We start from the raw sequence: 114063 nt of genomic DNA on the forward strand, positions 1-114063 counted from the left end.
GAAAGGGCTCTGTTGCAAACATGGGGCACGGCCGCGCGGCGTCACCCAGTTGGGGGATTAGGCAGCATTGGCGAAATGCTTATTGAGCATAATCATGGTTTCGGTCAGGGCCGAGGGTCCAATTCCGAATGCTCTTTCAACCAGGCGCACCTCCCCCATGATACCTGGCTGCAGGCACCATGCCTGGGCCTGTCCTTTGCGTAGGGCGCGCATGACCTCGAAGCCCTTGATCGTGGCGTAGGCCGTTGGCATCGACTTGAAGCCACGTACCGGCTTGATCAGCATCTTCAGCTTGCCGTGGTCGGCCTCGAGCACGTTGTTCAGATATTTCACCTGCCGGTGCTCGGTTTCCGCCGCCAGTTTGCCTTCGCGTTTCAGCTCAGCGATTGCTGCGCCGTAGCTGGGTGCCTTGTCGGTATTGAGTTTGGCCGGCTTTTCCCAGTCCTTCAGGCCACGAAGAGCTTTGCCCAGAAAGCGCTTCGCCGCTTTGGCGCTGCGTGTCGATGACAGATAGAAATCAATCGTGTCGCCCCGTTTGTCGACCGCCCGGTACAGGTAGGTCCATTTGCCCCGCACCTTTACGTAGGTCTCATCCAGACGCCAGCTCGGATCAAAGCCGCGCCGCCAGAACCAGCGGAGACGCTTCTCCATCTCCGGCGCGTAGCGCTGCACCCAGCGATAGATCGTCGTATGATCGACATCGATCCCACGCTCGGACAGCATTTCCTCGAGATCACGGTAGCTGATGCCGTATCGACAATACCAGCGCACCGCCCATAGGATGACCTCGCCGGTAAAATGCCGTCCTTTGAAATCGTTCATCGCAACTGACCTTGACAGTACATGAGCCCAATCTTGGAAACCGTGTCAGAGTTTGCAACAGAGCCCTCTCAAGTATGTGGAGTTCAGGCGACTTCATTGTTCAACCAATTTCGATGATGCTGCGTTGTCGCAAAAATTCCAAAACCCGCGACAGCTTTCTTGTCGCATAATAGGGATTTCCGCGACGGTTTGCACGAGGTAGATTCCGGGCATGTCGCCCACGAGGAAGCCCCTGCCCTTGCTTATCGGATATGCCCGCGTCTCGACCGACGGCCAGACTCTCGACCAGCAGCGCGCGGCGCTGAAAGCGGCCGGCTGCAAGCGCGTGTTCGAGGAAAAGGCATCCGGCGCGCAGCGCGGCCGCCGCGAGCTGGCGAAGATGCTGGACCATTTGCAGCCCGGGAACGTGGTGACGGTGACGCGGCTTGATCGCCTCGCCCGATCGACGCGCGATCTTCTCGACATTGCTGAGCGGATCGGCCACGCCGAGGCCGGCTTGCGTTCGCTGGCCGAGCCGTGGGCCGACACGACGACGCCGGCCGGGCGCATGGTGCTGACTTTCTTCGCCGGCGTTGCCGAGTTCGAGCGCAGCTTGATCCATGAGCGCACGAGCGCCGGCCGCGCGGCGGCGAAGGCGAAGGGCGTTCGGTTCGGCCGCCCCCCTGCCCTGTCGGCCGAGCAGATCGCACACGCCCGCCAGCTCATCAGCGAGGACAAGAAGCCGGCCGAGGTTGCCCGGCTCTTGGGTGTGCATCGCTCTACCCTCTACCGGGCCATAGAACGCATTGACGTGGATACGCATTGACGCAACTACGTTTAGTCGCCCGGCCCTAGAAGTAGTGCCTTTCTCGCCCCCTTACGCAAAGGGTTGCAGAATCGGGCGATTTCGTCTCTTCATGTAGACATGGCGAGTCGCACCCGAGAACAAGTTAAGCTGGAAAGTGTCCGAAACCTGCGCGCCCGTTGGCGCGCGGAGGGCCGGATTCTTGTGCAGGCCGATCTGCCCGGCGAGCTGGTCGCGGCGATTGACCGCCTGAAGGACGACGCGGGCTTGCGAGGGCGCGCGCCGATCATCGAGGAAGCGTTGAGGTTCTATATCGAAGCGAAGCAAGGGACATAACGGCAAAACGCCCGACCGTTGGCGCGGTCGAGCGTTTTATAGGCCGTCAGACACACCGTAGAGCCGGGGCCATCAAAGTCTCCCCTTATCTACGCTAGAGCACTCCAATTCGCAAGATTGATTCTTGCGGAAACGGGGAAAGCTGTGCCTGCCGTCCGCGCTGTCATGTCCTTCAAAAGGAAGGACGAGGGCATATGTTGAGGACGCACTACGCGGCCGCGATCGGCTGCGCGCGCGGGAACGCGCTTGATGAAATCATGCGGGAGGTTTGGACTCGATACGGCGCGGGCCAGCTCACCGACGACGAGGCCGGCGAGCTTACGACGCTCGCCCATGAGCGCCGGGCCGCCCTGCGGGGATCGGGACAGACCGCGCTAGGGTTGATCTTTCCGCCCCCTGCCCCACGCTGCCCGACACCAGTTCGCCGGCATAGCCATATCCGGGGACGATCGGAGGGCCGCATATGGCGGCCGACGACGCGCAAGGACGTGCAGGCGATCTTGAAGGCGGCCGAAATCTACAACGAGGCCGGCTTGCACGAGAAGGGCGAGCGCAGCGGGCCGCTAGGATCGGTGGCGCTGGACGTGCTGCGGCTGTTCGTCAATCTCATCGACTTCCGCACCGGCCGGCTTGAGCCGTCAATCACCACGATCATGGATCGGCTAGGCCGGTCGCGCGATACGATCGTGCGGGCGCTGAAGAATCTGCGGGCGCATGGCTTCATTGACTGGCTGCGGCGCTATGAGCCGACCGGGAACGAAGGGCGCGGCCCACAGGTGCAGCAGGCCAGCAACGCCTATCGCCTGTCCCTGCCGGAGAAGGCCCGGCAGTTCCTTGGACGGTTCGGCAAGGCTCCACCCCCGCCCGCCGATCATGGACAGGATCAGCGGGCTTGGAGCGAGGCAATCGACGCCTACAAGACCACCCTGCCCCTCGATGAGCGAACGCAGATCGACGCCGGCGATAGCCCGCTAGGACAGGCCCTTGTGCGCATGGCGAAAAACTTCATGAAACGTGAGTCCGATAACCAGACTGAATCCCCATCTGATCTTTATCTAAGAGGCAAAACATAAGCGGTCGCCGCTGTTCGGGCTGCTTACGCAGCCCTGCGGCGGTTCCGGCCCGCGTATAGGCGGGCCGGGAAACGGCACCCCCACTACCTAATCCGCACCGCTCGCGCCTGCGACCAGCGTCCTATGGCTTTCGAGAGGGAGTGAAGGGCAAGGTCGGCGCTTAATTATTTACGTTAATACGTATTGACGTGTAAACGTATTACCTTGATAGAAGGCGATGGCGGCGGCCGGGAAAACGTGCTAGAGTGTACACAATTCAACACACGGAGGCGATTCCATGACCGCCAGCACCACCATGACGATTCGGGTTAGGCCCGATGTGAAAGAAAAGCTCGACCGGATCGCGAACGACACGCAGCGAAGCAAATCCTTCCTCGCCGGCGAGGCCGTCGCCGCCTATGTCGATCGCGAGCTTGAAATCATCGACGGTATCAAGCGCGGCATGGCTGATGCAGCGGCCGGCCGAGTGATCCCCCATGCGCAGGCCGTCGCGGAAATGCGTGAGGTTATCGAGGAAGCGAAGCGCCGGAAAGCCGCGCGCGGATGAGGCCGGTTGTCTGGTCGATTGAGGCGCAGCGGGATAACCTCGAAATCCTGCGCTATATCGCAGAGGACAACCCATTCGCCGCCGAACGGGTCGTGGATGCGATCGAGGACGCCGGGAACAAGCTCGGCGAATTTGCGACCGGCCGGCCGGGGCGGGTGAGCGGAACCTATGAAAAGTCCCTCGCCCGTCATCCCTACATCATCGCCTATGAGCTGCGGGACGTGGGGGGCCGGGAAAGCGTCGTGATCGTGCGCGTCATCCACACGTCGCGCGACTGGCCGGCCGAGGAATGGCCGCACTAGCTTAAAGACGTAGTAACGTCCTTAGCTATATGCTTCAATACGTATTCACGCAAAGAAGGATTGACGCATGAACGTCATTGCGTTTTTGAGCCAGAAGGGCGGGAGCGGAAAAACCACGCTTTCGGTTCATACCGCCGTGGCGGCCGAGGCGACCGGCGAACGGGTTTGCGTCATCGACGCGGACCCACAGGAGAGCGCGACCGCATGGGCGAGCGCGCGGGAAGCCGGAACGCCGATCGTCGCCACGGCGCAGGCCGGGGAGCTGGACGCCGCGCTTAGGGCGGCCGAGGGCGAGGGCATGACCTTGGCCGTAGTGGACGCCCCGCCCCATGCCGCCCCGGCGGCCGGCCAGATCGCCCGAAGGTCGGAGCTGGTCTTGATTCCGGTCAGACCGTCCGCGTTTGACCTCGCTGCGGTCCCGGCCGCCGTCGAGATCGTGGCGGCCGCGAAAGTGCGCGGCGCGTTCGTCCTGTCTGCCTGCCCGTTCCGTGCGCCCGAGATCGGGGAGACGCGCGCGGCGCTGGAAGCCTACGGACTGCCGATCGTTCCCGGCGAGATTACCGACCGGCGCGCGTTCGCCCGCGCCGTCACGACTGGCAGCGCCGTGACGGAGTTCGAGGCCGAAGGGAAAGCAGCGGAGGAAATCCGGGCTTTGTGGGCGTGGATTAAAGGCACGTTAGAACGTAAATAGCTAAATACGTAAGCGCGTATTGAAGGAGCGAAACCTATGGCAAAGAAAGCAACCGGCCTCGCGGCCTTCACCCGCCCGAAGGCCGGCGCGGAGGCCACCAGCCTTGCAGCGATCGAGGACGATCGCCCGGCCGTGGAAATCCCGACGCCGAGGCGAAAGAGGGGAGGGGGCGAGACTGTCGCGCTTACGGTCAAGGTCCGGCGATCGGACTGGCAGCGCCTTCGCCAGCTCGCGGATGCAGAGGGAACGACAATTCAGGCGATGGCCGAGGCCGGGCTTTCGGCGGTTCTGGCACAGCACGGATTGCCGCCGATCGAGCCTTATGCACGTTGATACGTAAATAGCTAAATACGCTAATGCTTGCGCGCGTGGCCCGCCCCCCGGCCGTCCCTACGGCCCTAGATGATGAGAGCGGGCCGGCCGGGGGGCTATCGTCGCGGCCGTGGCGTTTCCCTGAATAGAGCTTGCACCAGGTCGGCGGGTGGATCGCGGCGCAAGCCGCGCCGGCCCGGAGGCGAACGCGCTCCCCAATAGCGCCGTAGAGAGCCGGAGGGCCGTTCGTAACAAAGTCCCGGCGCTATGCGCCGGGTCCGCTTCTTGTCACGTCAGGCAGCGTCATACAGCCCCCGGAACTCTGCATCGGCATAATAGGCGAGCTTGCCGGCGACGATCGGCCGTTGCCCGGCGAGGAACAGCAATTCGACATGCTGCGGCAGGTTGCGGACCTCATCGGGGGTCAGCAGCGGGCGGGCCGTGTGTTGCTCGCCGTAGGAGATGCCGGATTTATCGGAATCGAGCGCCCGGCTCATGGTCTGGAACACAACGGTTTCCTGCCCGAGCAGATCGGAGACAAGCCGGGCGCTGTCGTGATCGTTGACGCCGAACACCTGTAGGACGCCGGCATTTGACAGGAAGGTGCCGGCGCGTTGCCCGTAGGTGGCGCGGAGCTGGTGAACGTCTTGCAGGATCGGCCAGAGCTGGACGCCGTAGCCGGCCATGAGGCCCATTGCGCGCTCGACGGGGGCCAGATGGCCGAGGGCGGCGAACTCATCGAGCAGATAGAGGACCGGCACGGCCGGCTTGGCGGGATCGCGGGCCATGTCGGTGAGGCTTTGCGCGACGAGCAGGCGCAGCCAGCGGGAATAGGTGGCGAGCCGATCGGGCGGCAGGACGAGGAACACCGAGACGTTGCGGCGCTTGAGATCGGCAAAGCCGAAATCGGATCGGTCGAGGACGGCGACCATGCGCGGGCTGTCGAGGAAATGGGTATGGCGCTGCGCGGCCGAGAGGACGCCGGCCGCCTCGCGGTCGGATTTGCCGAGGTGGCGGTTTGCAGCGCGGGCGATCAGGCCGGAGGCGGCCGTTGATGCCTGCATGTCCTTCAGGAGCGCCGCGAAGGCTTCAGGGGCGAGGGTGAGATATTCGCGCAGGGTGGCGAGGTTCCGCCTGTCGCGCGGCGCGCTGGCGGCAATATGGAGGATCAGGCCGGCAATGAGCGCCTTGGCTTCCTCGTTCCAATGCGCTTCGCCGGCCATGCCCGGTTCATCGAACACGAGGGCGTCGGCCAAGGTGCTTGCATCTTCCGCGACATCGAGGCCGGCCGGGTCGAGCTGGTCGAGGGGATTGAAGGCGGCCGAGGGCTGGCCGGTGACGCCGAAGGGGTCGAGGACATGGACCGGGCCGAATTGCTGGCGGGCGCGGCCGGCGATCTTGGCATTTTCGCCCTTGGGGTCGATGCAGATCACGGAGCGGTCGGCGGTGAGCAGGTTGGGGATGATGGTTCCCACCCCTTTGCCGGTGCGCGTCGGTGCCATCGTCAGCAGATGGGCCGGGCCGTCATAGCGCAGGAGCTTTCCGGTCTTGCCGTCGCGGCCGATCAGCAGGCCGGAATCGGCGCGGGCGAGGGCGGCGGTTTCCTTGTCGGTGGCGAAGCGGGCCGAGCCGTGGGTTTCGCCGTCCATATCCCCGAAATGGATAATCAGCGGATTGGTGAGGAAGCGGAAGGCGAGCGCCAGCAGCACCAGCAGCGTGACGAGATCGAGCAGGAGAACCGGAACCGAGCCGACGCGAAAGCCGATTTGTTCGAGAGCGAAGCGGCCGCCGAAGCCGACGACGAACAGGACGATAACAAGGAGGAACAGAAGCCCGAGAAGCGGTTTCCAGATGCGGAAAGGTGCGGCGAGCAGAGCGACGAACGCCCATAGCGGATCACGCGCGGCCTGCCGCACCATGTTCTTGAACGCACCCCATGCAAGTCTCGCCTGACTCATGCGGCCGTCCCCCCGGCGCTGCCTGTCGTCTCCCCGGCCGGCGCGTTGTCGATCAGGTCGGCAAACAGTTCCTTGTCACCGGGGCGCGTCAGGAAGTCGGGCAGCTCACGCTTGAGCCATTCGCCCAAGCGCCGGGAAAATTCTTCATCCTTGCCGTGTTCGAGGCGATGCAGGACGAGCGCGCCGAGCAGCACCTTGCGGCGCGTGTCGTTGGCGCGTTCCTGCTTCGACAGACGGGCCTTGAGCGTGGCACGCTGCGCATCCAGTTCGGCCAAGCGTTGTTCGATCGTTTTGCGCGCCATTCCTCAAATCTCCTTTTCCGGTTGTTCGCCTAGACTATCATTCCCGACCGTCTTTTCCAGCGTTTGCCTGTTGCGCTTGAGTTTTCAGCGGTTTTGCAGCACAATTCCGGCCTCAGTTCATTGCATCGACCTTGCCGCGAGCGCCACACCGATCAGCGAAAGAGCGTAGCGATTGAGTTGAGAAGGGCGCACTTACGAGTTACTGCGTAACTCAGCGCGCCGCCAGCTTGGAGGCTGGCGGGAAAGGCGGAAACGGGATCGAGGCAACGGGTTGGCAATCTACCATTTCAGCATGAAGCCAGTTTCGCGGGCGGGTGGCCGTAGCGCCGTCGCCTCAATGGCTTATCGTGCCGGGGAGAAGCTGACCAACGAGCGCGACGGGATCACGCACGACTACACGGCCAAGCAGGGTGTTGAACATGCCGAGATCGTCTTGCCGGAAGGCGTGAACGCCGATTGGGCGCGGGATCGGTCGGACTTGTGGAACGCCGCCGAATTTGCCGAGAAGCGGAAGGACGCTCGCGTTGCGCGGGAGTTCGAGATTGCCTTGCCGCATGAGCTTTCGGCCGAGCAGCGGCTAGAGGCGGCGCGGGAGATGGCGCAGGAGCTGGCCGACCGCTACGGCGCGGCCGTGGACTTCGCCATTCATGCGCCGCACGAGGCGAGCGACGTTCGCAATCACCATGCCCATTTGCTTATGACCACGCGGCAGGTGACGGAGGGCGGGTTAGGCGACAAGACCTATCTTGAGCGCGAAAACAAATGGCTGTTGGCGCACGACCTGCCGACGACCGATATGCAGCTCCGCGACCTTCGCCAGAGGTGGGAGGGGATCGCCAACGAGCGCCTTGCGATGGCCGGGCTAGATATTCGCATTGACCATCGTTCGCACATGGAGCGCGGGCTAGAGATCGCGCCGACCGAGCATATGGGCGTCCATGCCACGCAGATGGAGCGGCGCGGCCTCGACGTGTCGCGGTCGCGGCTGGACGAGGAAGCGGCCCGGCGCAATGCCGAGCTGATCCGAGAGAAGCCCGAGCAGGTTCTAACCCTCATCACCGGCGAAAAGAGCGTGTTCGACCGGCACGACGTTGCGCGGGCGCTGCATCGCTACATCAACGACGACCCGCAGGAGTTCCAGAGCGCCTTTGCGAAGGTGATGGCCTCGCCGGCGCTGGTCGAGTTGCAGCCCGAGCGCGCGGACCCGGCAACGGGCGAGATCGAGCTTGCGCGGTATTCGACGCGGGAAATGGTCGAGATCGAATCCGGCATGATCGAGAGCGCGCAGCGGATGCACGGCGCGCATGGTCATGGCGTCGATCGCCGGCATGTCGAGCGGGCGATAGATCGGCAGGACGCCGCCATTCAGCGCAGCGCCGGCGATGCTTCCGCCCGGCTGTCGGACGAGCAGCGCCGGGCGATCGAGCATATCACCGGGCCGGAGAGGATCGCGGCCGTTGTCGGTTATGCCGGCGCTGGCAAGTCCACCATGCTCGCGGCCGCGCGCGAGGCGTGGGAGGCCGAGGGCTATCAGGTCCACGGCGCGGCGCTGTCGGGCAAGGCGGCCGAGGGCTTGGAGGAATCTTCCGGCATCCAGAGCCGCACCCTCGCGTCATGGTCCCGCGGTTGGGAGAACGACCGCGGCACACTCGGCCGCGGCGACGTGTTCGTGATCGACGAGGCGGGCATGGTCGGGAGCCGCCAGCTCGCCCGCTTCGTTGGCGAGGCCGAGGCGCGCGGGGCGAAGATCGTCCTTGTAGGCGACCATGAGCAGTTGCAGGCGATCGGGGCGGGCGCACCGTTTAGGGCGATCACGGAGGAAATCGGCCATGCCGAGCTGTCCGAGATTCGCCGGCAGCGCGTGGACTGGCAGCGGGAGGCGTCGGTTGACTTCGCCACGCACCGGACGGCCGAGGGGCTGGCGGCCTATCGGGATCGCGGCAATATCAGCTTTGCCGAAACCGGCGAGGACGCGCGGGGTCAGATCGTGCGCGACTACCTTGCCGATCGCGACGAGCGCCCGGACGGCACCCGCGTAGCGATGGCGCATCGCCGGGCCGATGTTCGCGCCATCAACGACGCGATCCGGGCCGAGCTACAGGACCGGGGCGAGCTGGCGCAGGGCGAGGACGCCGGCGCGCTGACCTTCCAGACCAATGACGGCAAGCGGGAGTTCGCGCCCGGCGACCGCATCGTGTTCTTGGAGAACAACCGCGACCTTGGCGTGAAAAACGGGATGCTAGGCACGGTCGATCATGTCGAGCCGGGCCGCATCATTGCCACGCTCGACGGCCGGGGCGGCGATAGTGTTTCCGTGCCGATGGGCGATTATCAGGCGATCGACCACGGCTATGCGACGACGATTCACAAAAATCAGGGGGCGACGGTGGACCGCGCCTATGTGATGGCGTCGGGGACGATGGACCGGCATCTAACCTATGTCGCCATGACCCGGCATCGTGACGGGGTGCAGCTCTACGCGGCACAGGACGAGTTCACCAATGCCGGCCGGCTGGTCGAGCATGGGGCCGCGCCCTATGAGCATGACCCGCAGAAGTCCGACAGCTATTTCGTGACGCTGGAAAACGACAAGGGCGAGCAGCGCACCCTATGGGGCGTCGATCTTGAGCGCGCCATGAAGGAGGCCGCGCCCGAGATCGGGGAGAAGATCGGCCTACAGCATGAGGGTTCCACCCCCGTCACCTTGCCGGATGGGACGCAGACGCACCGCAACACATGGAAGGTTCAGGACGCCGGCGAGCTGGCCTATAGCCAGCTAGAGCGCCGCCTGTCGCGGTCGGGCGTGAAGGAAACGACGCTCGACTATACCCGCGACTTTGCCGAGCGGCGCGGGATCGCGGAGCAAATGGGCGTCCGCAGCGAGATCGAGATTCCGGCCGAGCGCACCGGGCTACGTGCGGAACGGGAGTCGACGGCCGGGGATCATGCCCTTGATCGGAGATCCTCGCAAAAAGTTCGCGCGGATCTCGCGCAGGATCTTCGTGCAGATCCGCGCGAGGATCTCGCCGGCGATCGACAGCAGCGCCAACGGCCGTTCGAGGGCCTGAAACTCGGCCGCCGCGCCGCGCCCGAGAGCCGCGAGCCAGACCGCGCCGGCGCGGACGGCCCGCAGATCGACCAGAAACGGCCGCAGCAGGCCGAGAAGCAGCGGCGCGGTATGTTCGCCGGCCTCAAGCTCAATGCGCGTCCTGCCCCCTCACAGGAGCGCACAGAGCGGCCGGAAAGGGAAGGGAGCTTGCGGCAGGCGCCTGCGCCCGACCGGCTGGCCGAGCGGGCGCGGGGGCAGTCGCCGCTTGAGGCCGCCGTTGACCGCTATTCGCGGGCCTATCAGTCGATCGACCAGCACCGGCGCGAGGGCTTGCCGGTCCTCGACATGCAGCGGCAGGAAATAGGCGATGCCGGCCGGCAGCTCGACCAGGTGCAGGGCGGCATGAAAGATTTGCTGCGCTCGACGTTGCAAAACGACCCGGCGACGGTGCGCGCCATGACCGAGCTTTCCGGCCGGGAGCGTGTCGCGCAGGTTATCGACGGGATGAAGCGCGAAAACGCGGCGCTGCAAGACCCGAATATCAGGGCCGAGCGGTTCGTTGAACGCTGGCAGGAGCTACAGGGCCAGCGCCGGGAGCTTCGCGGCTGGCAGCACGACGATGCCCGCGCCAAGGTCGAAAGCCAGATGAACGGCATGACCAAGAGCCTTGAGCGTGACCCGCAGGTAGATTCCATCCTGCGCAATCGCCGTCAGGAACTCGGAATCGGGCAGCAGCAGCGCCGGGGGCAGAGCATCGCCCACGAGCTGCAAGAGGAAATGTCACGCAGCCGGCAACTTAGCCGGGGCATCGGTTTGGGAAGGTAGGCACGGAGAATATGGCGGAGCTGGACGACGACAGGGAAGGAATCGAGCCGGAAGCACTGGACGAGGACGCCGGCGACCCGGCCGCCGCGTTCGACGCGCTCCGGCGCACGATCGAGACGCAGGGCGCGCAGATCGGCGCGGAAATGACCGTGATGCGGCGCGGGCTGGAAGCGGCTTTCGACCAGCTCGAAAAGATCGAGCCGGCGCAGGACTACAAGCCCCAGCTCGCCCAGCTCGTGCAGGCGCTCGACAATGTTGCGGAGCGGCTGCACGGCGTAGAGCAATCGCCTATTCTCCGGCAGGGTGCGACACACTATGCGGCGCTCCTCGAGCGCAGCGGCGAGGCCCTGATACGCACCGCCGCGCAGCAGCTCGAGCGGCAGGCGTCCGACCTCGAGCGCGCCGGCCGGAACCTCGCCGCTCATACGAAAAGCGCCTACGACCGGAAAAGTCAGGATTTCCGCATATGGATGGCCGGCCTTGTCGGGCTGTTCGTCGGCATATTCCTGATTTTGCTGTTGCCGCGTTTCCTGCCCTTCTCGGCCGACACCCATGTTGCGGCGACCGTCATAGGTCAGGACCGATGGAACGCCGGCGTCACCATGATGCGGGTGGCCGATCCCCGAAGCTGGCGCGGCGTGGCCGATTCCTCGCAGCTCGTGCGCGACAATGCCGAGGCGATCGGGCAATGCGCCGAGGCCGCGCGCACGGCCGGTTCAGATCAGCAATGCACCATCACCGTGAAAGCGCCGGCAGCACCGGCGCAGTAGGGTTGTGGGGGGACACCAGTTATTTCGGGAGGTTTTCTTCCGCCTCAACAGGTCCGGCGGCCATCGCGACGAGGCGCGCCGCGATACGCTTGCGCAGTTGCTCGGGGAGCGGGCGCGACGACAGCGCCTCGTGAATCCACAGCCCATCGGCGGCAAGGCGCGAAATGAACCTGTCCAACTCGGCAGCGTCGTTTCCAATCGGCGCAGGAGGTGCCCAGCGGTCGATGACCTGTTGCCACAGATCGCCAAGCTGCCGATTGTCGGAGCTTTCCAGCATGAGCAGTAGTTCGACCCGCCGGGCAGCTCTTGCGCAGGTGTTGATGTAGGCGGCGTGTCGTTCGGCGTCTGTCGCCCTGTCCGAGGTGTTGCCGGCGCTCGCTTCCAGCTCCTGTTCCCATGAGCGAGTCAGATGCTCATGGGTGGCGAGGATCAGGGCTTCGCGCGACGGGAAATGATACAGAAGGCCGGCGCGTGTCATGCCGGTTTCGAGCGCTACGGCGTCGAGGGTGACGGCGGTGAGGCCGTCACGCTCGATGATGCTCACAATGGCTTCAAGCACTTCGAGGCGCTTGCTGGCTCTCGCCATGTCGGCTTCCTTAGTGTTGTGTGGGATAGGCTGACGATTGCGAGCCGGGACCGTAGCGCCGCAACAGGATGCCGGTGATCAGGGCACCCACGGCCAGAACACCCGCCGCCACGTACATGACGACCGTATAGGCGTGGTCGAATGCGATTCCTGCCGCTTGACGCACGACAACACCATCGGCCCCCGCCTCGTTGGCAAAGACCAGCGCCGACGCCATGCTGTCGCGGGCCGCTTCCGAGGTTCCGGCGGGGAACACGACGTTGACCGTATAGAGGTAGGCCAAAAGACTTCCGAGAATTGTGACAGCGAACAGACTGCCAAACTCGTAGGACACTTCCTCGACCGACGACGCCATGCCGGCGCGATGCACAGGCACATTGCCCACAATAGCCGTTGATGCCACCGACATTGTTGCACCTACGCCGGCACCGGTCAGCGCCAGACCGGCGATCAGCCAGCCAAGGCCATGAGTGATGCCCCATGTCGCAAGCAGGACCGCCAGCGATCCCGCCGCAAGCCCGCCAGCTATAAGGATACGTAGGCCAATACGATGCAGGAATGCACCACCGAGCAGCGCAGTCGGCAATGATCCGAGCGCCGCCGCCGAAACCAGCATCCCGGCTTCCAGCGGCGTGAAGCCCGCAACGAGCTGGAAGCGTTGCGTCGTAGCAAGCTCAACACCGCCGATGGCGAACAGGGAGAACGCGGCCGCTAGAACGCCCGATGTGAACGCGGCATTGCGGAAGATCGAGAAGTCGAGCAGCGGGAACGGCAGGCGCAGTTGCCGGCGGACGAACAGCGCTCCGGCGAGGATGGCAACCAGCAGCGAAATAGCGGGGACGGCCCACGACTGCCCGGCATGGGCAGATTCCTTGATCGCGATCACAAAAGCCGACAGCGCCACCAATGCCTGAAACGACGACACCACGTCCCAAGGCTTGGTCGCATCGCCGGCCACCTTCGGCGCAACGATCAGCGCCGAAATGAAGGCAGCGACCACTACCGGCACATTGATGAGGAACACCGACCCCCACCAGAAATGGCCGAGCAGAAAACCGCCGATGATCGGTCCGAGCGCAGCGCCGACGACCGACAACGACCCCCAGATCGCAATGGCGATGTTGCGTTCCCGGTCATCCTCGAAGGTGACGCGGATGAGGGCGAGTGTCGCGGGCATCATCGCCGCCGCGCCGACCGCCAGAAAGGCCCGCGCCCCGATCAGGATTTCCGCTGTAGGCGAATAGGCCGCCACAATCGACGCGACACCGAACAGCACGAGGCCGATGAGGAACATGCGCCGGTGACCGATCCTGTCACCCAGCGTCCCGGTGCCGAGCAGCAGGCCGGCCATGACGAGGGGGTATGCGTTGATGATCCACAACCCTTGCGTTGCCGTCGCGCCAAGCTCGCGCGTCAGGGTAGGCAGGGCCGTGTAGAGGACCGAATTGTCCAGAACGATAAGCAGGAGACCGGCGGCGACGGTCACCAGAAGAACCCAGCGGTTCGAGTGGGCGGCAGGCATGATAGCACCATTCAGTGAGAGTAGCCAAACTTTACAGACAAGTTAGTAAAGTATCAAGCGCCTGCCCGTGAGGAACTTCAGACAATGGCCGACAGCGGGGCTTCGCATTCCGGGGCGCGATCAATTTGTCGCGAAATTCCTGATTTTTGCGACAAAATCGCCGGCGCTGATTTTGCAGGGAAAAATCTGTCGCAAAAATCAGGTGCGAAAGTCAAACTTGTGCGACTGACTTTCGCGACACGTCGCGGCCCGGATTCCGCGCCGCTGCGGACGTGGTGCAGGTTTCAGGATTTGCGCGACATAAGGGGCGCGAAGGAATTTAATTCTGGATCACCAGATCAAAAGACCTTGGCGGGCAGACGCGCTCGAAATAGTAGCTTTCAACATCGTCCCAAACAGCGTGCCACGCGGCTAAAAAGCCCTCCGCGCCCTGTTCGCGCGCAGCAGTCCGTTCATGCCGCACTTTGGTCGGCACATCCACGATCACGGCGAGGTCGATCAAATCCCGAAGGAACGGAGATGCGGAATAAGCTCCTTCGAGCAGAATCGTGGGCGCTGGCGCGACTTCGGTAAATTCGTTCTTGAGGCTGTAAGTGCCATCCGGGCCTAGTCCCTGCATGAAGTCGAAAGCTCGCCACTGTGCAGGTTCCCCCTTGCGTAGAGGCTCTATTGCCTCGCGAACGCGGTCCCACTCAAAAACGCGATTCAACCGCTCCGCCACGGTTTTGTGAGGCCACTCGGATTCGGGAACCTGCGTTTGATAGAAATCATCGAGCGTAACCAAGGCTATGTCGGTCAGCTTCGCCAACCTTGCCGCAATCGTTGACTTACCGGAGCCGCTTCCCCCGTCAAGCGCCACGACAACAGGACGTGCGAGTTCGGCGCGGAGGGCTTCTATTCTCTCAAGGGCTCTGTTGCAAACATGGGGCACGGCCGCGCGGCGTCACCCAGTTGGGGGATTAGGCAGCATTGGCGAAATGCTTATTGAGCATAATCATGGTTTCGGTCAGGGCCGAGGGTCCAATTCCGAATGCTCTTTCAACCAGGCGCACCTCCCCCATGATACCTGGCTGCAGGCACCATGCCTGGGCCTGTCCTTTGCGTAGGGCGCGCATGACCTCGAAGCCCTTGATCGTGGCGTAGGCCGTTGGCATCGACTTGAAGCCACGTACCGGCTTGATCAGCATCTTCAGCTTGCCGTGGTCGGCCTCGAGCACGTTGTTCAGATATTTCACCTGCCGGTGCTCGGTTTCCGCCGCCAGTTTGCCTTCGCGTTTCAGCTCAGCGATTGCTGCGCCGTAGCTGGGTGCCTTGTCGGTATTGAGTTTGGCCGGCTTTTCCCAGTCCTTCAGGCCACGAAGAGCTTTGCCCAGAAAGCGCTTCGCCGCTTTGGCGCTGCGTGTCGATGACAGATAGAAATCAATCGTGTCGCCCCGTTTGTCGACCGCCCGGTACAGGTAGGTCCATTTGCCCCGCACCTTTACGTAGGTCTCATCCAGACGCCAGCTCGGATCAAAGCCGCGCCGCCAGAACCAGCGGAGACGCTTCTCCATCTCCGGCGCGTAGCGCTGCACCCAGCGATAGATCGTCGTATGATCGACATCGATCCCACGCTCGGACAGCATTTCCTCGAGATCACGGTAGCTGATGCCGTATCGACAATACCAGCGCACCGCCCATAGGATGACCTCGCCGGTAAAATGCCGTCCTTTGAAATCGTTCATCGCAACTGACCTTGACAGTACATGAGCCCAATCTTGGAAACCGTGTCAGAGTTTGCAACAGAGCCGCCGAAAGCGATGACGATCGTCTGTTGCGCAGCTTCGTCACCGGCGAGCCGGTCCGCGCTGGCGAGGTGATCGGTCAGCGTGCGGACGGCAGCCCGATCACCGCGCCGCATGACGGGGCGGTGATCTTTGCCAGCGGCAAGGTGAAGGCAGGAACCGAGATGTGCTTCCTCTGCCTTCACGGCGCCGCCGGGTAGTGGCACGGTCAGGGCTGGCGGAGTTCGCGAAACAGGGCCTGCAGCTTTTCATAGGCGGCGAAACGTCTGTCGTGCAGGGCGCGGCAGGCCGGGTCCGGCGTGATCGTCTCTTCCGCCACCGACATCGCGGCCATGGCCGTCGGCAGGTCGGGCCGGGCGCCATCTGCAATCGCGGCAGTCATCGCCGCGCCCAGCAGGACCGGCTCTTCCGTCGCGCAAACCGCGATGGCGGTGCCACTGGCATCGGCCAGCAACCGCCGCACCAGCGCACTGCGCCCCGCGCCGCCGCTGATCACCACGGTTTGCAGATCGGCGCCGCCCGCCTTCAGCGCGGCAACGATCTGGCGAAGCCCATAGCCGATGGCGCAGATCCCGGCGAGGTAAAGCGCGATCAGGCTGTTCTCGTCTTCCTCCAGCCCGAGGCCCGCGATAATGGCGCGGGCGCCCGGATCGGCGAAAGGCGCGCGGTTGCCAAGAAATTCCGGAACCACATGCAGATCATCCAGCAGACCGGCAAGTGGCCGGTCCACCAGTGCGCGCGCGGCCTGTGCCTCGATCCAGCCGACAAGGCCGTGCCCGGCGGCTTCGGCCTGCCGCGTTGCCTCCGGGGCCAGCGGATGCAGTCGCACCAGATGATCTATCGCCGCCCCTGCCGCAGATTGCCCACCTTCGCTCAGCCAGAGACCGGGCACCAGTGCCGAGAAGTAAGGCCCCCAGACGCCCGACACGAACGCCGGCTCAGCCGAAACGTTCAGCGTGCAGGCCGAGGTGCCAAAGACATAGGCCATGCGCTGAGCCAGATCGCCCGGCAGGCCCTGCGCCCCCAGCGTGCCCACCGCCCCGGCATGGGCGTCGATCAGCCCCATGCCCACGGCCACCCCGGCCGGAAGCCCAAGCTCCGCCGCGGCTGCGGCCTGCAGCGCGCCGGGAATGGCGGTGCCGGGCGGGCGGATCTCCGGCCCGATGCGGGCAAAACCCGCCTCCGCCAGATCCGCGAGGCCGATGGCCCGGAAATAGGAGGCATCCCATGCCTGCTCATGCGCCATATAGGTCCATTTGCAGGCCACCGTGCAGGTGGATCGCCACAGGCTGCCGGTGGCTTTCCACGTCAGGAAATCCGTCAGATCCATGAAATGCGCCGCCCCGGCATAGGTGTCGGGCAGATGCTCTTTCAGCCACAGAAGCTTCGGCGTCTCCATCTCGGGTGAGATTCGCCCGCCCACATGGTCAAGCACCCGATGGCGGGTGGCGTTGATCCGCCCGGCCTGCGCCTCGGCGCGGTGGTCCATCCAGACGATCACATTGCGGTCCGCCTCGCCTGCGTCATTCACTGGCAGGGGACGGCCTTCAGGGCCAAGGACGACCAGCGAGCAGGTCGCGTCAAAGCCGATGCCACGCACAGCCTGCGGCGACCGGCCCGACAGCGCCAGCGCACTGCGCGTGGCCTGACACACCGCTGCCCAGATATCCGCCGAGGATTGTTCCACATGATGCGGCCTGGGGCGCCAGATCTTCAGCGGGTGGCTGGCGGTCGCAAGCAGCTGTCCGCTTGCGTCAAAGACACCGGCCCGCGCACTGCCGGTTCCGACATCGACGCCGATGTAACAGGCCGGGGTCATCACACCCTCCTTACAGGTCAAGATTGCGGGGCACGATCACCAGATCGCGGATCGTGACATTCGGGTCGCGGGTCAGCATGAATATCACCGCCTCCGCCACTTCGGCGGGCTGCATCAGGCTGCCTTCGGCCAGGGCCTGCTCCAGCTTCTCGCGCGGCCAGTCGTCAATCAGGGGCGTCACCACCGGGCCGGGCAACACCGCGCCCACACGGATGCCCTGCCCCATCACCTGCCGCCGCACGGTGTGAACGAAGGCCTGCACCGCGAATTTGGAGGCGGTGTAGATCGGCTCCCAGATCACCGGCACCACCCCCGCCACCGAGGAGGTCATGATGATGTCGCCGGAACCGCGCTGCACCATATGGCCCAGAACCGCATGAACCGAGCGGAAGGCCGCGTTGATGTTCAGGTTCAGCACCCGGTCCCAGACGGCGGGGTCGCCCCCGGCCACCGCGCCGCCGACATAGGCCCCGGCATTGGCGTGGAAGATGTCCAGCCCCGATGCCCGATCCAGAATGGCGGGCATCATCCCGGCCACGCTTTCGGCGTCCAGCAGATCGACGACCAGCGGAAGGGCCGCAGGCCCGAGTTCGGCTACCGCCCGGTCCAGCGCAGCGGCATCACGGTCGATGAGGAAGGTTCGCACCCCGGCCCCCACCAGATGCCGCGCACATTCCAGCCCGATCCCCGAGGCGGCCCCGGTGATTGCCGCTGTCTTTCCGTTCAGTGTCTGTGCCATGTCGCTTTATCTCAATGGGGGGTGCCGGGCTGATCCGGCAGGTCGCTTGCCGGAAACAGGCGGACATCGGCGGGGGCGAAGGAAAAGGTGATGTCCTGCCCCGGTTGCAGCTCCAGGTCGCCGGGCACGACGGCCAGAACGGACTGGCCGCTATGCAGGCGCAGATTGACCACGGTTTCCGTGCCCATCCGCTCCAGCAGGACAACATGGCCGTGCAGGGGGCTGCGGTCTGCGGCCTGATCCGGTTTCAACGCCTGCGGACGAATGCTCAGAATGGCCGGGCCGGGCATGGTGATGCGCCCGGCGGCCACCGCCACCGGCCCGACCCCGGCGGCAGAGACCTGCGCCATGCCACCACTGAGACTGTCAACCGTCACCGGCAGGAAGTTCATCCGGGGGCTGCCGATGAAGCCCGCGACAAAGGCGTTGCAAGGGTCGCGGAACAGGTCGATCGGGCGGCCGACCTGCTGCACGATCCCGCCGTTCAGCACGACGATCCTGTCCGCCAGCGTCATCGCCTCGACCTGATCATGGGTCACATAGATCATCGTCGCGCCCAGATCGCGGTGCAGCCTGGCAATCTCCATCCGCATGTCCATGCGCAGCGCCGCGTCGAGGTTCGACAGCGGCTCGTCGAACAGGAAGACCGAAGGTTCGCGCACGATGGCACGGCCGATGGCGACCCGCTGGCGCTGGCCCCCGGAAAGCTGGCTGGGCTTGCGGTCCAGAAGATGTGTGATTTGCAGGATCTCGGCGGCGCGGGCAACGCGGGCGGTGGCTTCGGCGCGCGGCGTCTTGCGCAGCGACAGTCCGAAGCCCATGTTTTCGGCCACCGTCAGATGCGGATAAAGCGCATAGGACTGGAAGACCATGGCAATGCCCCGGTCGCGTGGTGACAGGTCATTGGCGCGCTTGCCACCGATGTCGAGCGTCCCGTCCGAGATCTCCTCAAGCCCCGCAATCATCCGCAGCAGCGTGGACTTGCCGCACCCGGAAGGTCCCACGAAAACGACAAACTCGCCGTCGCGGATTTCCAGATCCACGCCCTTGATGACGGAATGTCCGCCGTAATCCTTCTTCACACCTGTAAGCCGCAGATCGGCCATGGTGTCCTCCGTTGTTAGGCAGGTGACGGGCCCCGCAGGCCGGGGCCCTTTGTCGGCGGGTCAGCCGGGAATGGCGACCGCCTCGGTCTCGGGGGTCAGCCGCTCGCCCATCAGGCCGCGCAGATAGGCACCGTGGGTCAGCAAGTCGCGGCGCAGGGCATGAATATCAACCTCATGTGGCCGGATATCCTGCCGGATCGCCAGCGCGGCGGCGCGACCCGCAGCCTCGCCCATCGCCATGCAGGTCGCCATCACACGGATCGCACCCATCGCCTCATGCGTGGTGGAAATCGCGCGCCCGGCCACGATCAGGTTTTCCACCCGCTGCGGCAGAAGCGAGCGATAGGGGATGTCATAGCAATCCCCGCACCAGATCAGGGTACAGCCTTCGTCGCCGGGGCGGTGAATGTCGATGGGGTAAGAGGCAACGGCAATCGCATCCTCGAAATGGCGGCACCCCAGGACATCCTGTTCGTTCATCACATAGCGCCCGACGATGCGCCGGGTTTCGCGAATGCCGAGGAAAGGCGCGGTCTTGGTAAAATGCGCCTTCTCGAACCCCGGAACATAGTTGACCAGATATTCCACGATATCGTCGATCTGCCGCCGGGCCACGATCTCGCCATTGGACAACGAGCGGGCATCGGTGCCATCGGTGCCCGCGACGCGGGTCATGTTGATCCAGGCCTCGCCTTTCTTCAGCCCTGTGATGATGATCGTGCGCTCGTTCGGAATATCAAGATCGCGCTCCTGCCTGGCCTTCGCCATCAACTCGCGCAGACCCACCACGATGAACTGGTGGTTCTGGCCGAAGTAATCAGCCGGAATGAAATCGGTCAGATAGGTGCGCGCCTCTTTCGGGGCATTGGCGATGGCCATGCGCAGCTTGTCGGTATCCACGTCCGACAGACAGAACATCAGCGTGGGCGGCTGCATCCCGCCATGTTCATTGCCCTTTTCGGTCACGACCCCGGCGCGGTGGGCCACATCTGCATCGCCGGTACAGTCGATCACGACGCGGGCCATCACGGCGCTGCGCCCCGATTTGCTTTCGGTGATGACGCCCCGGATCGTGTGGTCGTCCTCATCCATCACCACGCCCGCGACGAAGGTGTAGAACACCACATCCACCCCGGCTTCCGTCAGCATCTCAAGGCCCACGGTCTTGACGGCCTCGGGTTCCACCAGTGTGATACCCATATGCAGCGGGCAGGCCCGGTGTTCCGAGGCCGCCTCGCGCGCCTTCAGCCGGTCGATGAATTTCTGTGGCAGCCCTTCGATGATCTGGTTGCCCTTCTGCCCAAGGAAGCCCAGCACCGGCAGGCCGATGGTCATGTTGCCGCCGACGAAGCTGCGGCTTTCCAGCAGACCGACCCGCAGACCGCTTTCCGCCGCTGCCAGCGCCGAAGTCAGCCCCGCCGGGCCGCCGCCGACGACAAGCACATCATAGTCCGCGCTGACGGGGATTTCGCGGGCGGGTTCGTGGATGGTGGCAGTCTGTGCCATGTTTCGCAGATCCTGATCGTGGAATTCGGAAAAGGGGAAGGACGGCGGGGCCATGACAGCCCCGCCCGAAGCCTGAGGGTCAGGGCAGCAGCGGTGCCACCCGTTCGGAGATCGCGGCCACCGCCTCGGCCGGGGTCTTGCGGCCCATGACGGCAAGCTGGACTTCCTCAAGGAGCAGCGCCTGCGCGCGGGCGGCTTCGGGGAAGGGCGGGAAGGCACCGCGCGCATTGGCCAGCGCCTCAGCCTCAATGGCGGCCAGCGGGTTCTTCTCGATCAGCCTGGGGTCCGAGAAGGTCGAGACCCGCGCCGCGCCATTGCCGTTCAGCGCCATGCCCAGCGTGGTTTCTGGTGAGGAAACCTGCCTGATGTAGCTCCAGGCCAGATCCTTGTCCCTGGCATTGGCCGGGATCACCATGGCCCAGGCCTCCACCACCGCCGCCATCGGAGTCTTGCCGACCAGTCCCCCCGTCACCGGGAAGCCCACCGCCTTGATGCGGCCGGGGAATTTGGATTGCTCAGGATTGTTGAGCTGCGCCGCACGGGCAAAGGGCAGCACGGTGAAGGCTGCACGCCCCTGCTGCATCCAGGTGACCTGATCGTCATTCTTGGTGGTGGCATAACTGCGTGGCAATGAGCCGTCGGCGAACATTCCCGCAAGCACCGTCAGTGCCTGTTCCATCGCGGCGGGATCGGGCAGCAGCCTGAAATCCTGCGTGAGGAAATCGCCACCGAAAGCACGGGCAAACATCACCGGGAAGACCGCCAGATCCGAGGCCAGCACCATGCCGGTCGCGATCTTGTCGGCCGAAATCTTCTGCGCCTGCGCGACCAGCTCCTCCAGCGTGGCGGGCGGTGCGGTGAAGCCCGCCTGTTCCAGCAGATCTTCGTTGTAGAACAGCGCCTGCGTCGCCGTGCGCACCGGAATGCCGATCAGCTTGCCGTCGATGGTCATGCCTTTGATCAGACCGGGGGCCAGATCCGCGAAATCGGCAATCGGGTCTTTTTCCTGCCAGCCATCCAGCGGCTCGAACAAACGTGCGATATCCGAGGTGGGGCGGTTGTCGACCATGTAGCCCAAGCTGAATTCGGTTTCCGGCAGGCTCGCCTCGCGGAACAGCCGGTCCATCAGCGGGTTGGAATCGAAGGTGGTGAAGGCCAGATCGGCGTCATTGGCCGTTTTCCAGCCCGCCATCAGATCGCCCTCACCCTCGCCCAGAACCGCCTGATGGACCCGGTGACTGAGGATATTCAGCACCTTGCCCGCCGCAAGGGCCGGGGCGGCCGCCAGCAGCGCCAGCGTGCCGGTCGCGCTGGCCAGAAATCCACGGCGGTTCATCTGCATCGGTCTTGTCATGGTGTCTCCTCCCAGAAACATGGATCAGCCTTTGGTGGCACCGGCGGTCAGCCCGGCCACGAGGTAGCGGTTCATCAGGATCACGAAGGCCAGAACCGGCGCGAGCTGGACGGTCGAGGCGGCGAACAGCACGCCCCAGTCCACCCCGTCGATCGAGCCGATCATCTCGGAAATCACGAGCGGCGCGGTCTTGGCATTGGTCCCGGTGAAGATGAAAGCGAACAGGAATTCGTTCCAGGCGAAGACGATCACGAAGACCGCCACCGCAAGGATACCGGGCGCCGCCAGCGGCACGATCACCCGCCACAGGATTGTAAGCCGCGATGCACCGTCGATGGCCGCCGCCTCGTCCAGATCGCGGGGGATCTGGTCGATGAAGGTGCGCATCAGCACCGTGCCCAGCGAAACGAAGAAGGTCGCGTAAAGCACGATCAGCACCAGATGGGTGTCGGCCAGCCCCAGACGGTTCACGATGGGAAACAGCGGCAGCGTCACCACGATGGGCGGGATCAGACGTACCGCGATCAGCGCGACGACCGACAGGTCCAGCCAGCGCGCGGCATGGCGCGAAAAGGCATAGCCCGCGCAGGTCGAGGCCACGACGGCCAGCACCGTCGCCCCGATGGTGATGAGGAGCGAATTCCAGAGCCCGCGGAAGAATACCCCCCATTGTGCCCAGAGCGTCGCGTAATGCTGCAAGGTCGGCTCGAAAACCCATTGCGGCGGCACGGCGAAGATGTCCTGTCCCGGCTTCACCGACGAGGCGACGATGAAGACGATCGGGAACAACGACCAGACAAGGATCGCGGCCACGGCCAGCGTCTTGCCAATCGGAACGAGAAGGGATTCAGCGCGCATTCTTCACCTGCCGACGCAAGAGCCAGATATAACCGGATGCCAGCACCAGAGAGGCGATCACCATCAGCAGCGCCGTGGCCGAGGCGGTGCCGAAAGCGTTGTAGCTGAACGCCTCCTGATACAGATAAACCGCCACCACTTCGGTCGAGCGGGCCGGGCCACCCCCGGTCAGCAGCCAGACTTCGGAAAACATGCGGAACGCAAAGATATAGCGGAACAGCAGTGCCACGATGATCGCCGGCCCCATCAGCGGCAGCGTCACCCGCCAGAAACATTGCAGCCGCGTGGCGCCGTCGATCCGCGCCGCCTCGTACAGGTCGGCAGGCATGGCCAGCCGGGCCGCATAGAGGATGACGAAGGTGAAGGGCAGATGCATCCAGATGGTCAGCAGGATGATCATGATCATCGCATGGCTGGGCTCGTAGGACCATTCGAGCACGGGCAGACCCAGCGCCTGCAAGGCAAGCGTGACCGGGCCGATGTCCAGATCGAACAGAAAGCGCCACATCGCGACCGCGACCACCTCGGACACCGCATAGGGCGCCAGAACGGCAACCAGCAGGAAGCGGCGGAACTTCACCCCGCTGTTGCACAGCAGCGCCATCCCCAGCGCGACAAGCATTTCCAGATGCACCGCGACCACCACGATGATCACCGTGTTCCACATTGCACTGCGGAACGCCGGGTCCGACAGGACGCGCAGATAATTCTGCCACCCGACGAATTCCGGTGCCTGACCGAAGCTCGACAGATGAAAGCTCAGCCAGACGACATAGAGCGCTGGCAGGATCACGACGCACAGCAGCAACAGCTGCACGGGCGCAAGCAGGGGTATTACCCCCAGAAACGTGGTCTTCCTCACGGCATATCTCCCCGACCGGCGCGAGGCCGGTCTCTCCTTCGCTCGGCCGGTCCGGTCAGGCCGGAACCGCCCCCACGGAATCGCGGCGTTGCAGCGGCGCCTCCAGCACGATCCGGGCCGGTGCTTCCTCGGAACCGTCCATTCTTTCCATCAGCCTGGTCCAGGCCGCAGCCGCGATGTCGCGGATCGGCTGGCGTACGGCAGAGAGCGGCACCTTGCGGGCCGTCATCCAGGCGTAGTCGTCAAATCCCACCAGCGAGACCGCCCCCGGAATGTCGATTCCGCGCTGTGCAAAGGCGGTCAGAACCGCGAGTGTGGTCACGTTGGTCATTGCGATCACCGCTGTCGGATGGCTGTTCCGGGCCAGCCATGCCTCCAGCCGGGCCGCCCCGGTTTCCACTTCGGGACCAAGCTCGATGATCCGGGGCGGCTGGCCTGCGTGGTGATGGCAGGCTCCGCTGATGCCACGGATACGCTCGGCAATCGGACGCAAGGCCGCGACGGAGGCCGCGATCAGGATATCCCGGTGCCCCAGATCCAGCACATGCTCGGCCGCCTCGCGCCCGGCGGTATGGTTATCCACTGTCACGGTGTCGACCGGCAGGTCGTCCTCACCGATACGGTCGACCAGAACCATTGGCAGGCCCGGAAATTCGCGGCGCAGATTTTCGGGGATCTGGTTGGTGCAGGGCACCGCGATCAGGCCCGAAGGCTTCCACCCCAGCAGCGCGTCGAGCTGCGCCCTTTCGTGGCGGGCATCATCGCGCGAGGTGGCGACCAGCACCTGAAAGCCGTCAGCCTCGGCCAGTTCCTCAAGATGCGACACCAGCGAGGCGAAGAATGTATCCGCGAGGCTGGGCACCAGCACGCCCACCACCCGTACCCTGCCCGACCGCAACTGCGAGGCGGCGATGTTCTTCTGATAGCCAAGCGCGCGGGCGGCTTCCTCAACCCGCTGGATAATATCGGGGCTGACAGATTTCCGCCCGCTGAACGCATTGGAAACCGTTGCGATCGACACGCCCGCCTGTGCCGCCACATCCTTGATGGTGATTCTTGACACGGCGCCTCGCTTGGCAAAACGTTTAACTTCATTCGTTAAACGTTTAACCTTCACTGCAACCTTCTGTCAACCGGGATCTTTCGCCGGGACGTTTTGCGGGACACCCGATGCTCATACTTATGCGACCGGACCTTGCCGATCCGGCCGCATGGGGATGTCAAATGCCCGGAGCAGCCGCCCCGAACCCGTGATCTGCCGCACATTGTGCAGAGCGAACCGTTTCGCGCGGCCACGGCAGGCAGCATGCCGGTCCGTGGCTGAAGGTCACAGCCAGAGCCCGCCCTCCTTATGCGCCATCCGCCTCGGCGCAGTGGCGAGCGGCTCCGGGCGCAGCATGGCGGCCAGGGCCTTCCCCTGCGGCCAGGGCCCATAGCCCGAGGCGACATTCACATGACCGGCGTCGCCCAGATCAACCAGTTGCGCCCCCCACACACCGGCCAGCGCGCTGGCGCGTTCAAACGACATCCACGGATCATTGCGACTGCCCACGACAATTGCAGGCAGATCCAGCGATTGCTCTGGAATGGCGCCAAAATGGCCGATGTGATCATTTCCCGCCGTCTCCGCCGGGGCAACCAGCAAGGCCGCCGACACGCGCAGATGCGGCCATTTCGTCAGCAGCCGTGCGATCAGCACCGCACCAAGCGAATGACCGACAAGCACCGTATCGGGATGTTGCAGGATTGCGCCCGCAAGCTCAAACTCCCAGACCTCGGGCGAGGGATGATGCGGGAAGGACAGATCTACCATCTGCGCATGGGGATCGGTCTGCGCCCACCAATGCTGCCAGTGCGGCGCGGGTGATCCATCAAGGCCGGGCACGATCAGCGTCTTGGTCATGGTCATGGCGGGCTCCTTTCCTCGGGTTGCACCAGATAAATCTATCAATCTTATCGTGATTTTTGTTTCCAAAGACTCCCCCCTTGCAGGAAAAATCTTTCTCAGCGGCTGCGGGTATCCACCGGATAGGCGGTGGTGAACTTCATCCGTTCCATCGCGAAATGCGAGGTGACATTCCTGATCGGCACCGCATCGGTCAGCCGTTTGTACAGCGTGTCGAACGCCGTCATGTCCGGTACCGCGATGCGCAGCAGGTAATCCATCTCGCCCGCCATACGATAGACTTCCATGATCTCGGGCAGGCTCGCCACTGCCCGGGTGAAGGCCGCACGCCAGTCTGCGCCATGATCCGGCGCCTCGATCCCGACGAAGATGGTCAGGCCAAAGCCCAGCTTGGCCGGATCGGCCATGGCCACCCTTGCAGTCAGCACGCCACTTTCCTGAAGCCGCTGGATACGCTTCCAGCACGGCGTCTGCGACAGGCCGACCTTCTCGCCGATCTGGGCCAGAGGCAGTGTGGCGTCGCGCATGAGTTCGGCCACGATCTTGCGGTCGATCAGATCAAGTGCCTCCATCTTTGGTCCTCCTGACGGGATGAGCTGCGATGAACTTCCGGGCCAACACCTCCAGCATGGCAGGGTTTGAAGAAATGTCTACATACTTGATCGTGTTTTTGCGGCACTCAGTTTACTCACAAGATATTGATTCTTTTATCTTAAAGAACGGGCCTTCAGCCAGAAGAGCGCCCGCAGCAGGAAAATTCCATATACACGACAAAAATGAACGTGAATTTTCTCTGGAAATACTCGATCAAGTATGTCGTTATTAATGAGCAACGGCGGCAGCCCGCCGCCCCAAGCAAAGGAGATCGCAAGATGACCGTATTTGCCGCCCATGCGCAGCCCGTGTCGATGCACAAGATGCAAGGCGATCTGCGCACCTGTGCCGTGCGTCTGGTCGACCGGCGCACCGGCGCCCTGCACCGGATCAACGGGAGGCCGCTGACCCTGTTCTCGCGCCGTCCGGCCGAAGCCGCAGCAGAGTTGCTGGAGGGGCGCGACCCTGCGGTCTGGGAAGCACTTATCGAACCGCTTGACCCGCTGGCACGCCGATGACCATGGCCTTTCCTGCCATCCCGCTGGGGCTTCTGCCCATTTCCCCTCGTTTTGCCGCGCATCGCCCGGCCCCCGAAACGAAAGAGACCGACATGCTGATCACGATCAAACTCGCCGGAACCGTCACTGCCCAGGGCCTGAAAGTGGCCGAACTGAATGACGGCCGTGTCACCATCGAAACCGGGCGCGAGCGCCTGACCGGCTGGCCGGTGCCGCGCGTGATGCGGGGCAACTGACCACCGCGCAGGAGTGCGGCCTGCGCAACTGCCGCCGGGGCCTTCTTGGCCCCGGCGGCTCCCGGCATTCAGCCGGGCCGCGCAAGATCAGGGGGGCGTCCGCCGGTTGACGGTCAGACGAAGATCATCGCCTCGGACAGCGCCTGGATCGTGGTGTCGCGGAGGATCAGGGTATCGCCCTCGCCGAACCGGATCACCACGTCGCCGTCAACCCGAGTGGCAAGGGCCCGCACCTCGCTGAACGAGGATACACCCAGGTCGCGCAGCTGGATCATGTCGGCAGACTTGCGGAAATCGGTGATGACATCGCGCCCCGAGCCTGCGGTGAAAACGAAGACATCCGCCCCGCTGCCACCTGTCAGCACATCGCGTCCCGAGCCACCATCCAGCGTGTCGGCCCCGGTGCCACCTTTCAGAAGGTCATTGCCCTGCCCCCCGGTCAGCCGGTCATTGCCGCCGCCGCCATTCAGCGTATCGTTGCCGCGCGCGCCATTCAGCGTGTTGCGGCCGCTGTTGCCGGTCATCAGGTTCGCGGAGCTGTTGCCGACGGCCGTCAGATCGGCCTTTCCGGTCATCGTGAGATTTTCCACATTGGCGGCAAGCGTCAGATCAACCGAGGTCCGCACATGATCCACGCCGCCCCGCCGCGCCTCGCTGATAAGATCGCCCGTCGCATTCACGATATAGGTATCGTTTCCGCTGCCTCCGGCCATTCTGTCCGCTCCACCGCCGCCGTCCATCGTATCCGCCCCTGCCCCGCCGCGCAGCAGATCCTGGCCCGAACCGCCGAACAGCCTGTCGTTGCCGCTGCCGCCATCAAGCGTGTCGACCCCGGTTCCGCCTTTCAGCTCGTCGCCGCCCGAACCGCCGAACAGCTTGTCGTTTCCGGCCCGGCCATCAAGCGTGTCATTGCCACCGCCCCCCCGGATCGTGTCATTCCGATGCGATCCGGTCAGCGTGTCCTTTGCGGATGTTCCCACCAGCGGTTCCAGCGGAACGCGCGCTGTAGCGGCAGAGGTGATGGTTTCGCGCGTGCCATCGCCATCCTCGTAGCGCACGCGGACAGACAGTCTTGCCCCGATATCCGCCACCGACGGAATATAGGCGGCCTCCGTTGCACTGCGGATCGCTTTGCCGTCGCGCAACCATTGAAACGCAAATGCGCCAAGCCCGTCAGCATCGGCAAGCGCCGAGACATCGGCACGCACGGCAGTGCCGACATGCACTGACTTGTCGATCAGGATACGCCCGGTCGGCGCATCGTTGACCGGCAGGATGGCCAGCCTGAATTCATCGCTGACCTTCCATCGGCCATCGCTTGCCGTCACACGGATATCAAGAGCGCCGTTGAAGTTCGCGGGCGGTGTCCCGGTAAAGCTGCCTGTCGCGGTATCAAAGCTCAACCAGGCAGGCAGGGCCCGCCCGTTTGCCAGCCTTGCCGAAAGGACGGTCATCTTGCCCTCGGGGTCAGTGAAACTGTCGGACGGTAGGGTGAAGCTGAACCTGCCGCTGTCCTCCGCAAACCTGCGGTTCGCCAGCGGCCGGGTCACAACGGGCGCATCGTCCAGCGAGGCTGACAAGGGCGAGATATTTCCCGGCGCGAAAGCCGCGGCATCCGTGTCGCGGAAGGTGACCAGCCTGACTGCCTCAGCCGCCCCGTCCCCGTCGCTGTCCAGCCAAAGAACCGCATCGCCCCCCGCCTGGCGGAGGGAAAGCATCCCCTCGGCAAAGGGATCACGGCCCGCGCCGAACAGCCGGTCCAGCACCAGCACATCACCGCCTGTTCCTGCCTGAAAATCGGTAATTTCCAGTTTGTTGTCGACGGCTTCCGACCAGTTCTGAAGCACCACCCGGTCCTTCCCGGCGCCGGTCGTCACGCGGATCTCGTTCTGCGCATCGACGTTCAGCGTATCCGCCCCGTCCCCCAGATCGACCTCGCCGGAAACATCCGCCCAGACGAGCAGCGTATCATCGCCATCGCCCCCCGACAGGGTGACGACACCGGCGGAAGTTGCTGAAACGTCGAAATAGTCGCTCCCTGCCCCGCCATCGGCGACCAGCTCGCCGCCATAAAGCGTGCCGTAGATCGTATCGTTCCCCGCCCCGCCGTAGATCGAGGCGCCGTCATGGCCGGACAGGTTGTCATTCCCATCACCGCCGAACAGCGTGTCATTTCCGCTGCCCTGCCCGTCCAGCGTATCGTCTCCGGCGCCGCCATCCAGCAGGTCATCCCCATCACCGCCAAGCAGGTAATCCTGCCCCTCACCGCCATAGGCCGAGTCGTTTCCGCCCTCGCCCTGCAATTCATCATCGCCCAGGCCGCCATACAGAAGATCGGCGCCGCCGCCGCCATAAAGGCTGTCGGACGCCGCCGCGCCGCTCAGTGTGTCATGCCCTTCACCGCCCGAGATTTGATCTTCGCGCAGGCCGCCGGTGATGCTGTCATTGCCACCGGCAGCATCGAAGATGCTTTCCAGATCGTAAATCCGGGTATTGCCCTGATAACTGACCTCGATCCTGCCGGTATCGGAAAGCACCACGACATCGGCGTCCTCCCCACCGCTGGCAAGCGGGTGATCACCATAGAGGATCGCAAGCGATTGCAGCCCGGACAGCGCATTGAAGTTCACCACTTCATCATAAAGATCGTAGTCAACCGCGAAGGAGTCCGTCCACCAGGTCCAGCTTTGATAGACGAGCGAGGTCTCGTCCGACCCGCTGGAAACGTTGCCGTAATCGTTCCGATACCACTCTGCCGTGCCAAAGAGGGTGTCGTAGGCATTGGTTCCCGGGCCGTATCCCACGAACCATTCCGTGATGGCGCCGTTGGCGTACCACATGTCCCAGGTGTTTGAATAAGAATGTGAATAGGTCGCATAGGTCTCGCTGAGCGAGGTATTCAGCGTGCCAAGCATGTGCCGCAGTTGTTCGACCAGAATGAACTCGAACGCCTGCCCTTCCACACTGCCCGTGAACACCAGATCCTGCGCCGCCTCGTTCAGCGAGGCCCCGGTCGGGTCACCGGAATCGCTGAAGCTGTAAGGATCGTAGGTCTCTGCGTAACTGTAAAAAGCTGATCGCGAATCCAGTGTGTATTCAATGCGCATGGAGACGGGGATGTAAAAGCTCATTCAAATTCCTCCGGAATCGCCGGACGCACGCAATCACATGCGACGTCACAGGGGGACGGCACGCCCTGATCCACCGGGGCATGCGCCCTCGGTCAGCATGGCAACCAACAGATTTAATTGAGAATTTAACTCAAATCCCTGCCACCCGCTTCCCCCCTGGGGGGGATAGCCGGGCGATTGTCGGTCTGGCGCTGCCACGGGAAGGCCGGTTTTACCGGGCACCGCGCAACAGCAGCGCCGCCGCGATCAGGCAGCAGGCCAGCGCGGGCAGCGAAGCCGCCCAGCCGATCAGGCTGTCACCACCCCCGGCACGGGGCGGGACAAGCGACAGCGCGATGCCGTTAATCATCGCCGCCCCACCTGCCGCCAGCTTGTTGATGAAGGTGAAGGCCGCCGAGGTCAGCCCCTCCCCCGGCGCTTCTGCCATCTGCTGCGCCCGGTCGACCGTCTGCGGGATCAGCACCCAGGCCGCAAGCGCCAGACCGGACAGGCCCGCACCGCAGATCACTGCAAGCGCGAAGATCGGGGCAGACAGCCCGGCGGGCAGAAAGGGCATCACCACCAGAGCGCAAGCCGTTATCCCCAGCGCGGCAAGCGTCTGGCTTCTGGCGCTGACACGCTGCGCGATGCGGGACCAGACCGGAAAGGCCAGCAAAGCGGTGGCGAAGACTGCGCCCAGCACCGGAAACTGCCGCTCAGCCGGCAGGCCGATATGCAGGCTCAGATAGAAGGGCAGTACGGATTGCAGCAGGAATGGCGCGAGCACCAGCAGGAAGAACCGGCCGAATGGCAGCCTCTGCCGCAGCCGTCGCAGCCGCGCGAGACCCTGCCGCAATGTCAGGGGGGCTTCCGCACCCTGCGGATGCAGCATCCTGTCATCAACCCGCAGCAGAAACGGCAGATAGAACGCCAGTCCGATGACTGCGACGACCGCAGCCGCAAGCCCCCAGGTCAGCGGGGCTTCGGTATGGCGGGCCGCCTGACCGACCAGCGCGGGAAATGCCGCCGAGGCCATCCCGACCGCAAACCATGCGACGACCATGTCGATGGCGACCTGACGGATCCGTTCGGGTCGTGTGCGGGCATAGCCCGGCAACAGCGCAATGCGCGGCACGGCAACCAGTGTGTAGAACAGGGCAAACAGTGAGAACCCTGCCGTCGCCGCCAGAAAAACCACGGTATGCGAGGTGCCCATCGCCGGGGCCAGCCACATCACCACAAAGGCACATGCCGCAAGCGGCAGCGAGACGCCGATCAGCCGCACCCGCCCGCCCCTGCGCGCCATCCGGTCGGACAGGAAGCCCACCGGAACATCCAGCACCGCATCCAGCACGCGCCCGATCAGGAACACCGCCCCCGCAAGTGCAGGCGAAAGCCCGAGCACGGTGACGAGGTAATACAGAAACCAGCCATTCACCGAGGCAAACATCAGGTTTTGCGAAAGCTCAGGCATGGCAAAGACAAGTCGGCGCAACATCAGGAACTCTCGTTACATCGGGAACCGGCTAGGTCCGGGGCACGAGACCCGCCAGCAGGCGAAACATCCGCCGCAGGCTTGGCCCCATCAGCAATTGCCCGGTTTCAGGCATGACATGCAACTCTGCGTCGGGCAATCCGGCAGCCAGCGCGCGGATCATGGGCAGCGGGTGGATGCTGTCCTGCGCGCCATGCAGGATATGAAGCGGCATTTTCAGATGCCGGGCCTGATCCCACTCAAGATCAAGCTGGAAGGCGAAATCGTTGCGGATTGAATGCAGCGAAAGCTCGATCGCCTCCTTGATACGGTGCCCGCCTGCAACTTCGTCCAGCTCGTAGCGGATGATCGCCCCATCCGCCGGATTTTCGGCAAACTGGTCCGTAAGGAAGCGGCGGAACCGGCGCTCTGACAGCAGGTGGCTCGTCGCGATCCGCAGGGCACCCTCTGCCAGCCAGGGCGTCCGGTCCAGAATGTCGAGAATGCTTTTGGCCAGCCGCCGGTTCGCGGTCTGCGGCCGCCCGCGCAACACACAGACCGCCGCAGTGCAGATCATGTTCACCCGCTCGGGGTGCCGCCGGGCATAGGCCAGGGCAATCTTCGAGGCCGCCGCAATGCTGACCAGTGTCGCCGTCGGCCCGCAAAAACAACTACGCACAAGGTCGATCCCGCGCAGCGCGTGGCGGATCGTTTCCTCTTCCGATGCGGGCCTGTCGTGCGGGGCAAGCTGACCGATCCGCAGCGGCCAGTACAGCCGCAGGTTCAGCCTGTGCAGTTCCTCGATATCCTCACCGGCGATACTTGGCAGGATCAGGGGATGCAGCATGATGACGGGCCGCCCCGCCACCGGCCCCATCGCCAGAACGCGGCACGGTTCACCATCGCGGCCCAAAAGGACCAGCGATTGCACGCCCTCGGGGTAGAAACGGTCGATATGGGCGTGGAAGGCCTGACTGTCGGCGCGCTGACGCTGGCTCGCCGCGGCCTCGACCCGGCGCAGGATGAAAGCACCGACAATGCGGCCAACCTCTTCGGTCGTGGCAAGACCGAACCTGTCGCGCAACGCACGGGCTTGTGTCTTGCGGGTCTCGGCGGATCGCAGGTCATCCTGATGGCCCGTCTTGATCGGGATACCTGCAAGAACCGCTGCAAGCAGTTGCAAAAGGGCTGGTGTCAGGCGCACGTCGGGAAAATCTGCGGCAAGGCAGCGCGCGAGCGACGACATGTCCAGAAAGACCACCATGCCCATGCCGCGTTCGGCCTCCGGCCGGATCACAAGCAGCTGGCCGTTGATCAGCCCGCAGGGATCACGCCGTCCCTCCCGCAACTGATCGACCATCGCCTGCCCGGCGGCAACCGGCGCGGCTATTTCGGCGGGCAGGTTTGGCGGCGCAAGAATGCGCCAGTGCGAGAAATAAAGCGCGGGCACGATCTGGCCTGCAAGCTCGATGCCTGGCAACAGGTTGAAGCTGTGCGCCGGATCACCCCAATAGCGGGTCTCGCCGCGCGGATCGCGCACGACATTGTGCAGGTTATCAAGAAGTTCGCGGATCGACATTGCAGCAGCCCAGCTTCCCACGGGATGCTAGCAGGGTTTCCCGCAGCGGGAGAATGCCAAAATTCCCGGCAACCCGCAGTCAGCCCGCCGAACGGCCGCAGAAGCAGGGTTTGCGACAGGCGCGTGATGCGTCAGGGAACCACCAGCGCCGCTGACCGACAGGGCGCCTCCAGCAGGCCTGCAAGCTCGTCATCCAGATGCAGAAGCGTCAGCGACACGCCCGCCATGTCGAGGGAGGTGTAGTAAGGCCCGACCAGACTGCTGTGGACCTCGATCCCCCGCGATTTCAGTCGCTGCCGCACCCGGCGCAGAATGATGTAAAGCTCCATCGCCGGTGTGCCACCCAGCGAATTGACCAGAACCGCCACCCGGTCCCCTTCATGCGGGGCCATTTCGGCGAGGATGCGATCCAGAAGCAGGTCGGCACAATCATCCGCAGGGGCCAGTGGCTGACGCACCACCCCCGGCTCGCCATGTACGCCGACGCCGATTTCGATGTCGTTCGGGCCAAGCTCGAAACTGGGTCGCCGGGTTTCCGGCAGGCTGCCCGGTTCCAGCGCCAGCCCCATGGTGTAGGTGCGCGCATTGGCCCGCCGCACAAGCGCGTCGCAGGCTTCCAGCGGCAGCATCCGGTCGGCTGCCGCCCCGGCGATCTTGAAGATGAACACATTGCCCGCCACACCGCGCCGCGCCGCGCGGCTCTCTACCGGGGAGGAGGCGATATCGTCGGTCGTGACCACGGCACGCACCGCAATTCCCTCGGCCATGGCCAGCTCTGCCGCCATGTCGAAGTTCATCACATCGCCGGAAAAGTTGCCGTAGATATACAGAACACCTGCCCCGCCATCCACAGCCTGTGTCGCAGCGAGGATCGGGCCGGGCGGCGGCGAAGCGAAGAGGTTGCCAATCGCTGCGGCATCGGCCAGCCCCCGGCCGACATAGCCCCAGAACCCCGGCTCATGCCCGGCGCCGCCACCTATCACGATGCCCACCTTGCCCGCACGCGGGCCTTCCAGCGCACGGATCGCGCGGGGGCTGCCCGGCAGCGCGGCGATCAGATGCTCATGCGCCAGAAGCGCGCCTTTCAGCGCCTCGTCCACCGCGTCCTGCGGCGCGTTGATCAGCTTTTTCACATGGCTGCGCGCGGTCAGCGGCGCCTGAACCGGCGGCGGGCTGCGGCGCGGCGTGTCCTTGTAGCCTTCTGCGGTCAGAATCCCGCGCCCGGTCACCACATCGGTGACCAGCACATTGACATAGCCCCCGCGCAATGCCGCCAGAATGGCTGGCAGCTTGTCCACTCCGCCTGCGACCGCGATGCGTTGCGGGATGCGGCGCAGGGCGTCGAGGTCGATGCCGATTGTGCGTTCATGCATCGGCCCGATCACCGACTCGCCGCGCGCGTTGATGAAGCGGCCGATGATGCTGCCCACGGCATCCTGATAATGCGCATGTTGCACGCCGCCATCCAGAAAGCCGCTGCTGTGGATCGTGCTTTCCGGCCGCAGCGAGGAAATCCCCATCACGATCCGGTCAGCCTCGGCCAGAATGGCCAGTTGCTCGGCCAGAACCGGCTCCTGCATCAGCATGGCGCGGATCTCGGGCGAAGACACTGTCGCGGGAGCCGAAATCGGGATGCTGCGCGCATTCAGCGCCTCGGCGAGACGCGAGGCGCAGGCCTCGGGTGTCCACGGGATCTTCGCCGTGGTGCCGCCGGTGGCCTGCACCACCCGCACATCCTGCAACCCCGGACGGTCCAGCGCCTCGGCCAGCGCCAGAACGGTGCGGCCCCAGGTCACGGCCAGCGTGTCTCCGGATTTGACGAAGCGCTGCAAGGTCTGTGCGCCGGCTGCCCCCAGCCGGGCGATCAGCGAACGGTCACCGCCCTCGGTCGGGATCACCAGACAATCCTGCAAGCCGAAATGATCGCGCAGCGCCTGCGCGATGGACAGGCTGCGGAACTTGTCGGGCGCGATCTCGATATTCACGATGCCGCGCGTGCGGGCATCGGCCAGATAGGCATTCACCGAGGCGCGGGACAGACCCATCTTCTCGGCGATCTCGCCCTGGGTCAGCCCTTCCTCGTAATAAAGCCATGCCGCCCAGAGCAGGGGATCGTCGCCATAGCGCAGCGGCATGGCAGAAGCGGTATCCCCGTCACCTGATTTGCTGCCCGGACGCGGCGCCATCAGGGCCGTGCCTCGGACAGATACCGCGCCAGCGCGTCACGCAGGGCGGCGATGACGATGACAGCCGAAGCGGCACCGGGGTCGATGTGCCCAAGGCTGCGCTCGCCCAGCCGCGCCGCGCGACCGACAGAGGCGACCATGGCACGCGTCGCGTCGCGCCCTTCCTCGGCTACGCGCAGCGCACGATCCAGCCGCGCAAGGGGATCGCCCGGCAGTTCCGCCGCCCGCGCGGCAGGCGCCCAGACATCCATCATGGTCTTGTCACCCGGCTGGGCCTTGCCCCGATCCCGGATGCCCGCCGCGAAGGCCGAAACCAGAGCAGGCACATCCTCTGCCGCGATTTCGGCCCGTCCGGCGAATTGCTGCCCCGCCCGCAACAGGGCGCTGGCATAAAGCGGGCCGGTCGTGGCCCCAACGGCATTCAGGAAGGCCCGGCCCGCAACGGCGAACAGATCCCCCGCTGCGCAACCCGCCGCCGCCGCTTCAGCGCTGGCCCGCACCACGGCGGCAAAGCCATCGGCCATGGAATTGCCGTGGTCCGCATCCCCGATAGCACCGTCCAGCACACCAAGTTCCGACCGCGCCTCGGCAAGACGCCGGGCGATCACACGAAAAAGGGCAACAATCTGATTGGCGTCCAGCGGGCTCATGTGGTCACTTGGCCCCAATCCCCGCCCCGACGCAAGAGCCGAAGCGGGAGCGGCCTCCTGGCTCAGGCCAGCCTGCGCTGTACCGATTGCGCGAGGGTCGTGAGGATCATGCAGCAGGAGGTCGCCCCCGCATCCAGCACCCCGCGTGACCTTTCGCCAAGCCGGCTGGCCCGCCCGATCTTCGCCACCAGATCAATCGTACTGTCGCGCCCGGTTTCCGCCGCCGCAGCCATAGCCCGAAGCGCTGCGGCAAAACCCTGCCCCTGCGCTGCGTCAAAGGCCGCGACGGCGGGAACCAGCGTATCCATCAGCGTCTTGTCGCCCACCTCGGCCGATCCGACGCCGCGCACGCCCTCCAGCCCGGCATTGAGCATGGTGGAGAAGGTCGCCGCGTCAATCACCTCCCGGCCTGTCAGCGCCCCGGCCATATCCTCGAACATCAGCCCGTAAAGCGGACCCATTGAACCGCCGATTTCTGACATCAGCACATCGGACAGCACCAGCATGGCGGCATCCAGCGTCATGTCCTTGCCATGGATACGTTCCGCCGCGCGGCCAAATCCCTTGGCCATGTTGATCCCATGGTCGCCATCGCCGATCTTGCCGTCGATTTCCGACAGGAAGGCCTTGTTGGCCACGATCACCGCGGCCAGTTCCTCGACGATGGTGGCCTGATCTGCATTCTGGATTGTGGTCATGTCAACCTCACAGTGCCGGAGATGCGGTTTCAAGATCAAGCAACGCCTTCAGTTCGGCATCCAGCGCCATCACGGTCAGCGTGGCGCCAACCATTTCGAGCGAAGTGAAATAGTTGCCGACCAGCGCCCGGTGGATCCCCATGCCCATGGCCGTCAGCCCCGCCTCGATCCGGTCGTAAAGCACATAAAGCTCGTTCACCGGCGTGGCACCAAGGCCGGAAACCAGCACGGCAAGTTCGGTCCCTGCAGGCAGGGCGTGATCTTCCATCACGATCTTCAGCATGTCATCGGCCACTTCGTTGGCCGTCTTGAGCGCTTCGACCCGCGTGCCCGGCTCCCCATGATGGCCGATGCCCACTTCCATCGTGCCCGGCTCGATCTGAAAGTTCGGGTGCCCGACGCCCGGCAGCGTGCAGGGACCAAGGCCCACGCCGACAGACCGGCAGGCATCAATCGCCTTCTGCGCCGCCGCCTGCACTTCGGCGAGGCTCGCACCCTGCGCGGCTTTCGCCCCGCCGATCTTCCACATGAAAATCTCGCCCGCGACGCCACGCCGCTTGGCGCGTTCCCCGGGCGGGGCCGAACAGACGTCATCATTGGCGACGACGGTAGCGACCTCAATACCCTCCCTGGCCACCATCCGGGCGGCCATTTTCACATTCATGTTGTCGCCCGCATAATTGCCATACAGCACCGCGACCCCGGCCCCGCCATCTGCGGCCCTGATCGCATCGGCAAAGCTTTTCGCCGTGGGCGAGGAAAACAGCTCTCCCACCGCCACCGCATCGACCATATTGCGCCCGGCATAGCCGATGAAGGCCGGTTCATGGCCGGAGCCTCCGCCGGTCACAATGCCGACGCGGCCCTGTTGCGGCGCGGCATTCGACACGACCACACGCGGATTTCCGGCATCCAGATGCACCAGATCCCGGTGCACCTTCACGAAACCCGCGACGGTTTCATCGACCAGATCGTCGGGATTGTTAATGAATCTCTGCATGTTCGTCTCACTTCACGGTATAGCCGCCATCGACCAGAAGGTCGGCGCCATTGATCATTGCGGCCTCGGCGGAGGCCAGAAAGACAGCTGCCGCCGCAATTTCATGCGGTTCAGCAAAACGGCCTGCGGGGATCTGCGCTTTCATCGCCTCACCCTTCGGCCCGTCCCAGGCCTTGCGACCCAGATCGGTCAGCACCACTGTTGGCGAGATGGAGTTAACCGTGATGCCGTGGCGGCCCCATTCCAGCGCCAGCGTTCTGGTGACGCCGATAATCCCGAATTTCGAGGCGCAATAGGCGACATGGCCGTCAATCGCCACCGAGCCCGCCTGGCTTGCCAGATTGACGATGCGGCCGCCGCGCCCGGCGGCGATCATCGCCCGGCCCACTGCCTGCGCCATCAGAAAGCTGCCGGTCAGGTTCACTGCGATGGTGCGATCCCATGCGACGGGTCCCAAATCCTCGGCCGGGGCAAGATCGACGATCCCGGCGCTGTTCACCAGAATGTCGATGGCGCCCATCTCGGTCTGCACCCTGGCCACGGCAGCGGCGACGCTATCCGCATCGGTCACATTACAGGCAAAGGCCGCAGCCCCCGGCAGGTCCGCCGCGCGGGCGGCAGCTGCCTCGCCGTTCATGTCCAGAAGCGCGACGCGCGCGCCCTTGGCGGCAAAGGCTTCGGCAATCGCCGCGCCGATGCCCGAGGCCGCGCCGGTCACGACGGCCAGCTTGCCGGCAAGTGAAAAGTCGAAAGTCGGAGCGACCATGGTTCTGTTCCTTGAGATTGCAGCCCTGTCGAAAGGCACCCGGGGCCGGGACGGGAGCGAGAAGCCCGGCCCTCGGGTCTGTGGCCCGTGTCGGTTACTGGCGGGTAGCCAGCAGCGCGTCCACGTTGTCCGCCGTCACCGGCGTCCACGGCACATTGTATTCTTTGGCCTTGCCATCAGCCCAGGGCATGTCGGGATATTGCGACCAGATTTCCGACATCGGCTTGTAATCCGGCAGCACGGCGGCAATGGCCAGATCCAGGGCACCCTGCGCCTGCGCATGGCCATCCTGAAGGATCGAAGCCATATCGCCAGCCTTCACGGCATGCAGCGCGTCGGTCACGCCGTCGATGCCCGCGATGGCGAAATCGGTCGGCTTGAGACCCGCGGCTTTCACGGCCTCGATCGCGCCAAGTGCCATCTCATCATTCTGGCCGATGATCCCGGCGATCTCACCCGGATGCGCAGTCAGCCAGTTTTCCATAAGGGTCTGCGCCTCGGCACGGCTCCAGTTCGCGGTCTGCTGCTCGATCACCTTCACATCAGGGCATTCGGCCAGGGCCTTCTGGTTGCCTTCAAGCCGCTGGATCTGCGCCGACTGACCAATCGGCCCCTCGATGATCACGACATTGCCCTTGCAACCGATCTTGTCGAGCACATGCTTGGCTTCCATATAGCCCGACTGCACGTCGTCCGACCCGACATAGGCCGTCAGCTTGTCGCTGTTCACGCGGGTATTCGACCCGAAAACCGGGATGCCTGCCGCAGCGGCGGCATCAACGGCGGCGGCACCGGCCTCGATGTCGATGGGCACAAAGACAATGGCCTTGTAGCCCTGGGTGATCATCGTCTCGAACTGTTCCTGCTGGACCAGCGCATCATAGCGGCCGTCGAATACGGTCAGTTCCACCAGACCTTCCTTCACCGCCGGGTGGTTCTCGGCCGCCTGGGCCCAGATCTGCATGAACTCGGCATTGAGCCCGTAGACAGCAGCCCCGATCTTCGGCTTGTCCTGCGCCCCGGCCAGACCGGCCACCAGCGACAGCGCCGTCGCAAGCATCAGCGTCTTCTTGGTCATTTGCGTTCTTCCTCCCATTTGGATCACGCGGTCATGGCGGCGGGCCGTTCGCCCGCGCCTCAAGTCGAGGACGGTCAGTCCTGCTTGTTCTTGGATTGGTCGAGCATCACGGCAGCCACGATCAGGAAGCCCTTGATGACCTGCTGGTAGTAGGATTCGACCCCCATCAGATCGAGCCCGTTGTTCATCACGCCGATCAGCAGCGCCCCGATCAGCGTGCCGGACACCCGCCCCACCCCGCCCGCAAGGCTTGTGCCGCCGATCACCACCGCCGCGATGGCGTCCAGTTCATAGGCGATACCCGCCTGCGGCAGCGCCGATCCCGTGCGCGCGGCAAGGATCATCCCGGCCAGCCCGGCGAGCGCACCAGAGATCACATAGACCATGAAGCGGATGCGGTTCACCGGCAGGCCCGAAACCTTGGCTGCATGCGGATTGCCGCCCACGGCGTAGATGTGGCGACCGAACCGAGTCTGGGTCAGCACGAAATGCGCGGCGGCAAAGGTGCCCAGCAGGACGAAGATCGGGACCGGGATGCCCAGAACGCTGCCGGTGCCAATCCAGCGGAAGGAATCGCTCAGCGCCGGGATGGGGCGGCCGCTGGAATAAAGCAGGGTCAGCCCGCGCGCCGCCGACAGCATGCCCAGTGTCGCCACGAAGGCCGGCACGCGGAACCGCGCCACGATTACCCCGGAAACGCCGCCGCAGCCCATGCCGACCAGCAGCCCGATGGCGATGGCCACCAGCGCAGGCCAGGGCGCGCCCGGAATGAACCCGGCCGAGGATGTGGTCGCGAAAGAGGCGGAAAACACCCCGGTCAGCGCCACAACCGAACCGACCGACAGATCAATCCCGCGCGTCAGGATGACAAAGGTCATGCCAATCGCCAGAACCCCGTTGATCGAGGTCTGCCGCAGAACATTCAGGACGTTACGCGTGGTCAGAAAGTTCTCGTTGATCAGCGTCAGCGTCAGACAGGCCAGAAGCAGCGCGAAGACGATGCCGTATTTCTGCACGATCTGTCCGGCCGACAGACCACCGCCCGCCGGGGTCTTTGCCTTGAGTTCCATATCCCTGTCCTCCCTCTGCGCCTGCCGTCACGCGGCCAGATGCAGCAATCCTTCCGCCGAGAGCGCATCCCGGCCCAGTTCTCCGGCCATGCGACCGTCCTTCAGCACGATGACCCGATCCGCCATGCCCAGCATTTCGTCGGTTTCTGAGGACACCATCAGCACGGTGCCGCCCGCGCGGGCGAAATCGGACATCACGCGATAGATCTCGCGCTTGGCGCCGACGTCGACGCCGCGTGTCGGCTCGTCCAGCAAAAGGATGCGCGGCGCGGTGAGAAACCACTTGCCCAACACCACCTTCTGCTGATTGCCACCGGACAGATGCCCGACACCCAGCGCATCGCTGGCGGTCTTGATCTTCAGCTCGTCGATCATCCGCGCCGCCGCATCGCCCTCCTGCGCCGCGCGCATCACACCCGCGCGGGACAGCGCCGCCAGCGTGGCAAGGCAAAGGTTGTCGCGCACGCTGCCCGACAGCACGAGGCCCGAGCCCTTGCGATCCTCGGTCACATAGGCGATGCCCGCGGCAATGGCCTCGGCAGGCGAGCGCAGCAGCACCTGCCGCCCCCCCACCGCGATCTGCCCGCCGGTTTCCGCGCAAAGGCCGAACAGGCGGTCGAAAATCTCGGTCCGGCCCGATCCCATCAGGCCATAAAGCCCGAGGATTTCGCCCCGGTGCGCGGTGAAAGAGATATCGCGCACGCCGCGCGCCGCCGACAAACCGCTGACGCTCAGCACGGCTTCCGTGCCCGGCGTGTTTTCCTTGATGAATTCCTCGGTCAGCGGGCGGCCGACGATCAGCTGGATCAACTGGTCCTTGCTGATCTCTGCCATGGCGCCGGTCTGGACGAAGCTGCCATCGCGGAACACGGTGTAGCTGTCGGCGATGGAAAAGATTTCCGACAGGCGGTGGCTGACATAGATCACCCCCTTGCCTCGCGCCTTCATCGTGGCAATCGCGGCGAACAGATGTCCGGCCTCCGCCTCGCCAAGCGCCGAAGTCGGCTCGTCCAGAATGATGACCTCGGCATCATAGCTCAGCGCCTTGGCAATCTCGACCAGCTGGGTCTGCGCGACGGTCAGATCCATCATCAGATCAGTCGCCCGGATGGAGAAGCCGAAACCATCCAGCAAATCCTGCGTCTGACGATTGAGGGTGGCAAAGTCGATACGGCCAAAACGGCCCACCGGCTCGCGCCCCATATAGATGTTCTCGGCCACCGACATGGCGGGCACCGGCGAAAGCTCCTGCTCCACGATGGCGATGCCGTTGGCCAGCGCCTCGGCCGGGCTGGAAAAGCTGACCTCGTCCCCGCGGCGCCGGATCACACCGCTGTCGCGCGGCTGGATGCCCATGACGATCTTCAGAAAGGTCGATTTGCCCGCACCATTGCCGCCGCACAGCGCATGGACCGAGCCGGGTTCCAGCCGGAACCGCCCATCCCGCAACGCCGGAACACCTGAAAAGCTTTTCACGAGGTCCGAGACCTCCAGCAGTGCCGCCATCTTCCCCTCCCCGGTATCGACCATAAGTCACCAAATGGTCGACATTTGTAAGATATCTCCGAACTGACTAATGTCAATTAAATGATGACTTTTGAAACTTTTTGCCGCGGTATGGAGACATCGTATTGATAATGTTAAAATTTTTAGAAATCCGACGCGCCGGACATTTTCAGGACGACCCAAAGCAAACCCGAGCCGACGAATCATCCGGCCCAAAGCCACCCTCGGAGGGCCACGCGAAATTGGGGGCGACTGTTCGCCAGACTGAACACTGTGTCTGCAAGCAAGGGCTGTCTCGCCACCCCGGTGGCGGCTAGTCTGCCCCTGCATCCTGACACCAAGGACAAAGCCATGACCTCAAACCCCACTTGGACCCTCAAACGCTTCCCGACCGGCATGCCTGCCCCGGAGGATTTCAGCCTTGAGGACCGGCCTGCCCCCGTTGCCGGACCCGGCGAGCTTCTGGTGCGCACGCTCTGGCTGTCGGTGGACCCCTACATGCGCGCGAGGCTGAGCCCGGCGAAGAACTATGCTGCCGGGCAGCAGATCGGCGAGGTGATGCAGGGCGGCGGGGTGGGCGAGGTCGTCACTTCGAACTCTCCGCTGTTTCGCCCGGGCGATATCATTCAGGCCGATGATTTCGGCTGGCAGCCCTACACCACCGTGGCGGCGGATACCGCCATGCGGCTGGACCCTGATGCCGCGCCTGTGCAAACCTCGCTGGGATGCCTCGGGATGCCGGGCCTAAGCGCCTATTTCGCCTTGCTGAATGTCGGCCGCCCCAAAGCAGGCGAGACGGTGCTGATTTCGGCCGCCTCGGGCGCGCTGGGTCAGATTGCCGGCCAGATTGCCCGGATCAAGGGGTTCAATCCGGTCGCCATCGCCGGGTCCGATGCCAAGGTCGAATGGTGCAGGAGCATCGGCTATCAGGCCGGGATCAACCACCGGACAGCGGGCGACCTGACCGCCGCCATCGCGCGCGCCTGCCCCGATGGCGTCGATGTCTTCCTCGACAATACCGCAGGCCCGCTGCATGACGCAGCCCTGCTGAACCTCAACACCTTTGGCCGGATCGTCGTCGTTGGCACTGTGGCGCTTGCCGACAGGTTCGACCAGCCCGACATCGGGCCGCGCTTCCTGCGCCGCATTCTGGTCACCCGCGCCCGGATCGAGGGCTTCCTGCTGAATGACTTCGAGGCACATTATGCCGAGGCGCGCCGCGATCTGACCGCCTGGTATCAGCAGGGCCTGCTGGAGGCGCGCGAGGATGTGGCCGAAGGCATCGAAGCCGCGCCGCAAGCCTTCATTCGCATGCTGAAGGGCGAGAATTTCGGCAAGCAGCTGGTGAAGCTCTGATCCAGAGGCCATTGCGGGCTGCCGGTCATGCCGGATACTGTTCCACGAGCCGGACATTACGGGTGACAAGGTGGACAGTCTGGATGACATGATCCTTCTGGCCGAGGTGGCCGAAACCGGCAGCTTCACACAAGGCGGTCAACGGCTTGGCATCCCGAAATCGACTGTCAGCCAACGCATTGCCCAGCTTGAGGCCCGGCTGGGCCTGCGCCTTCTGAACCGATCCACCCGGCAGGTGACGCTGACGGCGGCGGGCGAGGTCTATCTGGCCTATTGCCGGAGGGTCAGGGAAGAGGCGCAGAACGCCGCCGTGGCCATGGGCCATCTCAAGACGCAACCGGAAGGCCAGTTGCGCATCACCTGCCCCGAGATCACCGCCAGCCATTTCATGCCGCGCTTCCTGCACGGCTTTACAGGCCGCCATCCGGGCATCACGGTCGAGTTGCTCGCCACCAACCGTCCGCTGGACCTGCTGCGCGAACGGATCGACTTTGCCTTCCGTGTCGGCGTCCCACAGGGGCAGGACATGATCCTGCGGCGGATCTCCGCCATTCAGCGGTTGCTGGTCGCCGCCCCGGCCTATCTGGCAACCTGCACCTCACCAAGCCATCCCGCCGAGCTTGTGCAGCACCGCTGTCTTGTCCATGACACCCAGCCCGACTGGATCTTCCACGGGGCGGAACAGGTCAGCCTGCGACCACCGGCCTCGTTTTCCTCGGATTCCATGGGGTTCCTGCTGCAATCCACCCTGCTTGGCAGCGGCATCGCGTTGTTGCCCGCCTATGTCTGCCAGCCCGCACTGGCCAGCGGCGCCCTCGTCCGCCTGCTGCCGGGCTGGACCCCTGCGCCCTACGAGATGACGATGATCTTCCCGAGCCGGGAGAACCCGTCCCGCGCTCAACTGGCCTTTCGGGATCATGTGGACGGGTATGATTTTTCTGCTTTTGCAGCACCTCTGCCGGGAACAGGATGACGCCCCGACACGCCGTCAGGGATCAGACTGTCAGACCTGTATTTCGGCACAGACCTCCGTCATCTCGCGGATGAAACTGGTGACGAGCGGGCGATGCGCCGGACGGCGGCGGTAGACGATGCCGATACTGCGCGTCCACAACGGCACATCCAGTTTCAGCGGCACCAGCTGCGCCGATGCGCCGCGCGCGAAGGCGCTGGTGTTCGACAAATAGCTGAGCCAGGGCGAACCAGCCAGCATCGACACCTGAAAGGTGGAGGAGGTCGTCTCGCAGATCGCCTGCGGCAGCGGCAGTAGCGCATTGGCGAAAAGCGCATCCAGCGCCGTGCGGTCCGGGTCAGGGCGGGCAGGAATGATCCACAACCAGTCCCGCAGGTCGGCAAGCCGGAGGCTGTCACGAGCGGCGAGGGGATGCGCCCGGTCGGCCACGATCACCAGAGGCACCTTGATCAGATCGCGATATTCCAGTTCCTCATCGGGAAAGTCGCGTGGGCGCGACATCAGCGCGATGTCGATGGTTCCGTTCAGCACCTGATGTTGCAGGGCGGGGCTCAACTCTTCGTTCAGGGTCAGGTTCACGCCGGGGTGGCTTGCAAGAAAGCGCCGTGCCGCATTCGGCAGGATCGTGCGCAAGGTTGTGGCAATCCCACCGACCCGCAGCCGCCCGCGCTGCGCCCCCCGCATCGCATCCAGCTCGTCCCGCGCCTCGTCGGTCAGGGCCAGAACCGCCTCGGCATATTCGATCAGGCGCTCGCCGAACGCGGTCGGGCGCACGCCCCATGGCCCACGGTCCAGAAGGCGCACCCCGGTCGCCTGTTCCAGCGCGCGGATGCTTTTGCTCAGAGCGGGCTGAGTGACGTTCAGCTTGTCGGCGGCAACACCGAAGCTGGCGTAACGGGCGACAAAGACAAGATTTCTCAACTGCCGGAAATCCATGGCCTCCTGCGATCCTCTGACCGGAATAACAATGATTTATGGCGCTATCCCGTTATTACATCAAGTTTTGGCCATGTCATTATAACTTATATTCATCGCTACGGGCGGGTAAGTTCATTGCATCCCGGCAGGAACCGACCCAGATTTCCCCTGCCCGCCACGGCTCCGAACCGGCACCGGCGGGCGAATGCAGCAGGTACACCGGGAAACGGGGCCATGCGCAGGCCGGGCAGGCCCACTGCGCGCAGCAATGCAAGACAACAGCGATGCCGCGTGGCCCCGAGCCTGCGGCGAAGAGGATTTGACATGCGCCTGACCAGACACCGCCTTCTGACCGCCACCGCTTTCGCCGGGCTGACGCTTGGCGGACCCGCCCTTGCCGACGATCTGACCATTGGCCTCAAATCCGAGCCCTCGTCGCTGGACCCGCAGTTCCATGTGCTGTCGCCGAATATGCAGGTTGCCCTGTCGATCTTCGAGGCCCTGACCACGCAAGATCCGACCGGCGCGGTCAAACCCCTGCTGGCGGAAAGCTGGGCACTGGCCAGCCCGACCGAATGGGATTTCAAGCTGCGGCCCGGCGTCACCTTCTCGGACGGCAGCCCGCTGACGGCAGCGGATGTGGTTTTCACCTTCGACCGCGTCGCCAAGGTGCCGAACAGCCCGACCGCCTTCACCCTGTTCACCCGCAAGATCGCCTCTGTCACCGCGCTGGATGATGCAACCGTGCGGATCACGACGACAGTGCCCTATCCGCTGCTGCTGGTCGACATCGTGAACATTCCGATCCTGTCGAAGACTGCCGCCTCCGGCCCCGCCCCCGAAGGCCGCACCACGACCGAGATGAACCGCGGCGAGGGCCTGATCGGCACCGGCCCCTTCACCTTCGTGTCCTGGCAGAAGGGGGCTGACCTCGTTCTGGCCCGCAACGAACATTATTGGGGCACTGCCCCGGCCTGGGACCGCGTGGTCATGCGCCCGATGACCAACCCCGCCGCGCGGGCGGCGGCGCTGCTGGCCGGGGATATCGACATGATGGAAGACCTGCCCACCGCCAGCATCGCGGATTTCAGGGCGAATAAGGCGGTCAATGTGGTTTCGGCCCCGCCTGCGCGCTCCATCTATATCGCGCTGGATCAGGAGCGGGATGACAGCCCCGGCATCGGGGGCGCCGGGGGCAAGAACCCGCTGAAGGACAAGCGCGTGCGTGAGGCCCTGTCACTGGCCATCGACCGCGCGGCCATTGTCGAGCGCATCATGGGCGGTGCGGCGGTGGCAGCGGGCAGCCTTGGCACCGGCACCATGTTCGGCACCAGCCCGGCGCATGTCGACGCGCCCAGGCCGGACACTGAACGCGCCAGGGCGCTGCTGGCCGAAGCAGGCTGGGGCAACGGCTTTACCATTACCCTCGGTTCGCCCAGCGGACGTTATGTGAATGATGCCCGCGTCAGCCAGACCGTCGCCGCGATGTGGAGCCGGATCGGCGTTACCACCGCCGTCGATGCTGTCGCACCCCCGGTGTACTTCAAGAACCGTGATGCGCTGGATTACAGCGCCTATCTGGGCAGCTGGGGCAATAACACGGCCGAAATCGGCACGACGCTGACGGCGCAGCTGATGACTTATGACAAGGCAAAGGGCCAGGGCACGGCGAATGGCGGGCGTTATTCCAACCCCGAGCTTGATCGCCTGCTGGACGAGGCCAGCGGCACGATGGACGACGCGGCCCGTAAGGCTCTGCTGGAACAGGCGGATGCGCTGGCGATGGAAGATTACGCCATCCTTCCACTGCATTTCGAAGTGCCGTCCTGGGCGCTGCGCAGCGGGCTGACCTATGCGGCGCGCGCCGACCAGTTCACCCTGCCGCAATTCGTGACGACGGAAAACTGACGCTCCCCGACTGGCCGCATCACAGGGTTTTCGGGCTCTGTGATGCCGCCCCTTTCTTTCTGAGGACCGCCGCCCCGTGCTTGTCTTTGTCATCAACCGGCTGCTCCAGTCCGTCATCGTCCTTCTGGTGATGTCGGTTCTGGTATTCGTCGGCATCTTCCTCATCGGCGATCCGACCGCGATGCTGGTCAGCCCCGAGGCAACCGATCTGGAACGCCAGATGGTGCGCGAGGCGCTTGGCCTCGACCGGTCCATGCTGGTGCAATACCTGTCTTTCATGGGCAATGCCTTGCAGGGCGATTTCGGGCGCAGCTTCCTGACCGGGCAGCCCGCGCTTCAGCTGATCCTCGAACGGATGCCCGCCACATTCGAGCTGGTGATCGTCGCCATGGGCTTTGCCGTGCTCATGGGCGTGCCGCTGGGCATGCTTGCCGGGATGCGGCCCGAGGCGCCGTCCTCGCGCGCCATCATGGCCCTGTCGATCTTCGGCTTCAGCCTGCCGACCTTCTGGATCGGGCTCATGCTCATCATGGTTTTCGCCGTGCAGCTGGGCCTGCTGCCCGCCTCGGGGCGGGGGCCGACGGTCGAGGTGGGGCCGCTGAAGCTCAGCCTGCTGACGCTGCAAGGCTGGTATCATGTGGCACTGCCTGCCCTGACGCTCGGCCTTGCCAAGGCCGCGCTGCTGATCCGCGTCACCCGCGCCGCGACGCGCGAGGTGTTGCCGATGGACTACATCAAATTCGCCCGCGCCAAGGGCCTGCCCGCGCGGCGCATCTTTGGCGTTCATCTGCTGAAGAACATCATGATCCCGATCCTGACGGTCAGCGGGCTGGAATTCGGGCAGGCCATCGCTTTTGCGGTCGTAACGGAATCCGTCTTTTCCTGGCCCGGCATGGGCAAGCTGCTGATCGATTCCATCATCACGCTGGATCGGCCGGTGGTCGTGGCCTACGTCCTGATCATGGTGTTCTTCCTGGTCATCCTGAACCTGGTGGTGGACCTGCTTTACATGGCCATCGACCCCAGCTCCCGCGAGAAGGTGCGCGACTGATGGCAGCTCCCATGATCCCTGCGGCAAAGACCGCCAGCCCGCGCCGCCTGTTGATGCAGCGCTTTGCCGAAAGCCCGCTGGCCGTACTGGGCCTCGGGACGCTGCTGCTGCTTCTGGGGTTTGCTGCATTGGCCCCATGGGTTGCGCCGCAAAACCCTTATGACATCGGCGCGCTCGAGATCTTCGATTCCCAGCTTCCCCCCGGATCAGTCTCTGAATTCACCGGCACGACCTACTGGCTGGGCACCGATGGACAGGCGCGGGATGTACTGTCCGCGATGCTGTACGGCATGCGCACCAGCCTGATCGTCGCCGTGACATCGGTGCTGGGGGCACTGCTGATCGGCACGACAATCGGCATGGTCGCGGCCTATATCGGTGGCTGGGTCGATGCGGTGCTGATGCGCATTGTCGATCTCCAGCTGTCCTTCCCCGCCATTCTTGTCGCGCTCGTGCTGCTGTCGGTACTGGGCCAAGGCGTCGACAAGGTGATCCTTGCGCTGGTCATCGTGCAATGGGCCTATTTCGCCCGCACGGCCCGCAGCACGGCGATGGTGGAACGGAACCGGGAATATGTACTGGCCGCGCGCTGTCTCAACCTGGGGTCGCGCCGGATCATCTTTCGCCACATGCTGCCCAACTGCCTGCCGCCGCTGATCGTGATCGCCACCATCGACCTCGCCCATGCCATCGCCGCCGAGGCAACGCTGTCCTTTCTGGGGATCGGCGTCCCGGTGACCGAACCCTCGCTGGGCATGCTGATCGCCAACGGCTTTGAATTCATGATGTCCGGGCAATACTGGATCTCGTTCTTTCCGGGCATGGCGCTGGCCCTGCTGATCCTTGCGATCAATCTGGTGGGCGATCATCTGCGCGACATCCTGAACCCGAGGAATGCCCAATGACCGCAGCCGAACGGCCCCTTCTGTCGGTCGAGCGCCTTCAGACCCACTTCCACACCCGCGCTGGCGTGGTGAAGGCAGTGGACGGGGTCGACCTCACGCTCAGGCGTGGCGAAATCCTGGGCCTTGTCGGGGAATCCGGTTCGGGCAAGTCGATCACAGGCTTCTCGATCCTTGGTCTGATCGACCCGCCAGGCCGCATCTCAGGCGGGCGCATCGGCTTTGACGGCCGCGATCTGGTGACGCTGCCCGAGGCCGAGCGCCGCCGCCTGCGCGGCAAGGACATCGCGATGATCTTTCAGGACCCGTCGATGACGTTGAACCCGGTTCTGCGCATCGACACCCAGATGATCGAGGCGGTTCAGGCCCATGAAAAGATCAGTCGGCAGGCGGCGTTGCGCCGCGCCCGCGACGTGCTGGTCGCCGTCGGCATCCCCTCGCCCGACGAACGGCTGCAAGCCTATCCGTTCGAACTGTCCGGCGGGATGCGCCAGCGGATCGCGATTGCCATTGCGATGATCAACCGCCCGCGCCTGATCATCGCGGATGAGCCGACAACCGCGCTGGATGTGTCGATCCAGGGACAGATCATCCATGAGGTGAAGGCCCTGTGCCGCCAGACCGGCACCGCGCTGATCTGGATTACCCATGATCTGGCGGTGGTGGCGGGTCTCGCCGACCGCATCGCCGTGATGTATGCGGGCCGCGTGGTCGAAACGGGCACAACCGCCGAGGTCATCCGCAATCCGCAACATCCCTATACGCAGGGGCTGATCGCCTCGGTCCCCTCGCGCGAGACGCGGGGACACCGGCTGTATCAAATTCCGGGCATGACGCCTTCGCTGCTGAACCTGCCGCCGGGCTGCGCCTTCAGTGCCCGCTGCGCTCATGCCACCGAAACCTGCCGCACTGCCCCCGAACTGACCGAGACCGGCGCGGGGCGCGCCTTCCGTTGCTGGCATCCTGTCGGAGACCGCCGATGACCCAGCCGATCCTTGAACTGCGCGGCCTGACCAAGACTTTCGTCAAGCCCGTCTCCGTCGCGGGGCATATCGCAAACCTGTTTGGCGCCAGACAGAAGAAGGTCGAGGTTCGCGCGGCGGCCGGGGTCGATCTGGCCGTCCTGCCCGGCGAGGTGGTCGGCATCGTCGGTGAGTCCGGCTGCGGCAAATCCACCGTGGCGCGGATGCTGGCTGGCATCAGCAGCCGGACGGAAGGTGATATCCTGTGGAAGGGCGTCTCTGACCGCGCGATGACCGCAGATCAGAAACGCGACTTCGCCTTGCAGGTGCAGATGATCTTCCAGGATCCTTTCGCCTCGCTGAACCCCCGGATGCAGGTGCTGGACATCATCGGCGAGGCGCCGGTCTGTCACGGCATCATCCCTGCTTCGGAAAAGCGGGCCTATGTAACCGCGCTGATGGAAAAGGTGGGCCTGTCCGGCGCCTATGCCGACCGCTTTCCGCACCAGTTTTCCGGTGGTCAGCGCCAGCGCATCGGGATCGCCCGCGCGCTGGCCGTGAAACCGAAGCTGATCATCTGTGACGAGGCGGTGGCCGCGCTTGATGTGTCCATTCAGGCGCAGGTGCTGAACCTGTTCATGGACCTGCGGGATGAGTTCGGCCTGACCTACCTGTTCATCTCGCACAATCTGGGGGTCGTCGAACATATCTCGGACCGGGTGGTGATCATGTATCTGGGCCGGGTCGTGGAAATCGCTCCGACCGAGGCGCTGTTTTCTGACCCGAACCATCCCTACACCCGGTTGCTGATGGAACAACTGCCGGTGCTGGAGCCAGGCGCGCGGGACTATCAGCCGATCCGGGGTGAATTGCCCTCGCCGCTGGCGCCCCCGCCCGGCTGCCCCTTCCATCCGCGCTGCCCCGCCGCCACCGCGCGCTGCCGGGCCGAGGCCCCCGCCCTGCGCCCCATCGCAGCGGACCGGCTGTCAGCCTGCCACCTCAACGACCGCACTGCGGTCTGACCCTTCCCCGACCGGAGTATTTGACATGGACCGCTCGCCGCTTCCGGGCCGCAACGATTTGCTGAACACTGATCAGATCCTTGCCTGCGCAGACCGCAAGGCCGCCACTTTCATCGCCCTCAGCGACCGGGTCTGGGCCATGCCCGAACTGCGGTTCGAGGAATTCCGCTCGGTCGAGGAACATATCACCGCGCTGGAGGCGGAAGGCTTCACCATCACCCGCGATATCGCAGGCATGCCCACCGCCTTCATGGCCGAGTCGGGCAGCGGCGATGTAACCATCGGCTTTCTTGGGGAATTTGACGCGCTGGCGGGCCTGTCACAGGTTGCGGGCGCGCTGGAACCCGATCCGGTGCTGGCCGGGGGGAATGGCCATGGCTGCCATCACAACCTTCTGGGCGCGGCTTCGCTGTTGGCGGCGGTTGCGCTGCGCGATGCGCTGGCAGAAGCAGGGGTCGCGGCCCGGGTGCGCTATTACGGCTGCCCGGCCGAAGAGGGCGGATCGGGCAAGACCTATATGGCGCAAGCCGGGGCTTTCGACGGGCTGGACGCCGCCTTCTGCTGGCACCCGGCCGATTACAACCATGTCATGTCGGCAGCGACGCTTGCCAATATCCAGGCCTATTTCCGGTTCACGGGCCGCGCTGCCCATGCCGCCGTCAGCCCGCAGGTCGGGCGGTCGGCACTGGATGCGCTGGAACTGATGAATGTCGGCATCAACTTCATGCGCGAACACATGCCCTCCGAGGCACGGGTGCATTACGCCATTACCCAGTCGGGCGGCGTTTCACCCAATGTGGTACAGCCCCATGCCGAGGGCCTGTATCTGATCCGGGCGCCCCGGATGCAGGATGTGCAGGATCTCTTCCTCCGGGTGCAGAAGATCGCCGAGGGCGCCGCGCTGATGACGGAAACCCGTGTTGAGATGATTTTTGACCGCGCCACCTCGGGGATCATGCCCAATCGCGCGCTGGAAGAGGTGATGCAGCAGGAATTTGAACACATCGGCCCCCCGCCCTTCGATGCCGCCGACTTCGACTATGCCGACCGGCTGGCCGCCGCGGCGCTGACCGATGCCGACCGCCGCGCCAGTGCCGAGGCTTTCAATGCGCCTCCGGGTTTTCCGCGCAACCTGCATGATGAAATCCTGCCGCTGCCGCCGGAGCCACGGCAGTTCTACGGATCGACCGATGTGGGCGATGTCAGTTGTATCGTCCCCACCGCCCAATGCCTCACTGCGACCGCCGTTGTGGGCACGCCGTTCCATACATGGCAGACGGTGACGCAGGGCACGATGCCTCATGCCCACAAAGCGATGGTGACGGCAGCGAAGGTGATGGCCGCCACGGCCGCCCGCGTGGTCCGCGACCCCGAGTTGCGCACCCGCGCCTGGGCCGAACTGGAGCGCCGGGGCGGCGGCACGCGATATGCCTCCCCCCTGCCGCAGGGCACGACGCCCCCCCGCGATTCCTCGTCAAACCGAACGGCGCCCTGACGCCGCGCGCACATCGCCTCGCTTTCAGAACTCGCACCGCTTCGCCGGCGCCCGAGTGATCCGCCCCGGCAAATGCCGCGTATAGGATGGACGATCAGACTGCCGGTGCCCTGGAAATTCCCCCTCGCCCGGCGGACAAGACCGCCAGAATGCATGCGGACCGATGGTGACCTGCGGCGCGACCCGCTCGCACTGCTCCGGGCAGACCGCGACTGACAGAGGACAGATGTATCATGCTGCAAGCCGCGCTGCTTTATCTTGTCACCGCCGGGGTGTTTCTTGGCCTTGATGCCCTGGGCATCCGGTTCCTGATCCGCCCGGTCTTTGAACGCCATATCGGCGATCTTCTGGCCCAGCCGCTGCGGCTGGGTCCGGCAGCGCTGTTCTATCTCGCCTATGTCGCGGGCCTTGTCTGGATGGTCAGCTGGCCCGCGCTGAAGGCGGGTGATCCGTTGCAGGCGCTGATCGGCGGCATGGTGCTGGGGCTGCTGTGCTATGGCACTTATGAGATGACGAATTATGCCACGCTGGCCGCATGGTCGCTGGAACAGGTGATCATCGACGGCATCTGGGGCACGGTCCTGACCGGCTTTGCCGCCTGGGCCGGTGTCGCGGCGCTAAGCGGGCGGCTGGCCTGACAGATCAGCCCAGCCGCCGCGTCAGGCGCAGCGACAGGCCATAGGGAAGCAGACGCAGCAGTTTCACGGCGAGGGTGAAGCGGCGCGGAAAGTGGATCTCGAACCCGCGCCGGGCCAAACCGCGCAGAACAGCCCCGGCGGCTTCCTCGGGCGTGATGATCGCGGGCATGGCGAAACGGTTCTTGGCTGTCAGGCGGGTCTGGACAAAACCCGGACAGACCAGCCGCACCCGGATGCGGGGGCCCAGTTCTGCCGCCAGCGTTTCGGCCAGATTGTTGACGGCGGCCTTTGTCGCTGAATAGGGCTGCCCACCGGGAAGCCCCATATATCCGGCCACTGAGCCGAACAGCACCAATTGCCCGCCCTCTTTAATCAGCGGCGGGCAGAGCCGCGCAACGTCAAGTGTCCCCAGAAGGTTTACCCGCACCATGGCCTCGGTGCGGGCGGGGTCCAGATCGGCGACGCGGGCAGGATCGTAAAGCGCCGCGGTGCAGATCACCGCATCAAACGGCGCCAGATCGGCAAGCCGCGCCACCGTGGCGGCAAGCGCCCCCGCCTCGCCAAGGTCCAGAGGCTCGATACGGGCCTCGCCGCATTCGGCGGCAAGGGCGGAGAGCGCCGTTGCATCCCGTGCCGAAAGAACCAGCCGCGCACCCTGCCCGGCCAGCGCGCGGGCCAGAGCCGCCCCTATTCCGGCGCTGGCCCCGATGATCCAGATGCGCTGACCCGCGAAATCCATCGCTCAGATCCGGAAGATCGGTTGCAGCAGACGTGGCAACAGCGCGTGGAAACGCAACGGCGCATCGGTGGCGGCAAGACAGATGCAGGGCGCCCCCGGACCGGCAACAGGCTGATGGTCGATCGAGTCATGCGCTGTCTCGACATCGCCACGCAGGAAAGCCCCTTCGCTGTCGGAAAAACTGCCCTGCAAGACCAGCGTCAGTTCCAGGCCGCGATGGCCATGCTCCGGCACGGCGCGTCCCGGCGGGATGTAAAGCAGCCGCAATGCCCCTTCCCTGTCGGCGGAAAGGATCTGCTGGCGGATACCGCCACCCAGCATCCGCCATTGCGGCGGCTGCCCCCCCAGCGCGGCCACGACCGGCGCGGGAAAGACACCGGATCCCCGGACAGGCGGCGGCGCGGGCGTATCAAGCGCATCCATCATGCGCTGACGCGCCCCTGCATCAAGCGCTTGCCCCTCCAGACCGTCCAGCAGGGCACCGCCGATCATGTCAGCGGTTTCCACCGCAGCGCGGCATTCATCGCAGAGCGACAGATGCGCCGCGACGACGACGGCATAGGGGTGTGACAGGGCGCCCGCGCGCCAGGCATCAAGGATATCGTCCGGGATATGGTGTGTGATCTGGGTCATGGGGCAATCTTCCTCAGTTCATGCCTGAGGCGTTCAAGGCCAAGCCGGATGCGGGATTTGATGGTGCCAAGCGGCAGACCCGTCATCTCGCTGATACGGCTGTGGGGAATATCGTCGAAATAAGCCGCCCGCAGTGCCTCTGCCTGTTCGGGGGCAAGCCGGCACAGGGCGGCGACCAGATGGCTGGCTTCCTGTTGCAGTGCAAGAATCTGCGCCGGATCGGGCGCATCGCTTTCGATCTCGGGCAGATCTTCCGGCTGGGCCAGAGGCCGCCGCCGCGCAAGGTCGATCCGGCGATTACGGGCGATGCCGTAGATCCAGCCTGCGGCATCGGCGCGATGCGGGTCGAACTGTGCTGCCTTGTGCCAGACTGCCAACATTACATCCTGCACCGCATCCTCGGCTGATCCGTCCCGCAGCCCGCCCTTCACCATCATCGCCTTCAGGCGCGGGGCGAAATGGTCGAACAATCGGCCAAAGGCGGCCCTGTCACGCTGATCGCGCACGGCGATCAGATCGCAGGTCTGGCTGGAAAGCGCCTGTATTACTGGCTCGTCCATTCCCTGCGCCCCCTGCGCGCAAAGCTGCTCCGCCAGATGCTCGGGCGGATTGTATCTGGCGCGGGGCCGTGGTCCGGCGGGCACGATTGCGGTTTCCATGTGCAATATACGCCGAAGCCCGTCAAATGGATCATCGCGCAGGGAAATTTTCTGCCGAAGTGATCCGTTCCGGGCGCGGCGGCGTAGGACAGGGACAAACCAAGTGGAGCCCTGATGCCCTTCGACCTTTCCAAAGGCGCCCCGAGGCGCATCGCCATCGTCGGCGGCGGCATTGCCGGTCTGGCCTCTGCCTGGGCCCTGTCCTCCTGCCACCATGTCACACTGTTTGAAAGTGAAAACCGGCTGGGGGGCCATGCCCGCACAGTCGTGGCCGGACGCCGGGGCGACCAGCCGGTCGATACCGGCTTCATTGTGTTCAACCATGTGAACTATCCGCATCTGACCGCGCTTTTCCGTGACCTCGATATTCCTGTCGAGAAAAGCGACATGAGCTATGGCGTGTCGCTGAACGGCGGGCGGGTGGAATATGCACTGCGGTCGGGCAACACGCTGTTCGCGCAACGGCGCAACCTGATTGACCCGCGCTTCTACCGGATGATCCGCGACATCCTGCGCTTCAACAGCAGGGCCGAGGATCTGGTCGCCGCCGCGCCGGATCTGTCGATTGCGGAACTGATCGCGCAAATGGGGCTGGGACCGCGGTTCCGCGATCACTACCTTTTCCCCTTCTGCGGCGCCATCTGGTCTACACCCGACCGCGAGATCGGGGGCTTTCCCGCACAGGCGCTGCTACGGTTCATGCGCAATCACGGGCTGCTGTCGCGCACCGGACATCATCAGTGGTGGACCGTGGCGGGTGGCTCGACCGTTTATGTCGCTCGTCTTGCGACGGCGCTGCAAAAATCCGGGGTCAAACTGCGGCGCGGGGCCGAGGTCAGGGCTGTCACGCGCCACGCCGGAACCGTGACACTGCGCGCCAAGGGGGCGGAGCCGGAGGAATTCGATCATGTCATTCTGGCCGCACATGCGGATCAGGCGCTGTCCCTGCTGACCGATGCCTCTGCCGAAGAACGCGCGGCGCTGTCGGCCATCCGGTTTCAGCCGAACAGGGCCGTGCTGCATGCCGATCCATCCATCATGCCGAAACGCCGCCTGTGCTGGAGCTCGTGGGTCAGCCATGGTGACTCGACGGGGGTGGGCGTGACCTACTGGATGAACCGGCTTCAGAATATCCCCGAGGATGATCCGCTGTTCGTGACGCTGAACCCGGGGCAGGAGATTGATCCCCGGCTGATCCAGGACGAGACGGTCTTTCGCCATCCGGTATTCGATCAGGCGGCGCTGGAGGCGCAGACACAAATCGCGGCGATGCAAGGCCAGCGCAACACATGGTTTGCCGGAGCATGGCTGCGCAACGGCTTCCATGAAGACGGCTTTGCAAGTGCCATGCGGATCGCCCGGCGCCTCCGGCCGGAACAGGTGACGCCATGACACTGGCCGCACGGCTGGACGCGGGCGAGGTGCTGGGCCTGCGGGCAGTGATTACCCATGCCCGCCGCGCGCCGCCGCATCATGCGTTCCGCACCTCTGCCGACCATGTACTGCTGGCCCCCGAAACCTGTCGCCCGCCCCGCCTGATGGGGCACAACCGCTTTAACCTGATTGCCTTTCACGATGCAGACCACGGCGGCAGACGCGGCGAAGGCTCCGGCGCGGGCTGGGCCTGGCAGCAATTTGCCACCGCCGGGATAGACCGCGCGCCGGGCCGCGTGCTTGCCCTGCTGACGCAGCCCCGGTTTCTGGGATACTGGTTCGCTCCGGTCAGCTTCTGGCTGCTGATCGAGGGGGATGCGCTGATTGCCGCCATCGCCGAGGTCAACAATACCTTCGGGCAGCGGCATTCCTATCTGCTGATCCCGCCCGGCCAGGCGCCGATCACCGCCGCAACGCGGCTGTCCGCCCGCAAGATGTTTCATGTCTCGCCGTTTCAGGATCTGTCGGGGGACTATGAATTTGCTTTCGACCTGCACCCCGACCGCCTTGCCATCCGAATTGCGCGCAAGGACGGTGCGGACGGGATTGATACCGCCATGGGCGGCCTGCTGCGCCCGTTGACCTCGGGCGGCATCCTGCGCGCGGCGCTGCAACGCCCCGGCGGCGCACTGCGGGTGATTGTGCAGATCTACTGGCATGCCCTTCGCCTCAGGATCAAGGGCGCCACCTACCGCCGTCTTCCCACCCCGCCCGAACAGGAGATCACCTGATGACCACCATGACGCAGCGGGCACTCTCCGGCCGCTTCCTTGCGGCGCTGGAGCGGATCGAGCACGGGATTCTGACGCTCACCACGCCCGATGGCACGCGCCACAGGTTTGGCCATGCTGGCCCCGAGGCTGAATTGCATATCCGTGACTGGCGCCTCCTGCACCGGCTGGCCCTGCGCGGCGATGTGGGGTTTGGCGAGGGCTGGATCGCCGGTGACTGGCGCAGCGACACGCTGGAAAGCGTGCTGACGCTCGCGCTGCGCAATCTTGACGCGCTGTCCGGACTGGGAACGCCGGGGCCGGTGCAGGCCATCCGCATGCGGCTGTCCGATCTGTTCCTGCGCCGCAACAGCCGCCGGGGTGCCGCGCGCAATATCCGCGCCCATTACGATGTCGGGAACGAGTTCTATCAGCTCTGGCTTGATCCCGGCATGACCTATTCCTCGGCCCTTTTCGGGCCCGGCGACGATCTGGAACAGGCGCAGGCCCGCAAGAACGGGCGCATCCTCTCCCGGCTGGGGAAAGGCGAGCGGCTGCTGGAAATCGGCTGCGGCTGGGGCGGCTTTGCCGAGGCCGCCGCCGAACGTGGCCACGCTGTTACCGCGATCACGCTGTCGCATCAGCAGAAGGGTTATGCAGATGCGCGCCTTGATGGTCGTGCGGAAGTGCGGCTTCAGGATTACCGCGATGTCGGGGGCAGGTTCGACAATATCGTTTCGATCGAGATGATTGAGGCGGTGGGCGAGGCCTACTGGCCTGCCTATTTCACCGCGCTGAAGAACAGGCTGGCACCGGGCGGGCGGATCGTTCTGCAAGCCATTACCGTGCCCGATACCGAATTCTCGGTCTATCGGCGGCGGACGGATTTCATCCGCCAGCACGTCTTCCCCGGTGGCATGCTCCCCTGCGATACGGTGATCGGGCATCAGGCGGCAAAGGCCGGGCTGCGGGTGAAATCCAGCCATGCCTTCGGTCAGGATTATGCCCGCACCTGCCGGATCTGGTCTGAACGGATGATGCAGGAAAGCGCCCGCATCCGGCGGCTTGGCTATGACGATGCCTTCCTCCGCTGCTGGCAATTCTATCTGGAGGGCTGCGCCGCCACCTTCGCCAGCGGACGCTGCGATGTCGTGCAGGTGGACCTGACCCACGCCGCAGAAGCGGCGTGAATCAGGAGGGGGACGCGGCCAGCCGTTACAGGCCAGACCCCCGCTCTGCACCGGAGGCAGACAGGGCAGCGCGACCATTGCGCAGATTGCGGGCCAGAAGCGCCGTAACGAACAGCCCGGTCAGGATCAGCACGATGGTTGGCGCCGGGGCGGCGTCCAGCCAGAAAGACGCATAAACGCCGCCCGCTCCGGCCAGCACCGCAACCGCCACCGACGCCATCATCATGGTCACGAACCGGCGTGTCAGCAGGAAGGCAATGGCGCCCGGCGCGATCAGATAGGCCACAGAGAGGATGATCCCGACCGAGGACAGCATTGCAACGATGGTGGCGGACAGGATGGCCAGCAGCCCGTAATGCAGCGCCCCCACCCGCAACCCGATCATCCGCGCCTGCACGGGGTCAAAGCTCTGGGCCAGGAAGTCGCGCCACTTCACCCCGAGGATCAGCGCCACCCCGCCCGAGATCAGCCCGCTGGTCCACAGATCCTGTGCGCCAACGCCCAGCATGTTGCCAAACAGGATGTGGTCCAGATGCAGTGAGGTCTCGATCTGGGTGTAGATGACGATACCCAGACCGAACATGCCGGAAAAGACCACGCCCATCACGGTATCCTGCTTGATGCGGGAATTGTCCTTGATGAAGCCGGTGCCAAGCGCGCAGACCAGACCGGCGAGAAACGCGCCGATCAGCAGCGGAATACCGGCCACATAGGCCAGGACAACGCCCGGCAGAACCGCGTGGCTGGTGGCATCGCCCATCAGCGACCAGCCCTTCAGCACCAGAAAACAGCTCAGCAACGCGGCCGCCGGAGCAATCAGCAAGATGATCAGCAGCGCATTCTGCATGAAGGGGAATTGGAACGGCAACAACAGGTCGGCCATCACAGCGGCTCCTTCAGGGCAGCTTTCGCGCGGGCGCGGGCCGCCAGCATGCCATGCTTGGGGGCGAAGAAGAACGCGGCCAGAAACAGCAGCGTCTGGAAGCAGACGATCACCGCCCCGGTCGCACCGTCGAGAAAATAGCTGAGATAGGCACCGAAGGCCGAAGTGACCGATCCGATGGCCACCGACAGCGCCAGCAGCCGGGGAAAGCGGTCGGTCAGCAGATAGGCGGTCGCGCCCGGGGTAACGACAAGTGCGATCACCAGAAACGCCCCCACCGTCTGCATCGCCGCCACGGTCGAGGCCGAAAGCAGGGTGAAGAAGACCAGCCGCAGCGCCGTGACATTCAGCCCGATGGAACGCGCATGTGCCTCGTCGAAGAAGACCGCCAGCAGATCCCGCCATTTCGCCAGCAGAATGACCAGCGACACCCCCCCGATCAGCGCCAGTTGCAGCGTATCCTCGGGTGTGATGGCAAGGATATTGCCCATGATGATGGTCTGGATCGAGACAGCCATCGGGTTCAGCGACACCATGAACAGCCCCAGCCCGAAGAAGGCTGTGAAGATCAGGCCGATCACCACATCCTCCTTCAGACCCGACCGGCTGCGCAGGAACAGCATCGCCAGTGCGGCAAGCCCGCCCGACAGGAAGGCGCCAAGGGCGAAGGGCAGGCCCAGCATATAGGCCCCGGCCACCCCCGGCACGACAGAATGGGACAGCGCATCCCCGATCAGCGACCAGCCTTTCAGCATCAGATAGGCCGAAAGAAAGGCACAGACCGCGCCGACCAGCGCCGACACCCAGATCGCATTGGTCATGTAGCCATACTGAAAGGGCTCGAACCAGTTCATTGCCGGCCCTTCAGGGTGCGGGCCCGGTCATCATAAACCACCAGCGGCCGTTCGTCGTCGGAATAGACTTCCAGACGGCGCGGGTCGGCATCGTCATGCAGCCGTGGCCCCTCCAGCAGAAAGTGCCGCAGCACGCCGCCGAAGGTTTCGCGCAGCCGGTCCGGGGTAAAGACCTCCTCGGTCGGGCCATGCGCCAGAACCGTGCCCTTCACCAGCACAACCCGGTCGCAGAACTCGGGTACCGAGCCGAGGTTATGCGTGGCCACCAGCATCACCCGCCCTTCGGCCCGCATCTCGCGCAGCAGCGTGATGATCTGTTCCTCGGTCGTCACATCCACGCCGGTAAAGGGTTCGTCCAGCAGGATCACCTGCGCATTCTGGGCCAGTGCGCGGGCCAGAAAGACGCGCTTCTTCTGCCCGCCCGACAGCTCGCCGATCTGGCGATGCCGGAATTCGACCATGTTGACCCGTTGCAGCGCCGCTGTCGTGGCGGCATGATCCGCCGCGCGCGGACGGCGCAGAAAGCCCATATGGCCATAGCGCCCCATCATCACCACGTCCTCGACCAACACCGGGAAGGTCCAGTCGATTTCCTCGGATTGCGGGACATAGGCGACGGCCTGTTTCTTCATCATGGCCTGAACCGGCTGGCCCAGAATCTCGATCTTTCCGGCGGAAACGGGGATGAACCCCATCAACGCCTTGAACATCGTGGATTTGCCCGCACCGTTCACCCCCACCAGCGCCGCGATACTGCCGCGTGGGACGGCGAAACTGGCATCCCGCAACGCGGTATGACCGTTGCGATAGGTAACCGTCAGGCCGCTGGCGCGGATGCCGTCGCTCATGGCTGAAGGCCCGTCACGATGGTTTCCGAGGTGACGCGCAGCAGGTCAAGATAGGTCGGCACCGGCCCGTCCGGTTCGGAGAGGCTGTCGACATACAGCGCTCCGCCATAGGCGGCGCCGGTCTCGCGTGCGACCTGCCGCGCGGGCTTGTCCGATACGGTGCTTTCGGAAAAGACCACCGGGATGCTTTCGGCCCGCACGGTGTCGATCACCGACCGCACCTGTTGCGGCGTGCCCTGCGCATCGGCATTGATCGGCCAGAGGTAAACCTCCTGCAATCCGAAATCCCGCGCGAGGTAGGAAAATGCGCCCTCCGATGTCACCAGCCAGCGGCGCCCTTCCGGCAGGGCCCGCGCTGCCTCGCGCAGCGGGCCGATGACCGCAGCCACCTGCCGTTTGTAGGCATCGGCATTTGCGGCATAGACGGCAGCATTGTCCGGGTCTGCGGCACTGAGCGCATCCCGAATGTTGTCGATGTAGATTTCGGCGGAGTCGAGCGCCATCCAGGCATGCGGATTGGGCTTGCCTGCATAATCGCCGCCCGCAATGGCGATGGGCGCGATCCCGTTCGAAACGGTCGCGGCGGGGACATCGCGCAGATTCACAAAGAATTTCTCGAACCAGCGTTCAAGGTTCAGCCCGTTCCACAGGATCAGATCCGCCCCCTGCGCCTTCACCAGATCACGCGGCGTCGGCTCGTATCCGTGAATCTCGGCACCGGGGCGGGTGATCGAAACCACCTCGGCCGCATCACCGGCCACATTCTGCGCCATATCGGCAATGATGGTGAAGGTGGTGACGACCTTCAGCCGCTCCTGCGCGGCGGCGGCGGCCCCCGTCAGGCCGGTCAGGGCAAGGCCTGTGGCCATGCCCAAAATTGCTCGTCTGCAGATCATCGGATTCTCCCTGTCGCCCCACATGCATTTAGGAATGATTTGCAACTGTCAAGCCAGATGCGAGTCATTTGCATCTGAGACTTGCATCCGCACGGGAAAATGCGCGAAGAGAAAGTATGACCGACCACGACCACAGAACCGAAAAGCTGACAGACGCGCTGCGTCAGGCAGGCGTGCGCATCACCCGCCAGCGGGCGGCGCTGCTGTCGGTGCTTGCCGATGCCGAAGACCACCCCGAAGCCACCGAGCTTCACCGCCGCGCCGAAGAAGTGGTGCCGGGCATTTCCCTCTCGACCGTCTATCGCACCCTGACCGAGCTGGAGATGCAGGGTGTGATCCTGCGCCATCAGTTCGAAGGCACGCCCGCACGCTTTGAACATACCGAAACGCATCACCACGACCATATGATCGACGTGGAAACCGGCGAGGTGGTGGAATTTGCGAACGAACGGATCGAGCGGCTTCAGGCCGAGATCGCCGATGCGATGGGCTACGAAATCGTCCATCACCGGCTGGAGCTTTATGTCCGCAAAAAGCGAAGCCCAGCCCCGCAGGGGTAAGGGCGCGGAAATCCGCGATTACGGCGCGGCCCTTTGCAGCTTCCCCCGATGATCCGGCCATTTCCCTTGCCGCCGCAAGCTGGCAGACTGATCCAATGACCCGCCGCCTGCCTCTTCTGGAAAGCCCGGTGAAGCTTGCTGCCCTTGGCGTCGGGCTTGGCCTTGCCCTGCTGACGGGCCTTGGCCTCTGGCAACACCGGACGCTGACCACGGAACTTGCGCAGCAAACCGCTGTGCTGCACCGTCTGGCCTCGCAGCGGGCCGATCAGCATGACGCGCATCTGACCGCACTTTCTGCCATTGCAGTGGCCAGCGACGAACCGGATCAACGGCTGTTTCTGGAGGTGGCGGCAACGATCACCCGCTTTTATCCGCGCATCAGCGCCGTCACGCTGGTGCCGCTGATCGCGGAAGGCCGCACGGTCGGTGCCGCGATAAACCCGACCCTTGCCGCGAATATCCGGGCGGCTGCACTGGCGTCCGGGGGCGGGATCGCGCTGCTGCCTGATCCGGGGCGGGAGGGCCACTACATCATGGTCAAGCGCAGCCCCAATTCCGCTGCCGCGCGCTATGGGCTCAGCCTGTCCATCGACGCCGCCGGTCTGCTGGACGAGGCCGGGGACTACTGGCGCCAGCCCAGCGTGGGCGTGACCCTGTCGCTGCCCGATGGCACCCCGCTGCTTCACCATGGTGCGTTCGGCGCGGCGCACGAAACCCGGACCCTTGGCAGCGTCTCGCAGCCTCTGGTGCTGGAAACCACCCGCAGCGTCACCCCTTCCGATCTGTTTCCGCCGTTACGCACCGGCCTGATCCTGCTGGTCGCCATGCTTCTGGCCGGGGCGGCGCTGGCTCTTCTGCGTCAACGGCAACGCGCACGGCAGGCCCTGGAACAGGCGCGGCTCAGCGCACTCGACTCGCGGCTGGCCCATGCGGCACGGGTGAATGCATTGGGCGAGCTGGCCAGCGGACTGACGCACGAGCTGACGCAGCCGCTGACCGCCATTCTGGCGCAGGCACAGGCCGGGCGGCGCTTGCTCGCGCGCGATGACCGGGACCGGCTTGCCTCCGTGCTGGAAGATACCGTGACGCAGGCCCGCCGCGCCTCGGCCATACTGGAACGCTTTCGCAACTGGTCGCGGCCGCAAGCTGCGCCGGTGCAGGCTTTCGACCTGCGTGAGGCGCTGAACAATGTCGCAGCCCTGCTGGCGCCGCAGGCGGCGGCGCAGGGGGTAAGACTGACCTTCGATCTGCCCGCCGAGGCGGTTCGCGTCCGTGCCGATCCGGTCGAGATGGAGCAGGTTTGCTTCAACCTGCTGAGGAATGCGCTGGAAGCATTGCAAGACCGGCCCGACGGGCAGATCCGTGTCACCTTGCGGGCGGGGGCCGGCCGTGCGGAACTTACGGTGCGCGACACCGGCCCCGGCGTCGCGCCCGATCTGCGGCCCCGGCTGTTCACGCCCTTCACCACCACCCGCCCGGAAGGCACCGGGCTGGGCCTCGCGCTCAGCCAGCGGCTGATCGAACGCGCCGGGGGCGAAATCGGGCTGGAAGACAGCGCCGAAGGTGCCAGCTTTCGCATCACCCTGCCGCTGGAGGGCGCCGCATGACCCGCCCTGTCTATCTGGTCGATGATGATGCGGCGGTGCGTCAGGCGCTGACGCTGCTGTTGTCGACGGTCGATATTCCCGTGACTGGATTTGCCGATCCGCAAGCCTTTCTGGCCCGCCTGCCGCAGCTGACGCCCGGCTGCCTGATCCTGGATATCCGCATGCCGGTGATTTCCGGCCTGAAGTTGCAGGAACGTCTGGCGGAACTTGCAGTCGACTGGCCCACCATCGTGATGTCCGGTCATGGTGATATCGAGGCCTGCCGCCGCGCCTTTCGCAACGGGGCTATCGACTTCCTGTCAAAGCCGGTGGACGAGCAGGATCTGATCGACGCGATCCAGAAGGCGCAGGGCATTCTGGACCGCCAACTGGACCGTCGGGCCGAACTCGCGGAAACGCTCGCTCTGCTGGCAGCCCTGACCCCGCGCGAGGCGGAGGTGCTGGAGCGCATCGCAGCAGGTTTCACCACGCGCCAGATCGCCGGGGGGCTGGGCCTGTCCCCCCGCACGGTGGAAAGCCATCGCGCCTCCATCGCAGCCAAGCTCGGGACAATCTCGCAGGCAGAGATGACCCGGCTCTGGCTGGAAGGCCGCGCCACTCCGTAGTTCTACGGAGACTGCGTGCAAGGCCTACGAATACCGGCCCCGGCGTCGCAGGTTTAGGTTTCTGTCATCACTCATGACAGGAGATACCGATGATCCGCATTCCCGTTCTGGCTGCCGTCCTGCTGGCGCCCTTTGCCGCCACCGCGCAGGATCTGCCGACCGCACCCTATCTGCCGCTGGACATGGCGGTGAAAGCCGCCGATGCCGCCGTGCAGGCCTGCGCCGCAGAAGGGCACAAGGTCAGCGTGGCCATCGTGGCCCGCGACGGTGCCACCAAGGTAATGCTGAAGGCCGATGGCTCTGGCCCGCATACAGGCAGCAGCGCCACCGGCAAGGCCTTCACTGCGGCGGCAATGGGCCGCGATACCGCCGGTCTGGCCGAGTTCATCGCCGGAAAACCTGCCAATGATGGTCTGCGCGATATGGATGCGCGGATGGTCATTCAGGCGGGCGGCCTGCCGATCCGCATGGGCGAGGCCCTGGTGGGCGGCATCGGTGTCGGCGGCGCGCCCTCGGGCGACATCGACGCGGCTTGCGCGGTGACGGGCCTGAGCGCCATCGGCGCCATGCAGTAAGCACAATGGCTGCCCTGCCGGACACCCCGGCAGGGCGGGGTCACAATGGCACAAGCGACAGGGCAGCGGTTTCGGCAAACCGATCACAGAGCGCGGTGATGTCGGCGCGGTCCTGTATCAGGCAGGCGGCGGTTGACAGCGCATCGGCCAGCGCCGCCGAAGGCGCGGCGATGGTCACCGCGCGCCAGACCGGCCGCGCGGGGTTGCCCGTCACCGGGTCAAGGATATGGCCCCGCATCCCTGCCGCATCGAAAGTCGTGCCCAGCGTGCCCGAGGTCGCCAGTGCCCGGTCGCGCAACGGCACGGTTCTGCCGTCCTGCAACTGCACCGGCCAGTCACCGCCGCGCGGATCGCCGCCGAGCGCACGCATCTCGCCCGTGTCGATCAGGATGTCGCCCAGCCCCTCTGCCCGCAGCAGATCCGTCACCCGGTCAGCGATATAGCCCTGTGCGATACCGTTCAGTGTCAGCGCCATGCCGGGGTCGATCCGGACCTGCCCCGCCTCGATCCGCAGCCGGTGCCAGCCGGTCCGGGCGCGGGCAGCGGCCAGTTCGCCGACATCAGGAACCCGACCCCGGCTCGCCGTTTCGGCCTGCAAGGACCAGAGCGGTTGCACTGTCGGATCGAAGCGGCCCCCGCTTGCCGCATGAACCCGTCCCGCCAGCGTCAGGCACTCCAGCAGGTCGAATGGCGGTGCCTCCAGCACACCCGCCACATTCAGCCGCATCAGCGCCGATGACGGGCGGTACAAGCTGAACACATCCTCCAGCCGGGCAATCTCGGCCATGGCGCGGGCGGCAATCGCCGGGGCTTCGGGATGCGCCAGCCGCAGCGTCACCTGCGCGCCGAGTGCCTGCCCGGTGGCAATATGCAAGGGCGGCGCGGCGCGGGCGGCTGCGGGCAGCGCCATCACGGCGGAAATGGCAAGAAAGCGGCGACGGGTCAGCATCGGATCAACCTCCGGTCTGGCGGGACAGGTCTTGCAGGCGGCGCTGCCAGTCGGCGTCTTCTGCGGTATCGGGGGCGGCAAGGGTCACAAGCGCATCGGGGATCGCCTGCAAGGACATGACCTGCCCGCCGTGGCGGGCGGCAAAGGCGCGGGCGGCGACGATATCGGAAAAGGGCACGAATTCCGGTGCCCCCATGCCGCCTTCAATTTCGGCCCCGACAACGTAATGCGCCGTCCGCGCGTCGATCCAGTTGGTCGCGCCGGGGGTTTCCCATGTGGCGCCGGGCGCGGCCATATCATTGACCCAGACCGCCAGCACGCGGTGGCTTTGTTCCGGCGCGCGCAGATAGGCGACCAGATCGCGAACCTGGCTGAAGAACAGCGGTGCGCCGGGCAGCCCCTCCAGATGGGCCTGCGCCTTGGGGCCCGGATGCTCCAGCAGGTTCATCTGGCAGTAGTAGCCCACCGCATCGGGGGTCAGCGCCACCGGATCGATGACTTGCGCGGCCTGTTCCTGACAGGCGGCCAGCAGCAGCATGAGGAACAGGCGTTTCATGGCGTCACCCTGCGAAACCCGAGCACGGCAAGCGCCAGCACCAGCAGTGGCCACAGCAGCACAGAGGCCAGTGACTGCCACGGCGGGATGGTTGCGGACGCACCCGCCACGCCCGCCGCCGCAGCCGTCGCCTCGGATGCCGCGAGGTTGTAGAGCCGGAACGCATCGGCCGGGTTCGCCAGCAAGGCCAGCGGAAAGGCGTTGAGCGTGAACCACCCGCCATTGTCGGCCACCACCGCGGCCAGCAGGCCAAGGTCATAAAGAACCACCAGCCCGAGCCACAGCCCGATTGCCAGCCCGGCCGCCCCCGAGGGCCGCCGTGACAGGGCCGACAGCGCATAGCCCACGCTGATGAAGGTCGCGCCCAGCAGAACCGAGGTCCAGAACAGTCGGATCAGCGCAGGCAGCCCGGCAACCGCCCCCGGATCGGACGAGAGCGCCGCAACAGCGGCCAGCCCGTAGCCCGTGCCGCAAGCCAGGGCCAGCACCGCCAGATGCGCCAGCATCTTGCCCACCAGCACCTCGGTCCGCGCGACCGGATAGGTCAGCAGCAGGGGCAATGTGCCGCGCTCCGCCTCGCCCGCGATGGCATCAAAGCTCATCAGCAGCGCCAGAAGCGGCACAAGATAGACACCCAGCGAGGTGAGGGAGGCCACGATGACTGACAGCCGGTCCACCCCCAGCCCTCCGGTAGGCGCCGATCCGGCGGCGGCCAGCACCAGCGAGAACAGGCCCATCAGCGCAACGGCAATGGAAACCCAGCGATTGCGCAGCGAGATGCGGAACTCGCAGGCGGCGGTGGCAAGAATGCGTCGGATCATTGCCCGGCCCTCTGGCTGAAATGGCTGTAGATGTCTTCAAGGCTGGGGGGCAGCACCTCCAGATCGGCAACCGCATCGCCCATCGCGGTGATCCGCGCCAACAGCGCCAGCTTCTCGTCCTGCGCACAGGTCAGATGCAGCGCACCGCCCACTGCCACCGCGCCCGGCAGATCCAGTTCTGCCCCCGCGCGCGGCGTCACATGCAGGGCGACGGGCAGCGCCGCCTGCCGCCGCAGATCGGCCAGCGGGCCTTCGGCCACGAGCCGCCCTTTCGAGAGGATCAGGATACGATCCGTCCGCGCCTCCACCTCGGTCAGCGCATGCGAGGAGAGCAGGATCGAAGCCCCGCGCGCCGCCAGCCCGTCCAGCAGCGCATAGAAATCGCGCCGCGACACCGGATCAAGGCCCGAAGTCGGTTCGTCCAGCACCAGAAGGCGCGGGCTGCCGATCAACGCCTGCGCAAGGCCGACACGCTGCCGCATCCCCTTGGAATAGGTGCCGATCCGCCGTCGCGCGGCTGCGCCCAGCCCCACCTGCTCCAGCAGTGGCAGCGCCGCCGTTGCAGGCTCACCGCGCAGCGCGAGGTAGTGGCGCATCTGTTCCAGCCCGGTCAGCGCCGGGTGGAAGGCCGCGTTTTCCGGCAGATAGGCCACCTGCGCCCGTGCCGCAGCCGACCCCGGCGCGGCGCTGCAGACCGTAACCTGCCCCGCCGTTTGCGGGATCAGCCCGAGGATGATCTTCATCATCGTCGACTTGCCCGCACCATTATGGCCCAGCAGCGCGACACGCTCGCCCGGCGCGACGGAAAGCGTCACGTCCGACAGGGCCGTCACCCCCGCGAATTGCTTAGTGAGACCCGAGATCGTCAGGGTTGAAGTCATCGAATTTGCCTTTCGCCCAACGGCCGGCCACTTCGGCCTCCATCGCGGCGATGTCTGCGGATACGGGAAGGGTGAGCGGCGCCATCAGCGGCGCACTGTCCACCACGCCACCGGGCAGCGTGGCGGGGAAGTTGGATTGCGACCAGCGGATCAGCTGCACCGAAGGCGCGCCGGTCAGCAGCCGGGCCGCAGGCTGCGACCACAGAATATGGTCCATCAGATCGTTCGGACGGAACACTGAATCAGCGATGCCATCACCATTCAGGTCGAAGGCCGGATGATCCGACCAGTAATTGCCGCGCCCCTTGAAGCTCCATTCCAGAAGCCGGGTGCCGACATATTTCACCTGCTCGGCATTGCCGATGAAGGCATTCCCGGTCAGCACATTACGTTCCGATCCGGCGGTGAAGTGGATGCCGATGCCGCAGCCCTCGAACCTGTTGCCCCAGATCAGGTTCTTGTGGGCATTGTAGATGAACAGGCATTTCTTCGTGCCGCCCCGCACCAGATTGCCCGAGACATCGGCGCTGTTGGCGAAGTTCAGCATCACGCCATGCTCGCGGTCGCCGAGGCTGCGGTTGCCCTGCACCTTCACCCGGTCGGAGAACATGATGGCAAAGCCAAGATGGTTGCCGATGCTGATGTTGTCCGACACCTCGCTGTCATGGGTATACATGTAGTGGACGGCGAAGCGCAGGTCCCGGAACAGGTTGCCGCGATACAGCCCCTTGCGCGAGGTGTTGGAAAAGATGCCGTCGCGTCCCCAGCGCACGGAATTGCCGGTGACGACCGTGCCGGGACTGTTCCAGATGTAGATACCGTTGCCCCGGTCATTCATGCGGGGGTTCCGGCGGCCCTCGATCACATTGCCGGTGACCTGCGCATCGCGCCCGCCATGCACGTCGATCCCGTGCATGTTGTCCTGCAGCAGCAGACCCGAAATTCGGGCACGGTCGGCGCCCTTGAGGATCTTCACCCCTGAGTCCAGATCGGCATTGGCATTGCCCGATCCGGTGACGCTGAACCCTTCCAGCGTCACATCAGGCGCGGCGATGGTGATGACGGTGCCCTGTCCCAGCCCGTCAACCCGTGCCCCGCGCGGGCCGCGCAGGGTCAGCGGGCGGTCGATGCGGATGGGACCAGGGTAGTCCCCCTCCTGCAACAGGAGCACATCGCCGGGGGCTGCCCCGGCGATGGCGGCGGCCAGCCCCGTCCCCGGCGCCACGGCGCGCTGGTCCGCCAAAGCGGGCAGTGCCAGAAGGCACAGGGCAAGGGCCAGCCGGAGGGTCATTTCGGCTCCACGAACATGCGGCCGCGCATTTCCATGTGCAGCGCGTGGCAGAACCACTGGCAGTAATACCAGTAAACCCCCGGATTCGCCGCGACGAAGGTCACCGACGAAGTCTGCTGTGGCCCGATCTCCATGGCGACGCCGTGATTGCCCATGGTAAAACCGTGGGTCAGATCGTCGATGTCATCGAGGTTGGTAATGGTCACCGTGACCTCGTCGCCCTGCTTGACGGTGAACTCTTCCAGCGCGAACTGCGGCGCCTGGCTGGACATGTAGACCCGCACCTTGTTGCCGTCGCGGATCACCTGATCCTGCCAGCCGTCAAGATCCACGCCATCGGCCTCGGCCTGCCTGCGGGTTTCTGCCCACATCGGATCATTGCGATCCCAGACCGATTTGATGTTGGTCATCTTGCTGGCATGAACCGCAATCGCATCATGGGGTTCGGCGAAGGTGGGGCCGTCATGCACCACCACCATCCTGTCGCCCGAAATGTCGATCAGCTGGTCATTCTCGGGCTTCAGCGGACCGACATTCAGGAAGCGGTCTTTCGAGAACTTGCAGAGACAGACCATCCATTTTCCGTCGGCCTCCAGCGTTTCGCCCATCGAGGTCTTCAGGTGGCCGGGCTGATACTGCACATCCACCTTGTCGAGGATCGGATCGACCTTTTCGCCCTTGTAGGCGGCAATCGCCTTGTCGATGTTCCACTTCACCACCTGGCTGTCGAGGAACAGCGAGGTAAAGACGTTACCCTGCCCGTCAAAGGCGTTGTGGAGCGGGCCAAGACCCAGTTCGGGCTCGGCCACCACACAGGAGCGCGGTTCGGCCCCGGCAAACACCGCATCCAGCAGTGTCACGTCGATCACCGTAACGGTGGGCGACAGCTTGCCACCGATGCAGAGGTGGCGCTTGTCGGGCGCCATGTTGCAGCCATGCGGGTTGTTGGCGACCGGGATATACCGGGTGAACTGGCTGTTCGCCTCTTTCCGGCCATCCAGAACCTTGACGCCGTTCACCTCCTGATACTGCCCGGCCGCGATGGCCTTCTCGATCTCGGCGAGGTTGAAGACGACCACATGGTCCATCTCGCTGGCCGTCATATCGGCCAGATTCATGCCCATTTCACTGTTGTAGCTCGTCGAGAAGGCCCATTTGCCCTCGTAGTCGGCATCGCAGTTGTCAAGGTTGCCCGACACCATCACCTGCCATGCGACATCCCACTTGTCGGCATCCACAGCGGTGAAAATGTTCACATAGGTGCTGACATCCTTCATGGTGGAACCGTCGTTCACCAGCGGCGCTTCATCCTCGCCGTTGCAGAAGACATAGTTGGAACGCGGCCATTTCTGCGGACGCATGCCGTGAATGCCCTTGGCATTCGGGATTTCCAGAATGGCGTCGCATTTCATCACATCACCACGCACCCGCGCCACACGGGTATTGGCCTTGTCGTTCATATAGAGGTAGCGGCCGTCATACTTGCCCTCGGTATAGGACATGTGGACATGGTGCAGGTCGCCATTGTCATGGATCTTCTTGCCATTGGCCTCCAGCAGCTTCTTTGTGCTGTCGCTCATCGTGCGCTGGTGGATGCGGATGGATTCATTCGTCTGCCCCCAGCCGGTTGCGGAGCAGCGGTTGAACACCGGCACGCGCATCAGTTCGCGCATCGAGGGGATGCCCAGAATGCGCATCTCGCCGGTCTGGCCCGAAGACCAGAAGCCATAGTATTCATCAAGCTGCCCCGGCGCGACCTCGATGCCCGCGGCGCGGGCGGCGCTTGTCGCGGCCATGGTGGCAAGGCCCGAGGCACCGGCGCCAAGCGCCAGCCGTCCACCAAGGGTGCTGGCAAGGGCGGCCCCGCCTGCGGTGGCGCCCAGCAGGGAACGGCGGCTCAGGCCGGATTTCGGTTCGGTGGTCATCGGATCACTCCTTCAGAGGCGACGGGTTTTGCGTTGGGATGCCCGGCGGGTGGCGTGCCGATCGCCTCGCGCCGCTTCATCTTCTTGATGACCACCGGGCAGATGGTTTTTGACTGGTACAGAACCTGGCAGTGCAGGCAGTTCACGCATTCATTGGGGTTGATTTCCCCGGTCGGATGAATGGCTTGCACCGGGCACTGGTTCGCGCAGCTCTGACAGGGGCTGCCGCATTCCTTGTAGCGTTTCAGCCAGTCGAACATGCGGATGCGCGCGGGGATCGCCAGCGCCGCCCCCAGCGGGCAGAGATAGCGGCAATAGAACCGCTCCACGAACAGCCCGGCCATCAGCAACGCCGCCGCATAGGCGACGAAGGGCCAGGCGCGGATGAATTTCAGGATGATCGCGGTCTTGAACGGCTCTACCTCTGCCAGATGCTCAGCCTGTTCGATGGACATGAGGCTGACCCCGAACAGGCCGAGGAAGATCATGTATTTCACCGGCCAGAGCCGTTCATGCAGGCCCCAGGGCAGTGTCCATTGCGGCACATGGAGCGCCCGCGCGATGCGGTTGGTGATTTCCTGAAGCGCGCCGAAGGGGCAAAGCCAGCCGCAATAGGCCCCGCGCCCCCAGAACAGCAGCGCCGCCGCTACGGCGAACCACAGGATGAAGGTCAGCGGGTCCAAAAGGAACGCCTGCCAGGAAAACCCGTTCACCAGCGCGCCGAACAGCGCCATCAGGTTCACGACCGACAGTTGCGCATTGGCGATCCAGCCCAGCCAGACCAGCGTGACGGTCAGAAAGCCCATGCGGAACCAGAAGAAAAGCCGCGCATTACGGGTGGCGAAGGTCTGGAAGAAGAACACCCCGGTCAGCACCAGCAGCATCCCGCCAAGCGCGATGATGTCGGCCTTCGAGCCGCGCCAGATCTTCTTCCACAGATCGGCCTGGGCGCTGCCTTCCTCCTGCGTAGCCATCGCTTCGGCAGGGGCCGGCACGGGCGTTACCTTGCGCAGATAGGCGGCGGGCAACTGGTAGCCCAGATCAAAGGTGGTAAATGCCTTTTCGATCGGCCCGATCTCGCGCTGCACGAGCAACTGGATGCGGAAGGGTTTCGCCGGATCAAAGCCGCTGTCGGCGGGAATGCGGAACAGGTCTTTCTCGGTGAAATCCGGCGCATCGGCAGGGGCGAGGCTGACAAGCCTGCGGTGCATCCGGTCGCGGAAGCGCACCGAGACATCGTCCTGAATCAGCACGATGCGGTCAAAGATGCCGCCGCGCACATAGCCAGACCCCTTGAAGCTGTAGAGGCCGCGCCCCGCCAGCATCAGCGCATGATCGCCCGGTTGCAGCCAGCCTTGCAGATTGGCGTATTCCGCCTCGCCCAGCAGCGCGCGGCCGATCCCCGGCACGGACACCAGCGCCGACTGCATCTCGATATAGCGGGTGTTAGGCGCATCCTTCAGCGCGCGTTCGCCCGCCCGCTTGTCCTCCAGCGCGGCGAAAGCCTCGTTCACCTGCGCCACGTCCAGCGACAGGCGGCGCAACGTGCCGTCGCCTTCCATCGTGGCCCAGTCGGCAGGGGCGGCGGCATCGGGATCGATCTGCAACACCGGCCCCTGCGCAGGGGCCTCGGGGTGAAGACCGCCAAGCCCCAGCGCCCGTGCCACCTTCAGCCCCGAGCGCACGATGGAATCGTCGATCACCATGACCGTGACCGTGGCGCCGGAAATGATGTCGACATCATGTCCGGTGCCGCCGGCATTGACCTCGGCCACCAGATCCAGCCCGACATAGCCCGCGACCATCGCCTTGATTTTCGCATCGGGAATGCCGATCAGCACGATGGGTTCAGAATGCTTGACCAGCGCGACACCCAGAATGCGCGCCTGCGGGTCCAGCGCGACAAGCGTGTGGATCGGCTTGCCGGAATAGCCGGTGGTGCCGACAAAATCGCTGGTCGCGAAAGCCCAGCCGATGGTTTCGCCGCCCCTGAGGACGGGAACAACCGGCAGGTCGTCACGCATCGGACCATAGCCATCGGCCTGTGGCACCAGTTCAGCGGCGGGCAGTTTGGCCAGGAGGCCGGGCAAAAGCGGCTCGGCCAGTGCGAACCGTGGCAGCATCAGCGTAAGGCAAACAAGAATCAGGCGGACAAGCAGAATCATCGGGCAACCTCTTTCAGGTGCCCGGGTTCTGCCCCGGCGCTGCGCAAGAGGACTTGACCAAACTCAAGACCCGTGGCGAAACGTCGGGGCTGCGGCAGGCCGCCGCGCCGGCGATGACGTATGTGCGATGCCAGCGGTGGACCGCGCGGCATCGGGCGCAGGTGCTGGCGCCGCATGACGGTCGCACCGGACAACACCCTGCCCAGCCGGACAAAGCCGACCGGCGCGGGGCGAACGACGACAGCAGGTTCGGGCAGAAACGTCAGGACTGGCAGGCACTTCACACAATCGCAGCAACGCTTGCCGTCAACGGGGTTGCCTTGCGCATCCAGCAGGATTGTAGAGGCCCCGCCTTCTCCGCAGATCACCATTTCGGTGACGCCGCCAAGGGCCGCATCACCGCGCAGCGCGCCTGACAGCACGAAGGCCAGCGTCAGCGAAAGGCAGAGAAGGGCTTGGAAAAGGCGGCGCATGCGGCAGGTCTAGGTCCGCAGGGCCGCCACAGCCTTGACCATAGTCAAGACAGCCGAGTCAGAGCGTTGCCGCTGGCCGGGCGCCCGGCGCGGCGGACAGAAAGCCATTGCAGAAACTCTGTCCCGGCATCAGGCGGGCAAGGTCGCCAAGCGACAGAGGGCGACCGCCTGCGAGCGCCGACGCCCACAGATGCACCACTCCGGCGAAATCCCCGGCATGCGGCGACAGCCGCAGCGCCGCCACCCCGGCGGCTTGCAGCGCCTCCAGATGGCTGGCCGCCGTGGTGATCGCCCGCCCTAGCGTCTGCACACCATTCACGGTCAGGAAGGGCTGGCCGTCCAGCGTGTCGATATCGCGACCGTCCGGGTCATCGCCGCAGACAAACTGGCAACTGTCCTTGGCGCGGTCATGCAGCCGCGCGTGATAGCACCGGCCCGAGATCGCCAGCGGCACACGACCATGCCCCCAGACCTCGACCGCGACGCCAGCCGAACGGCCAGCCGCAGCCAGACGCGCGACCGAGGGCAAGGGCAGCTCCGGCGGCAGGCAGATGCGGGTGGCACCCCGTCGTGCCAGCCAGTCCAGCGTGCCCTCGTTGTAGACATTGACCACCGGGCCAACCCAGAAGGCCGCACCTTGCGGCAGGTGGCGCAGCACGCTCAGGTCATTCACCTCGACCGGCAGCCCGGCTTCTGCCAGTTCGGCGGTCTGGCGCCTTTCACGCGGCAGCGTAATCAGCGCGAGACTGGCCAGTGCCACCTCCTTGCCCGCCACCTGCAAGCAATCGACGGCAGCCGGGATTTCGTGCTGCCAGAAAGGCAGGCGCTTTGAACAGACCCATTCCCCGACCGAAACCCGCGTGGCAGGCGTCCTGGCGAGAGTTGCATATAAGGCGCGCACAGTTTCAGCAGGCCAGAAGAAGGGGATGGCGCCGATCATCAGGTCCAAGGGCTTACCTCCATGTCTTCGCATAGGCACCTGTCGTGGCGGCCTGTCCTTCGGTCAGGCTGGCCAACAGGCTGTCCGGCATCGGCGCCCCGCTGGCCGCCGCATCCACTGCCGCGCGGAAGGTGCGGACAACCTGCGCCACATAGGCGCGGCTGCGCTGCCGCCCCTCGATCTTCAGCGCCCGAACACCGGCTCGCGCCAGCGCGGGGATCAGACGGGTGGCATCCAGACTTGCGGGATCTTCAAAGATGTGGCCGGTCTGCCCCCCTCCCCTGCCGTCAGGCGCGCTGAAACAGCCCTTGCACAGCGTCGGATAGGGCACCGGCGCCTCTTTGGCGGTCCGGTGGATCAGATAGCCGCCCAGCCGCGCCTCGTTCCGGCCAGCGACATCGGCATAGGCCACATGGCTGGCCGGAGAGCAGACCCCGTTCATGTTCGGCGACAGCCCCGTCGCCCAGGACGACAGCGAACAGCGCCCCTCGGCCATGACGCAAAGCCCGCCGAAGACGAATACCTCGGTCTCCACAGTCACTTCGCGGGTGATGGCGGCAATTTCGGCCACGGTCAGCACGCGGGGCAACACGACACGCCTCACACCAAAAGCCTCGGCATAAAGGTTGATCGCGTCGGGATTGGCGGCAGCCGCCTGCACCGAAAGATGCAGCCGCAGACCGGGATGATGCTCGACGGCATGTGCCAGAAGGCCGGGATCGGCAAGGATCACCGCATCCGCGCCCGCCGCCGTCGCGTCGGCCACCGCACGGTGCCAGAGCGTCTGTTCCCCCGCGCGGGGAAAGGTGTTGATCGCCACCAGAACCTTCGCATGACGCGCATGGGCGAAGGCCACGCCTGCGGCCAGTTCGGCGCGGCTGAAATTCAGGCCGGGAAAGTTGCGGGCATTCGTCTCGTCGGCAAAGCCGCAGTAGACGGCATGGGCCCCCGCCTCTACAGCCGCCCGCAGAGCAGCGGGAGTACCCGCCGGACAGACCAGCTCCATCATCGCATTCCTCCGGTATGACGGGTCAGCATCAGGCCTGACCGCCGTGCCAGCAGGGCCGCGCCCCGCCGCAGTATCGGTGCCAGCGGGCCGCCCTCGGCCGCCAGTTCGTCGGTCAGATCCAGTTCGGCATCATCCAGCGCATTACGGATGGCCAGCACCGCCGCAGTATCGCCCGAGATTTCCAGCGCGCCCGAGAAGAACAGCGCATCGCCGTCCGCCCCGCCATGCAGCATGTCCAGAAAAGCTGCCAGCCGCCCCCGGATCACCGCATCGCAGGCCACATCGCGTCGCACGGCGGTCAGGCGCAGGGCGGCAGGCTCCATCAGCAGCGGAAAGGGTGCGTCGGTGACGTCGATCAGAATGCGGGCGCCTGCCTTGTCACCCAGACGGCGCAGGATCGCCGGATGGCGGCGCGCCATGCCGCGCATCAGGCGGGTCAGGATCAGGTTCAGCGGGCCGGGCAGCACAAACGCCGGGAACGGAAAGTCAGGTTGCATGACCGGGGCATAACGCCTCTGCGCCGGGCAGGACTTGACTATGATCAAGATTGGCAGCCGCCTCCGGGTCTATCACGCGACAAAAGAGAACCGGACCCCCGTGATGCGTGACCTGCCTGTCTTTCCCGATCTGCGCGCCTTCCTCGACCATCTGGCGCGGACGGGCGGTCTGGCGAAAGTCGCCGCGCCGGTGGACACAAGACACGAGATGACAGCCATGATGCTGGCGGCCCTTCGGGCCGGAGGGCCCGCCCTGCGCTTTGACGCGGCCATGGTGCACGGCCGGGCTGCTGCGCTGCCGGTCATCGGCAATCTGTTCGGCACCCGGGCGCGCGTCGCGGCCGGGCTGGGGATCACGCCTGACCGGGTGCCGGACCTGGGCGCATTTCTGGCCGCCCTGCGCGCGCCGGCCCCGGTTGCCGGTCTGCGGGACGCATTGTCACGCTGGCCGATGATGCGCGCGGCGCTGTCTGCGCGTGCGAAAGTTCTGACCCGCCCTCCGGTGCAGGCAGCGCGGCTGGCCGATCTTTCTGCGCTGCCCGTACAGGTGCCATGGCCAGAAGATGCAGGGCCGCTGATCACCTGGCCGGTGGTCATCACCCGCCCGCCCGGCGCCGCGCCCGGAGATCTGAATGCCTTGAACCTCGGGGTTTACCGCGCGCAGGTGATCGGGCCGGATCGGCTGATCCTGCGCTGGCTCGCCCATCGTGGCGGCGCGGCGCATTACCGTGCCTGGGCTGCCCGGTCCGCGCCGATGCCGGTAGCCATCGCCCTCGGCTGCGATCCGGCGTTGTTGCTGTCAGCCGCGCTGCCGCTGCCCGAAACGGTGTCGGAGCTCACCTTTTCCGGCGTGTTGCGCGGAGCGCGAGCCGAGGTAGCGGCTGCCGTCAGCGTGCCGTTGATGGTACCCGCACGCGCCGAAATCGTGATCGAGGGCTGGGTTCACCCCGACGAAACTGCGCCCGAAGGCCCGTTCGGCGACCATAGCGGCTATTACAATGCAGCCGAGCCTTTCCCCGTCATGCGGGTCAGCGCCATCACCTGCCGGGATGATCCGCTGTATCTGTCCACCATCACCGGGCGCCCGCCCGACGAACCCTCCGTCATTGGCGAGGTGTTCAATGATCTGACGCTGCCGGTGATCCGCGCACAAATCCCCGAGGTGCTGGACCTCTGGTTGCCGCCCGCCGCCTGTTCCTACCGGATCGCCGTGGTCAGGATCGCCAAAAGCTATCCCGGTCAGGCGCGCCGCGTGATGATGGCGCTTTGGGGCATGTTGCCGCAGTTCAGCTATACCAAGATGATCGTCGTGGTGGACGAGGACATCGACGCCCGCAACTGGGACGATGTGCTCTGGGCGATCTCGACCCGGATGGATCCCGGTCGCGATATTATGCAGGTGACCGGCACGCCGATGGACTATCTGGATTTCGCCAGCCCGACAGAGGCCCTTGCAGGCAAGATAGGGCTGGATGCAACCACCAAGACCGGGACGGAGACCACGCGCGACTGGGGCCGCATAATGGCGCTGGACCCGGCCCATGAAGCCCGCGCCGCCACGCTTCTGGCAGAAGTTCTTCGATGAGCGCGCGGGTGGTTCTGGGGGTTTCGGGAGCTTCAGGCGCCATGCTGGCGCGGGATTGCGCGCGGCTGTTGCACCGGCTTGGGGCCGGGGTTGATCTGGTCATCTCACCCATGGCGCGCCGCACACTGGCCGAGGAACTTGGGCCCGACGCCGAGGCGGAGCTTTGCGCCCTTGCCAACCGCTGCCATGAGATCCGCGACCTTGGCGCCAGCATCGCCTCGGGGTCGTATCCCGTGGCGGGGATGATCGTCGCCCCCTGTTCGATGCGCAGCCTTGCCGCGATCGCGCAGGGGCTGGACGACACGCTGCTGACCCGCGCGGCGGGTGTGCAACTGAAAGAGCGCCGCCCGCTGGTCCTGCTGGCGCGCGAGGCTCCGCTGACGCTGGCGCATCTGCGCAACATGACCGCCGCCACCGAAATGGGGGCGGTGATCCTGCCGCCGGTGCCGGCCTTCTACCTCCGGCCGGCCTCGCTGGCAGAGGCCAGTGCGCAGATCGCTGCCCGCGCGGTAGATCTGCTGCGCCTCGCAGGGCCCACCGCCACGCCATGGCGCCCGGCCTGAGCCGGGGTTTCAAACTGCCCTGTGATGATGACCTTTGAGGCGCTGGTGCTGAAACGGCGGGCGGATCGGGGGGCCGGCCGGCAGCGCCGGGGGCTGCGGGATTGCCATGTCGCGGGGTGCGCCGCATCCTGTGGCTCACCCTGTCCTGCTGACTGACCGGCCTGATGAAACCCCTGTCCATCGTCCTGATCGAAAAAATCCCAGAACGCGCCGTGCTGATCACCGAGGCCTTGCGTGCAGAATGTGAAGTGACGGTGATCGACAGTGAGCAGGGGCTGGCCCGGCGTATTGCCGAACTCGCCCCTGATCTGGTGCTGATCGACGTGGCCAACCCCTCGCGCGATACGCTGGAAGAACTCAGCCTCGCCTCCTCGCCCATGGAACGCCCGGTGGCAATGTTCGTCGACCGCTCTGACCGCGATCTGACGCGCGCGGCCATCGAGGCGGGGCTTTCGGCCTATGTGGTGAACGGCCTCAGGGCCGAGCGTCTGCGCCCGGTGCTGGATGCCGCCATCGCACGCTTTCACCTGTTCCAGCGGATTCGCGCCGAACTGGCCGCCACGCGCGCGGCGCTGGAAGAACGCAAGATCGTCGACCGCGCCAAGGGCATTCTGATGAAGGCGCGCGGCATCGGCGAGGACGAGGCCTATGCCCTGCTGCGCCGCACTGCGATGGACCAGAAGAAGAAGATCGCCGAAATCGCGCAAGCCATCCTCACGGCAGCGGACCTGCTGAAATGAGCCATCTGTCCGTCACCGCCGGGTTTCTGCCACTGATCGACGCCGCACCGCTGATCGTGGCGCGTGAACTGGCCTTCGCCGAGGAGGAGGGGCTGAACCTGACCTTGCGCCGCGCGCCCTCGTGGTCGGCGCTGCGGGATCTGCTGACCTTTGGTCAGGTCGATGCGGCCTCGATGCTGTCACCCATTCCGGTGGCTCAGGCGCTTGGGCTGGGCGGCGGGGCTGCGGCGCTGGATGCGTTGATGGTCACATCGCTGGGGGGCGAGATGATCGCCTTTCCTGATCATATCGTCCGGCAACTGGGCGGGGCGGATCGCACCGATCCGGTGGCTCTTCGCTCTGCGCTGCCGATGCCGCTGCGGATCGGGGTGCCCTTTCCCTTCTCGATCCATGCCGAGCTTCTGTATCGCTGGCTGGGAGAGAAGATCACGGTGCAGACCGTACCGCCGCCGCTGTTGCCCGACGCCATGGCGGCAGGCGAGCTGGATCTGTTCATCGTGGGCGAACCCTGGGCAACCGGGGCGGCAGACCGGGGCATCGCAAGCCTTCTGCTTCCTGGCACCGCGATCTGGCGGGCGCCGCCCGACAAGGTGCTGGCGATGCGGCGCGACCGGGCCGAGGCCGACCCTGACCTGACCGGCCGTCTGATGCGGGCCGTCTGGCGGGCCTGCCGCTGGCTGCGGCTGCGCAAGAACCGGATCACGGCCGCCGAGATTATGGCCCGCAGCCCCTATCTCGACCTGCCGCCCGACCTGATCGAGCGCGCGATGGACAGCGGTGTGGAGTTCTTCGAAGGCTGCGCGACCTTTCCCTGGCGCAGTCAGGCTGAATGGATCGGCGCACGGCTGGCCCGCAGACACGGGCTGGATGTCATGCAGGCCCGCCATGCCGCGCAGGCAGTGTTTCGCAGCGATCTTTACCGTCTCCATCTGAGACCGGCAGGGGCAGACCTGCCCGCCGCCTCCTCCCGGCTGGAAGGCGCGGTCAGCGAGCCCGGCCTGCATCCGGCAGCCGCGGGACGGGTGCTTCTGTTGCCAGACAGGTTCTTCGACGGTGCGGTTTTTGATCCAGACACCGCCTGATCCGCACATATTATAGGCATTTTCCGCGCCTTCACCGGCTGACCCGGCGGATCGCTTGACCAGACCGGCAGCGGGGCGCAGCGTGAAGGAGACTTCGGGAACAATGGCGTTCCCGCAAGACACCCCCCGAACATCATCCGAGCAAAGCCGCTCGACCGCAGGGTCCGTTCCCTGCTGTCGTGCGGCTTTTTCATTTCCAGAAAGGGACACCCCATGATCCCGACTGCGGTGAAGACATGAGCCTGCTGCCCCCCGACCCACCCCACGGGCACCCGCTGGGCAGGATTGCCCTTGTCGGCGCCGGGCCCGGCGCGGCCGATCTGCTGACCACGCGGGCGCTGAACCGGCTACGCGAGGCCGATGTCGTGTTCCATGACCGGCTGGTCAGCCCCGAGGTGCTGGCCCTGACCCCGGCGCGCAAGGTCGATGTCGGCAAGGCGGTCGGTGCGAACCACTGGCCCCAGCCCCGCATCAATTGCGTTGTAATCGCGGCCGCCCTGTCGGGACTGCGGGTCGTGCGGCTGAAATCCGGCGATCCTTCGGTCTTCGGCCACGCCTGCGAAGAGATAGAGGCCGCCCGACTTGCGGGCGTGCCGGTCGAGATCGTGCCCGGCATCACGGCGGCCAGCGCCGCCGCCGCCGCGCTGACCCGCCCGCTGACCGAGCGGGGCCAGACCGAGCGGCTGGTGCTCGCCACTGCCACCTGCCGCACCGGCGAAACCGCCGATCTGGCAGGCAGCTTCCGGCCCGGCACCACGCTGGCGCTTTACATGGCGATGCACCGCCTGACCGCCGTCGAGGCGGCACTGCTGGCCACCGGCGCCCCCGAAACCTGCACGGTCGAAATCGTTCAGCAGGCCGGAACTGCGGCAGAGCGCATCCTGACAACTGTGCTGCGCGGCATGGCCGCCGCAGCCGCCGACATGACCAATCCGGCCATCCTGCTGATCCGATGGCCCGGCCCGCTCGCCCGAAAGGGCGCCCGCCCCAGCGGCAGCCATGTTGCCGCCGCCTCGCCCCTCCTCATTCTCTGACGAAACCGGAGCCCGAGCCCATGGCCCAGATTTCCCTTTCCTCCCCGACCAGGGCGCTGACCCTGTCCACCTTCGCCTTCACCATTTGCTTTGCCGTCTGGACGATCTTTGCGATCATCGGCCTGCAAATCCGTGAATTGCTTCAACTCACCGACACCCAGTTCGGCCTGCTGGTCGGCATGCCGGTGTTGACCGGATCGCTGGTGCGCGTCGTGCTTGGCATCTGGACAGACCGTATCGGCGGCAGATCAGTCTTTACACTGACCATGCTGGCCGCCGCGCTGGCGACCCTGCTGCTCAGCTTTGCGACCACCTATGCACAATTCCTTGTCGCGGCGCTTGGCGTCGGTCTGGCAGGCGGCACCTTTGCGGTGGGCGTCGCCTATGTCTCGCGGTTCTACCCCGCCGGACGGCAGGGCACGGCGCTTGGCATTTTCGGCGTCGGGAATGTCGGCGCCGCGCTGACCAAGTTCGGCGCGCCGTTCCTGATGATCGCCTTGGGTTGGCAAGGCGCGGCGCAGGTCTATGCCGCCGTGCTGGCCGTGACCGCGCTCCTGTTCTGGCTCATGTCCGAGGATGATCCGCAACAGGCCACCGCCACTCCCCGCAGCCTGAAGGCAGAATTTGCCGTCATGGCCGACATCCGCGTGCTGCGCTTCTCGCTTTACTACTTCTTCGTCTTTGGTGGCTTCGTCGCGCTGGCACTGTGGCTGCCGCGCTACCTGATCGGGGTTTACCAGTTCGATGTGGCGACGGCAGGCATGATCGGCGCGGCCTATTCGCTGCCCGGTTCGGTGTTCCGCGCCTGGGGCGGCGCGCTGTCCGACAAATACGGCGCGCGGGCAATCCTGTACTGGACCTTCGGCGTCTCGGCTGTGGCGACCCTGCTGCTGGCGCTGCCGCTGGGTATCGGACCCGCGGGCTTCATCGCCATTGTCTTCGTTCTGGGCCTGTTCATGGCGCTTGGCAAGGCGGCGGTCTACAAGCACATCCCCGTCTATTATCCGCAGAATGTGGGGGCCGTCGGCGGCATGGTCGGCATGATCGGCGGGCTTGGCGGCTTCGTCCTGCCGCTGCTGTTCGGCTGGCTGCGCGATGTGACCGGCGACTGGTCAAGCTGCTTTGCCGCCCTGTTCGTGATCGTGCTGGCCAGCCTCGTCTGGATGCAGTCCGCGATCCGCCGCCTTCCCGATGGTCAACCTGCCTGAACCCGCGAGGACACCCCATGACCCAGCGACTTGTCATCATCGGTGCCGGAATGGCCTCTGGCCGGCTGATCGAGCATCTGCGCGACACCGCCCCGGACGCCTGGCACATCACCCTGTTCAACGCCGAACCGCGCGGCAACTACAACCGCCTCATGCTGTCCCCGGTGCTGTCGGGCGAAAAGACTTACGCCGAGATCGTTACCCATGACGACGCCTTCTATGCCGCGCATGGCATCGATTGCCGCTTCGGGGAAAGCGTGACCCGGATCGACCGCGCGGCGAAGGTGGTTCACGGCGCAGGCGGCCCGGTGCCTTATGACCGGCTGGTCATTGCCACCGGCTCGGCGCCCTTCATCCTTCCGGTGCCGGGCAAGGATCTGCCGGGCGTCGTGACCTACCGCGATCTGGAGGATACCAATGCCATGATCGCGGCCAGCCGTCCCGGCGCGCGGGCCGTGGTGATCGGCGGCGGGCTTCTGGGTCTGGAGGCCGCTGCGGGCATGGCCGCGCGCGGTGCCGATGTGACGGTGATTCACCTGATGGGCCACCTGATGGAGCGTCAGCTTGACCCCGCCGCCAGTTACCTTTTGCAAAAAGATCTGGAACGGCGCGGCATCCGTGTCCATTGCCGGGGGGCGACCAAGGCAATCCTCGGCACCGACCAGGTTGAAGCCGTGCTGCTGGAGGATGGCACCGTCTACGGCGCCGATCTGGTGTGCATGGCGGTCGGCATCCGCCCCGAGGTGCGCCTTGCCAATGACGCGCAGCTTGAGGTCGGGCGCGGCATCGTGGTCGATGCACAGCTGACCACATCGGACCCTGCGATCTTCGCGCTTGGCGAATGCGTCGAGTTTGACAGCCAGCTCTTCGGTCTCGTCGCCCCGCTTTACGATCAGGCAAAGGTGCTGGCCGGGGTGCTGAACGGCCGTGTGGCAGCCTTTGCCCCGGTGCAGACCGCCACCAAGCTGAAGGTCACCGGCTGCGACCTGTTCAGCGCAGGCGATTTCGCCGAGGCGCCGGGGCGCGAGGAAATCGTGTTCCGCGACCCGGCGCGCGGCATCTACAAACGGCTGGTGATCGCGGATGACCGGCTGATCGGTGCGGTGATGTATGGCGACACGGCAGATGGCAACTGGTTCTTCCAGCAGATCAGGGAGGGCGCCGATATCTCGGCCCGGCGCGAGACACTGATCTTCGGCCCCGCGTTTGAAGGGGGTGTCCAGTCGGACCCTCTTGCAGCCGTTGCAGCCTTGCCGCCTGAGGCAGAGATCTGTGGCTGCAACGGCGTCTGCAAGGGACAGATCGTCCGGGCGATCGGCGAGGGGGCAACCGATCTGGGGCTGGTGCGCGCCCGCACCAAGGCCAGCGCCTCCTGCGGGACATGCACAGGGCTGGTGGAACAGGTTCTGGCCGCGACGCTGGGCGATGCCTTCTCCCGGCCCGCTGCGCAGCCGATGTGCAGATGCACCAGCCTCACACATGACGAGGTGCGCCGCCTGATCAAGGCCAATGCCTTGAAATCCATGCCCGCGGTGATGCAGGAACTGGGCTGGAACAGCTCATGCGGCTGCGCCACCTGTCGCCCGGCGCTGAACTTCTACCTTCTGGCCGACTGGCCGCTGGACTACCGCGACGACGGCCAGAGCCGTTTCGTCAACGAACGCCTGCATGCCAATATCCAGAAGGATGGCAGCTTCAGCGTCGTGCCGCGCATGTGGGGCGGTGTCACCAATGCCGCCGAGCTGCGCGCCATTGCCGATGCTGCTGACAAATATGACGTGCCCATGGTCAAGGTCACAGGCGGACAGCGGATCGACCTGCTGGGTGTGCGGAAAGAGGATCTGCCCGCGATCTGGGCCGATCTGAATGCCGCCGGTCTGGTTTCCGGTCATGCCTATTCCAAGGGCCTGCGCACGGTGAAAACCTGTGTGGGGTCGGAATTCTGCCGCTTCGGCACGCAGGATTCGACGGGGCTGGGCATCAGGCTGGAACAACGGCTCTGGGGTTCATGGACGCCTCACAAGGTCAAGCTTGCGGTGTCGGGCTGCCCGCGCAACTGCGCCGAAGCGACCTGCAAGGATGTGGGGATCATCTGCGTTGACAGCGGCTATCAGATCGGTGTCGGCGGCGCGGCGGGCATGGATCTGAAGGAAACCGAGCGTCTTGCCGCCGTCGCCACCGAGGACGAGGCCATTGCCCTCTCCGTCGCCTTCATCCAGCTTTACCGCGAGAATGCCCGCTATCTGGACCGGCCCTACAAATGGCTGAAGAAGGTCGGTCTGGATTGGGTAAAGGATCGGGTGCTGGACCCGGAAATCCGCGCCGGGCTGATCGAACGCTTCGACCTGTCACAATCCGTCTGCCAGAAAGACCCCTGGGCCGAACGCGCCACGCCCGAGGCGGCGCGGCGGTTCCACCCCCTTGCCACGCTGATGCAGGAGGCCGCAGAATGACGCGCTGGATCGACATTGCCGCGCTGGAAGATATTCCGCTGCGGGGCGCCCGCACCCTGCGCACGCCCGAAGGCTGTGTCGCGGTGTTCCGCACACATGACAACCGAGTTTTCGCGCTGGATGATCGCTGCCCCCACAAGGGCGGGCCGCTGTCCGATGGCATCGTGCACGGCCATGCCGTCACCTGCCCGCTGCATGCCTGGGTCTTCGATCTGGAAACCGGCCGGACACAGGGCGCGGATGAGGGGGTGGTAGCCACCTATCCCGCGCAGGTTATGGCGGGCCGCGTACTGATCGACGTGGATCGGCTGGCCGGAAAGCGCGTCGCATGATCCGCTCGACCTGTCCCTATTGCGGTGTCGGTTGTGGTGTCCTGCTGGCCCCTGCGGGTGAAAGCGGGCTGATCGTGCGGGGCGACCCGGACCATCCGGCCAATCGCGGACGGCTGTGTTCCAAGGGCACCGCACTTGGCGAGACGGTCGGGCGCTCCGGACGCCTGAGCACGCCCGAGATCCACGGAAGACCCGCAGACTGGGATCAGGCGCTGAGCCTGATCGCCACCCGCTTTCGCCAGACCATTGCCGCACACGGGCCGGAGTCGGTGGCGCTTTATCTGTCCGGACAGATGCTGACCGAGGATTACTATGTCGCCAACAAGCTGATGAAGGGGTTCATCGGCAGCGCCAATGTCGATACCAACTCGCGGCTCTGCATGGCCTCGACCGTGGCGGGGCATGCCCGGGCCTTCGGTGCCGATACCGTGCCCGGCATCTATGACGATCTGGAGGAGGCGGATCTGATCGTCCTTGTCGGGTCGAACCTCGCCTGGTGCCATCCAGTCCTGTGGCAGCGGATCGAGGCGGCACGGGCCACGCGGGGCACGAAGATCGTAGTCATCGACCCACGCCGCAGCGTCACCGCAGGGGCGGCCGACCTGCATCTGCCCATTGCCCCCGGCGCGGATGTGGCGCTGTTCAACCGGCTGCTGGCCGCACTGGCAGACCGGGAGCTTCTGACCAGCGATGCCACCGGGCTGGAGGCGGCGGTGCAATCCGCACGCGCCGACAGCGGCGAAACCGGCCTTGGCCCTGCGGATCTTGCACGGTTTCTTGATCTGTGGTGTCGCACGGAAAAGGTCGTGACGGTGTTTTCGCAGGGCGTGAACCAGTCCAGTTCGGGCACCGACAAGGTGAATGCGATCCTGAACTGCCATCTGGCGACGGGGCGCATCGGCCGCCCCGGCATGGGACCGTTCAGCGTGACTGGCCAGCCCAATGCCATGGGCGGGCGCGAGGTGGGCGGGCTGGCCAACCAGCTGGCCTGTCACCTGTCGCTGGAAAACCCGGCCCATCGCGCGGCGGTCGCACAATTCTGGCGAGCCCCGCGCATGGCCGAACGACCAGGGCTGAAGGCGGTGGACCTGTTCCGCGCCGTGGGTGACGGGCGGGTCAAGGCGCTGTGGATCATCCACACCAACCCCGCCGTCACCCTGCCCGAGGCCGATGCAGTGCGTGCAGCCATCGCAGCCTGCGAATTCGTTGCTGTCAGCGACGTGACCGGCGCCACAGATACCGCGCGGCTGGCCCATGTTCTGCTGCCCGCCGCCGCATGGGCCGAGAAATCGGGCACCGTCACCAATTCCGACCGCACGATCAGCCGCCAGCGTGCGGTACTGGTGCCACCCGGCGCCGCCCGCCCCGACTGGTGGATGCTCGCCGGGGTGGCGCGGCGTATGGGCTTTGACGGGTTCGACTGGCCCGGCCCAGCCGCGATCTTCCGCGAACATGCCGCTTTGTCTGGAATTGCGGGGGCGCTGGGGCGCGATTTCGATATTTCGGGCAAGGCCGCGATCAGTGATGCCGACTATGACAGAATGGAACCCTTTCGCTGGCCCAGCACTGCGTTGCGGCAAGGGGGCCGGTTCTTTGGCGACAGCCGGTATTTCACCCCCGACGGCAGGCCGAGCATGATTGCGGTGACAAGCACCCCACCGCAGGCGATGCTTACCCCGGAGCATCCGTTCCGGCTGAACACCGGACGCATTCGCGACCAGTGGCATACCATGACGCGCACCGGACAGGCGCCCCGGCTCAACCAGCATCTTGGCGAACCCTTTGTCGAGGTTCACCCCTCTGACGCGCTGCGCTCGGGCCTGTCGCCCTGGTCACTGGCCGAGGTCCGCTCTGTCTCCGGCAATGCGGTGCTGCGCGTGGTGGTCACCGATCGCGTGCGCCCCCGGCAGATTTTCGCCCCGATGCACTGGACCGGCGAGACGGCGCCCACAGGCCGGATAGACGCCGTGGTCAGCGCCGTGACGGACCCTCTGTCAGGTCAGCCCGAATCGAAAGCTGCGGCAGTATCTCTGCGACCCTGGCCTGCTCGCTGGTTTGCTTTTGCCTGCGCCGCCGGAAGCATCGCGCCTGACGGGGGCTACTGGGCGCGGCGGGTCACCGAAACCGGCCTTGCCGCCGAACTCGCCTTACTGGAAGCCCCGGATAATCCCTTAGCCTTTGCGCGCGCACTGTTTGACCTGCCGGATGCAGAAGTCATGCAAACGGAAGATGCGGCGCGCGGTCAGGTTTCCATCGCGCTGATCCTGTCGGGGCGCGTGGTGGCACTGTTGTTCGCGGCCCCCTCCCCTGTGATGATCGCGCGGGATGCCGCTATCGCACGGATCGGCATGCCGCGCGGCGCCGCGACCCTCGCCCCCTGTGCAGGCGGCTCGGACCGGGCCGATAACGGGCCACTGGTTTGCGCCTGCACAGGTGTCGGCCGCAACCGTCTGCAATCGGCCTTCCGCGACGGAGCCTGCGATCTGGCGGCCATCGGGCAGGCGACAGGGGCAGGCACCAATTGCGGCGCCTGTCGGCCCGAGATTGCGGCAATGCTGGCACAACTGGCCCGACCTCAGGCTGCGGAATAAGGCATTCAGCGCAGCAGATTCCCCAGACCGCGCCGCACCGCCTCTTCAGGCATTTCGTAAAGGGCGGCGAGACGGGCGGGGGCAAGCTGATCTGCCACAGGGCCCAGCCGCGCGGTACCGCTCCGGTCGATGGTCAGCACCTCGGACGCCAGCCTTGCCGCCTGCGCCGGGTCATGTGTGCTGAACATGAGACCCAGCCTGCGGCGGGCCAGCCGCTCCATCAGATCGGCCAGCCGTTCCCGATTGGCAAAATCCAGCGCGGAGGAGGGTTCATCCATCAACAGGGCCGGTGCATTCTGCGCCAGCGCCCGCGCGATCAGGACCAACTGGCGCTCGCCGCCGGAAAGCCGCGTCACCAGCCGCTCGGCATGGGACAGCAGGCCGATCTCCTCCAGCGCAGCAGTGGCAGCCGCGTGATCGGCCTTGCCGGGGGCGGCAAAGCCGGAGAGGTGCATCGTCCGCCCCATCAGGACAAAATCGCGCACAGTCCACGGAAAAGCCGCCTGCATGGCCTGTGGGACCAGGGCCAGCCGGGCCGCAATGGCCCGGCGCGGCAAGGGCAGGGAGGCACCTTGCAGCCTGATCGTTCCCGCCGCTGCCGGGGTCAGGCCAAGAAGGGTTCGGAACAGCGTGCTCTTGCCGGTTCCGTTCGGACCGAGAAGGGCCAGAACCTGACCGGGGTGCAGGGTGAAGGAAATGTCGCGCACCAGCACGCGCCGCCCGGCAGCGATGGCCAGCCCGCTGGCATGGATCAGTTCCATCTCCGGCCTCCGCGCGCCAGCAGGGTCAGAAAGACCGGCGCCCCCAGAATGGCGGTCAGCACGCCAAGCGGCACTTCGGTCACGGCAAGGCTGCGCGCAGCGGTGTCGATCAGCACCATGAAGGCCGCGCCCAGCAGCGCTGCCAGCGGCAAGACCCGGTCAAAACGCGCACCTGCCAGCAGGCGTGCCATATGGGGCACCATCAGACCGACCCAGCCGATCGTGCCCGCCGTGGCAACCGCTGCCGCCGTCATCAACGTGGCACAGACAATCACGACAAGGCGCAGCCGCGTGGTTTCCACGCCAAGGGCGCGGGCTTCCTCTTCGCCAAGCGCCAGCAGGCCGATGCGCCAGCGCATCAGGATCAGCGGCCCCGCCCCCAGCAGAAGGGCGGGCAGAAGGAAGGCCACATCGGCAGTCCGGGTTCCCGCAAGGCCGCCCAGCAGCCAGAACGTCATGGCGGGAAGCTGGTCATCGGGATCGGCCGGCGTTTTCACCATGGCGGTTCCGGCCCCGGCCAGCGCCCCGATGGCGATGCCGGTCAGGATCAGCGACAGCGCCTCACCCCGGTTGCCGAAGGCCACGGCCAGGGCCATCACCAGCCCGACGGTGGCCATGCCGCCCGTGAAGCTCAGCCCCTGGATGGCAAGGATCGGCAGGCCCAGAAGAATCCCCAGAACCGCGCCAAACCCCGCCCCGGCGGAAACACCCAGAATATCGGGCGAGACCAGCGGATTGCGGAAAGTCACCTGATAGGCCGCCCCAGCCGCCGACAGCGCGGCACCAACCAGCCCCGCAGCCAGCACACGCGGCAAACGGATCTGGAACAGAACCGAGGCTTCGGGTCCGTCTGGCAGCCGCCCCGAAAGCGCCGCCAGCATCAGCCCGCCGATCTGCCGCAGGGAGAGACCGTAAGGGCCGACCATCAGGGACAGCGCAAGGCACAGCAGTAAAACCGCTGCTGCAACCCCGGTCTGCGGCAGCCGCCCCACCGGGACCGCACCCCGTCGCGACCTAGTTTTCAAGAAGTCCGGCCACTGCCGCATCATCCAGAGTCACATGATAAAACAGCTTGTAGAAACGGGCGACCTCGGCCCCCAGATCACCTTCCGCGACCTCTGGGTAGAAGCTGTGCATCAACCAGTGCAGGCCGATCAGCCGGTTCACCGAGGGCGGACTGTCGATGAAGCCGAAGGGTTCGGCGGGGGCCAGCAGAACCCGCGCGTCCCGCACGGCCGGAACATCGCTCCAGCCCGGCAGGGTGGCCACATCCCTCGCAAAGTCGCGGTCAATGGTCACGACAGTGGCGGGCGCCCAGGCCAGAATCTGCTCGACCGAGGTTGTCACCAATCCGCGGTCGGGGCCGCCCACCACATTGAGCCCACCTGCCCAGTCGATGATTTCCGCGTTGATCGCGCCTCTGGCGGCGCTTTCAAGTCCCTCCGGCCCGCGCGCCAGATAGACAGTCGGCCGGTCCTCGGGCGGCACGGCCTCAAGCACCCGCGTCACCATGGCAAAGGTCGCCTCGGCATAGCTTGCCAGCGCCTCGCCCCGTTCGGGCACGCCAAGGATTTCGGCCATCTGGCGGATCGCCGCCGGCCTATTGGCAAATGACCCGTCAATCAGCACATAGGGCACACCCGTCTGTTCCTGCACCTTGGTGGCCAGCGTCAGATAGGTTTCGTTGACGGTTCCGAAATCGACGATAAGATCCGGTTTCGCCGCCAGCAGCACCTCAAGGTTCAGCGTTCCGCCCTTGCCGGATAACCGCCCGAGTTCGGGCAGCGCGTGGGTCGCGGTCTGAAGATAGGGCAGATCCCGGTCGCGCGGCGCGCGCACCCAGCCGATCATCGCCTCCGGCTTCAGGGCGTAAAGCAGCACCGACGCAGGGGGGCCTGCCGCGAAAACGCGCATCGGCTGATCCGGCACGGTGACCTTGCGACCCGTCGCGTCAAGGATTTCACGCGCCGAAGCCGTGAAAGCGCCGGCGAAGACCAGCAGGACCGCTGCAACCAGAACGGCCAGCATCCTGACCCGGACGGGGCGGCGGGTGTCCCCCGGCTCTGACAGGCTCTTGGCTATGCGCAGGGACATGACAGGTCTCCTTTCAGGGCAGCGCCTTCCGGCTTGATGTCGAGCAGGGGCGTGCCATTGACGCAATCAAGTCCCCGCACCGAAAGCAGAGGCCCTTCAATCGCAATGACCCGGACATGGCTCGAGGCGATCGGATTGGGGCGAAGCGGGGATCTTATGGCGAAGGTGCCAAGGGTTTCTCCATCCGACCTCGGGCTTTGCTGCAACAGGTCCCGCCGCGCCAGATGCAGCCAGTACAGCAACTGAAGCCGGTCTTTCGCGAGAATACCCTTCAGCGCGGGCTGCCAGCGGGGGTGCAGGTTGATCCAACAGACGGGGCCATCGACCTCGTCGCCCCATTTCGGGCAGGCATGCGGGTCGGCCCAGGGGGTGTGGATCGTGCCGATGAACTGAACTGTCGCGTCCTGAGCCATCTGCGATTCGGTCACAATCTCGCCGGGGCGCAGGCCGTTCCAGACAAGCGGAGCCTGCGGCATCATTCAACGGTTCCGACCATGACATCGCTGGCCTTGATGACGGCAATGGCCTGGCCGCCCACCATCAGACCCAGATCCTGCACCGCGCTGTTGGTGATCGAGGCGGTCAGCACGCTGCCGCCAATGTCGATCCTGACATGGCTGGTGACAGCGCCTGTGGTGATATCCACCACCGTCCCGGAAAGCATGTTCCTCGCGCTCAGCTTCATGTTGCCACCTGTGGATTCGATATGTTCATTGAAACATATCCCGCATCGATCAGCCTCGTCCAGAAGCAATGCGCGCGCACTCGCGCGATTGCCGGCAGGGTTGAGAGGGCCGCTGGCGGATGCCCGCTGTCTCCGACCAATGTTCCATCTCCGATGGCGGCGGTCTGTGCTACAGTCCCCACGGGAGGCGATGCGCCATGAAAGACCTGCGGCATGTCGAGGAGATCGGGCGGGTGCTGGACGGCAGCCAGACCGGGCGGGACAGCTTTGTCTCTGCCTCCTGGCGGCGCTGCGTCGAGCTTTACGGCATGGACCCGACCCGCTCTGACCCCGCCCATATCGTGACCGAGGCAGAACTGCGTGATCACCGCAAGCAGGCCGAATGGCTGATCGCCACGGCAAGATCAGGGTTGCAGTCGTTGTTCCGGCAGGTTGCGGGACAGAACTATGTGCTGCTGCTGACCGATGCCAAGGGCGTCTGCGTCGACTTTTTCGGCGACGATCTTTTCACCGAGGATCTGCGCCGCTCGGGCCTTTATCTCGGGTCGAACTGGTCGGAGAACCTGGCCGGAACCTGCGGGGTCGGTGCCTGCATCGTCCTGCAGGAGCCGGTGACGGTGCATCAGGATGACCATTTCGGCAATGCGCATACCGCCCTGTCCTGCACGGCGGCGCCGATCTTCGACAGCCTTGGTCAGCTTGCGGCGGTGCTGGATATCTCGCTGCTGCGATCTCCTGCGCCCAAGACCAGCCAGAACCTTGCGATGAGCCTTGTGACCACGGCGGCGCGGCGGGTCGAAATGGCGAACCTGATGGCCGAAAGCCCGCGCGACTGGGTGCTGCGGCTTTCGTCCAGCCCGGAATTTCTGGACGTCGATCCCGAGGCGGCGGTGCGGCTGGATGGCTCCGGGCGTGTACTGGGCTACACGCGCGCCGCGCGCCGGCTGTTTCCCGAGGGTGGAACGATCCTCGGGCACCGGATCGACGAAGTTCTGAACATGAGCGTCGACGACCTGCCCGATCTGATGCGCGACCGCCCGACCGAAGAGCGCGTGATCGAAACGCGCGACGGCGGAGCATTGTTCGGGCATGCCATCGCCCCCAAAGCGCCGCGCCAGCCGCATCAGCGGATGCGCACCGGCGGGGCGCTGGCCGGGCTGACCGGCGGGGACGCCGGTATGTCGCGTCTGCTGGATCAGGCCGAGCGGCTGGCCCCCGGCACCGTGCCGCTGCTGATCACGGGTGAAACCGGCACCGGCAAGACCAAGCTTGCACGGGCGATCCACATGACGGGCAAGGCGCAGGGGTTCATCAGCCTCGAATGCGCCGGGCTGACGCCGGAGGCTCTGGCCGATGCCTGTCTGGAAGCCGTTGGCCCCACCACGCTTCTCCTGCGCCGGATCGAGGATCTCGCCCCGGAAACCGCCGTCGCGCTGAGCGGGCTGCTGGATCGCAGGCCCAACCTGCGCCCGCTGTCCACGACCTGTCTTGATCCGGCCCGGATCGGCCTGCCGTGCCCGCTGTTTCACCGGCTGGCGGGCTTTGTGCTGGAAGTGCCGCCTTTGCGGATGCGGCGGGATATCGACTGGCTGATGTCGCGCCACCTGCGCCGCCACGCGGCCGACACGATCCGTCTGTCGCCTTCCGCCCGTGCCGATCTGATGGGACGGCGCTGGCCCGGCAATATCCGCGAACTCGAACAGGTGCTCGATGTCGCGGCGGCGCTTTGCATCGGGCCGGTCATCGACCTGCACGATCTGCCCGGCCCGGTCGAGGCTGCGCCTTCACCCGAACCGCCCGCCGCAGGCTCAGCCGATCCGTGGGCGGCGCTGGAGCAGGTTCTGGTCGCCTGCGACTGGAACATGGCGCGCGCCGCCCGACGGTTCGGGGTCAACCGTTCGACCATCCTGCGCCGGATACGCGCCGCCGGGTTGCAGCCGCCCGCGTGATCTGTTGCGTGGGCGTTGCACGCGCAACATGCCGCGCCGCAGCGACCACTTTTCCCCGGCATCAGCCCTCGCAAAAGTGGATCGCGCCCGATTCATCGCCCGATACTTCCTCGCGAGACACGCGCAGAGGAGGAGACGCGATGCTTGATATGACAGTGGTCAGCCAAACACAGGAGATGCTGGACAGCCTCAACGCCGCACTGGAGGGCGGCGATGCCGAGCGCGCGGCGGCGCTGTTTGCGACCGATAGCTACTGGCGCGACCTGGTTGCGGTAAGCTGGAACCTCAAGACGGTCGAGGGGCCTGCGGGGGTGGCGGACCTGCTGCACAGCCAGCTTGCCCGCACCCGGCCCGGCAACTTCCAGATCCAGACCGGAGAGACCCCCGCCGAGGAGGGCGGTGTGATCACGGCATGGATCACCTTCGAGACGAAGGCCGGGCGCGGCTGGGGCCTGATGCGGTTGCGCGATGGCCGGATCTGGACCCTGCTGACCGCACTTCAGGAGTTGAAGGGCTTCGAGGAACCCCGCGGCACCCGTCGTCCGATGGGGGCCGAACACGGCGCGCAGAAGAACCGCAGTTCCTGGAAGGAACGCCGCGAGGCGGAGGAGGCAAGCCTGGGCTACACCACCCAGCCCTATGTCGTGATCATCGGCGGCGGTCAGGGCGGCATCGCGCTTGGTGCGCGGCTGCGCCAGCTTGGCGTGCCCGCCATCGTGCTGGACAAGCATGACCGGCCCGGCGACCAGTGGCGCAGCCGCTACAAGTCGCTCTGCCTGCATGACCCGATCTGGTACGACCACCTGCCCTACATCAAGTTTCCCGACAACTGGCCGGTCTTCACCCCCAAGGACAAGGTCGGCGACTGGCTGGAGATGTATACCAAGGTCATGGAGATCAATTACTGGACGCGCTCTGAAGTGACGCGCGCCAGCCATGATCCGGCCACCGGAAAGTGGCGGGTCGAGGTCAACCGCGACGGCGAGGCGGTTACGCTGGAACCCACACATCTGGTGCTGGCGACCGGCATGTCTGGCAAACCGAACATGCCGCGTTTCCCCGGCATGGAGACGTTCAGGGGCACGATCCAGCATTCGTCCCAGCATGAGGGGCCGGATGCCTGGGCAGGCAGGAAGGCCGTGGTCATCGGCTCCAACAATTCGGCCCATGACATCTGCGCCGCGCTATGGGAGGGCGATGCCGATGTGACGATGGTGCAGCGTTCGTCCACGCATATCGTGCGCTCGGACAGCCTGATGGAGATCGGTCTTGGCGCGCTTTATTCCGAACAGGCGGTGGCCAATGGCATGACGACCGAAAAGGCGGACATGATCTTCGCCTCGCTGCCTTACAAAATCATGCACGAATTCCAGATCCCGCTTTACGACCAGATGCGTGAACGCGACGCGGCCTTCTACGCCGGGCTGGAAAAGGCGGGTTTCGATCTGGACTGGGGCGATGATGGTTCGGGCCTGTTCATGAAATACCTGCGCCGCGGCTCGGGCTATTACATCGACGTGGGCGCGAGCCAGCTGATCATCGACGGCGAGGTGAAGCTGGCGAAGGGCGGCATTGATCATTTCGAGGAAGACGCCGTTGTGCTGACCGATGGCACACGGCTGCCGGCCGATCTGGTGGTGCTGGCGACGGGCTATGGCTCGATGAACGGCTGGGCGGCCGATCTGATCAGCCAGCAGGTCGCCGACAAGGTCGGCAAGGTCTGGGGACTTGGCTCCGACACCACGAAAGACCCCGGCCCGTGGGAGGGCGAGCAGCGCAACATGTGGAAGCCGACGCAGCAGGAGCAGCTTTGGTTTCACGGCGGCAACCTGCACCAGTCGCGACACTATTCGCTGTATCTGGCGCTTCAGCTCAAGGCCCGGATGGAGGGGATCGAGACCCCGGTCTACGGGCTGCAAGAGGTGCATCACCTGTCCTGACGCGACTGCACCATCCTCCCCGGCCTCACGAGGGCCGGGAACCTTTCCCTGCACCGAAGGAGACTTCCATGAAAGCCGCACGTTGGCATGGCGTGAAGGACATTCGCGTCGAAGATATCGACATCCCTGCCCCCGGCCCCGGAGAGGTCGCGATCAAGGTTGCCTGGACCGGGATCTGCGGCAGCGACCTGCATGAATATCTGGCCGGGCCGATCTTCATTCCGGTAAGCGAGGCCCATCCGCTGAGCCGCGACAAGGCGCCGATCACCATGGGCCACGAATATTGCGGCACCGTCACCGAGCTGGGCGAGGGCGTGACGGGCCTGCGCCCCGGCGACCGGGTGGCCATCGAGCCGATCTTTGCCTGCGGAACCTGTCCGGGCTGCCGCGAGGGGAAATACAACCTCTGTGACAGCCTTGGTTTCGTCGGGCTTTCCGGCGGTCACGGCGGTTTTGCCGCAACCTCGGTTGTGCCTGCGCGCATGGTCCACAAGATGCCGGACGAGCTGTCGATGGAACAGGGCGCGCTGGTCGAACCCGCCGCCGTGGCGCTGCATGCGGTGCGGATGTCGGCGATCCGGGCCGGGGATACCGCTGCCGTCTTTGGCGCGGGCCCCATCGGGCTTCTGGTGGTCGAGGCGCTGCGCGTCGCGGGCGCGGCGCAAATCCACGTCGTCGAACCCTCGCCCGAGCGGCGGCGCAAGGCGCTGGAACTGGGTGCGACCACCGCGATTGACCCGATGACGGCCGATCCGGTCGAGATGATCCGCGCAGTGACCGGCGGTGTTCATGTGGCCTTCGAGGTGACCGGAGTTCCGCGCGTATTGCCGCAGTGCATCGACAGCACCCGGCATGAGGGCCAGACGCTGATCGTCTCGATCTGGGAGGGTGACGCGGCTTTCCACCCCAACACCGTCGTGCTGAAAGAGCGTCAGCTTCAGGGCACCATCGCCTATCGCCACATCTATCCGGCAGTGATGGAGCTTATGGTGCAGGGCTATTTCAGCGCCGAGAAGCTGGTCACCAAGCGCATCGCGCTGGACGATATTGTCACGCAGGGGTTCGAGGCGCTGGTGGCCGAAAAATCGCAGGTGAAGATTCTGGTAAAGGCACCCGAGTAATCGTGGCCTGAGGAAGGGCCCCCGGTTCGGCGGACCGGGGGCTTACCATCCCCCTGCCCCGCTGTCCGGCCTTTGTCAGCGCAGCACGGGGTAAACCGCCAGACAGGCCGACAGGCACAGCAGCCCGGCGGAAAGATTGTGATAGGCCGAGACGCTGATATATCCGGACAGGCGGCGCCCAAGACTGTCGGCCAGCAGCAGCACGGGCAGCGCAGACAGCGCCAACCAGCCAAGACCCGCATCCGCCGCACCGCTTTGCACCAGCACCGGCAGTGCGCAGATGGAAAGCGCCCCGAAGAACAGCAGCAGGGTGGCCCGCGTCCGATCAGGCGCATCGGGGCGCGACAGGGCATGCAGGACAACGGGCGGGCCGGGCATCGCGGCAAGCCCACCCATGAAACCCGCCAGAAACCCGGCCACGCCGACCGGCATCCGGCGTAGAAGTCCGGCGAGGGGCGGCGGGGCCACCCTCATCCCCACGCCCGTCAGCACCAGCCCCGCCAATGCCACGCGCGCGCCCTCGGCAGGCACCGACAGCAGCGCGAGCTGGCCGAGCGGTATGGCAGGCAGCGCCCAGACCAGCAGCCGCAGCAGATAGCCCCGGTCCAGCCGCCGCCATGAGACAAACACATCCCGTGGCACCATCGCCACCTGAAGAACGATGGTCAGCGCCACGGCCTTGGGCACTGCCATATGCAGGCTGAGCAGCGGCACCGCCAACAGCGCGAAACCAAAGCCGGTGACCGCCCGCGCCAGCCCGGCGACCAGAATGGCCGCGAGCACGGCGGGCAGCATTATGCTCATCAGGCGGCGTCCCTGCATTGGGCCGAAGTGACGGCGATCACCGCCAGCACATCTTCGGCGCTGCATCCGCGCGACAGGTCGTTTGCCGGACGGTTCAGCCCCTGCAGCACAGGCCCGATGGCGGTCAGCCCGCCCAGCCGCTGCGCGATCTTGTATCCGATATTCCCCGATGCCAGATCGGGAAAGACAAAGACATTGGGGCGCCCCGACAGACGGCTGCCCGGTGCCTTGCGGCTGCGGATCGCATCGTCGATGGCCGCATCGAACTGGATCTCGCCGTCGATTTCCAGATCCGGCTCGGCTGCCCGCACCCGCTCCAGCGCCTCGCGGATACGGGCGAGACTGTCATGTTCCGCCGATCCGGCGGTGGAAAAGGACAGCAGCGCCACGCGGGGCGTCTCGTTCAGCAGGGCGCGGGAAGAGGCGGCGGAGGCGCGGGCAATGTCGGCCAGCTCTGCCGCTGTCGGGGTGATGACCAGCCCGCAATCGGCAAAGACCATGCCGCCCTTGATCGGCGCGTCCTTGGCGCAGGACAGCATCAGGAAGAAGCTGGACACCGTATTGATGCCCGGCGCGCGCCCGATGAACTGCAAGGCAGCCCGCACGGTATCGGCAGTGGTGGCGACCGCCCCGCCCACGGTGCCATCGGCCTGACCAAGCCGCACCCGCAGTGCGGCCTGCACCAGCGGATCGCGCACCAGATCACGGGCCTGATCCGGCGTCACCCCCCGCGCCGCGCGCAGGCGGTGGCATTCGGCCGCCAGCGCCTCCAGATCCGGCGCGCGGGCCGGGTCGATCACCGCCACCGCGCCGGGCGCTGCCCCCAGCGCATCCAGCGCCAGACCCACACGCGCCGGATCGCCCAGCAGGGTGATGCGGGCCAGCCCTCGTGCCACGGCCTGAACGGCAGCGGCCTGGATGCGGGGGTCTTCACCCTCTGGCAACAGGATGTGGCGCGGCGTGGCGTGGCAGGCTTCAAGAATGCGGTCCAGCGGTTTCATGGCTCAATCCAGCAGATGCAGGCCGGTCAGCACGAAGCTGCCGATAAACAGGGTTTCGACGACCAGCAGGCCGATGGCGACAGGACCGACCTCCAGCATTTTTGCCAGCGAGGTCTTGATGCCGACCGCCGCAATCGAGATCAGCAGCGCCCAGCGGGACAGGAGTGCCGCGGCCTCGGCCAACTCTGCCGGGATCAGACCCATAGAATTGAGGGCGGCCAGGGCCACGAAGCCCAGAACGAAGCCCGGCAGCAACGGCGGACGCGCGCCTTCGGTCGCCGCCAGCCCCTTCGCCCGGATCGCGAGCGAGGCGATCAGCACAACCGGCGCCAGCATCGACACCCGGATCAGTTTGACCAGCGTCGCGGTTTCACCCGCTTCCTGCCCGACCGAGAAGCCCGCGCCCACGACCTGCGCGACGTCATGGATGGTGCCGCCCAGAAACACCCCGCTTTCAATCGCAGTGAAGCCGAGCGCGTTGGAAATCATGGGGTAAACCACCATGGCCACGGTTGACAGCACGGTCACCGCCAGCACGGTGAACACAAGATCGCGTTCCGATTTCTCGTGCCGGGGCAGGATCGCCGAAATCGCCATGGCGGCCGAGGCGCCGCAGATCGCCACCGACCCGCCGGTGAGCAGCCCAAAGCGCCAGTCGCGTCCGGTCAGCCGGGCCAAGGCCAGCCCGCACAGGATGGTTGCCCCCACCCCCGCCACGGTCAGCGCGATCAGGCCGGGGCCAAGGGCGCCCAACATCTCGACCGAGATCCGCACCCCCAGCAGCGCAACCCCCAGACGCAGGACGGTGCGCGCGGTGAAGGCGATGCCCGGAGCGGTACGGCTGCCATCTTCGGACAGGAAATTGAGCGCGAGGCCCAGCAGCAACGCCATCAGCATGGCGGGCGCGCCGTAATGTTCCGACAGGAATTGTGCCGTCACGCCCACCAGCGTGGCGGTGATGAGGCCGGGAAACAGCAGCCGGATCTGCGACGGCGCGCGGGTAACGGTGTCAAGCATGACGAACCTCAAGAGAAAGGGTCGGCGCGGCCCGCATTATCGGGGCCGCGCCGGATGTCTCAGACCGCGCCGCGTTGCGGGCGCATGTCCTCACGGCTGATCCCCGCCACCGGCACGGGCTTTTTCATCGCATCCCGGCGGAAGGGCTCGCCCAGTTCCTGATTGAGCAGAACCTCGATGAAGGTAGTCTTGCGGTCCTTCATCTGACGCTCCACCGCGCGGCGCAGTTCTTCGGTCAGATCGGCGGTGGAGCGGACCTGCACGCCATGCGCCCCGCAAGCCCTCGCAATCGCGGCATAGCTTGTGTCGCGGTCCAGTTCGGTGCCGACGAAGTTGTTGTCATACCACAGCGTCGTGTTGCGCTTTTCGGCGCCCCACTGATAGTTGCGGAAGATCACCATGGTGATGGCGGGCCAGTCGTCGCGGCCACAGGCCGTCATCTCGTTCATCGAGATACCGAAGGCACCGTCACCGGCAAAACCGATCACCGGGGTATCGGGGCAGCCGATCTTGGCGCCGAGGATCGCGGGGAAGCCATAGCCGCAGGGGCCGAACAGGCCGGGTGCCAGATATTTGCGGCCCTTTTCAAAAGCGGGATAGGCGTTGCCGATGGCGCAGTTGTTGCCGATGTCGGACGAAATGATGGCCTCGTCCGGCATCGCGGCCTGAATGGCGCGCCAGGCCTGACGCGGCGACATCAGATCGGCGTCGCGGCTGCGGGCCTCCTCGTTCCAGACGGTGCCCGGATCATCCTGTTCGTGATCGAGGCTGGAAAGCTCCTGCGCCCAGCGGGATTTGGTCTGCGAAACCAGCGCGCGGCGATCGGCCCGGCCTTCGTCGCCCGCGGTGCCCGAAAGCTGTGCGAGGATGCCGCGCGCCACCTTGCCGGCATCGCCCTGAATGCCGACCGTCACCTTCTTGGTCAGCCCGATCCGGTCGGCGTTGATATCGACCTGAATGATCTTGGCCTCCTTCGGCCAGTAGTCGATGCCATAGCCCGGCAGGGTCGAGAACGGGTTGAGCCGCGTGCCCAGTGCCAGCACCACATCGGCCTTGGCGATGACCTCCATCGCGGCTTTCGAGCCGTTGTAGCCCAAGGGACCCATGGCCAGCGGATGCGTGCCGGGGAAGCTGTCATTGTGCTGGTAGTTGGAGCAGACCGGCGCATCCAGCCGTTCGGCCAGCGCCACCACATCGGGGATCGCCCCGCCCAGCACCACACCCGCGCCCGACAGGATCACCGGGAACCGGGCCTCGGACACCAGGCGCGCGGCCTCGGCCACCGCTTCTTCGCCGCCCGCAGGGCGTTCGAAATGCACCATCTGCGGCAGATCGACGTCAATCACCTGCGTCCACATGTCCCGCGGGATGTTGATCTGCGCCGGGGCCGAATTGCGCCATGCCCGCAGGATCACGCGGTTCAGCACCTCAGGGATGCGCGAGGCGTCGCGCACTTCTTCCTGATAGCAGACGCTGTCGGCGAACAGGCGCATCTGCTCCATCTCCTGAAAACCGCCCTGACCGATGGTCTTGTTGGCGGCCTGCGGCGTCACCAGCAGCATGGGGGTATGGTTCCAGTAGGCGGTTTTCACTGCCGTCACGAAGCCGGTGACGCCCGGCCCGTTCTGGGCAATCGCCATGGCCATCTTGCCGGTGGCGCGGATGAAGCCGTCGCACATCAGGCCGCCATTGGTTTCATGCGCCACATCCCAGAAGGTGATGCCCGCCTTGGGGAACAGATCAGAAACCGGCATCATGGCGGAACCGATGATGCCGAAGGCATGTTCGATCCCGTGCATCTGAAGCACTTTCACGAAGGCTTCTTCGGTGGTCATTTTCATTGCGTCTCTCCTTCTGCGCAGCCGTCAGCCGCGTTCGTCCTGAAAGTGGTAAAGCTTGTAGAGTCCCCACTGGCCGAGCCGCCGGAACGGCGTCTTCCAGCCCTCGTGAGGCAGTTCCTGATGGAAGATCGGCAGACGCGGCACATCCGAGGCGCGCCCGGCGACCATCTGGGCCATGCGCCGCCCGGCCTGGGCGGAATACATGACGCCATTGCCGCCATAACCCATGGCGTAAAAGGCATTGGGCAGGCCGGGCATGGCGGTGATGCGGGGCATCATATCATGGCTGACATCGACCCAGCCCCACCAGCTGTAATCCAGATCAATGCCGCGCAACGCCGGGAACTTGCGGGCCAGCGCTGCGCGCAGGCCTGCCAGGTGCGCCGGATTGTCCGCATCCTGCCCGGTGATCGCCGCGCGGGACCCGATCTGCACCCGCCCGTCGGGCAACAGGCGATAGTAATGGCGCAGGGTGCGCGTGTCAGTCAGCGGCGACCCGACCCTGATGCCACAGGCCTCACGCTCGGCCGCCGTCAGCTTGCGGGTGACGATGGAGTTCGACATGATCGGCATGATCCGGTCACGCAGGCGCGGATGCAGGCCGCGCGGCGCATAGCCTGCCGTTGCCACCGCCACCGCCCGCGCCCGCACCGTGCCGCCGGGGGTATGCAGATGGTGAACACCATTGATCGTCTGCCAGCTTTCCACCGGGCTGTCGGTATGGACCTTCGCCCCCAGCTCGCGCGCCACGCGCAGATAGCCGAAGGCCAGTTTCGCGGCATGGATCGCGGTGCCGTCCGGCTCCCACATGGCGCCATGGGCTTCCTGATCGCGCACCGCCGTTTCGTGCAGTTCCTCACGGTTAAGTATCCGGGCACCGTAACCGAAGGTTTCGCGCAGAAGGGCCGCTTCCTTCGCCAGCTTCGGCATCATCCAGCCCTTGTGAGCGATATAGTAATGCCCGCCGTCCTGCGGTTCGCAGTCGATGGCATGATCGCGGATCAGGCCACGGAACAGATCGAAGGCTTCAGTGACCTCGGCGTGCAGGCCCTTCGCGGTTTCCACGCCCCAGCGCTCGATCCACTGCGAACGTTTGAGCCGCCCGGACGAGATCTGTGCCTGTCCGCCGTTGCGGGTGGAGCAGCCATAAGCCACCCCGTTGGCCTCCAGCACATGCGCCTTGATGCCAAACTCTTTGGCCAGATGCAGCGCGCAGGACAGCCCGGTATAGCCAGAGCCAATCACAACGACATCGACATCCATGTCGCCTGTCACCGGGCCGTCATCCTGCGGAGCAGGCCCGGCGGTGCCGATCCAGTAGGTCGGGGCATAGTCGCAGCCACTTCCGATGGATTTATCCGTCACCGGATCATACTTCTGGTTGTATGGTGCGCGTGCGCGTCTTGGTGTCGTGCCTTGCATCGACGCATTCCTGCTATGGTGGGGATGGGATCAGCGCGTCTGGATGACGGGGCGCTGTTTGCGGAAAGCCTGCTTCATCACCAGCTTGCCGTCGCGCAGGGTGAACAGGTCCACCCCCTGCGCCTCGGTCCGGCGGCCTTCGGCATCGGTGCCGCGAAACGTCCATTCCGACACGGCGCGGTCGCCGCAGACGAAATGCCGGTGATCAGCCCATTCTGCATCGGGCATCGCCGTCCAGACCGCGACAAACGCCTGGGCAATAGCGTCGCGGCCTTCGATCCGCGTGCCGAACACTTCGGACCCGCCGACGGTGGTGAACACGCAATCTTCGGCGAAATGGGTCATCACGGCATCGATGTCATGGCGGTTGAAGGCATCGAACGTAGCCTTCAGGTCATCGGCGGTCAGGGTCATGGTTGGTCCTTTCAAGAGTGGCCGGGCCAGAACGGGCAGGCCGGAAAACGGAGGTCAGTAGCCCATCACCCTGGGCAGCCAGAGCGCGATTTCAGGGAAGGCCGCGATCACGGCGATCATCGCGGTGCTGGCGGCGGCGAATGGCAGGGCGCGCACCGAGATTTCCTCGATGGAAACCTTGGAAATCCCGGCGGCGATAAAGAGGTTCTCGCCCAGCGGCGGGGTCTGGAACCCGACCGAAAGAGTGCAGATCATCACGATACCGAAGTGGACCGGGTCGATCCCCACCGAATAGGCCACCGGCAGCATCACCGGCACGAGGATCATGATGGCGGCCAGCGTTTCCATGAACATGCCGACGAACAGCAGGAAGACGATGATCAGCGCCCAGATCACGGCGATATTCTGCGTGAGGCCCAGCATCGCATCGGCGATATGCGCGGGGATCTGGTTTTCCACCAGAATGCGGCCGAAGATCGTGGCGGTGAACAGCACCAGCAGCACACGCCCCGTCAGCCAGGTCGTCGCCTCAAGCGATTTCATCACCTCGGTCAGGCGGATCTCCCGATAAATGAAGATGCCGACGAACAGCGTATAGGCAATGGCGACGATGGCAGCCTCGGTCGGGGTGAAGAGCCCGGCATAGATGCCGCCGAGGATCACGAAGGGGGCCATCAGCGCCCAGAATCCCTTGCGGCAGGCGTCAAAGATATGGGCGGGCGACAGCGGGTCGGCCCCGCCACAATAGCCTGCCGCGCGGCAGCGCAGCCAGTTCATCACCAGAAGGCCCGCCGCCATCAGGAAGCCCGGCAGGAACCCCGCGATGAACAGCTTGGAAATCGACACGGTCTGGAAGGCGCCGAATTTCTCCACCGCCTCGGCGGGGGGCTGCATGCCCATGGCCGAGATCCCGAAAATCACCATCGGAATGGACGGCGGGATGACGATGCCCAGCCCGCCCGAGGCGGCGGTGACGGCGGCGCCATAGCCCTTGGCATAGACCGCCCGCACCATGGCAGGGATCATCAGCATCCCCACCGCCGCTGTCGTGGCGGGGCCGGAGCCGGAAATCGCGCCGAAGAACAGGCAGGCCACCACCGTGGCGGCCGAGATGCCGCCGGTGAACGGGCCGGCCAGGCTTTCCGCGACAGTGATCAGACGGCGCGAGATGCCTGCCGCCTCCATCAGTGCCCCGGCAAGAATGAAGGCCGGCAGCGCCATCAGCGGGAAGGCCCCGACCGAGGAAAAGGCGATCTGTACCATCTTGATCGGGTTGTCGCCGAGGAACCACATCGTCGTCAGCGCCGAGACACCCAGCCCGACCGAAATCGGTGCCCCGAGGATCATCAGGAAGAAGAAGGTGCCAAAAAGGACCAGCGTGATCTGACCGTCCATCACACCGCCTCCGCCCTGGTTGCGGCGGCAAGAGCGGCCATATCCACTTCGTCGGGGTCGCGCGGGTCCTGGCCCCGCACAAGCTTCAGATAGTTGACCTGAAGAATGCGCAGCGTCATCAGCGTGAAGGCAACGGGCAGCACCAGCATGACCCATTTCATCGGCCAGCCCAGCGTTTGCGCCTTCACGAAAGGCTTCATCAGGCTCAGATATTCGATGGCGTAGCGGATGAAGACCAGATTGAAACCGATCCAGGCCAGATCCCCCACCGCCTCGACCCAGCGCGCCACGGACCGCGGCAGCCGGTTGATGTGGAAGGACACGCGGTTGTGCGCATACATGCGCGCCGCATAGCTGGCCCCGAAATAGGCGAACCAGACGAACAGGATGACGGAAAGCTCTTCGATCCAGGTGATCGAATTGCCGAAAACCGACCGCGCGACGATCTGCACGAAAAGCAGGCAGACGAAGCAGGCGAGCAGAAGCTGGCAAAGATAACTTTCCAGCTTGTCGAGATGGCGCCAGAAGGAAGACATGGCTGACCCTTGTTGCAAGACGACAGGGGGTGGGACCGCGCTACAGGAGGCGGCCCCCGGTGGCGATCACTCGACGGTCGGGCGACCGAGCGAGGCGAGGACGCCGTTCAGCACCTCCTTGCCGCCGATGCTGTCATAGAATTTTGGCCAGACGGTCGTGGTGGCACGTTCGATGAACTCTGCCTCGCCATCCGCCGGGTCGCTGATCTCCATGCCCTTGGCCACCAGGTCCGTCTTGATCTGCGCCTCCTGATCACGCAGGAACTGCCCCGAGGCCAGCGTTGCCTCCTGCCCCGCCGCCAGCACATTGGCCTGCTCTTCGGGGCTGAGCGACTGAAACAGCTGTTCCGAGACGATCAGCGGCTCGATCGAAAAGATGTAGCGGATGTTGGTGACATATTTCTGCACCTCGTCGAACTTCATCGCGTGCACGGTCATGTAGGGGTTGTCCTGCCCGTCCACGACCTTCTGTTGCAGCGCGGCAAAGGTTTCCGACCAGGCCATCGGCGTCGGATTGATGCCCCAGGACTTGTAGGTCTCGATCATGATCTCGTTCTTAGGCACCCGCACGACGAGACCCTGAAGATCGGCCACCGTGGTCACAGGCTTCCTGGAATTGGTGAGGACACGGAACCCCGAATAGGCCCAGCCGATGATGCGCACGCCCGCTTCCTCGACCGTGCGGTCAACCATCTGCTGACCGATTTCGCCTTGGGTAATCTTCTCGGCATCCTCCAGCGACAGGATGACATAGGGCAGGGTCAGCGTGCCGACCGAGGGCGAGAAGGGCGTGATATTGTTGATGGCGAGGATCGAGAAATCCAGCGTGCCAGTCGCGGCCGCCGTCACCGTATCCTGTTCATCGCCAAGCTGGCCGTTCAGGAACAGCCTGGCGCTGTCCGCGCCGCCGGATTTTTCTTCCAGCGCCTTGATGAAGGCAAGGCCAAGGGCCTCTTGCGTGCCGCCTGCCCCGTCACCGACCGCAATACGGAAATCGCGTGCGGCAGCCGGGACGGCGCTGGCCAGAAGCATGGCAAGGACAGTCGCACGGCGCAGCGTGCGGGACGAAAAGGTCATGGTGGAACTCCCTGTTCAGCCGACTCTCCCGGTCGTGCTGCGTCAGGTTGTCACGCGACGTCAGGCATGTTTATATCCAGATGCGCACAAACTTAGGTCCAGTTTCGCATGCCGCTGACCGGCCAGATCTCACCCGACATGTTCTTCGTGGATCGCAACCGGCGCGAGCCGTTGCAGATGCAGCTTACGGCCTCGATCACCTCGGCCCTGCTGGATACGCGGGCACAACCGGGAAGCCGGATGCCTTCGACGCGCGCACTGGCGACGCATCTTGGCCTGTCTCGCCTGACCGTCACGCTGGTTTATCAGGAGCTTGTGGCGCAGGGCTATCTTGAAAGCCTGCCGCGGTCCGGTTTCACGGTTTCGCAGAAAGTGCCGCACCGGCGTCTGGAAGCGATTGACCAGACAGCGGTCAGCCGCGTGAACTGGGCCGCGCGCCTGCCTGATCTGACACGGCGGCGACGCATCGTGAAGCCGCTGGACTGGCGCAGCTATCCCTATCCGTTCATCTACGGGCAGGCGGACCCGAAGCTGTTCAACCACACCGCCTGGCGCGATTGTGCCCGCCGCGCACTGGGCGCGCGCGACTTCGCCGAACTGGCGGATGACAGCCTGACGCAGGATGACCCGGTGCTGGTGGATTACATCTGCCGCAACACCCTGCCCCGCCGCGGCATCCGCGCCCGGCCGGAAGAGGTGCTGATCACGCTGGGCGCGCAGAACGCCCTTTGGATCGCGGTCGGGCTGCTGGCCTTGCCGGACCGGCTGGCGGTGGTCGAAGACCCTGGTTTCCCCGACTTCGCAGAAAGCCTCCGGCTGCACGGCATGCCCACGCTGTTCGTTCCCACCGATGCGGAGGGGCTGAACCCCGATGACCTTCCGCCCCAGACCGGGCTGGTTCTGGTTGCGCCCAGCCACTCCATCCCCGTCGGCATCACCATGACGCTGGAACGCCGCCGTGCGCTGCTGGCCGCCGCCGACCGGCATGACTTTCTGGTGGTCGAGGATGATTACGAAACCGAAATGAGCTTTCTCGAACCCCCCTCCCCTTCGCTCAAGTCGCTGGATGCCTCGGGGCGGGTGATCTATCTGGGCAGTTTTTCCAAATCCTTGTTTCCGGGCCTGCGTATCGGCTATCTGGTCGGGCCCGAGCCGTTCATCCGGCAGGCGCGGGCGCTGCGCGCGATGATGCTGCGCCATGCGCCCGGACATATGCAGCGCGTGACCGGATATTTTCTGGCGCTCGGCCATTACGACGCCCATCTGGTGCGCCTGCGCGAGGTGTTCCGCCGCCGCCGCGAAACGCTTGTCAGCGCCCTGTCACAGACCCCGCTGGAAGTGGTGGGCGCCGCCCGTCACGGAGGGTCGAGCCTCTGGGTTGCCGCCCCCGAAACCATCGACAGCGCCAGTTTCGCCGAAGCGCTGCGGCCAAAAGGCGTGCTGATCGAGCCGGGCCATCCGTTCTTTGCTGCCCCTGACGGCATCTGCCGTCACTTCCGTCTGGGCTATTCCTCGATCAGCGAAGACAGGATCAGGGCTGGTGTGGCGCATCTGGCTGAAACCGTGGCACGACTGGGCTGAGCCTGCCCCAATATCGGATTTGGACAGGCTTTAGCACCACGACCGCCCTGCCCCGCGATTCGAATGAGTCCCGTTTTTGACGCCGACCCGGATGATGGCGACAGCGGCGCCAACAAGATCTGGATTGGCCGCCCCTCGCAAGGGTCCGGCTTTGTGTTTATTTATCAATAAATTAGTTGATACCCATGCCCTGCGGGGCGCCGTCCGCGACGGTGTCCCTACACAAGTTGTAGAATTTCCTTGCGTGACGGACCGACTTGGCGCATTTCTGTTCGTAGCGGAAAACTGCGAGAATTTCGGATTTCTGCGCTACAAAGAACCAAAGGCTCGGAAGAGTATGCTGAGTGCGGGCCAACCGCGCCAGCCTGATATGAGAGGGCAGCATGACAGCAGAGCAGGTATTTGCCGAGCTTCAAGGCGATGCATCCACATTGCATGAATCGATCCGGATGCATCTGGAGCGCAATTTTGCGCCGGATGCCCGCAAGCACCTCAGAAGCTTTTCCTCGACCGAAGCGGCAGAATTTCTCGGGTTGGCGCCGGGCCACCTGCGCAAACTGCATGCCGAAGACAAGATCCCCGACGTTCCCCTGGATGAACGCGGGCGCAAGCTCTATTCCGCCGAAGATCTGGCGCAGATCCGGCTGGCGCTGGCGCGCACCACGCGCGACCCGTCACTGTATCTGCGGGGGCGGGTCGGCACCGAGCCTTTGCAGATCATCTCTTGCGTATCTTTCAAGGGTGGGAGCGCAAAGACCACCACCGCAGCCTATCTGAGCCAGTGGTATGCCCTGCACGGCTATCGCGTGCTGGTCATCGACATGGACCCGCAGGCCTCGCTGTCCTCCATGACCGGGCTTCGCCCCGAGATCGACTTTACCCAGAAGGGCACGATTTACGACGCGATCCGCTACGAAAACCCGCTGCCGATGAGCGAGGTCGTGCGAAAGACCTATTTCCACGGGCTTGATATTGCGGCGGGCGGTCTGATCCTTTCGGAATATGAAACCGAGACGCCCTACGCCCTGCGGCATGGCTCCGAACCGCCGTTCTATCTGCGTTTGCGCGAAGCGATCCAGTCCGTAGAATCAAGCTATGATCTTGTTTTCATTGACTGCCCGCCGCAGCTAGGGTTCCTGACGCTTTCGGCGCTGGTGGCCTCTTCCTCGATCATCATTCCGGTCGTGCCGAACTTTATCGACGTGGCATCGCTGGCCCAGTTCCTGACCATGACCTCGTCACTGCTGGACACGATCCGCGACGCAGGCATGACGCTGGAATACGATTTCCTGCGCTATCTGGTATCGCGTTTCGAGCCATCAGACGGGCCGCAGGCACAGGTTGCCGGGCTTTTGCGAGCGAATTTCGGGAAGCGGGTAATGACCGAAACCTTCCTGAAATCAACCGCCATTTCCGACGCCGGGCTGACACACCAGACGCTTTTCGAGGTTGGCCGGGGCAGCATGAACCGCAACACCTACGACCGTGCGATGGAAGCGATCAATGCGGTCGCGCGCGAGCTGGAGCAAGACGTCCATCACGCATGGGGGAGGATCTGACATGGCACGCAAGAACATGTTCGAGGGCATCGCCCCCGCCGCCCGGTCCGAAGAAGGCGGGAAAGACCCCCTGCCCCGCCCCGCGCCAAAGATGCCCGAGGTGTTTCAAAGCGCCGGGCCGATTGCCGCCATCCGCAACGATCTGCGCAGCGTCGGCAGCCGGTCCATTCAGGATATCGACCCCAATCTGATCGAGGATACGGGCCTGAAAGACCGCATTGGCGCGCTGGACGAAGATATCGCCGACCTGCGCGACAGCATTGCCAGGCATGGCCAGCAGGTTCCCATCCTGCTGCGCCCGCATCCCAAGCTCAGCGGGCGTTATCAGGTGGTCTACGGTCGCCGCAGGCTCGCGGCGATCCGGGGGCTTGGGACGCCGGTCAAGGCGCTGATCCGCACGCTGTCTGATGAAGAGGCAGTGCTGGCGCAGGGGCAGGAAAACAACCTGCGCAAAGACCCGTCCTTCATCGAAAAGGCGCTGTTCGCCGGTGATCTGGAGGAGGCGGGCTATGATGCGCGGGTTGTTCAGGATGCGCTGAACGTGAACCGCAGCCATACGTCGCATATGCGCAAGGTGCGCGAAGCCTTTCCGCGTGATGTGCTGGAGCGTATCGGGGCCGCGCCCTCAATCGGCTGGAAACGCTGGTATGAGCTGGCGGTGAAAGTGCTGGAACAGGGGATCGACGCCTCAACGATCCACCCTGCCCCATTTGCTGAAGGCTCCAACTCGGACCAGCGGTTTGCCGCCTGGGTGAAGGCTCTGCCTGAGCCACCAAAGGCGCCAGCAGCGCCGCGCACGCCGGTCAGCATCATAGCGAAGGATGGCTCAGACCTGGGCGAAGTCGAACTGAACCGGGGGAAGCTCGGCTTTCGTCCTTCCGCGGGTCAGACTGCCTTCGCTGCCTGGCTGCACGAGAATGCGGAAATGGTGTTCTCGCAACTTCACCAGGAGTTCATCACCCGTTCAAGACACGGGTGATCAGACCTTGAAGCAGAGAAAACAACAAAGGAGCAGGATCGGAAAAGGATAGGCCTCCCGAATGGAACCCACCCGGAAGGCCCGCGCAAACCACAGGGCGCCAACCCTGAGAATGCTCATCTTCTAGCAAGAGCAAACTAGCGCAGGCCCGAATCACACGCAACATCGCATCGCGGTGATCCGATATCTTTTGTCCTTTTTTCTGGGGAAAAGTATCGCTTTCCTGCCTGATGTATGCGTCCGGAGACATCGGACCGCCTGGATCGTTCCACTGAACATGCCATGGAACATATTTCGTCATCGCCCGTGCGTGCGCACGTTCGGCGGGCAGGTACTTTTTGTTCGCCGCAACCTGCCCGAGCCGCTGCAAAGTCCGAAGATCCGCGCTGGCGGCTGCTTGATCTTGTCCGCATCTGTCGCAGCCCGCTTGGTCTGCGCGACCGGGATATCACGGTCCTGCGCGGCTTGTTGTCCTTCGTGCCGGATAACGCCGATCCCACGAGGCTGGTTGTCTTTGCCTCCAATCGCGCGCTGATGGAACGCTGCGACGGGATTGATGAACGCACCCTGCGGCGCCGGATCGTTCATCTTCAGTCAAAAGGGTTGCTGGCCCGCAAACTCAGCCCGAACGGAAAGCGCTATCAGGTTCGCGATGCGCAACTGGTCTATGGCATCGACCTTGGCCCGCTCTTCAGCCTTGACCTAGATCTTGAGGCGCTGGCGGAGGAGCAACGCCGCGAAGAACTGCGGCGCAAAGCTCTGCGCGCAATGATCCGCCACGCATTGTATCACCAGACCAATCCGTCGAAAACCACGGCCTGCGAAGAGGCCCGTCGCGCCCTGCGCCGTTCGGTCGACAGCCACCAACTGAGCGAACTTCTTGCCGAGATCAACGATACTGTGGATGAAACGTCGGTAGATCAGCCTTCAGCAACATCTCATCTGACCGCCAGTGACAGTCAAAATGACCGGCACATTCAGAGTTCAAAAAAAGAATCTTATGAATCTGAATACTGCGACGAATTTATAGCCAAGGGGCCTGTCACACCTGATTTACCCCAGAACGAGGATCGGAACCCAGTTGATCTTTCCATCGATGAATGTCTTGCCCTGGCCCCCACTGCCGCAGAAATGGCGCTGGAGAAGCCACGTTGCTGGCGTGACATTGTTGCCCTTTCCGCTGCTCTGGCACCCGCGATTGGTCTGTCAGCAACCGTCGTTGAGACAGCCCGAACCCGTCTCGGCCCCCTTGGCGCGGCGCTCGCTGTTCTGGGTTTGGTCGAGGCATTCGGAAGGATTCGTAACCCCCAAGGCTATCTGTCCCGGCTTTCCGACAAGGCACGGCAACAGGGCTTTGATCTTGTGCGTATGTTCCGCTCGCTGGTTAATCGTCGAAGCCCGCAAACGGCATGAGCATGTTTACCCCGGTAAACATTGGTACCCCCACGAGGAGACCATCAGACGTATACCCGGGTAAACATGGCTTGGCTGCGCAGCATTTTATGCATCGGGACAGAATAACATCTTCCGTGCCATGCTTGCTTCGGTTACGCCTCCGGCAGCGTCCCCTTCTGGTAAAGCTGCGCAAAACGTCTCCGCAGTTCAGCTTTCTGGACTTTGCCCATCGCGTTCCGTGGCAGTTCCGGCACAAAAAGCACACGCTTGGGCTGCTTGTAGCGGGCAAGCTGATCGCCAATCGCGCGGAGAATGCCCGCCTCGTCAATCACGCCTTCCGTTTCGCCAACCACGATGGCGGTGACGCCCTCGCCAAGATCGGGATGCGGCAGCCCGATCACCGCGCTCTCAGCCACCCCGGTAATCTCATCAATCAGCGCCTCGATCTCCCTGGGATAGACATTGTAGCCGCCCGAGATCACCAGATCCTTGTCACGCCCGACAATGCGCAGGTAGCCATCCTCGCCGATCTGCCCCAGATCGCCGGTAATAAAGAAACCATCCGCGCGAAATTCCGCCGCTGTCTTTTCCGGCATGTTCCAGTAACCGGCAAAAACATTCGGCCCCCGGACCTCAATAGCGCCTATCTCGCCTCGTGGCAGAGGTCCGGCGGTTTCGCGATCAGTGATGCGGATTTCCACCCCGGGTAAGGCCATGCCAACCGCACCGGGCTTGCGGGAACCGTCATAAGGGTTGGATGCGATCATACAGGTTTCGGTCATCCCGTAGCGTTCAAGAATAGCGTGGCCGGTCTGTGCCTCGAAGTCACGGTGATCTTCCGGCAGCAGCGGGGCCGAACCGGAAACGAAAAGCCGCATGTTTGAGGTCGCTGCATGATCAAGACGGCCGGATTTCAGCAGCCGTGTGTAGAAGGTGGGCACACCCATCAATACTGTTGCCCGGCTCATCAGGCCGATCACCTCCTCCGTGTCAAACCGTGTCAGCCAGATCATCGCGGCACCAGCCGCAAGCGTCATGTTAACGGCTACAAACAGGCCGTGGGTGTGGAAGATCGGCAGCGCATGGATCAGGCGGTCATCAGCGGTATAGCGCCAGATCTGCGACAAGGCGGCGGTGTTGGACGCAAGATTGCCATGGGTCAACACCGCGCCCTTTGACCGGCCGGTAGTGCCAGATGTGTAAAGGATGGCGGCTGCATCCTCCATCTTCCGCGCAACATGGTTTGTCATAGGGTGGGCCATACGGACCTGATCCATCAGCGTGCCATCCGCCTTGGCGCCCAGACTTTCGACGCGCAGCACCGCTGACTGGCAGCCCCGGTGCTCTGACAGCGTTGCTGGGCTGCACAGGAACAGGCGCGGGGCGGCGTCTGCCAGGAAATAGTCGATCTCTGCGTCGGTATAAGCCGTGTTGAGCGGCAGATAGACCGCGCCGACCTGAAGCGTGGCAAGGTAAAGGCAGATCGCCTCAGGGCTCTTTTCGGTCTGCGCCGCGACTCGATCACCGGGTTGCACACCAAAGCCGATCAGGACGGTGGCCAGACGATGCACCAGATCGCGCGCCTGCGCATAGGTGATATCGGGCGCGCCCGGCCTTTCGAACAGCGTCTTTTGGGGGGCGCCTTCGGTCGAGGCAAGGAAGCTTTCATAGATCGTCTGCATGGATGTCTCCGGCTGAAAT

107 protein-coding genes (1 of these 107 running past the window's edge) are annotated in these 114063 nt (G+C 65.0%); 45 read left to right on the forward strand and 62 right to left on the reverse strand.

The features are described 5' to 3' along the window. Positions 1-57: 57 nt before the first annotated feature. Complete coding sequence (locus tag C8N34_RS15510; RefSeq protein WP_006949122.1) at positions 58-822, reverse strand: IS6 family transposase; 765 nt, start codon at positions 820-822, stop codon at positions 58-60. A 238-nt stretch (positions 823-1060) separates the two neighbouring features. Between C8N34_RS15510 and C8N34_RS15515 the strand changes: the two genes are divergently transcribed. The 7 genes from C8N34_RS15515 (at position 1061) to C8N34_RS15545 (ending at position 4888) form a co-directional block, all read left to right on the forward strand. After that, entirely contained in the window at positions 1061-1627 is a 567-nt protein-coding gene (locus C8N34_RS15515; protein WP_006473455.1) for a recombinase family protein, read from the forward strand. A gap of 183 nt (positions 1628-1810) precedes the next feature. After that, positions 1811-1942: a ribbon-helix-helix protein, CopG family gene (locus tag C8N34_RS26900; RefSeq protein ID WP_006473454.1), complete on the forward strand. Its 132-nt coding sequence runs from the start codon at positions 1811-1813 to the stop codon at positions 1940-1942. A 194-nt stretch (positions 1943-2136) separates the two neighbouring features. Further along, positions 2137-3015: a helix-turn-helix domain-containing protein gene (locus C8N34_RS15525; protein WP_020817827.1), complete on the forward strand. Its 879-nt coding sequence runs from the start codon at positions 2137-2139 to the stop codon at positions 3013-3015. A gap of 277 nt (positions 3016-3292) precedes the next feature. Then, positions 3293-3562 carry a CopG family ribbon-helix-helix protein gene (locus tag C8N34_RS15530; RefSeq protein WP_006473479.1) on the forward strand — a complete coding sequence of 90 codons (270 nt, stop codon included), beginning with the start codon at positions 3293-3295 and terminating at the stop codon, positions 3560-3562. Further along, the gene (locus C8N34_RS15535) at positions 3559-3864 is read left to right on the forward strand and encodes a type II toxin-antitoxin system RelE/ParE family toxin (RefSeq protein WP_006473480.1); all 306 of its coding nucleotides are present in this window, start codon (positions 3559-3561) and stop codon (positions 3862-3864) included. Before C8N34_RS15530 ends, C8N34_RS15535 begins: the two co-directional genes overlap by 4 nt. Before the next feature lie 67 nt (positions 3865-3931). Further along, positions 3932-4555, forward strand: a complete 624-nt coding sequence (gene parA, locus C8N34_RS15540) for a ParA family partition ATPase (RefSeq protein WP_021316632.1) — start codon at positions 3932-3934, stop codon at positions 4553-4555. A gap of 36 nt (positions 4556-4591) precedes the next feature. Continuing rightward, on the forward strand, positions 4592-4888 hold the full coding sequence (locus C8N34_RS15545; protein WP_006473490.1) for a hypothetical protein: 297 nt from the start codon (positions 4592-4594) through the stop codon (positions 4886-4888). Positions 4889-5160: 272 nt separating this feature from the next. On the opposite strand, the gene C8N34_RS15550 is transcribed toward C8N34_RS15545, so the two are convergent. Then, positions 5161-6825, reverse strand: coding sequence for a type IV secretory system conjugative DNA transfer family protein (locus C8N34_RS15550; RefSeq protein WP_023512661.1), 1665 nt, complete (start codon positions 6823-6825; stop codon positions 5161-5163). After that, positions 6822-7127: a hypothetical protein gene (locus C8N34_RS15555; protein WP_020821017.1), complete on the reverse strand. Its 306-nt coding sequence runs from the start codon at positions 7125-7127 to the stop codon at positions 6822-6824. The genes C8N34_RS15550 and C8N34_RS15555 overlap by 4 nt, the downstream gene beginning before the upstream one ends. 271 nt (positions 7128-7398) lie before the next feature. On the opposite strand from C8N34_RS15555, the gene traA reads away from it, so the two are divergent. Then, positions 7399-11001: a Ti-type conjugative transfer relaxase TraA gene (gene traA / locus C8N34_RS15560; protein WP_024269998.1), complete on the forward strand. Its 3603-nt coding sequence runs from the start codon at positions 7399-7401 to the stop codon at positions 10999-11001. Between the two features lie 11 nt (positions 11002-11012). Further along, positions 11013-11771, forward strand: coding sequence for a DUF6118 family protein (locus C8N34_RS15565; protein WP_006473465.1), 759 nt, complete (start codon positions 11013-11015; stop codon positions 11769-11771). A 19-nt stretch (positions 11772-11790) separates the two neighbouring features. Here the strand turns inward: C8N34_RS15565 and C8N34_RS15570 are convergent, their stop codons facing one another. The 4 genes from C8N34_RS15570 to C8N34_RS15585 all read right to left on the reverse strand — a co-directional run bounded on the left by C8N34_RS15570 (position 11791) and on the right by C8N34_RS15585 (position 15603). Continuing rightward, positions 11791-12357 carry a TetR/AcrR family transcriptional regulator gene (locus C8N34_RS15570; protein WP_008786762.1) on the reverse strand — a complete coding sequence of 189 codons (567 nt, stop codon included), beginning with the start codon at positions 12355-12357 and terminating at the stop codon, positions 11791-11793. 10 nt (positions 12358-12367) lie between these two features. After that, positions 12368-13879, reverse strand: a complete 1512-nt coding sequence (locus C8N34_RS15575; RefSeq protein WP_003830786.1) for an MFS transporter — start codon at positions 13877-13879, stop codon at positions 12368-12370. Between the two features lie 319 nt (positions 13880-14198). Continuing rightward, the gene (locus tag C8N34_RS15580) at positions 14199-14810 is read right to left on the reverse strand and encodes an AAA family ATPase (protein ID WP_108129559.1); all 612 of its coding nucleotides are present in this window, start codon (positions 14808-14810) and stop codon (positions 14199-14201) included. Between the two features lie 28 nt (positions 14811-14838). Further along, positions 14839-15603, reverse strand: a complete 765-nt coding sequence (locus C8N34_RS15585) for an IS6 family transposase (RefSeq protein ID WP_006949122.1) — start codon at positions 15601-15603, stop codon at positions 14839-14841. 89 nt (positions 15604-15692) lie between these two features. Here C8N34_RS15585 and C8N34_RS26405 point away from each other — a divergent pair, with 89 nt between their 5' ends. Continuing rightward, positions 15693-15863: a hypothetical protein gene (locus tag C8N34_RS26405; protein WP_170120561.1), complete on the forward strand. Its 171-nt coding sequence runs from the start codon at positions 15693-15695 to the stop codon at positions 15861-15863. A gap of 8 nt (positions 15864-15871) precedes the next feature. Here C8N34_RS26405 and C8N34_RS15590 read toward each other — a convergent pair whose 3' ends face one another. The 10 genes from C8N34_RS15590 to C8N34_RS15635 form a co-directional block, all read right to left on the reverse strand. Further along, the gene (locus C8N34_RS15590; RefSeq protein WP_108129560.1) at positions 15872-17482 is read right to left on the reverse strand and encodes an FGGY-family carbohydrate kinase; all 1611 of its coding nucleotides are present in this window, start codon (positions 17480-17482) and stop codon (positions 15872-15874) included. A gap of 10 nt (positions 17483-17492) precedes the next feature. Next, on the reverse strand, positions 17493-18221 hold the full coding sequence (locus C8N34_RS15595) for an SDR family oxidoreductase (RefSeq protein WP_108129561.1): 729 nt from the start codon (positions 18219-18221) through the stop codon (positions 17493-17495). Positions 18222-18232: 11 nt separating this feature from the next. Continuing rightward, entirely contained in the window at positions 18233-19327 is a 1095-nt protein-coding gene (locus C8N34_RS15600; protein WP_108129562.1) for an ABC transporter ATP-binding protein, read from the reverse strand. A gap of 60 nt (positions 19328-19387) precedes the next feature. Then, positions 19388-20833 (reverse strand): FAD-dependent oxidoreductase, encoded by a 1446-nt coding sequence (locus C8N34_RS15605; RefSeq protein WP_108129648.1) that lies wholly within the window; start codon positions 20831-20833, stop codon positions 19388-19390. Positions 20834-20912: 79 nt separating this feature from the next. Continuing rightward, a complete protein-coding gene (locus tag C8N34_RS15610) occupies positions 20913-22187 on the reverse strand; it encodes an ABC transporter substrate-binding protein (RefSeq protein ID WP_108129563.1) in 1275 nt (424 codons plus the stop codon). Between the two features lie 24 nt (positions 22188-22211). Then, positions 22212-23045: a carbohydrate ABC transporter permease gene (locus tag C8N34_RS15615; protein ID WP_108129564.1), complete on the reverse strand. Its 834-nt coding sequence runs from the start codon at positions 23043-23045 to the stop codon at positions 22212-22214. After that, positions 23035-23907, reverse strand: coding sequence for a carbohydrate ABC transporter permease (locus tag C8N34_RS15620; RefSeq protein ID WP_199750701.1), 873 nt, complete (start codon positions 23905-23907; stop codon positions 23035-23037). Before C8N34_RS15620 ends, C8N34_RS15615 begins: the two co-directional genes overlap by 11 nt. A 55-nt stretch (positions 23908-23962) precedes the next feature. Further along, on the reverse strand, positions 23963-24970 hold the full coding sequence (locus C8N34_RS15625) for a LacI family DNA-binding transcriptional regulator (protein ID WP_158640722.1): 1008 nt from the start codon (positions 24968-24970) through the stop codon (positions 23963-23965). Positions 24971-25234: 264 nt separating this feature from the next. Then, positions 25235-25810: an RBBP9/YdeN family alpha/beta hydrolase gene (locus C8N34_RS15630; RefSeq protein WP_108129650.1), complete on the reverse strand. Its 576-nt coding sequence runs from the start codon at positions 25808-25810 to the stop codon at positions 25235-25237. Positions 25811-25911: 101 nt separating this feature from the next. Continuing rightward, positions 25912-26385 (reverse strand): Lrp/AsnC family transcriptional regulator, encoded by a 474-nt coding sequence (locus C8N34_RS15635; RefSeq protein ID WP_054302108.1) that lies wholly within the window; start codon positions 26383-26385, stop codon positions 25912-25914. A 300-nt stretch (positions 26386-26685) separates the two neighbouring features. On the opposite strand from C8N34_RS15635, the gene C8N34_RS15640 reads away from it, so the two are divergent. Continuing rightward, complete coding sequence (locus C8N34_RS15640; protein ID WP_229825491.1) at positions 26686-26925, forward strand: hypothetical protein; 240 nt, start codon at positions 26686-26688, stop codon at positions 26923-26925. 92 nt (positions 26926-27017) lie between these two features. Next, positions 27018-27161 (forward strand): hypothetical protein, encoded by a 144-nt coding sequence (locus tag C8N34_RS26670; RefSeq protein ID WP_158640721.1) that lies wholly within the window; start codon positions 27018-27020, stop codon positions 27159-27161. 113 nt (positions 27162-27274) lie between these two features. Here C8N34_RS26670 and C8N34_RS27175 read toward each other — a convergent pair whose 3' ends face one another. The 11 genes from C8N34_RS27175 to C8N34_RS15700 all read right to left on the reverse strand — a co-directional run bounded on the left by C8N34_RS27175 (position 27275) and on the right by C8N34_RS15700 (position 42278). Continuing rightward, complete coding sequence (locus tag C8N34_RS27175) at positions 27275-30292, reverse strand: putative Ig domain-containing protein (protein ID WP_108129567.1); 3018 nt, start codon at positions 30290-30292, stop codon at positions 27275-27277. A gap of 211 nt (positions 30293-30503) precedes the next feature. Further along, positions 30504-31769, reverse strand: a complete 1266-nt coding sequence (locus C8N34_RS15655) for an MFS transporter (RefSeq protein WP_108129568.1) — start codon at positions 31767-31769, stop codon at positions 30504-30506. A 28-nt stretch (positions 31770-31797) separates the two neighbouring features. After that, positions 31798-33324, reverse strand: coding sequence for an alpha/beta fold hydrolase (locus tag C8N34_RS15660; RefSeq protein WP_108129569.1), 1527 nt, complete (start codon positions 33322-33324; stop codon positions 31798-31800). A 131-nt stretch (positions 33325-33455) separates the two neighbouring features. Next, positions 33456-35510 carry a bifunctional sugar-binding transcriptional regulator/dihydroxyacetone kinase subunit DhaK gene (locus C8N34_RS15665; RefSeq protein WP_108129570.1) on the reverse strand — a complete coding sequence of 685 codons (2055 nt, stop codon included), beginning with the start codon at positions 35508-35510 and terminating at the stop codon, positions 33456-33458. Next, on the reverse strand, positions 35510-36160 hold the full coding sequence (gene dhaL, locus C8N34_RS15670) for a dihydroxyacetone kinase subunit DhaL (RefSeq protein ID WP_108129571.1): 651 nt from the start codon (positions 36158-36160) through the stop codon (positions 35510-35512). Before dhaL (C8N34_RS15670) ends, C8N34_RS15665 begins: the two co-directional genes overlap by 1 nt. Positions 36161-36222: 62 nt before the next feature. Next, on the reverse strand, positions 36223-36858 hold the full coding sequence (dhaL, locus tag C8N34_RS15675) for a dihydroxyacetone kinase subunit DhaL (protein ID WP_108129572.1): 636 nt from the start codon (positions 36856-36858) through the stop codon (positions 36223-36225). A gap of 7 nt (positions 36859-36865) precedes the next feature. After that, positions 36866-37858 carry a dihydroxyacetone kinase subunit DhaK gene (locus tag C8N34_RS15680; RefSeq protein WP_108129573.1) on the reverse strand — a complete coding sequence of 331 codons (993 nt, stop codon included), beginning with the start codon at positions 37856-37858 and terminating at the stop codon, positions 36866-36868. A 7-nt stretch (positions 37859-37865) separates the two neighbouring features. Continuing rightward, positions 37866-38624, reverse strand: a complete 759-nt coding sequence (locus C8N34_RS15685) for a GolD/DthD family dehydrogenase (protein ID WP_054302116.1) — start codon at positions 38622-38624, stop codon at positions 37866-37868. 94 nt (positions 38625-38718) lie between these two features. Continuing rightward, positions 38719-39702 (reverse strand): substrate-binding domain-containing protein, encoded by a 984-nt coding sequence (locus C8N34_RS15690; protein ID WP_108129574.1) that lies wholly within the window; start codon positions 39700-39702, stop codon positions 38719-38721. A gap of 74 nt (positions 39703-39776) precedes the next feature. Next, positions 39777-40772 carry an ABC transporter permease gene (locus C8N34_RS15695; protein ID WP_108129575.1) on the reverse strand — a complete coding sequence of 332 codons (996 nt, stop codon included), beginning with the start codon at positions 40770-40772 and terminating at the stop codon, positions 39777-39779. A 27-nt stretch (positions 40773-40799) separates the two neighbouring features. Then, on the reverse strand, positions 40800-42278 hold the full coding sequence (locus tag C8N34_RS15700; RefSeq protein ID WP_054302208.1) for a sugar ABC transporter ATP-binding protein: 1479 nt from the start codon (positions 42276-42278) through the stop codon (positions 40800-40802). Between the two features lie 351 nt (positions 42279-42629). Between C8N34_RS15700 and C8N34_RS15705 the strand changes: the two genes are divergently transcribed. Further along, positions 42630-43634 carry an NADP-dependent oxidoreductase gene (locus C8N34_RS15705; RefSeq protein ID WP_108129576.1) on the forward strand — a complete coding sequence of 335 codons (1005 nt, stop codon included), beginning with the start codon at positions 42630-42632 and terminating at the stop codon, positions 43632-43634. 70 nt (positions 43635-43704) lie between these two features. Further along, positions 43705-44607 carry a LysR family transcriptional regulator gene (locus C8N34_RS15710; protein WP_108129577.1) on the forward strand — a complete coding sequence of 301 codons (903 nt, stop codon included), beginning with the start codon at positions 43705-43707 and terminating at the stop codon, positions 44605-44607. A gap of 30 nt (positions 44608-44637) precedes the next feature. Here C8N34_RS15710 and C8N34_RS15715 read toward each other — a convergent pair whose 3' ends face one another. Next, positions 44638-45543 carry a LysR family transcriptional regulator gene (locus C8N34_RS15715; RefSeq protein WP_054302121.1) on the reverse strand — a complete coding sequence of 302 codons (906 nt, stop codon included), beginning with the start codon at positions 45541-45543 and terminating at the stop codon, positions 44638-44640. Between the two features lie 306 nt (positions 45544-45849). Here C8N34_RS15715 and C8N34_RS15720 point away from each other — a divergent pair, with 306 nt between their 5' ends. From C8N34_RS15720 to C8N34_RS15750, 7 genes are all read left to right on the forward strand, one after another. After that, positions 45850-47433 (forward strand): ABC transporter substrate-binding protein, encoded by a 1584-nt coding sequence (locus C8N34_RS15720; protein WP_108129578.1) that lies wholly within the window; start codon positions 45850-45852, stop codon positions 47431-47433. A gap of 76 nt (positions 47434-47509) precedes the next feature. Continuing rightward, positions 47510-48484 carry an ABC transporter permease gene (locus tag C8N34_RS15725; protein WP_108129579.1) on the forward strand — a complete coding sequence of 325 codons (975 nt, stop codon included), beginning with the start codon at positions 47510-47512 and terminating at the stop codon, positions 48482-48484. Next, positions 48484-49389, forward strand: a complete 906-nt coding sequence (locus C8N34_RS15730; RefSeq protein ID WP_054302123.1) for an ABC transporter permease — start codon at positions 48484-48486, stop codon at positions 49387-49389. The genes C8N34_RS15725 and C8N34_RS15730 overlap by 1 nt, the downstream gene beginning before the upstream one ends. Then, entirely contained in the window at positions 49386-50369 is a 984-nt protein-coding gene (locus tag C8N34_RS15735; RefSeq protein WP_108129580.1) for an ABC transporter ATP-binding protein, read from the forward strand. The genes C8N34_RS15730 and C8N34_RS15735 overlap by 4 nt, the downstream gene beginning before the upstream one ends. Continuing rightward, positions 50366-51370, forward strand: a complete 1005-nt coding sequence (locus C8N34_RS15740) for an ABC transporter ATP-binding protein (protein ID WP_108129581.1) — start codon at positions 50366-50368, stop codon at positions 51368-51370. The genes C8N34_RS15735 and C8N34_RS15740 overlap by 4 nt, the downstream gene beginning before the upstream one ends. A 25-nt stretch (positions 51371-51395) precedes the next feature. Then, a complete protein-coding gene (locus C8N34_RS15745; protein ID WP_108129582.1) occupies positions 51396-52865 on the forward strand; it encodes an amidohydrolase in 1470 nt (489 codons plus the stop codon). Positions 52866-53101: 236 nt separating this feature from the next. Next, positions 53102-53503 carry a DUF2177 family protein gene (locus tag C8N34_RS15750; protein WP_161806001.1) on the forward strand — a complete coding sequence of 134 codons (402 nt, stop codon included), beginning with the start codon at positions 53102-53104 and terminating at the stop codon, positions 53501-53503. Positions 53504-53507: 4 nt separating this feature from the next. On the opposite strand, the gene C8N34_RS15755 is transcribed toward C8N34_RS15750, so the two are convergent. From C8N34_RS15755 to C8N34_RS15765, 3 genes are read right to left on the reverse strand one after another with little or no spacing between them, the layout of a single operon-like run. Further along, positions 53508-54242, reverse strand: coding sequence for an SDR family NAD(P)-dependent oxidoreductase (locus tag C8N34_RS15755; protein WP_054302127.1), 735 nt, complete (start codon positions 54240-54242; stop codon positions 53508-53510). A gap of 3 nt (positions 54243-54245) precedes the next feature. After that, complete coding sequence (locus tag C8N34_RS15760) at positions 54246-54875, reverse strand: ChrR family anti-sigma-E factor (RefSeq protein ID WP_108129583.1); 630 nt, start codon at positions 54873-54875, stop codon at positions 54246-54248. After that, complete coding sequence (locus C8N34_RS15765; protein WP_242013831.1) at positions 54872-55534, reverse strand: sigma-70 family RNA polymerase sigma factor; 663 nt, start codon at positions 55532-55534, stop codon at positions 54872-54874. The genes C8N34_RS15760 and C8N34_RS15765 overlap by 4 nt, the downstream gene beginning before the upstream one ends. Positions 55535-55648: 114 nt before the next feature. Between C8N34_RS15765 and C8N34_RS15770 the strand changes: the two genes are divergently transcribed. The 3 genes from C8N34_RS15770 to C8N34_RS15780 are packed head-to-tail and all read left to right on the forward strand — an operon-like array spanning position 55649 to position 58868. Beyond that, positions 55649-56926 (forward strand): NAD(P)/FAD-dependent oxidoreductase, encoded by a 1278-nt coding sequence (locus C8N34_RS15770; protein ID WP_108129584.1) that lies wholly within the window; start codon positions 55649-55651, stop codon positions 56924-56926. Then, complete coding sequence (locus tag C8N34_RS15775) at positions 56923-57699, forward strand: DUF1365 domain-containing protein (RefSeq protein ID WP_108129585.1); 777 nt, start codon at positions 56923-56925, stop codon at positions 57697-57699. Before C8N34_RS15770 ends, C8N34_RS15775 begins: the two co-directional genes overlap by 4 nt. Further along, on the forward strand, positions 57699-58868 hold the full coding sequence (locus tag C8N34_RS15780; protein ID WP_108129586.1) for an SAM-dependent methyltransferase: 1170 nt from the start codon (positions 57699-57701) through the stop codon (positions 58866-58868). The genes C8N34_RS15775 and C8N34_RS15780 overlap by 1 nt, the downstream gene beginning before the upstream one ends. Positions 58869-58893: 25 nt before the next feature. Here the strand turns inward: C8N34_RS15780 and C8N34_RS15785 are convergent, their stop codons facing one another. From C8N34_RS15785 to C8N34_RS15800, 4 genes are read right to left on the reverse strand one after another with little or no spacing between them, the layout of a single operon-like run. Further along, complete coding sequence (locus C8N34_RS15785; protein ID WP_277878284.1) at positions 58894-59754, reverse strand: metal ABC transporter permease; 861 nt, start codon at positions 59752-59754, stop codon at positions 58894-58896. Further along, positions 59751-60605 carry a metal ABC transporter permease gene (locus C8N34_RS15790; protein ID WP_108129588.1) on the reverse strand — a complete coding sequence of 285 codons (855 nt, stop codon included), beginning with the start codon at positions 60603-60605 and terminating at the stop codon, positions 59751-59753. Before C8N34_RS15790 ends, C8N34_RS15785 begins: the two co-directional genes overlap by 4 nt. Beyond that, a complete protein-coding gene (locus C8N34_RS15795; RefSeq protein WP_108129589.1) occupies positions 60602-61453 on the reverse strand; it encodes a manganese/iron ABC transporter ATP-binding protein in 852 nt (283 codons plus the stop codon). Before C8N34_RS15795 ends, C8N34_RS15790 begins: the two co-directional genes overlap by 4 nt. After that, a complete protein-coding gene (locus C8N34_RS15800) occupies positions 61450-62349 on the reverse strand; it encodes a metal ABC transporter substrate-binding protein (protein ID WP_108129590.1) in 900 nt (299 codons plus the stop codon). The genes C8N34_RS15795 and C8N34_RS15800 overlap by 4 nt, the downstream gene beginning before the upstream one ends. A 116-nt stretch (positions 62350-62465) precedes the next feature. Between C8N34_RS15800 and C8N34_RS15805 the strand changes: the two genes are divergently transcribed. The 4 genes from C8N34_RS15805 to C8N34_RS15820 all read left to right on the forward strand — a co-directional run bounded on the left by C8N34_RS15805 (position 62466) and on the right by C8N34_RS15820 (position 65696). After that, positions 62466-62909: a Fur family transcriptional regulator gene (locus tag C8N34_RS15805; RefSeq protein WP_054302137.1), complete on the forward strand. Its 444-nt coding sequence runs from the start codon at positions 62466-62468 to the stop codon at positions 62907-62909. 95 nt (positions 62910-63004) lie between these two features. Further along, positions 63005-64516 (forward strand): sensor histidine kinase, encoded by a 1512-nt coding sequence (locus tag C8N34_RS15810; RefSeq protein WP_108129591.1) that lies wholly within the window; start codon positions 63005-63007, stop codon positions 64514-64516. Next, complete coding sequence (locus C8N34_RS15815) at positions 64513-65121, forward strand: response regulator transcription factor (RefSeq protein ID WP_054302138.1); 609 nt, start codon at positions 64513-64515, stop codon at positions 65119-65121. The genes C8N34_RS15810 and C8N34_RS15815 overlap by 4 nt, the downstream gene beginning before the upstream one ends. An 89-nt stretch (positions 65122-65210) precedes the next feature. Next, positions 65211-65696: a GlcG/HbpS family heme-binding protein gene (locus C8N34_RS15820; protein ID WP_054302139.1), complete on the forward strand. Its 486-nt coding sequence runs from the start codon at positions 65211-65213 to the stop codon at positions 65694-65696. 40 nt (positions 65697-65736) lie between these two features. Here C8N34_RS15820 and C8N34_RS15825 read toward each other — a convergent pair whose 3' ends face one another. Genes C8N34_RS15825 through C8N34_RS15855 form a run of 7 tightly spaced genes read right to left on the reverse strand, consistent with a single transcriptional unit; the run spans position 65737 to position 74284 of the window. Next, a complete protein-coding gene (locus tag C8N34_RS15825) occupies positions 65737-66645 on the reverse strand; it encodes an FAD:protein FMN transferase (RefSeq protein WP_199750700.1) in 909 nt (302 codons plus the stop codon). Positions 66646-66649: 4 nt separating this feature from the next. Then, complete coding sequence (locus C8N34_RS15830; protein ID WP_108129592.1) at positions 66650-67201, reverse strand: nitrous oxide reductase accessory protein NosL; 552 nt, start codon at positions 67199-67201, stop codon at positions 66650-66652. Further along, a complete protein-coding gene (locus tag C8N34_RS15835) occupies positions 67198-68022 on the reverse strand; it encodes an ABC transporter permease (protein WP_108129593.1) in 825 nt (274 codons plus the stop codon). Before C8N34_RS15835 ends, C8N34_RS15830 begins: the two co-directional genes overlap by 4 nt. Continuing rightward, positions 68019-68903, reverse strand: a complete 885-nt coding sequence (locus tag C8N34_RS15840; RefSeq protein ID WP_108129594.1) for an ABC transporter ATP-binding protein — start codon at positions 68901-68903, stop codon at positions 68019-68021. The genes C8N34_RS15835 and C8N34_RS15840 overlap by 4 nt, the downstream gene beginning before the upstream one ends. Further along, a complete protein-coding gene (locus tag C8N34_RS15845; RefSeq protein ID WP_108129595.1) occupies positions 68869-70194 on the reverse strand; it encodes a nitrous oxide reductase family maturation protein NosD in 1326 nt (441 codons plus the stop codon). The genes C8N34_RS15840 and C8N34_RS15845 overlap by 35 nt, the downstream gene beginning before the upstream one ends. Beyond that, positions 70191-72119, reverse strand: coding sequence for a TAT-dependent nitrous-oxide reductase (gene nosZ / locus C8N34_RS15850; RefSeq protein ID WP_108129596.1), 1929 nt, complete (start codon positions 72117-72119; stop codon positions 70191-70193). The genes C8N34_RS15845 and nosZ overlap by 4 nt, the downstream gene beginning before the upstream one ends. Then, positions 72116-74284, reverse strand: coding sequence for a NosR/NirI family protein (locus C8N34_RS15855; protein ID WP_108129597.1), 2169 nt, complete (start codon positions 74282-74284; stop codon positions 72116-72118). Before C8N34_RS15855 ends, nosZ begins: the two co-directional genes overlap by 4 nt. Before the next feature lie 53 nt (positions 74285-74337). On the opposite strand from C8N34_RS15855, the gene C8N34_RS25970 reads away from it, so the two are divergent. After that, complete coding sequence (locus C8N34_RS25970; protein WP_145693638.1) at positions 74338-74700, forward strand: hypothetical protein; 363 nt, start codon at positions 74338-74340, stop codon at positions 74698-74700. A gap of 115 nt (positions 74701-74815) precedes the next feature. Here C8N34_RS25970 and ubiV read toward each other — a convergent pair whose 3' ends face one another. Genes ubiV through ubiT form a run of 3 tightly spaced genes read right to left on the reverse strand, consistent with a single transcriptional unit; the run spans position 74816 to position 77203 of the window. Beyond that, the gene (gene ubiV / locus C8N34_RS15865; RefSeq protein WP_108129599.1) at positions 74816-75706 is read right to left on the reverse strand and encodes a ubiquinone anaerobic biosynthesis protein UbiV; all 891 of its coding nucleotides are present in this window, start codon (positions 75704-75706) and stop codon (positions 74816-74818) included. A 4-nt stretch (positions 75707-75710) separates the two neighbouring features. After that, positions 75711-76703: a ubiquinone anaerobic biosynthesis protein UbiU gene (gene ubiU, locus C8N34_RS15870; RefSeq protein WP_108129600.1), complete on the reverse strand. Its 993-nt coding sequence runs from the start codon at positions 76701-76703 to the stop codon at positions 75711-75713. After that, entirely contained in the window at positions 76703-77203 is a 501-nt protein-coding gene (gene ubiT / locus C8N34_RS15875) for a ubiquinone anaerobic biosynthesis accessory factor UbiT (protein WP_054302149.1), read from the reverse strand. Before ubiT ends, ubiU begins: the two co-directional genes overlap by 1 nt. Before the next feature lie 103 nt (positions 77204-77306). On the opposite strand from ubiT, the gene C8N34_RS15880 reads away from it, so the two are divergent. The 9 genes from C8N34_RS15880 (at position 77307) to C8N34_RS15920 (ending at position 88791) form a co-directional block, all read left to right on the forward strand. Continuing rightward, entirely contained in the window at positions 77307-78788 is a 1482-nt protein-coding gene (locus C8N34_RS15880; protein WP_108129653.1) for a UbiD family decarboxylase, read from the forward strand. Continuing rightward, the gene (locus tag C8N34_RS15885) at positions 78785-79351 is read left to right on the forward strand and encodes a UbiX family flavin prenyltransferase (RefSeq protein WP_108129601.1); all 567 of its coding nucleotides are present in this window, start codon (positions 78785-78787) and stop codon (positions 79349-79351) included. Before C8N34_RS15880 ends, C8N34_RS15885 begins: the two co-directional genes overlap by 4 nt. A 161-nt stretch (positions 79352-79512) precedes the next feature. Then, complete coding sequence (locus C8N34_RS15890; protein WP_108129602.1) at positions 79513-80091, forward strand: ANTAR domain-containing response regulator; 579 nt, start codon at positions 79513-79515, stop codon at positions 80089-80091. Further along, positions 80088-81173, forward strand: coding sequence for an ABC transporter substrate-binding protein (locus tag C8N34_RS15895; RefSeq protein WP_108129603.1), 1086 nt, complete (start codon positions 80088-80090; stop codon positions 81171-81173). The genes C8N34_RS15890 and C8N34_RS15895 overlap by 4 nt, the downstream gene beginning before the upstream one ends. Before the next feature lie 236 nt (positions 81174-81409). Further along, positions 81410-82207: a uroporphyrinogen-III C-methyltransferase gene (gene cobA / locus C8N34_RS15900; RefSeq protein ID WP_108129604.1), complete on the forward strand. Its 798-nt coding sequence runs from the start codon at positions 81410-81412 to the stop codon at positions 82205-82207. A gap of 20 nt (positions 82208-82227) precedes the next feature. Next, complete coding sequence (locus C8N34_RS15905) at positions 82228-83415, forward strand: MFS transporter (protein ID WP_108129605.1); 1188 nt, start codon at positions 82228-82230, stop codon at positions 83413-83415. A 17-nt stretch (positions 83416-83432) separates the two neighbouring features. Next, on the forward strand, positions 83433-85868 hold the full coding sequence (gene nirB / locus C8N34_RS15910; protein ID WP_108129606.1) for a nitrite reductase large subunit NirB: 2436 nt from the start codon (positions 83433-83435) through the stop codon (positions 85866-85868). Further along, the gene (gene nirD, locus C8N34_RS15915) at positions 85865-86200 is read left to right on the forward strand and encodes a nitrite reductase small subunit NirD (protein WP_108129607.1); all 336 of its coding nucleotides are present in this window, start codon (positions 85865-85867) and stop codon (positions 86198-86200) included. Before nirB ends, nirD begins: the two co-directional genes overlap by 4 nt. After that, positions 86197-88791 (forward strand): nitrate reductase, encoded by a 2595-nt coding sequence (locus C8N34_RS15920; protein ID WP_108129608.1) that lies wholly within the window; start codon positions 86197-86199, stop codon positions 88789-88791. Before nirD ends, C8N34_RS15920 begins: the two co-directional genes overlap by 4 nt. 5 nt (positions 88792-88796) lie before the next feature. Here C8N34_RS15920 and C8N34_RS15925 read toward each other — a convergent pair whose 3' ends face one another. From C8N34_RS15925 to C8N34_RS15945, 5 genes are read right to left on the reverse strand one after another with little or no spacing between them, the layout of a single operon-like run. After that, positions 88797-89552, reverse strand: coding sequence for an ABC transporter ATP-binding protein (locus tag C8N34_RS15925; RefSeq protein WP_108129609.1), 756 nt, complete (start codon positions 89550-89552; stop codon positions 88797-88799). Further along, a complete protein-coding gene (locus tag C8N34_RS15930; RefSeq protein ID WP_338419721.1) occupies positions 89543-90544 on the reverse strand; it encodes a FecCD family ABC transporter permease in 1002 nt (333 codons plus the stop codon). The genes C8N34_RS15925 and C8N34_RS15930 overlap by 10 nt, the downstream gene beginning before the upstream one ends. 22 nt (positions 90545-90566) lie before the next feature. Continuing rightward, on the reverse strand, positions 90567-91646 hold the full coding sequence (locus C8N34_RS15935; RefSeq protein WP_242013830.1) for an ABC transporter substrate-binding protein: 1080 nt from the start codon (positions 91644-91646) through the stop codon (positions 90567-90569). Next, entirely contained in the window at positions 91631-92125 is a 495-nt protein-coding gene (locus C8N34_RS15940) for an SAM-dependent methyltransferase (protein WP_229825460.1), read from the reverse strand. The genes C8N34_RS15935 and C8N34_RS15940 overlap by 16 nt, the downstream gene beginning before the upstream one ends. After that, the gene (locus tag C8N34_RS15945) at positions 92122-92331 is read right to left on the reverse strand and encodes a TOBE domain-containing protein (RefSeq protein ID WP_108129610.1); all 210 of its coding nucleotides are present in this window, start codon (positions 92329-92331) and stop codon (positions 92122-92124) included. The genes C8N34_RS15940 and C8N34_RS15945 overlap by 4 nt, the downstream gene beginning before the upstream one ends. Positions 92332-92528: 197 nt before the next feature. Between C8N34_RS15945 and C8N34_RS15950 the strand changes: the two genes are divergently transcribed. The 3 genes from C8N34_RS15950 (at position 92529) to C8N34_RS15960 (ending at position 97341) form a co-directional block, all read left to right on the forward strand. Next, entirely contained in the window at positions 92529-94280 is a 1752-nt protein-coding gene (locus tag C8N34_RS15950; protein ID WP_108129611.1) for a sigma-54-dependent Fis family transcriptional regulator, read from the forward strand. Positions 94281-94420: 140 nt separating this feature from the next. Continuing rightward, positions 94421-96220 (forward strand): NAD(P)/FAD-dependent oxidoreductase, encoded by a 1800-nt coding sequence (locus tag C8N34_RS15955; protein ID WP_108129612.1) that lies wholly within the window; start codon positions 94421-94423, stop codon positions 96218-96220. Between the two features lie 68 nt (positions 96221-96288). Next, positions 96289-97341: a 2,3-butanediol dehydrogenase gene (locus tag C8N34_RS15960; RefSeq protein ID WP_108129613.1), complete on the forward strand. Its 1053-nt coding sequence runs from the start codon at positions 96289-96291 to the stop codon at positions 97339-97341. Positions 97342-97416: 75 nt separating this feature from the next. Here the strand turns inward: C8N34_RS15960 and C8N34_RS15965 are convergent, their stop codons facing one another. The 9 genes from C8N34_RS15965 to C8N34_RS16005 form a co-directional block, all read right to left on the reverse strand. Beyond that, complete coding sequence (locus C8N34_RS15965; protein ID WP_158640720.1) at positions 97417-98145, reverse strand: sulfite exporter TauE/SafE family protein; 729 nt, start codon at positions 98143-98145, stop codon at positions 97417-97419. Continuing rightward, a complete protein-coding gene (pta, locus tag C8N34_RS15970; protein ID WP_108129615.1) occupies positions 98145-99146 on the reverse strand; it encodes a phosphate acetyltransferase in 1002 nt (333 codons plus the stop codon). The genes C8N34_RS15965 and pta overlap by 1 nt, the downstream gene beginning before the upstream one ends. A gap of 3 nt (positions 99147-99149) precedes the next feature. Continuing rightward, the gene (locus C8N34_RS15975) at positions 99150-100163 is read right to left on the reverse strand and encodes a YeiH family protein (protein WP_108129616.1); all 1014 of its coding nucleotides are present in this window, start codon (positions 100161-100163) and stop codon (positions 99150-99152) included. A gap of 59 nt (positions 100164-100222) precedes the next feature. After that, positions 100223-102004 carry a sulfoacetaldehyde acetyltransferase gene (gene xsc, locus C8N34_RS15980; protein WP_108129617.1) on the reverse strand — a complete coding sequence of 594 codons (1782 nt, stop codon included), beginning with the start codon at positions 102002-102004 and terminating at the stop codon, positions 100223-100225. 24 nt (positions 102005-102028) lie between these two features. Continuing rightward, a complete protein-coding gene (locus C8N34_RS15985) occupies positions 102029-103426 on the reverse strand; it encodes an NAD(P)/FAD-dependent oxidoreductase (RefSeq protein WP_108129618.1) in 1398 nt (465 codons plus the stop codon). Between the two features lie 30 nt (positions 103427-103456). Next, positions 103457-103840, reverse strand: coding sequence for a nuclear transport factor 2 family protein (locus tag C8N34_RS15990; RefSeq protein WP_054302168.1), 384 nt, complete (start codon positions 103838-103840; stop codon positions 103457-103459). A gap of 54 nt (positions 103841-103894) precedes the next feature. After that, entirely contained in the window at positions 103895-105235 is a 1341-nt protein-coding gene (locus C8N34_RS15995) for a TRAP transporter large permease (RefSeq protein ID WP_108129619.1), read from the reverse strand. Continuing rightward, positions 105235-105771: a TRAP transporter small permease gene (locus C8N34_RS16000; protein ID WP_054302170.1), complete on the reverse strand. Its 537-nt coding sequence runs from the start codon at positions 105769-105771 to the stop codon at positions 105235-105237. The genes C8N34_RS15995 and C8N34_RS16000 overlap by 1 nt, the downstream gene beginning before the upstream one ends. Positions 105772-105837: 66 nt before the next feature. Then, a complete protein-coding gene (locus C8N34_RS16005; protein ID WP_108129620.1) occupies positions 105838-106848 on the reverse strand; it encodes a TRAP transporter substrate-binding protein in 1011 nt (336 codons plus the stop codon). A 108-nt stretch (positions 106849-106956) separates the two neighbouring features. On the opposite strand from C8N34_RS16005, the gene pdxR reads away from it, so the two are divergent. The 4 genes from pdxR (at position 106957) to repC (ending at position 112380) form a co-directional block, all read left to right on the forward strand. Beyond that, positions 106957-108429, forward strand: a complete 1473-nt coding sequence (gene pdxR, locus C8N34_RS16010) for a MocR-like pyridoxine biosynthesis transcription factor PdxR (protein ID WP_108129621.1) — start codon at positions 106957-106959, stop codon at positions 108427-108429. A gap of 383 nt (positions 108430-108812) precedes the next feature. Then, entirely contained in the window at positions 108813-109988 is a 1176-nt protein-coding gene (gene repA / locus C8N34_RS16020; RefSeq protein ID WP_108129623.1) for a plasmid partitioning protein RepA, read from the forward strand. Between the two features lies 1 nt (position 109989). After that, positions 109990-110967 (forward strand): plasmid partitioning protein RepB, encoded by a 978-nt coding sequence (gene repB / locus C8N34_RS16025; RefSeq protein ID WP_158640719.1) that lies wholly within the window; start codon positions 109990-109992, stop codon positions 110965-110967. A gap of 282 nt (positions 110968-111249) precedes the next feature. Next, positions 111250-112380 (forward strand): plasmid replication protein RepC, encoded by a 1131-nt coding sequence (gene repC, locus C8N34_RS16030; protein WP_158640718.1) that lies wholly within the window; start codon positions 111250-111252, stop codon positions 112378-112380. Between the two features lie 134 nt (positions 112381-112514). Here the strand turns inward: repC and C8N34_RS16035 are convergent, their stop codons facing one another. After that, a complete protein-coding gene (locus C8N34_RS16035) occupies positions 112515-114044 on the reverse strand; it encodes a malonate--CoA ligase (RefSeq protein ID WP_108129626.1) in 1530 nt (509 codons plus the stop codon). An 18-nt stretch (positions 114045-114062) separates the two neighbouring features. After that, a protein-coding gene (locus C8N34_RS16040; protein WP_108129627.1) for a malonyl-CoA decarboxylase domain-containing protein crosses the window boundary here: on the reverse strand, position 114063 shows a 1-nt sliver of it. The gene runs 1334 nt beyond the window's last position; just 1 of its 1335 coding nucleotides falls inside the window; its start codon lies off the right edge, out of view; only part of the stop codon is in view: it crosses the right edge, with 1 base visible at position 114063.

The sequence above is a fragment of the Gemmobacter caeni genome (genome assembly GCF_003054195.1).
GTDB lineage: Bacteria > Pseudomonadota > Alphaproteobacteria > Rhodobacterales > Rhodobacteraceae > Gemmobacter > Gemmobacter caeni.

Bases quoted from the DNA above. Each gene is read 5' to 3' on its own strand.
- C8N34_RS15840 (WP_108129594.1), bottom strand. From the start codon at position 68,903: ATGACTTCAACCCTGACGATCTCGGGTCTCACTAAGCAATTCGCGGGG.
- nirD (WP_108129607.1), top strand. From the start codon at position 85,865: ATGACGCGCTGGATCGACATTGCCGCGCTGGAAGATATTCCGCTGCGG.
- C8N34_RS15845 (WP_108129595.1), bottom strand. From the start codon at position 70,194: ATGACCCTCCGGCTGGCCCTTGCCCTGTGCCTTCTGGCACTGCCCGCT.
- C8N34_RS15550 (WP_023512661.1), bottom strand. From the start codon at position 6,825: ATGAGTCAGGCGAGACTTGCATGGGGTGCGTTCAAGAACATGGTGCGG.
- C8N34_RS15880 (WP_108129653.1), top strand. From the start codon at position 77,307: ATGCGTGACCTGCCTGTCTTTCCCGATCTGCGCGCCTTCCTCGACCAT.
- parA (WP_021316632.1), top strand. From the start codon at position 3,932: ATGAACGTCATTGCGTTTTTGAGCCAGAAGGGCGGGAGCGGAAAAACC.
- C8N34_RS15800 (WP_108129590.1), bottom strand. From the start codon at position 62,349: ATGATCTGCAGACGAGCAATTTTGGGCATGGCCACAGGCCTTGCCCTG.
- C8N34_RS15760 (WP_108129583.1), bottom strand. From the start codon at position 54,875: ATGACCCAGATCACACACCATATCCCGGACGATATCCTTGATGCCTGG.
- C8N34_RS27175 (WP_108129567.1), bottom strand. From the start codon at position 30,292: ATGAGCTTTTACATCCCCGTCTCCATGCGCATTGAATACACACTGGAT.
- C8N34_RS15830 (WP_108129592.1), bottom strand. From the start codon at position 67,201: ATGAAACGCCTGTTCCTCATGCTGCTGCTGGCCGCCTGTCAGGAACAG.
- C8N34_RS15585 (WP_006949122.1), bottom strand. From the start codon at position 15,603: ATGAACGATTTCAAAGGACGGCATTTTACCGGCGAGGTCATCCTATGG.
- C8N34_RS15855 (WP_108129597.1), bottom strand. From the start codon at position 74,284: ATGATTCTGCTTGTCCGCCTGATTCTTGTTTGCCTTACGCTGATGCTG.
- C8N34_RS15535 (WP_006473480.1), top strand. From the start codon at position 3,559: ATGAGGCCGGTTGTCTGGTCGATTGAGGCGCAGCGGGATAACCTCGAA.
- xsc (WP_108129617.1), bottom strand. From the start codon at position 102,004: ATGAAAATGACCACCGAAGAAGCCTTCGTGAAAGTGCTTCAGATGCAC.
- C8N34_RS15940 (WP_229825460.1), bottom strand. From the start codon at position 92,125: ATGATGCCGCAGGCTCCGCTTGTCTGGAACGGCCTGCGCCCCGGCGAG.
- C8N34_RS15960 (WP_108129613.1), top strand. From the start codon at position 96,289: ATGAAAGCCGCACGTTGGCATGGCGTGAAGGACATTCGCGTCGAAGAT.
- C8N34_RS15765 (WP_242013831.1), bottom strand. From the start codon at position 55,534: ATGGAAACCGCAATCGTGCCCGCCGGACCACGGCCCCGCGCCAGATAC.
- C8N34_RS15895 (WP_108129603.1), top strand. From the start codon at position 80,088: ATGAGCCATCTGTCCGTCACCGCCGGGTTTCTGCCACTGATCGACGCC.
- C8N34_RS15955 (WP_108129612.1), top strand. From the start codon at position 94,421: ATGCTTGATATGACAGTGGTCAGCCAAACACAGGAGATGCTGGACAGC.
- C8N34_RS15815 (WP_054302138.1), top strand. From the start codon at position 64,513: ATGACCCGCCCTGTCTATCTGGTCGATGATGATGCGGCGGTGCGTCAG.
- C8N34_RS15745 (WP_108129582.1), top strand. From the start codon at position 51,396: ATGGACCGCTCGCCGCTTCCGGGCCGCAACGATTTGCTGAACACTGAT.
- C8N34_RS15825 (WP_199750700.1), bottom strand. From the start codon at position 66,645: ATGCTGACCCGTCGCCGCTTTCTTGCCATTTCCGCCGTGATGGCGCTG.
- nirB (WP_108129606.1), top strand. From the start codon at position 83,433: ATGACCCAGCGACTTGTCATCATCGGTGCCGGAATGGCCTCTGGCCGG.
- C8N34_RS15605 (WP_108129648.1), bottom strand. From the start codon at position 20,833: ATGGCACAGACTGCCACCATCCACGAACCCGCCCGCGAAATCCCCGTC.
- C8N34_RS15555 (WP_020821017.1), bottom strand. From the start codon at position 7,127: ATGGCGCGCAAAACGATCGAACAACGCTTGGCCGAACTGGATGCGCAG.
- C8N34_RS15595 (WP_108129561.1), bottom strand. From the start codon at position 18,221: ATGGCACAGACACTGAACGGAAAGACAGCGGCAATCACCGGGGCCGCC.
- repC (WP_158640718.1), top strand. From the start codon at position 111,250: ATGGAACATATTTCGTCATCGCCCGTGCGTGCGCACGTTCGGCGGGCA.
- ubiT (WP_054302149.1), bottom strand. From the start codon at position 77,203: ATGCAACCTGACTTTCCGTTCCCGGCGTTTGTGCTGCCCGGCCCGCTG.
- repB (WP_158640719.1), top strand. From the start codon at position 109,990: ATGGCACGCAAGAACATGTTCGAGGGCATCGCCCCCGCCGCCCGGTCC.
- C8N34_RS15685 (WP_054302116.1), bottom strand. From the start codon at position 38,624: ATGGTCGCTCCGACTTTCGACTTTTCACTTGCCGGCAAGCTGGCCGTC.
- C8N34_RS15925 (WP_108129609.1), bottom strand. From the start codon at position 89,552: ATGGAACTGATCCATGCCAGCGGGCTGGCCATCGCTGCCGGGCGGCGC.
- C8N34_RS15775 (WP_108129585.1), top strand. From the start codon at position 56,923: ATGACACTGGCCGCACGGCTGGACGCGGGCGAGGTGCTGGGCCTGCGG.
- C8N34_RS15885 (WP_108129601.1), top strand. From the start codon at position 78,785: ATGAGCGCGCGGGTGGTTCTGGGGGTTTCGGGAGCTTCAGGCGCCATG.
- C8N34_RS15935 (WP_242013830.1), bottom strand. From the start codon at position 91,646: ATGTCCCTGCGCATAGCCAAGAGCCTGTCAGAGCCGGGGGACACCCGC.
- C8N34_RS15965 (WP_158640720.1), bottom strand. From the start codon at position 98,145: ATGAGCATAATGCTGCCCGCCGTGCTCGCGGCCATTCTGGTCGCCGGG.
- C8N34_RS15510 (WP_006949122.1), bottom strand. From the start codon at position 822: ATGAACGATTTCAAAGGACGGCATTTTACCGGCGAGGTCATCCTATGG.
- C8N34_RS15770 (WP_108129584.1), top strand. From the start codon at position 55,649: ATGCCCTTCGACCTTTCCAAAGGCGCCCCGAGGCGCATCGCCATCGTC.
- C8N34_RS15525 (WP_020817827.1), top strand. From the start codon at position 2,137: ATGTTGAGGACGCACTACGCGGCCGCGATCGGCTGCGCGCGCGGGAAC.
- C8N34_RS16000 (WP_054302170.1), bottom strand. From the start codon at position 105,771: ATGTCTTCCTTCTGGCGCCATCTCGACAAGCTGGAAAGTTATCTTTGC.
- C8N34_RS15600 (WP_108129562.1), bottom strand. From the start codon at position 19,327: ATGGCCGATCTGCGGCTTACAGGTGTGAAGAAGGATTACGGCGGACAT.
- C8N34_RS15655 (WP_108129568.1), bottom strand. From the start codon at position 31,769: ATGTTGCGCCGACTTGTCTTTGCCATGCCTGAGCTTTCGCAAAACCTG.
- C8N34_RS15790 (WP_108129588.1), bottom strand. From the start codon at position 60,605: ATGAACTGGTTCGAGCCCTTTCAGTATGGCTACATGACCAATGCGATC.
- C8N34_RS15575 (WP_003830786.1), bottom strand. From the start codon at position 13,879: ATGCCTGCCGCCCACTCGAACCGCTGGGTTCTTCTGGTGACCGTCGCC.
- ubiU (WP_108129600.1), bottom strand. From the start codon at position 76,703: ATGGAGCTGGTCTGTCCGGCGGGTACTCCCGCTGCTCTGCGGGCGGCT.
- C8N34_RS15695 (WP_108129575.1), bottom strand. From the start codon at position 40,772: ATGGAACTCAAGGCAAAGACCCCGGCGGGCGGTGGTCTGTCGGCCGGA.
- C8N34_RS15740 (WP_108129581.1), top strand. From the start codon at position 50,366: ATGACCCAGCCGATCCTTGAACTGCGCGGCCTGACCAAGACTTTCGTC.
- C8N34_RS15995 (WP_108129619.1), bottom strand. From the start codon at position 105,235: ATGGACGGTCAGATCACGCTGGTCCTTTTTGGCACCTTCTTCTTCCTG.
- C8N34_RS15635 (WP_054302108.1), bottom strand. From the start codon at position 26,385: ATGGAGGCACTTGATCTGATCGACCGCAAGATCGTGGCCGAACTCATG.
- C8N34_RS15975 (WP_108129616.1), bottom strand. From the start codon at position 100,163: ATGCTTGACACCGTTACCCGCGCGCCGTCGCAGATCCGGCTGCTGTTT.
- pta (WP_108129615.1), bottom strand. From the start codon at position 99,146: ATGAAACCGCTGGACCGCATTCTTGAAGCCTGCCACGCCACGCCGCGC.
- C8N34_RS15945 (WP_108129610.1), bottom strand. From the start codon at position 92,331: ATGAAGCTGAGCGCGAGGAACATGCTTTCCGGGACGGTGGTGGATATC.
- C8N34_RS16035 (WP_108129626.1), bottom strand. From the start codon at position 114,044: ATGCAGACGATCTATGAAAGCTTCCTTGCCTCGACCGAAGGCGCCCCC.
- C8N34_RS15810 (WP_108129591.1), top strand. From the start codon at position 63,005: ATGACCCGCCGCCTGCCTCTTCTGGAAAGCCCGGTGAAGCTTGCTGCC.
- C8N34_RS15615 (WP_108129564.1), bottom strand. From the start codon at position 23,045: ATGCGCGCTGAATCCCTTCTCGTTCCGATTGGCAAGACGCTGGCCGTG.
- C8N34_RS15835 (WP_108129593.1), bottom strand. From the start codon at position 68,022: ATGATCCGACGCATTCTTGCCACCGCCGCCTGCGAGTTCCGCATCTCG.
- C8N34_RS15660 (WP_108129569.1), bottom strand. From the start codon at position 33,324: ATGTCGATCCGCGAACTTCTTGATAACCTGCACAATGTCGTGCGCGAT.
- C8N34_RS15920 (WP_108129608.1), top strand. From the start codon at position 86,197: ATGATCCGCTCGACCTGTCCCTATTGCGGTGTCGGTTGTGGTGTCCTG.
- C8N34_RS15530 (WP_006473479.1), top strand. From the start codon at position 3,293: ATGACCGCCAGCACCACCATGACGATTCGGGTTAGGCCCGATGTGAAA.
- C8N34_RS15705 (WP_108129576.1), top strand. From the start codon at position 42,630: ATGACCTCAAACCCCACTTGGACCCTCAAACGCTTCCCGACCGGCATG.
- C8N34_RS15720 (WP_108129578.1), top strand. From the start codon at position 45,850: ATGCGCCTGACCAGACACCGCCTTCTGACCGCCACCGCTTTCGCCGGG.
- C8N34_RS15985 (WP_108129618.1), bottom strand. From the start codon at position 103,426: ATGCAAGGCACGACACCAAGACGCGCACGCGCACCATACAACCAGAAG.
- C8N34_RS15690 (WP_108129574.1), bottom strand. From the start codon at position 39,702: ATGACCAAGAAGACGCTGATGCTTGCGACGGCGCTGTCGCTGGTGGCC.
- C8N34_RS15820 (WP_054302139.1), top strand. From the start codon at position 65,211: ATGATCCGCATTCCCGTTCTGGCTGCCGTCCTGCTGGCGCCCTTTGCC.
- C8N34_RS15570 (WP_008786762.1), bottom strand. From the start codon at position 12,357: ATGGCGAGAGCCAGCAAGCGCCTCGAAGTGCTTGAAGCCATTGTGAGC.
- C8N34_RS15730 (WP_054302123.1), top strand. From the start codon at position 48,484: ATGGCAGCTCCCATGATCCCTGCGGCAAAGACCGCCAGCCCGCGCCGC.
- C8N34_RS15565 (WP_006473465.1), top strand. From the start codon at position 11,013: ATGGCGGAGCTGGACGACGACAGGGAAGGAATCGAGCCGGAAGCACTG.
- C8N34_RS15630 (WP_108129650.1), bottom strand. From the start codon at position 25,810: ATGACCAAGACGCTGATCGTGCCCGGCCTTGATGGATCACCCGCGCCG.
- C8N34_RS15590 (WP_108129560.1), bottom strand. From the start codon at position 17,482: ATGACCCCGGCCTGTTACATCGGCGTCGATGTCGGAACCGGCAGTGCG.
- dhaL (WP_108129572.1), bottom strand. From the start codon at position 36,858: ATGACCACAATCCAGAATGCAGATCAGGCCACCATCGTCGAGGAACTG.
- C8N34_RS15795 (WP_108129589.1), bottom strand. From the start codon at position 61,453: ATGAGCGACGGCATCCGCGCCAGCGGCCTGACGGTTACCTATCGCAAC.
- C8N34_RS15715 (WP_054302121.1), bottom strand. From the start codon at position 45,543: ATGGATTTCCGGCAGTTGAGAAATCTTGTCTTTGTCGCCCGTTACGCC.
- dhaL (WP_108129571.1), bottom strand. From the start codon at position 36,160: ATGAGCCCGCTGGACGCCAATCAGATTGTTGCCCTTTTTCGTGTGATC.
- C8N34_RS15640 (WP_229825491.1), top strand. From the start codon at position 26,686: ATGACCGTATTTGCCGCCCATGCGCAGCCCGTGTCGATGCACAAGATG.
- C8N34_RS15665 (WP_108129570.1), bottom strand. From the start codon at position 35,510: ATGGCGCCGCGTCCGGGCAGCAAATCAGGTGACGGGGATACCGCTTCT.
- C8N34_RS15805 (WP_054302137.1), top strand. From the start codon at position 62,466: ATGACCGACCACGACCACAGAACCGAAAAGCTGACAGACGCGCTGCGT.
- C8N34_RS15905 (WP_108129605.1), top strand. From the start codon at position 82,228: ATGGCCCAGATTTCCCTTTCCTCCCCGACCAGGGCGCTGACCCTGTCC.
- C8N34_RS15755 (WP_054302127.1), bottom strand. From the start codon at position 54,242: ATGGATTTCGCGGGTCAGCGCATCTGGATCATCGGGGCCAGCGCCGGA.
- C8N34_RS15610 (WP_108129563.1), bottom strand. From the start codon at position 22,187: ATGACAAGACCGATGCAGATGAACCGCCGTGGATTTCTGGCCAGCGCG.
- C8N34_RS15990 (WP_054302168.1), bottom strand. From the start codon at position 103,840: ATGACCCTGACCGCCGATGACCTGAAGGCTACGTTCGATGCCTTCAAC.
- pdxR (WP_108129621.1), top strand. From the start codon at position 106,957: ATGCCGCTGACCGGCCAGATCTCACCCGACATGTTCTTCGTGGATCGC.
- repA (WP_108129623.1), top strand. From the start codon at position 108,813: ATGACAGCAGAGCAGGTATTTGCCGAGCTTCAAGGCGATGCATCCACA.
- C8N34_RS16005 (WP_108129620.1), bottom strand. From the start codon at position 106,848: ATGACCTTTTCGTCCCGCACGCTGCGCCGTGCGACTGTCCTTGCCATG.
- C8N34_RS15950 (WP_108129611.1), top strand. From the start codon at position 92,529: ATGAAAGACCTGCGGCATGTCGAGGAGATCGGGCGGGTGCTGGACGGC.
- C8N34_RS15545 (WP_006473490.1), top strand. From the start codon at position 4,592: ATGGCAAAGAAAGCAACCGGCCTCGCGGCCTTCACCCGCCCGAAGGCC.
- C8N34_RS15780 (WP_108129586.1), top strand. From the start codon at position 57,699: ATGACCACCATGACGCAGCGGGCACTCTCCGGCCGCTTCCTTGCGGCG.
- cobA (WP_108129604.1), top strand. From the start codon at position 81,410: ATGAGCCTGCTGCCCCCCGACCCACCCCACGGGCACCCGCTGGGCAGG.
- nosZ (WP_108129596.1), bottom strand. From the start codon at position 72,119: ATGACCACCGAACCGAAATCCGGCCTGAGCCGCCGTTCCCTGCTGGGC.
- C8N34_RS15700 (WP_054302208.1), bottom strand. From the start codon at position 42,278: ATGGCGGCACTGCTGGAGGTCTCGGACCTCGTGAAAAGCTTTTCAGGT.
- C8N34_RS15735 (WP_108129580.1), top strand. From the start codon at position 49,386: ATGACCGCAGCCGAACGGCCCCTTCTGTCGGTCGAGCGCCTTCAGACC.
- C8N34_RS26670 (WP_158640721.1), top strand. From the start codon at position 27,018: ATGCTGATCACGATCAAACTCGCCGGAACCGTCACTGCCCAGGGCCTG.
- C8N34_RS15680 (WP_108129573.1), bottom strand. From the start codon at position 37,858: ATGCAGAGATTCATTAACAATCCCGACGATCTGGTCGATGAAACCGTC.